The organism is Actinoplanes sp. M2I2, assembly GCF_023544445.1.
In the GTDB taxonomy this organism is placed as follows: domain Bacteria; phylum Actinomycetota; class Actinomycetes; order Mycobacteriales; family Micromonosporaceae; genus Actinoplanes.
The window spans coordinates 1-114,323 of record NZ_JALPVJ010000009.1 but is presented as its reverse complement, the minus strand read 5'-3'; the positions used below and the strand labels follow the sequence as shown (position 1 = coordinate 114,323).

99 protein-coding genes and 1 riboswitch (1 of these 100 running past the window's edge) are annotated in these 114,323 nt (G+C 72.4%); of the genes, 53 read left to right on the top strand and 46 right to left on the bottom strand.

Going from position 1 to position 114,323, the window contains the following annotated elements; genetic code table 11:
- Together HJC40_RS19695 and HJC40_RS19690 are read left to right on the top strand one after the other, a co-directional pair.
- A protein-coding gene (locus HJC40_RS19695; protein ID WP_250002626.1) for a LamG-like jellyroll fold domain-containing protein crosses the window boundary here: on the top strand, window positions 1-2 show a 2-nt sliver of it. It extends 766 nt beyond the left edge of the window; just 2 of its 768 coding nucleotides fall inside the window; the start codon falls outside the window, past its left edge; its stop codon straddles the left edge of the window (only 2 of its three bases are visible, at window positions 1-2).
- Window positions 3-112: 110 nt separating this feature from the next.
- Window positions 113-499 (top strand): RidA family protein, encoded by a 387-nt coding sequence (locus HJC40_RS19690; RefSeq protein ID WP_250002625.1) that lies wholly within the window; start codon window positions 113-115, stop codon window positions 497-499.
- 12 nt (window positions 500-511) lie between these two features.
- On the opposite strand, the gene HJC40_RS19685 is transcribed toward HJC40_RS19690, so the two are convergent.
- From HJC40_RS19685 to HJC40_RS19655, 7 genes are all read right to left on the bottom strand, one after another.
- Complete coding sequence (locus HJC40_RS19685; protein WP_250002624.1) at window positions 512-895, bottom strand: helix-turn-helix domain-containing protein; 384 nt, start codon at window positions 893-895, stop codon at window positions 512-514.
- Between the two features lie 243 nt (window positions 896-1,138).
- Entirely contained in the window at window positions 1,139-1,360 is a 222-nt protein-coding gene (locus tag HJC40_RS19680; protein WP_250002623.1) for a hypothetical protein, read from the bottom strand.
- A 197-nt stretch (window positions 1,361-1,557) separates the two neighbouring features.
- Window positions 1,558-2,604 (bottom strand): B12-binding domain-containing protein, encoded by a 1,047-nt coding sequence (locus HJC40_RS19675; protein WP_250002622.1) that lies wholly within the window; start codon window positions 2,602-2,604, stop codon window positions 1,558-1,560.
- Window positions 2,601-4,328 carry a PP2C family protein-serine/threonine phosphatase gene (locus HJC40_RS19670; protein ID WP_250002621.1) on the bottom strand — a complete coding sequence of 576 codons (1,728 nt, stop codon included), beginning with the start codon at window positions 4,326-4,328 and terminating at the stop codon, window positions 2,601-2,603. The genes HJC40_RS19675 and HJC40_RS19670 overlap by 4 nt, the downstream gene beginning before the upstream one ends.
- 107 nt (window positions 4,329-4,435) lie before the next feature.
- Complete coding sequence (locus tag HJC40_RS19665; protein WP_250002620.1) at window positions 4,436-5,218, bottom strand: exodeoxyribonuclease III; 783 nt, start codon at window positions 5,216-5,218, stop codon at window positions 4,436-4,438.
- A gap of 874 nt (window positions 5,219-6,092) precedes the next feature.
- Window positions 6,093-8,579 (bottom strand): bifunctional diguanylate cyclase/phosphodiesterase, encoded by a 2,487-nt coding sequence (locus tag HJC40_RS19660; protein ID WP_250002619.1) that lies wholly within the window; start codon window positions 8,577-8,579, stop codon window positions 6,093-6,095.
- A gap of 63 nt (window positions 8,580-8,642) precedes the next feature.
- Complete coding sequence (locus HJC40_RS19655) at window positions 8,643-9,521, bottom strand: universal stress protein (protein WP_250002618.1); 879 nt, start codon at window positions 9,519-9,521, stop codon at window positions 8,643-8,645.
- Window positions 9,522-9,682: 161 nt separating this feature from the next.
- Here HJC40_RS19655 and HJC40_RS19650 point away from each other — a divergent pair, with 161 nt between their 5' ends.
- Entirely contained in the window at window positions 9,683-10,966 is a 1,284-nt protein-coding gene (locus HJC40_RS19650; protein WP_250002617.1) for a citrate synthase, read from the top strand.
- Window positions 10,967-11,065: 99 nt separating this feature from the next.
- The gene (htpG, locus tag HJC40_RS19645) at window positions 11,066-12,895 is read left to right on the top strand and encodes a molecular chaperone HtpG (RefSeq protein WP_250002615.1); all 1,830 of its coding nucleotides are present in this window, start codon (window positions 11,066-11,068) and stop codon (window positions 12,893-12,895) included.
- 13 nt (window positions 12,896-12,908) lie between these two features.
- Here the strand turns inward: htpG and HJC40_RS19640 are convergent, their stop codons facing one another.
- The 4 genes from HJC40_RS19640 to HJC40_RS19625 all read right to left on the bottom strand — a co-directional run bounded on the left by HJC40_RS19640 (window position 12,909) and on the right by HJC40_RS19625 (window position 15,242).
- Entirely contained in the window at window positions 12,909-13,709 is an 801-nt protein-coding gene (locus HJC40_RS19640) for a PfkB family carbohydrate kinase (protein WP_250002614.1), read from the bottom strand.
- Window positions 13,706-14,137 carry an EVE domain-containing protein gene (locus tag HJC40_RS19635; protein ID WP_250002612.1) on the bottom strand — a complete coding sequence of 144 codons (432 nt, stop codon included), beginning with the start codon at window positions 14,135-14,137 and terminating at the stop codon, window positions 13,706-13,708. Before HJC40_RS19635 ends, HJC40_RS19640 begins: the two co-directional genes overlap by 4 nt.
- A gap of 16 nt (window positions 14,138-14,153) precedes the next feature.
- Window positions 14,154-14,309 (bottom strand): hypothetical protein, encoded by a 156-nt coding sequence (locus HJC40_RS19630; RefSeq protein ID WP_250002611.1) that lies wholly within the window; start codon window positions 14,307-14,309, stop codon window positions 14,154-14,156.
- Between the two features lie 75 nt (window positions 14,310-14,384).
- Window positions 14,385-15,242 (bottom strand): amidohydrolase family protein, encoded by an 858-nt coding sequence (locus HJC40_RS19625; RefSeq protein ID WP_250002610.1) that lies wholly within the window; start codon window positions 15,240-15,242, stop codon window positions 14,385-14,387.
- A 53-nt stretch (window positions 15,243-15,295) separates the two neighbouring features.
- Between HJC40_RS19625 and HJC40_RS19620 the strand changes: the two genes are divergently transcribed.
- The 3 genes from HJC40_RS19620 (at window position 15,296) to HJC40_RS19610 (ending at window position 18,926) form a co-directional block, all read left to right on the top strand.
- Complete coding sequence (locus HJC40_RS19620) at window positions 15,296-16,780, top strand: DHA2 family efflux MFS transporter permease subunit (protein ID WP_250002609.1); 1,485 nt, start codon at window positions 15,296-15,298, stop codon at window positions 16,778-16,780.
- Complete coding sequence (locus HJC40_RS19615) at window positions 16,777-17,376, top strand: TetR family transcriptional regulator (RefSeq protein ID WP_250002608.1); 600 nt, start codon at window positions 16,777-16,779, stop codon at window positions 17,374-17,376. Before HJC40_RS19620 ends, HJC40_RS19615 begins: the two co-directional genes overlap by 4 nt.
- A gap of 71 nt (window positions 17,377-17,447) precedes the next feature.
- Complete coding sequence (locus tag HJC40_RS19610; RefSeq protein WP_250002606.1) at window positions 17,448-18,926, top strand: SLC13 family permease; 1,479 nt, start codon at window positions 17,448-17,450, stop codon at window positions 18,924-18,926.
- Window positions 18,927-18,948: 22 nt separating this feature from the next.
- On the opposite strand, the gene HJC40_RS19605 is transcribed toward HJC40_RS19610, so the two are convergent.
- The gene (locus tag HJC40_RS19605) at window positions 18,949-19,545 is read right to left on the bottom strand and encodes a TetR/AcrR family transcriptional regulator (protein WP_250002605.1); all 597 of its coding nucleotides are present in this window, start codon (window positions 19,543-19,545) and stop codon (window positions 18,949-18,951) included.
- Window positions 19,546-19,631: 86 nt separating this feature from the next.
- Between HJC40_RS19605 and HJC40_RS19600 the strand changes: the two genes are divergently transcribed.
- Window positions 19,632-20,399 (top strand): SDR family NAD(P)-dependent oxidoreductase, encoded by a 768-nt coding sequence (locus HJC40_RS19600; RefSeq protein ID WP_250002603.1) that lies wholly within the window; start codon window positions 19,632-19,634, stop codon window positions 20,397-20,399.
- A gap of 1,245 nt (window positions 20,400-21,644) precedes the next feature.
- Here HJC40_RS19600 and HJC40_RS19595 read toward each other — a convergent pair.
- The gene (locus tag HJC40_RS19595; RefSeq protein WP_250002602.1) at window positions 21,645-22,124 is read right to left on the bottom strand and encodes a hypothetical protein; all 480 of its coding nucleotides are present in this window, start codon (window positions 22,122-22,124) and stop codon (window positions 21,645-21,647) included.
- Window positions 22,125-22,316: 192 nt separating this feature from the next.
- Here HJC40_RS19595 and HJC40_RS19590 point away from each other — a divergent pair, with 192 nt between their 5' ends.
- Entirely contained in the window at window positions 22,317-24,083 is a 1,767-nt protein-coding gene (locus HJC40_RS19590) for a LamG domain-containing protein (RefSeq protein WP_250002601.1), read from the top strand.
- A 12-nt stretch (window positions 24,084-24,095) separates the two neighbouring features.
- Here HJC40_RS19590 and HJC40_RS19585 read toward each other — a convergent pair whose 3' ends face one another.
- The 4 genes from HJC40_RS19585 to HJC40_RS19570 form a co-directional block, all read right to left on the bottom strand.
- On the bottom strand, window positions 24,096-25,484 hold the full coding sequence (locus tag HJC40_RS19585; RefSeq protein WP_250002599.1) for a serine/threonine-protein kinase: 1,389 nt from the start codon (window positions 25,482-25,484) through the stop codon (window positions 24,096-24,098).
- 57 nt (window positions 25,485-25,541) lie between these two features.
- On the bottom strand, window positions 25,542-27,731 hold the full coding sequence (locus tag HJC40_RS19580) for a bifunctional polysaccharide deacetylase/glycosyltransferase family 2 protein (protein WP_250002598.1): 2,190 nt from the start codon (window positions 27,729-27,731) through the stop codon (window positions 25,542-25,544).
- Complete coding sequence (locus tag HJC40_RS19575; RefSeq protein WP_250002597.1) at window positions 27,728-27,988, bottom strand: hypothetical protein; 261 nt, start codon at window positions 27,986-27,988, stop codon at window positions 27,728-27,730. Before HJC40_RS19575 ends, HJC40_RS19580 begins: the two co-directional genes overlap by 4 nt.
- A gap of 155 nt (window positions 27,989-28,143) precedes the next feature.
- A complete protein-coding gene (locus tag HJC40_RS19570; protein ID WP_250002596.1) occupies window positions 28,144-29,589 on the bottom strand; it encodes a DHA2 family efflux MFS transporter permease subunit in 1,446 nt (481 codons plus the stop codon).
- A 74-nt stretch (window positions 29,590-29,663) separates the two neighbouring features.
- Here HJC40_RS19570 and HJC40_RS19565 point away from each other — a divergent pair, with 74 nt between their 5' ends.
- Entirely contained in the window at window positions 29,664-30,221 is a 558-nt protein-coding gene (locus tag HJC40_RS19565) for a TetR/AcrR family transcriptional regulator (RefSeq protein ID WP_250002595.1), read from the top strand.
- Here HJC40_RS19565 and folP read toward each other — a convergent pair whose 3' ends face one another.
- The gene (folP, locus tag HJC40_RS19560) at window positions 30,222-31,088 is read right to left on the bottom strand and encodes a dihydropteroate synthase (RefSeq protein WP_250002594.1); all 867 of its coding nucleotides are present in this window, start codon (window positions 31,086-31,088) and stop codon (window positions 30,222-30,224) included.
- 203 nt (window positions 31,089-31,291) lie between these two features.
- On the opposite strand from folP, the gene HJC40_RS19555 reads away from it, so the two are divergent.
- From HJC40_RS19555 to HJC40_RS19535, 5 genes are all read left to right on the top strand, one after another.
- Complete coding sequence (locus HJC40_RS19555) at window positions 31,292-32,191, top strand: hypothetical protein (RefSeq protein WP_250002593.1); 900 nt, start codon at window positions 31,292-31,294, stop codon at window positions 32,189-32,191.
- Window positions 32,188-32,610: a phage holin family protein gene (locus HJC40_RS19550; protein ID WP_250002592.1), complete on the top strand. Its 423-nt coding sequence runs from the start codon at window positions 32,188-32,190 to the stop codon at window positions 32,608-32,610. Before HJC40_RS19555 ends, HJC40_RS19550 begins: the two co-directional genes overlap by 4 nt.
- Window positions 32,586-33,245 carry a DUF3618 domain-containing protein gene (locus HJC40_RS19545; RefSeq protein WP_250002591.1) on the top strand — a complete coding sequence of 220 codons (660 nt, stop codon included), beginning with the start codon at window positions 32,586-32,588 and terminating at the stop codon, window positions 33,243-33,245. The genes HJC40_RS19550 and HJC40_RS19545 overlap by 25 nt, the downstream gene beginning before the upstream one ends.
- 84 nt (window positions 33,246-33,329) lie before the next feature.
- Window positions 33,330-34,277 (top strand): TIGR03557 family F420-dependent LLM class oxidoreductase, encoded by a 948-nt coding sequence (locus HJC40_RS19540; RefSeq protein ID WP_250002589.1) that lies wholly within the window; start codon window positions 33,330-33,332, stop codon window positions 34,275-34,277.
- Between the two features lie 59 nt (window positions 34,278-34,336).
- Window positions 34,337-35,182, top strand: coding sequence for a glycosyltransferase (locus HJC40_RS19535; protein WP_250002587.1), 846 nt, complete (start codon window positions 34,337-34,339; stop codon window positions 35,180-35,182).
- A 4-nt stretch (window positions 35,183-35,186) separates the two neighbouring features.
- Here the strand turns inward: HJC40_RS19535 and HJC40_RS19530 are convergent, their stop codons facing one another.
- The gene (locus HJC40_RS19530) at window positions 35,187-36,593 is read right to left on the bottom strand and encodes an aldehyde dehydrogenase (protein ID WP_250002983.1); all 1,407 of its coding nucleotides are present in this window, start codon (window positions 36,591-36,593) and stop codon (window positions 35,187-35,189) included.
- Between the two features lie 129 nt (window positions 36,594-36,722).
- On the opposite strand from HJC40_RS19530, the gene HJC40_RS19525 reads away from it, so the two are divergent.
- The 13 genes from HJC40_RS19525 to surE all read left to right on the top strand — a co-directional run bounded on the left by HJC40_RS19525 (window position 36,723) and on the right by surE (window position 49,677).
- Window positions 36,723-38,354: a carbamoyltransferase C-terminal domain-containing protein gene (locus HJC40_RS19525; protein WP_250002585.1), complete on the top strand. Its 1,632-nt coding sequence runs from the start codon at window positions 36,723-36,725 to the stop codon at window positions 38,352-38,354.
- A complete protein-coding gene (locus tag HJC40_RS19520; protein WP_250002584.1) occupies window positions 38,351-39,292 on the top strand; it encodes a glycosyltransferase in 942 nt (313 codons plus the stop codon). The genes HJC40_RS19525 and HJC40_RS19520 overlap by 4 nt, the downstream gene beginning before the upstream one ends.
- Window positions 39,285-40,853 (top strand): HAD-IIIA family hydrolase, encoded by a 1,569-nt coding sequence (locus HJC40_RS19515; protein WP_250002582.1) that lies wholly within the window; start codon window positions 39,285-39,287, stop codon window positions 40,851-40,853. Before HJC40_RS19520 ends, HJC40_RS19515 begins: the two co-directional genes overlap by 8 nt.
- Window positions 40,850-41,776: a glycosyltransferase gene (locus HJC40_RS19510; RefSeq protein WP_250002581.1), complete on the top strand. Its 927-nt coding sequence runs from the start codon at window positions 40,850-40,852 to the stop codon at window positions 41,774-41,776. The genes HJC40_RS19515 and HJC40_RS19510 overlap by 4 nt, the downstream gene beginning before the upstream one ends.
- Complete coding sequence (locus tag HJC40_RS19505) at window positions 41,761-42,981, top strand: glycosyltransferase (RefSeq protein WP_250002580.1); 1,221 nt, start codon at window positions 41,761-41,763, stop codon at window positions 42,979-42,981. The genes HJC40_RS19510 and HJC40_RS19505 overlap by 16 nt, the downstream gene beginning before the upstream one ends.
- Window positions 42,981-43,610: an SIS domain-containing protein gene (locus HJC40_RS19500; RefSeq protein ID WP_250002579.1), complete on the top strand. Its 630-nt coding sequence runs from the start codon at window positions 42,981-42,983 to the stop codon at window positions 43,608-43,610. The genes HJC40_RS19505 and HJC40_RS19500 overlap by 1 nt, the downstream gene beginning before the upstream one ends.
- Complete coding sequence (locus tag HJC40_RS19495; protein ID WP_250002578.1) at window positions 43,607-44,989, top strand: PfkB family carbohydrate kinase; 1,383 nt, start codon at window positions 43,607-43,609, stop codon at window positions 44,987-44,989. The genes HJC40_RS19500 and HJC40_RS19495 overlap by 4 nt, the downstream gene beginning before the upstream one ends.
- A 7-nt stretch (window positions 44,990-44,996) precedes the next feature.
- Entirely contained in the window at window positions 44,997-45,677 is a 681-nt protein-coding gene (locus HJC40_RS19490; RefSeq protein ID WP_250002577.1) for an SDR family oxidoreductase, read from the top strand.
- On the top strand, window positions 45,674-46,576 hold the full coding sequence (locus HJC40_RS19485) for a glycosyltransferase family 9 protein (RefSeq protein WP_250002576.1): 903 nt from the start codon (window positions 45,674-45,676) through the stop codon (window positions 46,574-46,576). The genes HJC40_RS19490 and HJC40_RS19485 overlap by 4 nt, the downstream gene beginning before the upstream one ends.
- A complete protein-coding gene (locus HJC40_RS19480) occupies window positions 46,557-47,528 on the top strand; it encodes a DNA topoisomerase IB (protein ID WP_250002575.1) in 972 nt (323 codons plus the stop codon). The genes HJC40_RS19485 and HJC40_RS19480 overlap by 20 nt, the downstream gene beginning before the upstream one ends.
- Before the next feature lie 66 nt (window positions 47,529-47,594).
- Window positions 47,595-47,891, top strand: a complete 297-nt coding sequence (locus tag HJC40_RS19475; RefSeq protein WP_250002574.1) for a hypothetical protein — start codon at window positions 47,595-47,597, stop codon at window positions 47,889-47,891.
- Window positions 47,892-47,965: 74 nt separating this feature from the next.
- Entirely contained in the window at window positions 47,966-48,880 is a 915-nt protein-coding gene (locus HJC40_RS19470) for a 1-phosphofructokinase family hexose kinase (protein ID WP_250002573.1), read from the top strand.
- Window positions 48,877-49,677: a 5'/3'-nucleotidase SurE gene (gene surE / locus HJC40_RS19465; protein WP_250002565.1), complete on the top strand. Its 801-nt coding sequence runs from the start codon at window positions 48,877-48,879 to the stop codon at window positions 49,675-49,677. The genes HJC40_RS19470 and surE overlap by 4 nt, the downstream gene beginning before the upstream one ends.
- On the opposite strand, the gene HJC40_RS19460 is transcribed toward surE, so the two are convergent.
- Genes HJC40_RS19460 through HJC40_RS19450 form a run of 3 tightly spaced genes read right to left on the bottom strand, consistent with a single transcriptional unit; the run spans window position 49,637 to window position 52,233 of the window.
- Window positions 49,637-50,761: a glycosyltransferase 87 family protein gene (locus HJC40_RS19460; protein ID WP_250002564.1), complete on the bottom strand. Its 1,125-nt coding sequence runs from the start codon at window positions 50,759-50,761 to the stop codon at window positions 49,637-49,639. The two genes, surE and HJC40_RS19460, sit on opposite strands and share 41 nt — an antisense overlap.
- A 54-nt stretch (window positions 50,762-50,815) precedes the next feature.
- Window positions 50,816-51,907, bottom strand: coding sequence for a hypothetical protein (locus HJC40_RS19455; protein WP_250002563.1), 1,092 nt, complete (start codon window positions 51,905-51,907; stop codon window positions 50,816-50,818).
- Window positions 51,907-52,233, bottom strand: a complete 327-nt coding sequence (locus HJC40_RS19450; RefSeq protein WP_250002562.1) for a PadR family transcriptional regulator — start codon at window positions 52,231-52,233, stop codon at window positions 51,907-51,909. Before HJC40_RS19450 ends, HJC40_RS19455 begins: the two co-directional genes overlap by 1 nt.
- A gap of 106 nt (window positions 52,234-52,339) precedes the next feature.
- Between HJC40_RS19450 and HJC40_RS19445 the strand changes: the two genes are divergently transcribed.
- Window positions 52,340-54,367, top strand: coding sequence for a prolyl oligopeptidase family serine peptidase (locus HJC40_RS19445; protein ID WP_250002561.1), 2,028 nt, complete (start codon window positions 52,340-52,342; stop codon window positions 54,365-54,367).
- Here the strand turns inward: HJC40_RS19445 and cydC are convergent.
- Genes cydC through HJC40_RS19430 form a run of 3 tightly spaced genes read right to left on the bottom strand, consistent with a single transcriptional unit; the run spans window position 54,321 to window position 60,552 of the window.
- Window positions 54,321-58,205 carry a thiol reductant ABC exporter subunit CydC gene (cydC, locus tag HJC40_RS19440; RefSeq protein ID WP_250002560.1) on the bottom strand — a complete coding sequence of 1,295 codons (3,885 nt, stop codon included), beginning with the start codon at window positions 58,203-58,205 and terminating at the stop codon, window positions 54,321-54,323. The genes HJC40_RS19445 and cydC overlap by 47 nt on opposite strands.
- Complete coding sequence (gene cydB / locus HJC40_RS19435) at window positions 58,202-59,182, bottom strand: cytochrome d ubiquinol oxidase subunit II (RefSeq protein WP_250002559.1); 981 nt, start codon at window positions 59,180-59,182, stop codon at window positions 58,202-58,204. The genes cydC and cydB overlap by 4 nt, the downstream gene beginning before the upstream one ends.
- 8 nt (window positions 59,183-59,190) lie before the next feature.
- Window positions 59,191-60,552 (bottom strand): cytochrome ubiquinol oxidase subunit I, encoded by a 1,362-nt coding sequence (locus HJC40_RS19430; protein ID WP_250002558.1) that lies wholly within the window; start codon window positions 60,550-60,552, stop codon window positions 59,191-59,193.
- Window positions 60,553-60,636: 84 nt separating this feature from the next.
- On the opposite strand from HJC40_RS19430, the gene HJC40_RS19425 reads away from it, so the two are divergent.
- The 4 genes from HJC40_RS19425 to HJC40_RS19410 all read left to right on the top strand — a co-directional run bounded on the left by HJC40_RS19425 (window position 60,637) and on the right by HJC40_RS19410 (window position 64,451).
- Window positions 60,637-60,984, top strand: a complete 348-nt coding sequence (locus tag HJC40_RS19425; protein WP_250002557.1) for a BlaI/MecI/CopY family transcriptional regulator — start codon at window positions 60,637-60,639, stop codon at window positions 60,982-60,984.
- 4 nt (window positions 60,985-60,988) lie between these two features.
- Window positions 60,989-61,900 carry a M56 family metallopeptidase gene (locus HJC40_RS19420; RefSeq protein ID WP_250002556.1) on the top strand — a complete coding sequence of 304 codons (912 nt, stop codon included), beginning with the start codon at window positions 60,989-60,991 and terminating at the stop codon, window positions 61,898-61,900.
- Window positions 61,901-62,018: 118 nt separating this feature from the next.
- A riboswitch (cyclic di-AMP (ydaO/yuaA leader) is annotated at window positions 62,019-62,154 on the top strand.
- 16 nt (window positions 62,155-62,170) lie between these two features.
- A complete protein-coding gene (locus HJC40_RS19415; protein ID WP_250002555.1) occupies window positions 62,171-63,148 on the top strand; it encodes an NlpC/P60 family protein in 978 nt (325 codons plus the stop codon).
- An 85-nt stretch (window positions 63,149-63,233) separates the two neighbouring features.
- Entirely contained in the window at window positions 63,234-64,451 is a 1,218-nt protein-coding gene (locus tag HJC40_RS19410; RefSeq protein WP_250002554.1) for a tetratricopeptide repeat protein, read from the top strand.
- Window positions 64,452-64,502: 51 nt separating this feature from the next.
- Here the strand turns inward: HJC40_RS19410 and HJC40_RS19405 are convergent, their stop codons facing one another.
- The 3 genes from HJC40_RS19405 to HJC40_RS19395 form a co-directional block, all read right to left on the bottom strand.
- Entirely contained in the window at window positions 64,503-65,252 is a 750-nt protein-coding gene (locus tag HJC40_RS19405) for a YcnI family protein (protein ID WP_250002553.1), read from the bottom strand.
- Between the two features lie 117 nt (window positions 65,253-65,369).
- Window positions 65,370-66,725, bottom strand: a complete 1,356-nt coding sequence (locus HJC40_RS19400) for an ATP-binding protein (protein WP_250002552.1) — start codon at window positions 66,723-66,725, stop codon at window positions 65,370-65,372.
- Window positions 66,726-66,759: 34 nt separating this feature from the next.
- On the bottom strand, window positions 66,760-67,419 hold the full coding sequence (locus HJC40_RS19395; protein ID WP_250002551.1) for a response regulator transcription factor: 660 nt from the start codon (window positions 67,417-67,419) through the stop codon (window positions 66,760-66,762).
- A gap of 103 nt (window positions 67,420-67,522) precedes the next feature.
- Between HJC40_RS19395 and HJC40_RS19390 the strand changes: the two genes are divergently transcribed.
- From HJC40_RS19390 to HJC40_RS19375, 4 genes are all read left to right on the top strand, one after another.
- Entirely contained in the window at window positions 67,523-68,659 is a 1,137-nt protein-coding gene (locus HJC40_RS19390; RefSeq protein ID WP_250002550.1) for a sigma-E factor regulatory protein RseB domain-containing protein, read from the top strand.
- Window positions 68,660-68,736: 77 nt separating this feature from the next.
- Entirely contained in the window at window positions 68,737-69,888 is a 1,152-nt protein-coding gene (trpB, locus tag HJC40_RS19385) for a tryptophan synthase subunit beta (RefSeq protein ID WP_250002549.1), read from the top strand.
- Complete coding sequence (gene trpA / locus HJC40_RS19380; RefSeq protein WP_284043450.1) at window positions 69,885-71,279, top strand: tryptophan synthase subunit alpha; 1,395 nt, start codon at window positions 69,885-69,887, stop codon at window positions 71,277-71,279. Before trpB ends, trpA begins: the two co-directional genes overlap by 4 nt.
- On the top strand, window positions 71,266-71,970 hold the full coding sequence (locus tag HJC40_RS19375) for a GntR family transcriptional regulator (RefSeq protein ID WP_250002548.1): 705 nt from the start codon (window positions 71,266-71,268) through the stop codon (window positions 71,968-71,970). The genes trpA and HJC40_RS19375 overlap by 14 nt, the downstream gene beginning before the upstream one ends.
- Before the next feature lie 34 nt (window positions 71,971-72,004).
- On the opposite strand, the gene HJC40_RS19370 is transcribed toward HJC40_RS19375, so the two are convergent.
- A complete protein-coding gene (locus HJC40_RS19370) occupies window positions 72,005-72,274 on the bottom strand; it encodes a DUF2277 domain-containing protein (RefSeq protein WP_250002547.1) in 270 nt (89 codons plus the stop codon).
- Between the two features lie 76 nt (window positions 72,275-72,350).
- On the opposite strand from HJC40_RS19370, the gene HJC40_RS19365 reads away from it, so the two are divergent.
- Window positions 72,351-72,743 (top strand): DUF1992 domain-containing protein, encoded by a 393-nt coding sequence (locus HJC40_RS19365; protein ID WP_250002546.1) that lies wholly within the window; start codon window positions 72,351-72,353, stop codon window positions 72,741-72,743.
- Between the two features lie 27 nt (window positions 72,744-72,770).
- On the opposite strand, the gene HJC40_RS19360 is transcribed toward HJC40_RS19365, so the two are convergent.
- On the bottom strand, window positions 72,771-74,513 hold the full coding sequence (locus tag HJC40_RS19360) for a DUF6114 domain-containing protein (protein ID WP_250002545.1): 1,743 nt from the start codon (window positions 74,511-74,513) through the stop codon (window positions 72,771-72,773).
- Between the two features lie 68 nt (window positions 74,514-74,581).
- The gene (locus tag HJC40_RS19355; RefSeq protein ID WP_250002544.1) at window positions 74,582-75,220 is read right to left on the bottom strand and encodes a DUF6230 family protein; all 639 of its coding nucleotides are present in this window, start codon (window positions 75,218-75,220) and stop codon (window positions 74,582-74,584) included.
- Between the two features lie 379 nt (window positions 75,221-75,599).
- Here HJC40_RS19355 and HJC40_RS19350 point away from each other — a divergent pair, with 379 nt between their 5' ends.
- Window positions 75,600-77,675, top strand: a complete 2,076-nt coding sequence (locus HJC40_RS19350; protein ID WP_250002543.1) for a transglycosylase domain-containing protein — start codon at window positions 75,600-75,602, stop codon at window positions 77,673-77,675.
- Window positions 77,676-77,851: 176 nt separating this feature from the next.
- Here the strand turns inward: HJC40_RS19350 and HJC40_RS19345 are convergent, their stop codons facing one another.
- The 4 genes from HJC40_RS19345 to HJC40_RS19330 form a co-directional block, all read right to left on the bottom strand.
- Complete coding sequence (locus HJC40_RS19345) at window positions 77,852-80,488, bottom strand: molybdopterin cofactor-binding domain-containing protein (RefSeq protein ID WP_250002542.1); 2,637 nt, start codon at window positions 80,486-80,488, stop codon at window positions 77,852-77,854.
- The gene (locus HJC40_RS19340) at window positions 80,485-81,267 is read right to left on the bottom strand and encodes a xanthine dehydrogenase family protein subunit M (RefSeq protein WP_250002541.1); all 783 of its coding nucleotides are present in this window, start codon (window positions 81,265-81,267) and stop codon (window positions 80,485-80,487) included. The genes HJC40_RS19345 and HJC40_RS19340 overlap by 4 nt, the downstream gene beginning before the upstream one ends.
- A 29-nt stretch (window positions 81,268-81,296) precedes the next feature.
- Window positions 81,297-82,727 carry a hypothetical protein gene (locus HJC40_RS19335; RefSeq protein WP_250002540.1) on the bottom strand — a complete coding sequence of 477 codons (1,431 nt, stop codon included), beginning with the start codon at window positions 82,725-82,727 and terminating at the stop codon, window positions 81,297-81,299.
- A 126-nt stretch (window positions 82,728-82,853) separates the two neighbouring features.
- A complete protein-coding gene (locus HJC40_RS19330) occupies window positions 82,854-83,732 on the bottom strand; it encodes an SDR family oxidoreductase (protein ID WP_250002539.1) in 879 nt (292 codons plus the stop codon).
- Between the two features lie 153 nt (window positions 83,733-83,885).
- Between HJC40_RS19330 and HJC40_RS19325 the strand changes: the two genes are divergently transcribed.
- On the top strand, window positions 83,886-84,461 hold the full coding sequence (locus HJC40_RS19325; protein ID WP_250002538.1) for a TetR/AcrR family transcriptional regulator: 576 nt from the start codon (window positions 83,886-83,888) through the stop codon (window positions 84,459-84,461).
- A 34-nt stretch (window positions 84,462-84,495) separates the two neighbouring features.
- On the top strand, window positions 84,496-86,166 hold the full coding sequence (locus HJC40_RS19320; RefSeq protein ID WP_250002537.1) for an FAD-binding dehydrogenase: 1,671 nt from the start codon (window positions 84,496-84,498) through the stop codon (window positions 86,164-86,166).
- Window positions 86,167-86,452: 286 nt separating this feature from the next.
- Here HJC40_RS19320 and HJC40_RS46170 read toward each other — a convergent pair whose 3' ends face one another.
- The 3 genes from HJC40_RS46170 to HJC40_RS19305 all read right to left on the bottom strand — a co-directional run bounded on the left by HJC40_RS46170 (window position 86,453) and on the right by HJC40_RS19305 (window position 91,443).
- A complete protein-coding gene (locus HJC40_RS46170) occupies window positions 86,453-87,493 on the bottom strand; it encodes a ricin-type beta-trefoil lectin domain protein (RefSeq protein ID WP_250002536.1) in 1,041 nt (346 codons plus the stop codon).
- Window positions 87,494-88,261: 768 nt separating this feature from the next.
- Entirely contained in the window at window positions 88,262-90,781 is a 2,520-nt protein-coding gene (locus HJC40_RS19310; RefSeq protein WP_250002535.1) for a VIT domain-containing protein, read from the bottom strand.
- Window positions 90,778-91,443: a MerR family transcriptional regulator gene (locus HJC40_RS19305; protein ID WP_250002534.1), complete on the bottom strand. Its 666-nt coding sequence runs from the start codon at window positions 91,441-91,443 to the stop codon at window positions 90,778-90,780. The genes HJC40_RS19310 and HJC40_RS19305 overlap by 4 nt, the downstream gene beginning before the upstream one ends.
- Window positions 91,444-91,492: 49 nt before the next feature.
- On the opposite strand from HJC40_RS19305, the gene HJC40_RS19300 reads away from it, so the two are divergent.
- Window positions 91,493-92,188, top strand: a complete 696-nt coding sequence (locus HJC40_RS19300; protein ID WP_250002533.1) for a cyclase family protein — start codon at window positions 91,493-91,495, stop codon at window positions 92,186-92,188.
- Here HJC40_RS19300 and HJC40_RS19295 read toward each other — a convergent pair.
- Genes HJC40_RS19295 through HJC40_RS19280 form a run of 4 tightly spaced genes read right to left on the bottom strand, consistent with a single transcriptional unit; the run spans window position 92,170 to window position 96,353 of the window.
- Entirely contained in the window at window positions 92,170-94,317 is a 2,148-nt protein-coding gene (locus HJC40_RS19295; protein WP_250002532.1) for an immune inhibitor A domain-containing protein, read from the bottom strand. The two genes, HJC40_RS19300 and HJC40_RS19295, sit on opposite strands and share 19 nt — an antisense overlap.
- Before the next feature lie 39 nt (window positions 94,318-94,356).
- Window positions 94,357-94,623, bottom strand: coding sequence for a hypothetical protein (locus HJC40_RS19290; RefSeq protein WP_250002531.1), 267 nt, complete (start codon window positions 94,621-94,623; stop codon window positions 94,357-94,359).
- A 45-nt stretch (window positions 94,624-94,668) separates the two neighbouring features.
- Window positions 94,669-95,457 carry an ABC transporter permease gene (locus HJC40_RS19285; RefSeq protein ID WP_250002530.1) on the bottom strand — a complete coding sequence of 263 codons (789 nt, stop codon included), beginning with the start codon at window positions 95,455-95,457 and terminating at the stop codon, window positions 94,669-94,671.
- Window positions 95,454-96,353, bottom strand: coding sequence for an ABC transporter ATP-binding protein (locus tag HJC40_RS19280; RefSeq protein ID WP_250002529.1), 900 nt, complete (start codon window positions 96,351-96,353; stop codon window positions 95,454-95,456). Before HJC40_RS19280 ends, HJC40_RS19285 begins: the two co-directional genes overlap by 4 nt.
- 181 nt (window positions 96,354-96,534) lie before the next feature.
- Here HJC40_RS19280 and HJC40_RS19275 point away from each other — a divergent pair, with 181 nt between their 5' ends.
- Window positions 96,535-97,752, top strand: coding sequence for a sensor histidine kinase (locus HJC40_RS19275; protein ID WP_250002981.1), 1,218 nt, complete (start codon window positions 96,535-96,537; stop codon window positions 97,750-97,752).
- A complete protein-coding gene (locus HJC40_RS19270) occupies window positions 97,695-98,420 on the top strand; it encodes a response regulator (protein WP_374272194.1) in 726 nt (241 codons plus the stop codon). The genes HJC40_RS19275 and HJC40_RS19270 overlap by 58 nt, the downstream gene beginning before the upstream one ends.
- A 50-nt stretch (window positions 98,421-98,470) precedes the next feature.
- Here HJC40_RS19270 and HJC40_RS19265 read toward each other — a convergent pair whose 3' ends face one another.
- Complete coding sequence (locus HJC40_RS19265; RefSeq protein WP_250002528.1) at window positions 98,471-99,646, bottom strand: dipeptidase; 1,176 nt, start codon at window positions 99,644-99,646, stop codon at window positions 98,471-98,473.
- A gap of 195 nt (window positions 99,647-99,841) precedes the next feature.
- Between HJC40_RS19265 and HJC40_RS19260 the strand changes: the two genes are divergently transcribed.
- The 6 genes from HJC40_RS19260 (at window position 99,842) to HJC40_RS19235 (ending at window position 108,562) form a co-directional block, all read left to right on the top strand.
- Window positions 99,842-101,365: a DNRLRE domain-containing protein gene (locus HJC40_RS19260; RefSeq protein WP_250002527.1), complete on the top strand. Its 1,524-nt coding sequence runs from the start codon at window positions 99,842-99,844 to the stop codon at window positions 101,363-101,365.
- 50 nt (window positions 101,366-101,415) lie between these two features.
- Entirely contained in the window at window positions 101,416-101,589 is a 174-nt protein-coding gene (locus HJC40_RS19255) for a hypothetical protein (protein WP_250002526.1), read from the top strand.
- Window positions 101,590-101,720: 131 nt separating this feature from the next.
- On the top strand, window positions 101,721-104,165 hold the full coding sequence (locus HJC40_RS19250) for a bifunctional diguanylate cyclase/phosphodiesterase (protein WP_250002525.1): 2,445 nt from the start codon (window positions 101,721-101,723) through the stop codon (window positions 104,163-104,165).
- Between the two features lie 250 nt (window positions 104,166-104,415).
- Window positions 104,416-106,047, top strand: coding sequence for a glucose-6-phosphate isomerase (gene pgi, locus HJC40_RS19245; protein ID WP_250002524.1), 1,632 nt, complete (start codon window positions 104,416-104,418; stop codon window positions 106,045-106,047).
- 33 nt (window positions 106,048-106,080) lie between these two features.
- Entirely contained in the window at window positions 106,081-107,181 is a 1,101-nt protein-coding gene (locus HJC40_RS19240) for a winged helix DNA-binding domain-containing protein (RefSeq protein WP_250002523.1), read from the top strand.
- A 64-nt stretch (window positions 107,182-107,245) separates the two neighbouring features.
- A complete protein-coding gene (locus HJC40_RS19235) occupies window positions 107,246-108,562 on the top strand; it encodes a glycosyl hydrolase family 18 protein (protein ID WP_250002522.1) in 1,317 nt (438 codons plus the stop codon).
- A gap of 45 nt (window positions 108,563-108,607) precedes the next feature.
- On the opposite strand, the gene HJC40_RS19230 is transcribed toward HJC40_RS19235, so the two are convergent.
- The 3 genes from HJC40_RS19230 to HJC40_RS19220 all read right to left on the bottom strand — a co-directional run bounded on the left by HJC40_RS19230 (window position 108,608) and on the right by HJC40_RS19220 (window position 111,545).
- A complete protein-coding gene (locus tag HJC40_RS19230) occupies window positions 108,608-109,654 on the bottom strand; it encodes an FAD-dependent oxidoreductase (RefSeq protein ID WP_250002521.1) in 1,047 nt (348 codons plus the stop codon).
- A gap of 106 nt (window positions 109,655-109,760) precedes the next feature.
- On the bottom strand, window positions 109,761-110,540 hold the full coding sequence (locus tag HJC40_RS19225; RefSeq protein ID WP_250002520.1) for an SCO2525 family SAM-dependent methyltransferase: 780 nt from the start codon (window positions 110,538-110,540) through the stop codon (window positions 109,761-109,763).
- Window positions 110,541-110,624: 84 nt separating this feature from the next.
- A complete protein-coding gene (locus HJC40_RS19220; protein ID WP_250002519.1) occupies window positions 110,625-111,545 on the bottom strand; it encodes a hypothetical protein in 921 nt (306 codons plus the stop codon).
- 190 nt (window positions 111,546-111,735) lie between these two features.
- On the opposite strand from HJC40_RS19220, the gene HJC40_RS19215 reads away from it, so the two are divergent.
- The 3 genes from HJC40_RS19215 to HJC40_RS19205 all read left to right on the top strand — a co-directional run bounded on the left by HJC40_RS19215 (window position 111,736) and on the right by HJC40_RS19205 (window position 114,157).
- A complete protein-coding gene (locus HJC40_RS19215) occupies window positions 111,736-112,839 on the top strand; it encodes an LLM class flavin-dependent oxidoreductase (RefSeq protein ID WP_250002518.1) in 1,104 nt (367 codons plus the stop codon).
- Window positions 112,836-113,444 carry an FMN reductase gene (locus HJC40_RS19210; protein WP_250002517.1) on the top strand — a complete coding sequence of 203 codons (609 nt, stop codon included), beginning with the start codon at window positions 112,836-112,838 and terminating at the stop codon, window positions 113,442-113,444. The genes HJC40_RS19215 and HJC40_RS19210 overlap by 4 nt, the downstream gene beginning before the upstream one ends.
- A 140-nt stretch (window positions 113,445-113,584) precedes the next feature.
- Window positions 113,585-114,157, top strand: a complete 573-nt coding sequence (locus tag HJC40_RS19205) for a histidine phosphatase family protein (protein ID WP_250002516.1) — start codon at window positions 113,585-113,587, stop codon at window positions 114,155-114,157.
- The last annotated feature ends 166 nt before the right edge of the window (window positions 114,158-114,323 follow it).

Below are 114,323 nucleotides of genomic sequence, written 5' to 3'. Positions count from 1 at the left end.
GACCGGCGCGGTTACCTGAAGGTGCCCTGAGCTCGGAAAAGTGCGTTCTTCCGGGCTCGGGGCGGGCCTCCTACTGTCGTAGGGGTAACCCAACCCCGCAGGAGGTGTCAGCATGACCGTGACCTATATCGATCCGCCCGGGCTGCCGGAGAACGACGTCTACCGGCACGTGTCGGTGGCGACCGGATCGCGGCTCGTCCACCTGGCCGGCCAGGTCGCCTGGGACGGGGGCGACTTCGCCACCCAGGTCGAGCAGAGCTATCTGAACGTGGCCACCGCGCTCGCCGGGGCCGGGGCGACCTTCGCCGACGTCGTCAAGCTGACCATGCACGTCGTCGACTGGACGCCGGAGCGCATGCCGGAACTGCTGGACGGGATCGCCCGCGCGTCCGCCAAGCTCGGTGTGACCATCCAAGCGCCCGCTTCGCTGTTCGGCATCGTGACGCTCGACGTCCCCGAGCACCTGGTCGAGGTCGAAGCGATCGCCGTGCTCGACTGAGACGGTCCGCCGTCAGGCCTCGAACTTCCGGCGCGACGCCTCGATCTCGCCGAGGTAGGTCTGGGTCCAGCCGCACATGCCGTCGACGACCTTCCGCAACGCCTGGCCGGCCTCGGTGAGGGTGTAGTCGACGCTGGGTGGGACGGTGGGGTGCACCGTCCGCTCGACCAGGCCGTTGCGCTCCAGAATCCGCAGGTTCTGCGTCAGCACCTTGTGGCTGATGCCGCCGATCTCCCGGCGCAGTTCGTTGAAGCGCAGCGTGCGCTCCCCGAGAAACTCGATGATCAGCATTGACCACTTGGTGGCCACGTCCGAGAAGATCTCGCGGGCGAGTGAGTCGGCCCGGGCCAGATCGGCTTCCGGCGGAAGGTCGCTGATCTCCTGCCTGGTTCCCATCGCACGACCCTACGCCGGGCGCTCGCCTGCGGCCCAATGTTGCGGGAGTGGGACCGGCTCGACGGCACGGCCCCACTCCCTGGTTGTTTCAGCTGCGCCGACTGGTCGATTCAGCTGCGCCTGGTCGGTTCAGCTGCGCCTGGTCGGTTCAGCTGCGCCGGGTCGGTTCAGCCGCGCCTGGTTGGTTCAGTTTCGCCGGGTCGGTTCAGCCGCGCCGGGTCGGTTCAGTTTCGCCGGGTCGGTTCAGCTGCGCCGGAAGGCGTAGGAACGACCCGTGGTCGCACCGGACGCGCGGCCGGCGCGGGCACGCTCGGACCGTTGCCGGGCGGCCTGCCGCTCGTCGTGGGCGCCATGGTGCTCGGCGGCGCCGCGGCGGCTCCTCTCCGGACGGGAGAGGGCGGCCGCGAACGCGGTCACGGCGAGATCATCGGGGTTGAGCTGAACGGTGAAGCGCTGGTCAGGCATACCGACCTCCCATGCGTGGAGCCAGGGAAAGAAGCCAGGGAAGAGAACGTGATGCTCCGGGTGTCGGGCACGGTGGCGGCTCCACGGCGGACAACCCCGCCGGAGCACCCGGAACCGAGCACGGTGGACGGCCCCAAGGGCCGGAACATCAGGAGATCATGCGGTAGACGGTAGAAGGGCGCCGACGTGCGCGCCACTCATTTACCGGCGGGTGCCTCGATCGCGGCCTCGCCGGCGTTGAGCACCGCCATGGCCGTGGGGTAATCGCGCAGCTGGGACCGGACGGACTCCAGACCGACCCGCAGGGCCACCGGCGGGACGCCGCGGGCCTGCACCACACCGCTCGTCCAGGCCATGAAGTCGGTGAAGATCTGCGTCTCCGACACGTAGAGCGCGGCCGCCAGGAAGTCGACGATGTAGGCCATGTCCTCGGCCGTCGCATCCAGCTGGCGCTGGTTGTACTCGCGCATCGGGGGATAGGCGTCGGTCAGGCGGCGCATGGCCGTGCCGATCAGGACGCCGCGGTTGCGGACCACGTACGTGTATTCCTCGTCGCCCAGATAGGCCGACAACTGCGGGTCCGGGCTGTGCGGTGGCCAGTTGCGGGCCAGGCGCTGCACGGCCTCCTCGGCGCCGGCTGCCCACGCGTCGGCGCCCAGATGCTGCGCGTACCGGCCGCCGGGACCGAAACCGCGCCCACCGGCGATGACCGGCACCCCGGCCGCCTTGCAGGCCGTGATCGCGGCGTGCGCGCGGGGCAACCTGGTGGCGATCATGCAGCTCAGCGCGACCACGTCGGGACCGGTCTGGTGCAGGTGGGTGAGCAGGTGCGGCCCGGGCACGTTGGCGCCCAGGAAGTCGACCCGCCAGCCGTCCAGCCGCAGCATCTCGGCCAGGATGCGGGTCGGCAGCGCGTGCCACTCGCCGTCGACACAGGCGATGGTCACCCGCCCCCGGGTGGGTGGCACGTTCGTCCGGGCCGCCACCGCCGCCAGCGCGCGCTCGCTGATCGCGGTCGCGGCGTGCTCGCGGGCCACCGACCACTCGTTGGCCGCCCACAACTCGCCCACCCGGGCCTGGGTGCCGGCGATCAGGTCGATCATGACGCGCTGCGGCGTCACACCGCTGTCGAGCAGAGCCGTGACCACCTCGACGGCGCCGTACTCGTCACCGTCACCGACCAGGCGCAGAAAGTCGTCGGCCAGCCCGGGCTCGTCGAGCGAGCGCCGCGAATCGACGCTCATGACCGCTGTCGCACACGCCGGTCGTTGCGCCGGGCGTCGATCGCGAAGGGGGACTGGTTGCGCGAGCCGTTCCGCACACTCAACTGGGTGCGGGCCGGCGCGCGCACGGCCAGCATCGCGATGTCGTCGCGCGCGCCCCCGTGCACCCAGTCGCTCACCAGCTGGCGCACCCGCTCGACGGTCGCCACGGCCGGCATGCCGCGGCACTCGGCCAGCGCGTGGTGCAGCCGCTCCTCGCCGAACTGCTCGTCGCCGGTCGGGCCGCCCCGCGCCTCGGTGAGGCCGTCGCTGTAGAGCAGGCACAACTCGCCCGGCGCGAGCTCGACGTCGGCCGGGCGGACCACCGTCCGGGCGACGGCGCCGATCAGGGTGCCGCTGATCGGCACCTCCTCGACCGTGCCGTCCAGGCGCAGCACCAACGGCGCCGGATGACCGCCGGTGGCCAGCTCGAGCCGCACCCGGCCGTGCTCGCCCCGGCTCACCGAGCCGACGACCAGGGTCACGAACCGATGCTGGCGGCCCGACTCGAGCAACGCCCGGTTGAGCACCCGCAGCATCTCCTCGGGCGCCGCCCCGACCAGTCGCAACGCGCGCAGCGTCTGGCGCACCTTGCCGGTCAGCACCGCCGCCTCGGGCCCCTTGCCGCACACGTCGCCGAGGGCGATCACCGTGTCGGAGCTGGTGTCGGTCGGACCGAACACGTCGTAGAAGTCGCCGCCGATCCGCATCGCGTCGCGGGCCGCCTGGTAGGAGCCGACCAGCTCGATGCCGTCGGGCTGGATCAGCTCGGGCGGCAGCAGGTCGGCCTGCAGCACCGCGGTGGTGTCGACCTGCTCGCGGTAGAGCCCGGCGGCCGAGATGGCCGCCCCGGCCCGGGCCGCGAAGATGCGGGCGAGGATCTCGTCCTCGGGGCTGAACCGGGCGTTGTCGCCACGACGGGCCAGGATCAGCGCCCCGGCCGGCTCGGCGTTGCCGGGCAGCGGCGTGACCAGCAGCGCGCCGATCGGGCCGAAGTCGTCCGGCAACAGCCACTCGGGCGCCTGCGACGCGTCGAGCCACTTGCTCGGGATGGGCGGGAAGCCACCGAGCGCCTCGACCAGCCCCGGCACGTCGGCGAGCAGTGGCTCGCGCAGCAAGCCCTCGACGGCCGCCTCACCGGCGACCAGCCGCACCCACGGGGCCTGCCGCCGGTTGACCGGCAGCACCACCACGGCCGCGTCGGCCAGGTGGGCCACCGCCAGCTCGGCGGTGATGCGGGTGCAACGACCCTGATGCAGCGAGGACGAGAGACGGCGACCGGCCTCGGCCAGGAAGGCCGTGCGGGCCCGCTCGGCGCGCAGCGCGTCGGCGCGGGCCACCTCGTCGGTGCGATCGCGCAGATACCACCCGTAGTGGTCGGGCCCGAGCATCCGGCGCCGGCCCTGCAGGTGGCGGCCCTCGTACACGTCGGTGAAGGTGTCGTCGCCCGCGGCCAGGGCGCCGGCCAGGCCGGGAAGCGGCCCCTCGACGGCGTTGCCGCCGGCGGACAGGCCCGGCACCAGCGTCCGGGCCGCGGCATTGACCATCAGAATGGTGTCGTCGGCGGCGCCGCACAGCACGACCGCCTCGCTGGCGGCGTCGAGCGCGGCGCGCAGCAGGGCAGGCGCGGGCCCGTCGGTCAGCTTTTCGCCGGTGGAAATCGGCGACTGCGCCGGCAACCGTGTTGTTGGCGACTGTGCTGTCATGGTCCCTCCCGTCTCTCCCCGCCCGGACACGATCTCAGCTCACAGATCACGATCTCAGCTCACAGACTACGTGCCCATGAGCCGGACGGCCGGGCCCAGGTGGTCGATCAGGCCGCCTCGTCGCCGAGGTCGACCACGATCGGGGCGTGATCGCTGGGGCCCTTGCCCTTGCGCGCCTCCCGGTCGACCACCGCATCTGTCACCCGCCCGGCGACCGACGGGGTCGCATAGACGAGATCGATGCGCATTCCCTTGTTCTGGTGGAACATGCCGGCCCGGTAATCCCAATAGGTGAACGGGTGATCACCCTTCATCGGCCGCCCGACGACATCCCGCAGCCCGACGGCTCGGATCTCGGCCAGGGCCTCGCGCTCCGGCGGCGTGACGTGGGTGGAGCCGGCGAAAACCTTCGGATCCCACACGTCGTCATCGGTCGGCGCCACGTTGTAGTCGCCCGCCACCACGAGCGGCCCCGCGGCGACGTCGGCGACGAGCGCCGTGCGCAACGCGGCCAGCCACGAGAGCTTGTAGGTGTAGTGCGGGTCGTCCGGGGTGCGGCCGTTCGGCACATAGATCGAGTAGAAGCGGATGCCGCCGCAGAGGGCGCTGACGGCCCGCGCCTCCGGATCGGGAAAGCCCGGCTCCCCGTCGAAACCCCGGCGTACGTCCTCGATGCCGACCCGGGACAGCAGGGCGACGCCGTTCCACCGCCCCTGACCGTACGCAGCCGTGTCATACCCGAGGTCGCGGACCTCATCGGCCGGAAAGCCGTCGGCGGCGACCTTGGTCTCCTGGAGGCAGAGGACGTCGGGCTTGGTGGTGTCCAGCCACTCCAGCAGGCGCGGCAGCCGGGCCTTGACCGAGTTGACGTTCCACGTGGCGAAGCGCATCAGACCAGACTGCTACATGATCGCCCGCCACGCCCTCCCGGCGGCGGCGAGTCACACCGACCGGAGGGGAGGAAACGCCCGTCGGGGTTGGCAAGGCGATGCTCCGCCCGAAAGGAGAGCGGTGGCGCGGTGATCCCTGGGATGCGCGCCGGGACATGCGTCGGACGATCGGCGTGCGAAATGTCTGCCCAGCGCCGGCCGATCAGGGAAAGAGGTCCGCTCAGTGTCGGCGGATCATGCGTGTGGCGAGGAAGAGCGCGGCAGTCAAGCCCGCCGTGAGGATGAGAAGCACCGCGACCATCCAGACCACGGCTCCCTCGGAGCCCACCAGCGCCGCCATGCCATCTCCCTTCCGTATCAACCATAGGCCGAGTGTGATCCCCGTTACTACCGAACCCGGCCAGCGAATGATGCCCGAATCCCGCGCGGGATGCCAGTGCGGGCGCGAGGTTTGTCAGCATCCGTTCGCCCGCGCCGGCCGAGTGGTGGGGGCAAGGCGAAAAGACTGATTCGCGCCAGTCGCGGCGACCAGGTCGGCGCATCAGAGAAACGCGCAGGCCGCACTGGTTGCGGTCGGCGGAAGGCGGAGCTGAGACATACGCCGGGGCTCTGAGACTTGGTGGCCGTTGGTATTGGGCCGCGGCGGGTGGATGCGGCCGGCGGGTGTGAGCGTCAGGCTGGGCCGGGTTGGTGCGGTTCGCGCGGGGCGGACCTGCGAAAGGCGGATCTGCGCCGGGTGGGTGCGGCCCGCAGGTGTGAGCCTCGCAGGCTGTGCCGGGTGGTGCGGTTCGCGCGGGCGGGCCTGCGGTCGCGAGGTCCGGCCGCGCTCGGGGGTGCGGCCCGCGGGGGTGAGGCCCGGGCGGCGCCGGCGGTGTCAGGTGGCGGTGGTCTGGCCGGCCAGGGCGGCGGCGCGGCGGGCGTGCCAATGGCGGGCGAACTCGGCCGGCGGGACGGCCGGGCCCCACAGCCAGCCCTGGCCGCGCGTCACGCCGACCGCGGCCAGGGCGTCGCGCTGGACGCGGGTCTCCACGCCCTCGGCGATGACGCTGAGGCGCAGCGCTTGGCTCAGCGACACGATGGCCCGGACGATCTCGTCGTCCTCGTGGCCGGCGCCCAGGCCGGTCACGAACGAGCGGTCGATCTTGATGCCGGTGACCGGGAAGCGCCGCAGGTAGCCGAGCGCGGAGAAGCCGGTGCCGAAGTCGTCGATGAGGACCTGGCAGCCCAGCTCGCGGATCCCGAAGACCACGCGCCCGGCGACGCCGGTCGAGTCGACCAGCACCGACTCGGTCATCTCGACCGCCACGCAGGCCGGCGGCACGCCGTACGCCCGCATCTCGGAGGCCAGTTGCCCGGGCAGGCCCGGGTCGAGCAGCTGGCGGCCCGAGACGTTGACCGACACGTAGAAGGCGTCGCCCACGGTGCCGTCGGTGCGCCATTCACCCACCTGGCGCAGGGACTCCTGGCGCACCCAGTCGCCGATCGCGCCGATCAGCCCGGCGTCCTCGGCGATCGGGATGAACGTGGCCGGCGAGATGGGCCCGCGTGACGGGTGGGTCCAGCGCACCAGCGCCTCCGCGCCGGTCGGGCGGCCGGACAACAGGTCGACGATCGGCTGGTAGACGACGCTGAGCTGGCCGTCGCCGAGGGCCTTGCGGAGCGCGACCTCCAGCTCGATCCGCTCGCGCACCTGGGCGTGCATGGCCGCGTCGAAGGCGACGCGGCTGCCCGGGCCTTCGGCCTTGGCCCGGTACATCGCCGTGTCCGCGTCGCGCATGAGCGCCTCGGCCACCGCCGCCAGATCCGCACCGGAGGAGCTGCCCGCGCTCGAGAAGCCGTCCGCGCCGAAGAAGTTGCCCGCACGGGAGGAACTGCCCGCGCTGGAGGAACTGCCCGCATCGGCGGCGCTGTCTGCACCGAAGAAGCCGGCGGAGGCGTCACCGCTGGGCGGGGGAGCGGTCCCGGGCCGGGTGCTCTCCCCGGTGGTGAAGACCGGGTCCGAGGCGGACGACGAGCAGTCCGTGGCGAACGGGGCGCCGGCCGACGAGATGCCGATCGAGCAGGTGATGGTCAGTTCCGTGCCGCGCACCGGGAACGTCTGCGCGAAGCAGTCGCGCACGTCGTCCGCGAGCGCCGCCGCCTCTCGATCGTCGCCGGCGGTGGCCAGCAGGAACTCGTCGCCGCCGAGCGCGGCGACCGGCACCCCGGGCGGCGCCGCGGCGCGCAGCCGCCGGGCCACTTCGACGATCAGCTGGTCGCCGGTGTCGTGGCCCCACCCGTCGTTGACCAGTTTGAAGCCGTCCAGGTCGAGCAGCAGCACCCAGACCCGGCGGCGCCCGTCCGGCTCCAGGCGAGCGAGCAGGTCGGTCAGCTCGCGGCCGATCCGATAGCGGTTGGGCAGGCCGGTCAGCGCGTCGTGCATCGCCTGGTGCTCGGCCCGCAGGTGGGCCGCGGTCTGGGACCGTACGGCGGTGATCGCCCGCACGAGCAGCAGGGCGACGATCACCACGCCGGCGACCGCGATGGTGATCCGCTCGCCCCGGGAGTCGCGCACCGCCATCAGCACGAACGGACTGGCCAGGGCCGGTGCCAGCACCGCGATCCGCCGGGCCGACCAGGCCTGGACGGGGGGCCGCGCGGCCAGGCCGAACCGGGTCACCGACGGATGCAGGGCGGTCACGCCGACCAGCACGAAGCCGAGCAGGAAGGGGGCGTCGAACAGGGGCGAGGCGTACGTGATGCCGTTGGCGCCGACGATCGCGTACGCCGTGTCGCCCACGAACATCGACGTCATCGCACCCATCAGCGTCACCAGGCTGACCGGCCAGGTGGTGGCGGTGAAGGTGAGGTTGACGAGCAGCAGCAGCACGACCACGTCGAACAGCGGGTACAGCCCGGCCACGAACGACACGGGTCCCGGCCGGTCGGAGATCGCCGCGGCCGGCGCGGCCAGGAGCACGCCCACGACGAGCGCGCCGGCCACGCAGACGATCAGCCCGTCCAGCACCGCGTGCGGGTCGATGCTCTGCCGCCGGCGCAGCATGAGGCCGAGGAAGGCGCACAGCATCGCGTAGCTGCTGATGCTGCCCCCGTCGGCCAGCAGGGGCCAGAGCCCGGGCAGGCCCTCGACGGCCGGGCGGAGCAGCACCCCGGCCAGGCCGCCGAGCACCGCGCCGCCGAGCAGGCGCCAGGCGGTGCGGGGCTCGGCCCCGTGCCGGCGCGGCCCGGCGAAGCAGGCCCACACCGAGCCGCCCGCGACGACGAGCATGCAGGCAGCGTTCAGCGCCGGCGAGACGTCGGCGGTGTAGACGACGGTCGCCAGCAGGCCCAGCGACGCGAACAGCCGCCAATTCCTGATCATCAACCGTTGTTTCGGACGTTTCCGACCAAGGCTGAGGCACGAGGGGCCGAGACGCCGATGCGGCTAGCGCGCGAGCGCCTTTCCCGTACGGAAGGAAGTCGCGGTGCGTTGCGAGGGCACGCTGCCGCCGTGAGCGAAGAGCGTAGGGCTGGCCGCCCGGCGCAGCACCGTCCGCGCGACCGAGCCGAGCAGGCCCGTGTCGTGCCGCCCGCGCGGGCCCAGCACGGTGAGCCGGGCCTGGCTGGAGGCCTGCACCAGGGCGGCGGCGGGCGTGCCGGTGAGCAGCCGGAGCCGGTGGTCGGCCAGTTCGGGGACGGCGGCGACCGCGGCGGCCAGGAGGTCGCGGCCCTTCCGCTCGGCCGCGGGGCCGGCGCCCTCGATCACGTGGGCGACGACCACGCCGACGTTGCGGCGGGCGCCCTCCGCGGCCGCCAGGTGCAGGCCCAGCAGCGCTCCCGGCGAGCCGTCGACCGCCGCGAGGATCGGACCGGCCTTGGGTCGCGGGCCCCGGGCCACCAGCACGGGGGACCAGGCCCGGGCGACCGTCTGCACCAGCACCGATCCGGAGGGCAGCCAGGGCAGGGTGGCCAGGTCGTCGTCGCCGAGCACCAGCAGCTCGGCGGTGCGGCTCAGCCGTAACAGCACCTGGTCGGCCGGCCCGTCGACGACTTGGCCCTGCGCGCGGACGCCGGGTGTGGAACGCTGGGCAGTGGCGACGGCCGCTTCGACGATCCGGGTGGCTGTCCGCCGGGCCCCGTCGTAGTCGTGGTTCTGGTCGGGGTAGTTCAGATCAGGGTGAGGGTTCGACCACGTGAAAGCGTGCACGATGCGGAGCTCGCGGCCCCGCGACACGGCTTCCCGGGCGGCCAGGCGCACGGCGGCCAGGCCGGCTGAGGTGCCGGTGACCCCCACCACCACTGGAGACGGACTCGGATTCGGCATGTCTCGCACCTCCGGTTCGACTACAACCATTATCTATACAAAGGCGCCACTCTTCGTGATCAATCCCTCAGCAGGGATCCGCCTGATGACCCATTCAGGTTGAGGGTTTACGGTGAACTACAAAATTTGTGGGACATCTGCCGGTGAAGTGAGGGAAATACATGACGGATGTCAAGCTCGACCACCCTGGTGGCCAGCTGTCGATGCCGGTACGCGAGGCGGTCGAGGGCCCGGGCGGCATCGACGTCAGCGCCCTCCTCAAGGAGACCGGCTTCGTCACCCTCGACCAGGGTTTCGTCAACACCGCTTCGACCACGTCGACGATCACCTACATCGACGGTGACGCCGGCATCCTGCGCTACCGCGGTTACCCGATCGAGCAGCTGGCCGAGCGGTCGTCGTTCCTCGAGGTCTCGTACCTTCTGATGCACGACGCGCTGCCGACGCCCCAGCAGCTCAAGGACTTCGCCGACAAGATCCGCGTGCACACCCTGCTGCAGGAGGAGATGCGCGCCTTCTTCTCCGGGTTCCCGCGCGACGCACACCCGATGGCCGTGCTCTCCTCGGCCGTCACCGCGCTGTCGACCTTCTATCAGGACGCGCTCGACCCGCTCGATCCCGAGCAGGTCGAGATCTCCGGCATCCGGCTGATGGCGAAGCTTCCGACGATCGCGGCGTATGCGTACAAGAAGTCCATCGGGCACCCGCTGCCGTACCCGGACAACAGCTTCGACTACGTCGAGAACTTCCTGCGGATGACGTTCGGCCTGCCCACGGTGCAGTACGACGTCGATCCCAAGGTCGCCAAGATCCTGGACATGCTGTTCATCCTGCACGCCGACCACGAGCAGAACTGCTCCACGTCGACCGTGCGCCTGGTCGGCTCGGCGCAGGCCAACCTGTTCGCGTCGGTCTCGGCCGGCATCAACGCGCTGTCCGGTCCGCTGCACGGCGGGGCCAACGCGGCCGTGCTCGAGATGCTCGAGCAGATCCGCAAGGACGGCGGCGACGTCAACTCCTTCGTCACGCGAGTGAAGAACAAGGAGAAGGGCGTCAAGCTGATGGGCTTCGGCCACCGGGTCTACAAGAACTACGACCCGCGCGCCGCCATCGTGAAGAAGGCCGCCCAGGAGATGTTCTCGACGCTCGACCGCCCCGACCCGCTGCTGGAGATCGCGTTCCAGCTCGAGGAGATCGCGCTCAGCGACGAATACTTCGTCTCGCGCAAGCTCTACCCGAACGTCGACTTCTACACGGGCCTCATCTACAAGGCGATGGGCTTCCCGACCAAGATGTTCACGGTGCTGTTCGCGCTGGGCCGCCTGCCCGGCTGGATCGCCCAGTGGACCGAGATGATGAACGACCCGGGCAACAAGATCGGCCGCCCGCGCCAGCTCTACACCGGTGCCGCCGAGCGCGAGTTCGTGGCGATCGACAAGCGCTGACACCGACGATCTACCAACGCCCCGTCCGGCCTCTGCCGGGCGGGGCGTTCGTCATACGATCGCTGTGGGTTCACGAATTCTCAGGGGAGTAAGAATCACATGGAGACGTTGGAGTTCCAGGCCGAGGCCCGGCAGCTGCTGCAGTTGATGGTCCACTCGATCTATTCGAACAAGGACATCTTCCTGCGGGAGCTGATCTCGAACGCCTCGGACGCGCTCGACAAGCTGCGTCTGGCCACACTGCAGGACGGTCTCGAGGCGGACGCCTCCGACCTGCACATCGAGCTGGCCGTCGACACCGAGGCCCGCACGCTCACCGTGCGCGACAACGGCATCGGCATGACCCGCGAGGAGGTCGTCGAGCTGATCGGCACGATCGCCAAGTCGGGCACCGCCGAGCTGCTGACCAAGCTGCGCGAGGCCAAGGAGAGCCCGGAGCTGATCGGCCAGTTCGGCGTCGGCTTCTACTCGACCTTCATGGTCGCCGAGAGGGTCACCCTGGTGACCCGCAAGGCCGGCACCGAGGGGCACGGCACCCGCTGGGAGTCGGCCGGCGAGGGCACCTTCACGATCGACGAGGCGCCGGACGCCTCGATCGGCACGAGCGTCACCGTCCACCTGCGCCCCAAGGACGAGGAGGACGCGCTCTACGACTACACGGACAACTGGAAGATCCGCGAGATCGTCAAGAAGTACTCGGACTTCATCTCGTTCCCGATCCGGATGGGCGACGACACGCTCAACTCGATGAAGGCGCTCTGGGCCCGGCCGCGCTCGGAGGTGTCCGACGAGGAGTACCACGAGTTCTACCGGCACATCAGCCACGACTGGTCCGAGCCGCTCGAGATCATCAACATGCGGGCCGAGGGCACGTTCGAGTACGAGGCTCTGCTGTTCCTGCCGTCCCGCGCCCCGCACGACCTGTTCCAGCGCGACGCCGCCCGGGGCCTGCAGCTCTACGTCAAGCGCGTCTTCATCATGGACGACAGCCGCGAGCTCATCCCCGACTACCTGCGCTTCGTCAAGGGCGTGGTGGACGCGGCCGACCTGTCGCTGAACATCTCGCGCGAGATCCTGCAGCAGGACAGGCACATCCAGATGATCCGCCGCCGGCTGGTCAAGAAGGTGCTGTCCACGGTCAAGGACCTGCTGAACAACAACCCCGAGAAGTACGCGACGTTCTGGCGCGAGTTCGGCCGGGCGGTCAAGGAGGGTCTGCTCAACGACCCCGACAACCAGAAGGCCATCCTCGACGTCGCCACCTTCGCCTCGACGGCCGGCACCGAGCCGACCACGCTGGCCGCCTACCTCGAGCGGATGAAGGAGGGCCAGGACGAGATCTACTACCTGACCGGCGACAGCCGTTCGCAGGTGGAGAACTCGCCGCACATGGAGGCGTTCCGCGAGCAGGGGTACGAGGTTCTCGTGCTCACCGACCCGGTCGACGAGATCTGGGTCGAGGCGGTCCCCGACTACGACGGCAAGAAGCTGCAGTCCATCGCCCGCGGCTCGGTCGACCTGCCCAAGGACAAGGAGGAGCCCGAGCCCGAGGGCGACTTCGCGCCGATGCTGACGTTCCTCAAGGAGCAGCTGACCGAGCAGGTCAAGGACGTACGCCTGTCGCACCGCCTCACCACCTCGGCGGCCTGCCTGGTCAGCGACGCCGACGACATCACGCCCGCGCTCGAGAAGATGTACCGGGCGATGGGGCAGGAGGGCCCGCGGGTCAAGCGGATCCTCGAGCTGAACCCGAACCACCCGCTGGTCAGCGGCCTCCGCACGGCCCACGAGCAGCGGGCCGACGACGCGGCGCTGCCCGAGACGGCCGAGCTGCTCTACGGCACGGCGCTGCTGGCCGAGGGCGGCGACCTGGAGGACCCGGCGCGCTTCGCCAAGATCCTGGCCGACCGCCTGGCCCGCACCGTCTGACGGCGACGCCCGGCTACAGCCGCCGGAGCCAGTTCCGGGGGCCGGGGTGCACGACGCGCACCCCGGCCACCCGGATCGCCTCGGTCAGGGCCGCCTCCATCGTGGACCCCTGGTGCAGGGCGAAGGCGAGCGCGCCGTGGAACGCGTCCCCGGCGCCCGCGGTGTCGGCGGCGTCGACCGGCGGGACGGCAATCGAGCGCGACACCCCACCGGACGACCAGGACACCGGGCCGGGGCCGTGCGTGACGACGACGTGCGGGGCTTCGACGGCGCCGCCGGGCGGGCAGAAGGCGGCCGAGCAGGCGACCACCTCGGCGTACGGCAGAAGGTCGGCGAACACCGGCCGCCACGTTCCCGCGTCCACGACCAGGCGCCGGGCCGAGCGGGCGGCGGCGACGGCGAGCACCGGGTGATGCCCGTCCACGAGGGTCACCGCGGCCTCCGGCAGACCCCCTTGCGGTACGCCGACCAGCAGCTCACCAGCATTGCGGCTGACGATCGTGCGCTCGCCGGTGCCGTCGGCCACCACGATGCTCGACACCGGCGGCAGCCCGCCGGACGCCCGGGCCGCGTCGATGACCCGTACGCCGTGGTCCTCCAGATCGGCCCGGACCAGGTCACCCAGCGGGTGCGAGCCGATCGCCGTGATCAGGGTGACCGGCGCGCCCAGCACGGCCGCCGTGACCGCGGCGTTGGCGGCCGGGCCGCCGGCCGCGACCTCGAACGACGTGGCCTGCGCCTTCTCGTCCGGGCCGGGGATCCGGTCGACGCGGTAGACCAGGTCGACGGTGGCCAGGCCGACACACAGGATCATCGCGGCGCCGGAGTCGCGCCCGGTCGTCCGCCGGCCCGACGGGACGGGCCCGGTGCGTCGGCGGCGACCGGCTCCCCACCGGGCGGCACGCGCTCCAGGACGGCCTGCCACTGCGCGGCGGTGAGCGGGAACGGGTTGCTGCCGGCCGGCATGCGCAGCACGAGCGCGTCCCGGAACCGGTCGTCGGCCCGGAGCTCGTCGCGTCCGATCAGGCGGTCGGTGAACGTGCGCATGAAATCGACGGTGATGAGCCTGTCATGAGGCGCCTCGGTGATGGTGCCGACAGCCGCCACCCCGCCGCCACGCCCGCTGAGCCAGAGCCCCACGTCGTCGCCGGCCGTGATCAGCTCACGGTAGCGGCGGACCGTCCACTCGCCGCTGCCGCAGGTGCCGCGGGCCGGGTTGTGCTGCAGAAGCCAGTGCGCCATGAGTCCAGTGTGGTGCTCAGTCCGACAATTCCCGCAGGAAGACGCCGATGTTGCGGAACACCTCGGCGAAGCCGTCGCCGATGCTTCGCGCGATCTCCGCCGCCGGCCCCGGGTTGGTGCCGATGTAGAAGATGATCAGGACGAGCACGATCCAGCCGATGGCCTTCTTCATCAGATCGGCTCCCTTCCCGGGCCGGGCGACTGCCTACATGATCGTGGCATGCCCGCGCACCCCTTCGGCGCACTTTCACCCGCGCGGCGCGAAGAGGACCTGCGCATTCGTCCAGCAGACGGCCCGCAGCCAGTCGTCGCCGAGCTCCAGGCGGGCCAGTGACTCCAGCTGGTGCTCGTACGGATACGGAATGTTCGGGAAGTCGCTGCCGAGCAGAACCTTGCCGCCCAGGCCGAGCTCGCGCAGCCGGGGGAGCAGCCCGCGCGGATAGGGCGCCATCTCCTCGAAGAAGTCGGTGAACGCCATCGTGGTGTCGAGCCGGACGTTGTCGTAGCGCTCGGCCAGCTCGAGAAACCCCTCGTACTCGGGGGCGCCCGCGTGGGCCACGATCACGCCGAGGCCGGGATGGCGGGCCAGCACCTCGCCGATCGGCCCCGGACCGGTGAAGCCGGCCGGGACCGGACCGGAGCCCGCGTGCACGACGACCGGGGCGCCGGCCTCGGCGAGCAGTCCCCAGGCCGCGTCCAGCTCCGGCTGCCGCGGGTCGAAGCCGCCCACCTGCAGGTGCACCTTCCAGACGCGCGCGCCTCGATCAAGGGCTTCCCGCGTGTACGCGGCCACACCCGCCTCGGGGAAGAAGGTGGCACTGGGCAGGCAGCCCGGGGTGCGCGCGGCGAAGCCGAGCGTCCAGTCGTTGAGGTCGGCGGCCATGTGCGGCCGGTGCGCGTACGCCAGCGCACTGAACATCGACACCCCGAGGCCGCGCAGGATGCCGACGCGCTCCTGCTCGTCGCCCCGGTAGGTGATCGGCCAGGGCCGGCCGATCAGCGGGCCGGCCCGGTCGAAGTGCTCCCACACGCGGCGCTGCATGCGCGGCGGCAGGAAGTGCGTGTGCACATCGGCGAGCCCGGGGAGGCCGAAGCGTTCGATCACATCGGCAGTCTACGTGTTGACAGTTACTCCGAAATGACAGCTACTATCAAAACATGTTGACTTCCACTTCGCGCTGGTTCGCGCTCGCCGCCCTGGCGCTCAGCACCCTCGCGGTCGCCCTGGACACCACGGTGCTCAGCGTCGCCCTGCCCACCCTGGCCCGCGATCTCGACGCCGGCACCGGTGACCTGCAGTGGTTCACCACGGCCTACCTGCTCGTGCTGGCCGCGGCCCTGCTCCCGGCCGGTCTGCTGGGCGACCGGCTCGGCCGCCGGCGCCTGCTGATCGGGGCCCTCCTGCTGTTCGGCGCGGCCTCCGTCGCCTGCGCCTACGCGCAGACGTCCGGCCAGCTCATCGCCGCCCGCGCGGTGCTCGGCCTCGGCGCCGCCGCGATCATGCCGCTCTCCGGGGCGGTGCTCACCGTGCTGTTCCCGGCGGGCGAGCGGTCCCGGGCCATGTCGATCTGGGTCACCGCGAGCGCTCTCGGCATCCCGCTCGGCCCGCTGCTCGGCGGTTGGCTGCTCGACAACTTCTGGTGGGGGTCGGTCTTCCTCATCAACGTGCCGGTCGTGATCGCCGGCGTGATCGCGCTGACGCTGTGGCTGCCCGAGTCGCACGGGGCCCGCTCCCGCCTCGACGTGCCCGGCCTGGTGCTGTCGACGGCCGGGCTGGTCGCGGTCACCTACGGCATCATCGAAGCCGGCGAGCGGGGCTGGTCGGACGTCCGGTCGCTGATCACCGTCGCGGCCGGGCTGGTGTCGCTGACCGTCTTCGTGCTCTGGCAGCGCCGCGCGGCGAACCCGCTGATCGATCTCGCCCTGTTCCGCAACCGGGCCTTCACCGGCGGCGCGGTGCTCGCCACGGTGGCCAGCTTCGCGATGCTCGGCCTGCTGTTCTCGCTGCCCCAGTTGTTCTCGGCGGTCGGCGGTCAGGACGCGTTCGGCTCGGGCCTGCGGCTGCTGCCGGTGATCGGCGGTCTCATCGTCGGCGCGCGCCTCGCCGAGAAGCTCTCCCGGCGACTCGGCGCCCGGCTGGTGATCGCCGGCGGACTCACCATGATCGCGGTCGCGTCGCTGCTGGGCGCGCAGACCACCGCGACCACGGGTTACCCGTACATCGCCGGGTGGATCACCCTCACCGGGCTCGGGCTGGGGCTGACGATGCCGCCCGCCCTGGACGCGGCGCTCGGCGCGCTCACCCCGGAGACCAGCGGTGTCGGCAACGCGTTGCTGCAGGCTCTGCGTCAGGTCGGCGGGGCCATCGGGGTGGCCGTGCTGGGCACGGTGCTCAACTCGGCCTACCGCGAGCACGTGCCCGCGGTGGCCGCCGACAGCGTCACCTCCGGCGTGGCGGTCGCGCGCCGGCTGGGCGACGACGGGCTCCTGGCCTCGGTGCGCGAGGCCTTCGCGTACGGGATGGAAAGGTCTCTGCTGGTGGCCGGGTCGCTGGCCCTGGCCGGGGCGGTGCTCGCGCTGGTGGTCATGCCGAAGCGTGCCGCCGAGCCGCAGCCGGAGGTGCTGGCAGAATCACTGCTATGACCACTGAGGTGCCCGCCGGGCTGCGCGAGCGGAAGAAGGCCAGGACTCGCGCGGCCATCCGGGACGCCGCGATGCGGTTGTTCACCGAGCAGGGCTACGCGGCGACCACCGTCGAGCAGATTGCCGAGGCCGCCGAGGTCTCGCCGAGCACGTTCTTCCGCTACTTCCCGACCAAGGAGGACGTCGTGCTCACCGACGACGTCGACCCGGCGGTCGTGGCGGCGATCCGGGCCCAGCCGCCGGAGACGCCCGTGGTCGACGCCGTGCTGGCCGGCATGCGGCAGGTGTTCGAGCAGCTCACCGAGGAGGAGTGGGCCGGCGAGCGGCGGCGGCAGCGGCTCTTCGACGAGGTTCCCGACCTGCGGGCCCGCCAGCTGCAACAGACCGTCGCCGCCGTCGACCTGCTGGCCGGGGTGATCGCCGAACGCCTGGGCCGGCCGGCCGACGCCGACGAGGCCCGGACACTGGCCGGCGCGCTGGTCGGCGTGACCCTGACCTTTCTGCGCCCCGGTGAGGCGGTCAGCTTCCACCTGGAGGACTTCGACCGGGTCAGGCGGGCCTTGATCAGCCTGCGCGACCATCTCGCCCCCTTGTAATCATCAGACGTATCGACCGGACGGTCCCCGCACCGCGATTGAAGGACATCGGGCCGGGTAAGCGCGCGTTCATGACAACCCTGGCCGCCGAGGCCATCACCAACGCCGGAACCGGTCAGCTCGTCCTGGCCGCCGTCCTGGGCATCGTGGTCGTCGTGCTGCTCATCGCCTGGGCGAAATGGCATCCGTTCCTGGCCCTGATCCTCGGCTCGGCGACGCTCGGACTGGTCGCCGGCGCCTCACCGGGCGACACCATCGACTCGTTCACCGCCGGGCTGGGCAGCACGGTCGGCAGCGTCGGCCTGCTCATCGCGCTCGGCTCCATGATCGGCGCGCTGCTGGCCGAGTCGGGCGGGGCCGATGGCATCGTGAACCGCATCGTCAACAGCGTCAGCGGCTCGGCCCTGCCGTGGGCGATGGCCGGCGTGGCCGCGCTGATCGGCCTGCCGCTGTTCTTCGAGGTCGGCGTCGTGCTGCTGGTGCCGATCGTGCTGCTGGTGGCCCGGCGCACCGACATCGGCCTGCTGCGCGTCGGCATTCCCGCGCTGGCCGGGCTGTCGGTCCTGCACGGCCTGGTGCCGCCGCACCCCGGCCCGCTCGTCGCCATCGCCAACCTCAACGCCGACCTGGGCCTGACCCTGCTGTTCGGCATCATCTGCGCGATCCCGACGGTCATCATCGCCGGGCCGGTCTTCGGCAACTGGATCGCCAAGCGGGTCCCGCTGGCCACGCCCCCGCTGCTGGCCGCCGTCGGGGCGGGTGGGGGACCGACCGGTGGCGGACCTGAGGGCGGACGCGACTTCGTCGACCGGGACGACGTCGCCAACCCCGGTGCGGAGGGACCCCACGAGCCCACCGACGCGCAGTTGCCGCGGTCCCGGCGCAACCCGGGCTTCGCGGCGGCGGTGCTGACCGTGCTCGTGCCGATCGTGCTGATGCTCGCCCGCGCCATCGCCGAGCTGGTGCTGGCCGAGGGCAACAGTGTGCGGGGGTTCTTCGAGGTGCTCGGCGAGCCGGTCGTCGCCCTGCTCCTCGGCGTCCTGCTGGCCATGTGGACCCTCGGCAAGAGGGCCGGCTTCAACCGTCAGCAGACGTCGGCCGTGCTCGGCGGCGCGCTGCCCCCGATCGCCGGCATCCTGCTCATCGTGGCCGCGGGCGGCGGGTTCAAGCAGGTGCTGGTCGACGCCGGGGTCGGGAACGTGGTCGCGGACGCGGCCAAGGACGCCAACATCAACGCGCTGGTGCTCGGCTTCCTGGTGGCGGTGGGGATCAGGGTGGCGACCGGGTCGGCCACCGTGGCGACGATCACCGCGGCGGGCATCGTGGCGCCGCTGGCCGCCACCCTGGACAGGCCGACGGTGGCCCTGCTGGCACTGGCCATCGGGGCCGGGTCGCTGTTCTTCTCGCACGTCAACGATGCGGGGTTCTGGCTGGTCAAGGAGTACTTCGGGATGACCGTGGGCCAGACCGTGAAGACCTGGTCGGTGATGGAGACGATCATCTCGGTGGTCGGGTTCGGCTGCGTGATGCTGCTGAGTCTGGTCGTTTAGGGAGTCGGTGCCGGCGTGGCGGTCAGGCCTGATGGAGGCCGGCCGCCGCGAGGGCGGTGTCGGCGGCGTCGCGGAGGACCGACTCGTCCATGCCGGCCTCGGTCAGTGCCTCCATGCCGCGGAGCACCGCCAGGAGATGGTGGGCCGTCCGCTGAGGATCACGGTCGCCGGGGATGTCGCCGGCGGCCTGGGCACTCTCCACCTCGGCCCGCAGGAGGCCGGCGAGCATGGTGAACGTCTGCCGTGCCCGGAGGGCGACCTCGGTGTTCGTCGCGGCCAGCTCCGCGGTCGCCTTCGCGAGCAGGCAGGCGCGGTGCGGGCCGGGTGCGGCACCGGCGGCGACCATCATGTCGAACAGAGCCCGCAAACGGGTGGCCGCCGACGAGTCCGGGCCGCTCAGGCGCTTGCTCAGACCGGCCGTGACGTTCGCGCAATAGCCGTCCAGGACCCGCTGGAACAACGCCTGCTTGTCGCCGAAGGCGCCATACAGGCTGCCCTTGCCCAGGTTCGTCGCCCGCATCAGGTCGTCCAGTGACGTCGCCGCGAAGCCGGAGGTCCAGAACGCCTCCGTCGCGGAGTGCAGCACCTGTTGCTCATCGAACTTCCGGGGCCGGGCCATGCGGCCAGGATATTTGTTCTGGACCGAACGGTCAACATATGGTTGTATCTGACCGCACGGTCCATAACAGCAGGGAGCGACAACTCATGACTGAACTCGACGGCAAAGTGGCCCTGGTGACCGGTGGCGCGTCCGGCATCGGCCTGGCGGCGGCCACCCTCTTCGCGGCCGAAGGCGCCCGGGTCTTCATCACCGGCCGCCGGCGGGCCGAGCTCGACGCGGCCGCCGAGAAGATCGGCGCCACCGCGATCCGCGCGGATGTCGCCGACCTGGACGATCTCGACACGATCGCGGCCCGCATCGCCGACAGCACCGGGCGGCTGGACGTGCTGTTCGCGAACGCGGGCGGCGCCGACATGCTCGCCCCGGTCACCGTGTTGCCGCCCGAGAGCTTCGACTACATCTTCGGCATCAATGTCCGCGGAACCGTGTTCACCGTGCAGAAGATGCTGCCGCTCATGCCGGACGGGTCCTCCATCGTGGTGACCGGCTCGTCGTCGGCCAGCCGCGGAAACCCCGGATTCGGCACCTACTCGGCCTCCAAGGCGGCGATCCGGCAGTACGCCCGGGTCTGGGCCGCCGAGCTGGCCCCCCGCCGTATCCGGGTCAACGTCCTGGTCCCCGGCCCGACCGACACTCCCGGCCTGCGCGGCATCGCAGGCGATGACCAGACGCAGGTCGCCGCCCTCCTGGCGGAGATGGCCGCCACCACGGCCCTGCGCCGGGTCGCCGACCCGGCCGAGATCGCGCAGGCGGCGCTGTTCCTCGCCGGCGACCGATCCAGCTTCATGACCGGCAGTGAGCTGTTCGCCGACGGCGGCGAGGTCCAGGTGTTCCCCGCCGCCGTCTCTTGAGCCTTGCTCAGGGGGTGGCCTCGCCGTGGTGCTGGACGAGGATGGGCTGAACGATCGCGGTTTCTCGGGGTGGGGGGCGGCGCAGCTTGAACGGCGTCTGGAAGGTGCCGCCGGCGGCCGCGCTTCAGGAGGATTGCTTCCTGGGGGTGGCGCCAGGCGGTCGCGATCCCGATCTCGGACCTGGCGGTGAGGCGGGCTTAGGTGTCGCCGTTGCGCCGGTGGGTCAGGGCTGGCAGGGGCCGGTGGGTCAGGGCTGGCAGGGGCCGGTGGGTCAGGGCCGGCAGGGGCTGGTGGCCGGCGTCGTCCTACGTGGACATCGCCATTCCGCCCCGCCGATGACCTGCACCGTCACGATGGAAGGCTCATTGTTGTCGGGGGTGGACCTCAGGGCTCTGCCCCGAACCCCGGCCATCGCTGGAGATCTCTCTGGCGATGGTTGCGGTGGGGGGCTCGGGGGATCTCCGGGCGGCGGCTGCCGTAGCGAATCGCAAGCTGAGGGAAGCCGCAACCAAACCCCGGTTGCGGCTTCCCTCACCTCGCGATGAGCTTGGGCTGCCGTCGCCCGGAGATCCCCCGAGCCGGGGGGCGGGCTGTAAAGAACGTGGGCTGCACGATGCTTGTTCCTGCCCGCAATGGACCGGTTTGGTGGGCGCGGCTTGCAGTCAATTAAGCCGTGCCGTGCCGTGCGGCGCGGCGCGGCGCCGATAAAGCCGGCTGTGCCGGCCAGGTCCGGCAGAGCCGGCTGTGCCGGCCAGGTCCGAGTTCTCGCGCGTCCGGCAATGCGACCCGATCGGCTTCAGAGGCCAAGTTCGCGCGACTCCAGCAGGCTTCAGCTCGCGCGATTCACCAGTCGGGTCGGCCGGGCACCGCCGCGCAGCGGCAGATGCCCGCCCACCGGGAGGGGACCACCCGCTCAGCCCACCACTCAGCCCCGCAACCCACCGCCCAACCGTGACGTGCTGACCGCAACCGGCAGGGTCCTGCTCCCTTGACCCACCACCCAGGCCCGCCCGCCCGCACCGGCTTCCCCCGGTGATCACAGCGCGGCAGCCAGACCCCATCGCCGCCAGGTGACCGCCCACCCTGACCAGGCAATCAGCAGCTCGCAACCCACCGCGACGCCGCCAGAAGCGACCCCCCAAGGTCGGGGCCGAGGGTGACCAAGCTCAGACATAGATGCCTTACCGTCAGAGCTTGGTCACCCTCGGCCCCGACCGTCAACCGCAAGTAGCCGACCAACCCGAATCAACCGCAATGCCCATCCAGCTTCTGCCCCACAGACTGAAACCCACCGTCGATGTAAGCCTGAGGATCGGCCGCCCGACCCCCCGAAGCGAGGTCATCGCTGATCTCCCGCAACGCCGCCTGCAGGCCCGGATCGGTCGCCCGGCTCACTTCCTCTTCGACCTCGGTCGCCATGTCGGAGAACGTCTTTTTCATTTCCGCCTTGGCCTCGTCCCCCGACGACGCCCCCTGCTCGGCCAGGCGCAGCGCACCCTCGGTCAGGACCTTGTAGACCTGCGAGCACACGTACTTGGGCACGCCCGCTGATCCGGACGGGGTCGGCGCGATGCTGATCGGGGGTGGGATCGAGCCCGGGGCTATGTCGATCTCGCAGGCGGTCAGGCATGTCGCGGCGAGCAGGGCGAGGGGCAGGGCGGCGAGGCGGTGGGGCGGCACGGCTTCTCCCTCGGCTGGTGCGGCGGCGGTCGCCGGGGACAGCATAGTTTGCGCATCGACGTACGGAGATGGATGCGATGCGGCAGGGGTGTCCGGGCCGGGTGGGCGTCGTCCTTTCGGTCCGTTTTGGTACCTGATCGGGCGCGCATCTTCGTGGTGGAAGCGTAGTTAACGAGCAATGTGCCTTACATCCGAAAAGCCGTCCGCCGTAGCCTGACTGTCGCCCTGGGTGTCGTCGTGATCGCCACGGGGGGCGCTGCCATCGCCGGGGTGGTCGCCCCGGAACCGGTGAGCTCGCCGTCGTTCAACGGGCCGGTGTACGCGGTCGCCTACCGGGGGTCGACGGTCTACGTCGGCGGGAACTTCACGAACGCGATCGTGGGTGGGAAGAGCTTCGCCCGGACGCGGCTGGCGGCGCTCGATGCCCGTACCGGAGCCTTGCTGGACTGGAAGCCCAGCGCCGACGCCAATGTGCGCGCGCTGGCCGTGGCCGGGGACGTGGTCTACGCGGCAGGCGACTTCGACAAGGTGAACGGGACGGCTCGGGACGCGGTGGCGGGGATCGGGGCGGCGAACGGGGTCCTGACGCCGATGCGGCACACGGTCGTGGGGCAGCCCAACGCGCTCGCGGCGGGCAACGGGCGGCTCTACGTCGGTGGGCGGATCATCGCGGTGGACGGGGTGCCGCGCGGCAACCTGGCGGCCTTCTCGCTGCGGTCGGGCGCGCTCGACCCGTGGGCGCCGACGACCGACGACGTGGTGAACGCCGTCGCTGTCACGTCGCGGCGGGTGTATGTGGGGGGACGGTTCCACCGGACGAACAAGGTCAAGTCGACGTTGCGTCTGTCTGCTGTGGACCCGGTGACGGGGGCGGCCGATCCGGCGTTCGTGCCCAAGCCGGTGTCGCAGGTGTTCGCGGTCACCGCCGACAACTCGGGGGTCTATGTCGCCCTCGGCGGGCAGGGTGGGCGGGCCGTGGCGTACACGCCGGCGGGTGTCACGCGCTGGACCCGGGTGTTCGACGGTGACGCGCAGGCGATCGCCGTGCTGGACGGCACGACATATGTCGGCGGGCACTTCGACAAGGCGTGCACGACCACCAGCAACGGCGCCCGGGGGACGTGCACCGACGGGTCGGTGCCGCGGGGCAAGCTGGCCGCGATCGACGCGCAGGGGAATCTGCTGCCGTGGGCGCCGCAGGCCAACGGGGTGGCCGGCACCCGGCAGATCGCGACGAGCGCGGCGCTGGGGTCGATCAGCGCGGTCGGCGATTTCACCATGGTCGGTTCGGTGACGCGCAAGCGGTACGCCGCGTTCGGCGGGATGCGCTCACGGGGGGAGTCGGCGCCGGCGGACGGGCCCGTGGCCTCGTACAACTTCGACTCGACGATCGCCGACGGGACGTTCGACGACGGGTCGGGGCACGGTCACCTGCTGCGGGCGGCGACCCGCAACGGAGGCACGATCTCGATGGAGCCGCACGGTTCGGGGCAGGCGCTGACCTTCCCGCCGCGCTGCTCGGGCGCCAGCTGTCCGCGGTTGGTGCTGCGGGCCGAGGCGACTCCCGACCTCAACCCGGGCAGCCGGCCGCTGCGGTACGGCGCCGGGGTGCGGCTCGCGTCCGCGCCGGCCGGTGCGAGCGGGCCGGACGGGCAGAACATCCTGCAGAAGGGGTACGCGGCGGCCGGCGGCCAGTACAAGTTGCAGGTGGACGGGGTCTCGGGCAAGCCGAGTTGCGCCCTGACCGATCGGGCCGGCGGCACCACGTACGTCGCCCGCAGCCGGGCCTCGATCGCCGACGATCGGTGGCACTCCCTCGAATGCCGCCGCACCGGGCCGACGCTGGCGATCGCCGTCGATGATCAGGTGCAGGTCACCGTGGCCGTTCCCGAGGCGCTGTCGATCGAGTCCGCGCAGCCGTTCAGCCTCGGGGGCAAGGGCCTCGGCGCCGACAACGACCAGTTCCACGGTGCTCTGGACGACGTGTGGATCCACATCGGATGAGGTGAGGCCGGCTCAGTTCGATCCGGCCCCGGTGTCGTCATCGTCGCCGCCGCCCGGTCCGTCTTCGCCACCGCCGGGTCCCTCGTTCCCGCCGCCGGGCCCCTCGTTGCCGCCGCCGGGCGGCTCGGCCGACGTGCCGGGGTCGTCGGGGGGAGTCGTGTCTCCGGGCTCCGACTCGCCCGGTCCCGGGCCCGGGTTGCTCGGCGCCTCCGAGGCCGGATCGGACGGCTGGTTCGCCGGCGGGGCCGGCCGGGTGGTGGCCCTGGTCGGCGAGGGCGTGGCCGGGCGGGTCCGCGGACGGGTGCCGGTGGTCGCGGCCGGAGCGTCGCCGCTGCCGACGGTTCCGGTCACCGAGGCCGACGGGGTGGTCGGGCCGGGGGCGTTGTTGTCCTCGTTGCCCAGGGCGAAGGCGATCGCCGTCACCGCCGCGATGACGACGAGCGCCCCGGCCGCGGCCAGCACGACCAGGGTGCGGCGGGAGCCGGGGGAGCGGGCACCGGGGATTGCGGGCGGCTCGGCCAGGGTCGTCGGCGTGGGGACCGCCGCGTACCGGGGAGCGGCCAGGATGGCGGTGGTGTCGCCGCCCGACACGGCGCGGTCGGCGGCGTCGGCCATCGCCGCCGCGGTGGGGAAACGGTCGTCCGGGTTCTTGGCCATGGCCCGCAGGACGACGGCTCGCACGGCGGGCGGCACGTCGTCGGGGAGTTCGGGCGGCGGATCGTTCACGTGCTGCATCGCGATGGCGATCGGGTTGTCGCCGGTGAACGGCGCCTGCCCGGCCAGGCAGTGGAAGGCGACCACGCCGAGCGCGTAGAGGTCGGCCGGTGGACCGGTCGTCTCCTTGGTGACCTGCTCGGGGGCGATGTACATGGCCGTGCCGACGACCTCGCGGGCGCCGGTCAGCGTCGAGGAGGAGGCCGAGCGGGCCACCCCGAAGTCGACGAGCACCACGGTGCCGTCGGGCTTGATGATCAGGTTGCTGGGCTTCACGTCGCGGTGCACGATGCCCGCCTCGTGCGCGGCCTCGAGCGCGCGGGCCGCCTGGGCCACCACGGACATGGTCTCGGCCGGGGTGAGTCGTCCCCGCTCGGCGATCCGCTCGGTCAGTGGCTGGCCGTCGATCCGGGCCATCACGATGTACGCGTCGGTGCCGCCCTCGGTCTCGCCGAAGTCGTACACGTCGGCCACACCCGGGTGGTGCAGCGCGGCCATCGACCGGGCCTCGTGGCGGAACCGCTCCTGGAAGCCCGGGTCGCCGGCCCGGTCGGCGTGCAGCGTCTTGACCGCGACGTCGCGGCCCAGCACCGTGTCGGTGGCCCGCCAGACCTCACCCATGCCGCCGGCCGCGATCCGATCGTCCAACCGGTATCGATCACCGAGCGTCTCTCCTGGGGATGGCATGCCACCTCCTCTACCCGATCGCTGATCACAACATACGCGGCGGTCCGGCGGCCACGGTCAGCGTCCGGGCACGGGCGCGGAGCTGAGGTCCCCCGTGCGGTCGATCGTCTGCCACTTCAGCCGCCGCCCGGTGACCGCCGCGACCGCCGAGTGCAGAAGCACCAGGTACATGACCTGACGGTAGACGATCTGCTGCAGCGGCAGGCTCCAGAGCGGGCGCAACGGCTCCCGGTCGAGCCGGAACGCCAGCACCGCCGTCAGCACCTGCACCACCAGCATGGTCAGCCACCCGATGACGGTGATCTCGCGGTCGAGGAACAGCAGCCCGTAGACCGCCATCAGGTCGACCAGCGGCGCCAGCAGCGGCAGCAGCACGCTGAAGAGCGCGATGAAGAGCAGGCCGCGGCGGCCGAACCGGCCCGACGGGCCCCGGTCGCGGACCGCCCCGCGGTGCTTCCACATCGCCTGCATCGTGCCGTAGCTCCACCGGTACCGCTGCCGCCACAGCTGCCGGGCCGTGGCCGGCGCCTCGGTCCAGGCCTTCGCCGACTCCTCGTAGACGACCCGCCAGCCGGCCCGGTGGATCGCGATCGTCAGGTCGGTGTCCTCGGCCAGCGTGCCGGTGCTCAGCCCGCCCGACTCGGTCAGGGCGGTCCGGCGGAACGCGCCCAGGGCGCCCGGGATGGTGGGGATGCAGCCAAACGTGTCGTAGAGGCGCCGGTCCAGGTTGAAGCCGATCACGTACTCGATGTGCTGCCACTTGCCGATCAGCCCGCGCCGGTTGGCGACCTTGACGTTGCCGGCGACCGCGCCGACCGCCGGGTCGGCCAGCGGTTGCACGAGCCGGTGCACGGCGTCGGGCTCGACCACGGTGTCGGCGTCGACCATCACGATCAGGTCGTTGCGCGAGAGCGCCACCCCGGCGTTGAGCGCGTTGGCCTTGCCGCCGTTAGGGATCCGGACGACCCGGACGTTGCCCAGCCCGAGCCGTCGCACCACCTCGGCCGTGCCGTCGGTGGAGCCGTCATCCACGACCAGCACCTCGACACCCGGGTGGGCCGACCGCGCGAGGGACCGGACGGCCGGCCCGATGGTCTTCTCCTCGTTGAACGCGGGCACGACGATCGTGACCGGCGCGGTGACCGGCAGCCCCCACGACCAGTCGGGGTCGCGCCGGTGGCGCGAATGGCGCCAGGCGAACAGGAACAGGATCAGGGTGCGGATCACGATCAGCCCGCCCGCGGTGATCAGCAGGGCCCACAGCACGGCCAGCACGGCGTCGGCCACGCCGACGGTCCAGACCAGGGCCCGCCCGCGCCACACCGCGTCGTCGGCGGCCGGCGGGTTGACCGGGCCGCCGATCGCCGCGCTGACCGTGCTGAACCGGTAGCCGCGCTTGCGCAGCTGGGGGATCAGCCGGTCCAGCGCCGCGACGGTCTGCGACCGGTCGCCGCCGGCGTCGTGCAGCAGCGCGATGTGCCCGGCGGTGTCCTTGGGCGTCAGGTTGCGGACGATCGCGCCGGCGCCGGGCCTCTTCCAGTCCTCGCTGTCCATGGTGTCGAGCACGGTCAGGTAGCCCTGCGCGCCGACCGCCTGCACGGTCTGCCAGTCCTTGTCGGTGAGCGCGTCGGCGAACGACGAGTACGGCGGCCGCATCAGCGAGGTCGACCGGCCGGTGGCGTTGGCGATGGCCAGCTGGGTCTGCGAGTTCTCCATCTCGCGCCGCCACTCGGGCAGCTCGGCCAGGTCGGGGTGGGTGAACGTGTGCCCGCCGAGCTCGTGGCCCTCGCGGGCGATCCGCTGGGCGATGCCGGGGTGCCGCGCGACCTGCGAGCCGACGACGAAGAAGGTGGCCGGTGTGCGGTGCTTCGCGAGCACGTCGAGGATCTTGGGCGTCCACTGCGGATCGGGGCCGTCGTCGAAGGTCAGCGCGATCGTCCGGGCCGGCATCCCGTACGTCCGCGGCTCGCCCCCGCCGGTCAGGTCGATCACCGGCCCGCCGTCGCGTACGCCGGCCGGGACCTTGCCGTTGGCCGACGAGGCCGGGGTGGTGCCGTCCGGGCTGAAGCCCGCGTCGGTGTAGACCGAGACCAGGATGACGGTCGCCAGCAGCAGCAGGACGGTCAGCCCGATCCCGCCTGCCAGCACGCGGCGCCGGCGGATCCGTCGCCGGCGCTGGACCGGGGGCAGCCGGGCGGTCGACTCGCCCGGATCACCCGGCGGCGGGGCGGACCGGTAGACCGTCACCGCGGGCAGCTGCCCGCGGGCGCGGCGCTCGGGCACGGGCGGGCCGGCGGCCGGGCCGGCTCGATCAGCTGGGACACCCAGATCGTGATCAGGGCCAGGACCAGCAGGATCCCGATCGCGTAGGCCGTCCGGCGCAGCCACCGCCGCCGGCCTCCGGTGGGATCGACGAAGACCGGGGGCGGGGCGGGCTCGCCCACGGTGAACATCTGCGTCCTGGCGTTCTCGGGCAGCGGCGCCTTGCCGACCGCGCGACCCACCCGCGCCCGTCCGTGGGACCGGCGTCCGACGGACGCCCGACCGATGTTCGGTTCCTCCGCCACACCATCGAAGCTAGAAGATATGCGCGACTTACGCACCTCCCGGCGGAGGCGCGCGGGTCGGCAAACCGGGCAAAGGCCACCGTGGAGGACCGTCAGCGACCTTCTTGGCTGGAGGCCGTCCCCCTTTCGGGTGCCGTTGGCCGCCGGCGGGGCAGTCCGAGGGCGAGCACGGCGCCGACGGCGACGATGATCGCCCCCACGACGACGGCGGGACGCAGGCCGTCGACGAAGGACTGGTGGCTGGTGTAGCCGCCGTACGTGCTGAAGATCGAGGCCAGGGCGGCGACGCCGGCGGCCACGCCCACCTCGCGGATCGTGTTGTTGACGCCGGAGGCCACCCCGCGGTCCTGCTCGGACACGCTGGCCAGGGCGACCGTGCTGATCGGAGCGAAGGTCAGGCCCATGCCGACGCCGGCCAGGGCGAAGGCGACGACCAGGCTCCCGTACGAGACGTCGGGGCCGGTGGCCAGGCCGATCCACAGGATGCCGGCGGCCAGGAAGACCTGGCCGGTGAAGATCAGCGCGCGCTGGCCGATCCGGTCGCCGAACAGCCCGGCCAGCGGAGCGACGATCATCGGCGCGGCGGTCCAGGGCAGGGTGCGCAGGCCGGCGTCGAGCGGGCTGAGGCCCTGCACCACCTGGAAGAACTGGGCGAGCAGGAAGACCGAGCCGAACGCGCCGGCCGAGAAGGTCAGGGTCACGGCGTTGACCAGGCTGAAGCCGGCCGAGCGGAACAGGCGCAGCGGCAGCATCGGGGCCGGGTTGCGGGCCTGCCAGGCGAGGAACGCGGCCAGCAGCGCGCCGCCGCCGATCAGCATCGCCAGGACCCGGGCCGAGGTCCAGCCGTGGTCGGGGCCGTCGACGACACCCCAGATGACCAGCAGCATGCCGGCCGCCGAAAGCACCAGGCCGAGCGGGTCGAGGCGCCGGGCGCCACCGCGGGACTCGCCCAGGACCGTCAGGGCCAGCACGATGGCGACGACGCCGATCGGAACGTTGAGCCAGAAGATCCAGTGCCAGTCGAGGCCTTCGACGACCGCGCCGCCGACGACCGGGCCGACCGCGACGCCGAGCCCGCTGATGCCGCCCCAGATGCCGACGGCCGCCGTCCGCAGGCGGTCGGGGACCGCCTCGGCGAGCAGGGTGAGCGACAGCGGGGCGACCGCGGCTCCGCCCAGGCCCTGGACGGCCCGGGCCGCGGTGAGCTGCCACGACTCGGCGGCCAGGGCGGCGGCGGCCGAGGCGAGCGTGAAGACGATCAGGCCGGCGATGAACATCCGGCGGCGGCCGATGCGGTCGCCCAGGGCGGCCGCGGTGAGCAGGAAGGCGGCGAACGGCAGCGTGTACGCGTTCACGAACCACTGCAGGTCGGTGAGCGAGGAACCCAGGTCGGCCCGGATCACCGGCAGCGCCGTGCTCACCACCAGGTTGTCGAGCGTGACCATGAAGGTCGGGATGCCGACGGCGGCCAGCACCCAGCCGAGCGGCCGGGTGCGGCGCCGGGGCCCGGCGCCGGGTGCCTCGAGGACGGTGGCCATCAGTTTCTCCCCTAGTTGTTATTCACTGATAACTACGATCGCCACGTTAGTTATTGACTGATAACCTGTCAACTGTGACCCGAACCCGCCTCACCGCCGAGGAACGCCAGGAACAATTGATCTCTGCCGCCGTCACCGCGTTCAGCCAGCGCGGCTACGCCGGTACGACGACGGATCAGGTGGCCCGGCTGGCCGGTGTCTCCCAGCCGTACGTCATCCGGCTGTTCCGGACGAAGCAGGAGCTGTTCCTGGCCGCCGTGCGGCAGGCCGGCGACCGCATCGAGGCGACCTGGCGCGGAGCCGCCGAGCGCGAGCCGACCCTGGCGAGCCTGGGCGAGGCGTACGCGGAACTGCTGGCCCAGCCCGAGCTGATCACCATGCTGCTGCACGGCTTCGCGGCCGCCGGGGACCCGGCCATCGGCGACCCGGTGCGCGCCTGTTTCGGCCGCCTCTACGACGTTGTCCGGGAACTGACCGGCGCCACGGCCGAGGAGACGCGCGACTTCTTCGCGACCGGCATGCTGCTCACCTGCCTTGGCGCGATGCGGATCCTCGGCCCCGACGCGGTGCCGCTCCAGCCGTGGTCGGCCGACCTGGTGAGCAGCATCGAAGGGCTCGACAAGAAGCGTTAGCTACACGTTGTGGCGGGCCTCGAGGGGTTCGCGCCAGCCCAGCATCGCCTCGGTCATGCGGACGGCGTCGACGGTGGCCCGGACGTCGTGCACCCGGACGACGCGGGCGCCGTGCAGCACGCAGAAGACGACGGCGGCCAGGGTCCCGGCCAGACGGTCGGGCTGATCGGCGCCGAGCGTCTCGCCGATGAAGTCCTTGTTGCTGACCGCGGCGAGCATCGGGTAGCCGATCGCGGCGATCTCGTCGAGCCGGCGGGTCAGCTCCAGCGAGTGGTACGTGTTCTTGTTCAGGTCGTGGCCCGGATCGACGATGATCTGATCCGGCCGTACGCCCCGGTCGAGCGCCACCGCGACCCGCCCGCGCAGGAACTCCGTCACCTCGGTGGTGACGTCGCCGTACTTCGGGCTCGGCCAGAGGGTGCGCGGCGGGGCCAGGCTGTGGGTGATGACCAGTTGCGCGTCGGTGCCGGCGACCACGTCGGCCATGGCCGGGTCGCGCAGTCCCGAGGTGTCGTTGACGACCCCGGCGCCGGCCCGGATGACCTCGGCGGCGACCTCGGGGCGGAACGTGTCGACCGAGACCACGGTGCGGGCGCGGGCGGCCTCCACCACGGGCAGCACCCGGTCGAGCTCCTCGGCCGCGCTCACCTCGGGGCCGGGCGCGAAGGGCACTCCGCCGACGTCGATCCAATCGGCGCCCGCGTCGGCCGCCGCCGTCACCGCCTCGATCGCCTTTTCGAGCGCGAACGTGCGGCCACGGTCGTGAAAGGAATCCGGAGTGCGGTTGACGATGGCCATCACCGCGACGCGCCGGGAGAAATCGAACGGGCGGCCGCCGATGGTCCGGGCGCGGTTGGGCTCACTCACGAGTGTGCAGCGTAACAGGGTTGCGAGGGCGGTTTTCGAGCGGTGCAAGATTTAAAAAGGCCATCGTGTGTACCCGCTTTTCGGCGGACTATGCGGCGCAGATTCACCTTTATTGCAGTACGGAAAGTATGAATGGCGGAGTCACCGATCGGGTAGCTGTAAGGGCGTAGGCACAAAGACGAATCCCCTTTGGAGGAATCCCCATGAGTGACGTGCCATCGGGCGTTCGCCGGCCGGACGACGCCTACGGCGTCGACGTGCCGCTCACGACCGACTATCCGACGCAGGCCTACGCCACCGAGACGACCACCGCGACCTACGGTGACCAGTCCGGTTCCGGCGGCGGTTCCGGCGCCAAGGAGAAGGCCAAGGAGGTCGCGGCGCAGACCGGGCAGGCTTCCAAGGACGCGGCCGTCGATGTGAAGGACACCGCCAAGGAGCAGGCCGCGCGGGTCGGCCAGGAGGCCAAGGCCCAGGCCAGCAACCTCGCTTCCGAGGTCCGTGGGCGGGTCACCGACCAGGCTCGCAGCCAGAACGACAAGCTGGTGAGCACGATCCGCCAGACCGCCGACCAGCTCGACGAGATGCGCGGCGACCGCGGCGACTCGCCGGCCTCGGCCGTGGTCACGCGGGTGGCCGAGGGTGGCCGTCAGTTCGCCGACTACCTCGACCGTAACGGCCCCGACGGCGTGCTGCGCGAGGTGCAGGACTTCGCCCGTCGCCGTCCCGGCGCCTTCCTGGCCACCGCGCTGGCCGCGGGCTTCGTCGTGGGCCGGCTGGGCAAGGTCGTCGCCAAGGCCGACTCGGACGCCGGTGTGGCCAAGCCCAGCAGCGATTCCTTCGTGTCCGGCACCGGCAGCGGCTACTCCGCCACCACCACCGGCGTCGAGACCGGCTACCCGGCCGCGGGCACCGGCGCCGGTTACCCGGCGGCTCCCGTGACGCCGACCCCTGACTACGCCACCGGGACGACCGGCACGACCGGCGCCGACTACACCACCGGCCCGGGCTACGCCAGCACGACCGAGTACACGTCCACCGGCACCGGCACCCCCGTTGTCCGTGAGGAGTACGTGGTCGAGAGCCCGGAGCGCCCGCGATGACCGCACCGTACCCGCACGACCGGATCGACGCCGAAGAGGTCTCCGAGACCTCGGTCGGCGAGATGATCGGCAACATCAGCAACGACCTCTCGCAGCTGTTCCGCCAGGAGGTCGAGCTGGCCAAGGCCGAGCTCAAGCAGGAGGCGTCCAAGGCCGGCAAGGCCGGCGGGATGCTCGGTGGCGCGGCGTTCGCCGGCTACCTGGCCGTCGTCCTGCTCAGCTTCGCCCTGGTGTTCGCGCTCGACGCCGTCATGCCCGCGGGCTGGGCGGCGCTGATCGTCGCCGTCCTGTGGGCGGCGATCGGTGGCGTTCTCTTCATGACCGGTAAGAAGAAGCTCAAGACCGTCGACCCCATGCCCCGCCGCACCGTCGACACGCTCAAGGAGGACGCCCAATGGCTGAAGAACCCGACCGGCTGAGGCAGCAGATCGAAGAGACCCGGGCGTCGCTCACCCGCGACGTCGACCTGCTGGCCAACAAGACGAGCCCGACCAAGGTCGCGCAGCGACGCTGGTCGGCGGTGAAGGAGAAGGTAATGGGTACCAGTTCGACGGTGGGGGACAAGGCATCCTCGGTCGGCAGCACCGTGAGCGACAAGGCCTCGGCGGTGGGCAGCTCGGTCAGCGACACGGCCTCGTCCGTGGGCAGCACGGTGAGCGACAAGGCCTCGCAGGTGGGCGACGTGGCGAGCGAGAAGGCGCACCAGGCGGCCGACGCTGTGCGCAGCGCCCCGCAGGCCGTCACCTCGCAGACCCAGGGCAACCCGCTCGCGGCCGGCATCATCGCGTTCGGCGTGGGCCTGCTCGCCTCGACCCTGATCCCGGTCAGCGACGCCGAGAAGCGCGCCGGCCAGCAGATCAAGGACCACAGCGGTGACCTGACCGACAAGGTCAAGGACGTCGCCGCCGAGATGAAGGACGACCTCGCGGGCACCGCTCAGGAGGCCGTCGGCCAGGTCAAGCAGACCGCGCAGGACGCCGTCCAGACGACCAAGAGCACCGCGCAGTCCAACGCGCAGGACGTGAAGGAGCAGGCCCGTTCGGCCGCTTCCTGATCTGATCCCGTCTCCGAGCCGGTCCCCGTCACGGGGCCGGCTCGGACGTGTTTGTGCCGGTTCAGCCGGGGAAGCTCAACCAGTATGAGATTCGGATACAAGCTGGCCGCGGAGGCCTTCGGACCCAAGGAACTGATTCGCCAGGCGATCCGCGCCGAGCAGGCCGGATTCGACTTCGTCGAGATCAGCGACCACTACCACCCGTGGCTCGACGTGCAGGGTCACTCGCCGTTCGCCTGGAACGTGCTGAGCGCGATCGCCGTGCAGACCGACCGGCTCGGCATCGCCACCGGCGTGACCTGCCCGACCGTGCGCTACCACCCGGCGATCATCGCCCAGGCGGCCGCGACCCTGGCGATCATCTCGGACGACCGCTTCACGCTCGGCATCGGCGCCGGCGAGCGGCTCAACGAGCACGTGGTCGGCCAGGGCTTCCCGAGTGTGCGGGGACGGCACGAGCGGCTCATCGAGGCCCTCGACATCATCAACCTGCTCTGGTCGGGCGGCTACCAGTCGTACGAGGGAAAGCACCTGCAGCTGGAGGACGCCCAGGTGTTCGACCTGCCGTCGAAGCTGCCGGTGATCGCCGTCGCGGCCGGCGGCAAGCAGGCCGCCGAGCTGGCCGCGACCCACGGCACCGGTCTGTTCGCGACCGAGCCGCGGGCCGACCTGGTCGAGACGTTCACCGCCGCGGGCGGCTCCGGCCCCAAGTACGCCGAGGCGTCGGTGGCCTGGGCGCCGACCGCGGAGGCGGCGGTGAAGGCCGCGCACGAGACCACGCGGTGGGCCGTGACCGGCTGGAAGGTGATGGCCGAGCTGCCCAACCCGGTCAACTTCGAAGCTGCCGCGGCGACCGTGCGGCCCGAGGACATCGCCGAGAAGTTCGCCGTCGGCCCCGACCCGGAGCCGTATGTGCAGATGGTCGGCGAGTACAAGGACGCGGGCTACGACCACATCGTCCTGATGAACGCCGGTCCCGACCCGGACGGCTTCCTCGACTTCTTCGCCAAGGAGCTCAAGGGCCATCTGTGACGGTGACGTCACTCGATCAGGGGGCTTGCGGGCGGGTGAGACGGGTATAGGCGATCCTCGTGACGCTGACTCCCGAGATCTACGGCACCGAGCTCGAGACCGACGAGGTGACCGTCGTGGTCGCCACGCGTAACCGGGCGCGCCGTCTGCTCGAGACCTTCCCGCACCACCGGGCCCGCACGATCCTGGTCGACAACGGATCGGACGAGCCGCAGCCGCTGTTCCCGGGCGTCGACGTGGTGCGGCTCGGGGAGAACCGCGGCGCGGCCGCCCGCAATGTCGGCGTCGAGCGGGCCCGGACGCCGTTCGTCGCCTTCGCCGACGACGACTCGTACTGGACCCCGGGGTCGCTGGCCCGGGCTGCCGAGCTGCTGCGGGAGCACCCGCGGGCGGCCCTGCTGGCGGCTCGGGTGCTGGTCGGGGCCGAGGGGCGGCTCGATCCGGTGTCGGCCGAGATGGCCGCCTCGCCGCTGGGTACGCCGGCCGGGGCGGCCGGGCCGTCGGTGCTGGGCTTCCTGGCCTGTTCGGTGATCGTCCGGCGCGATGCCTTCCTCGCGGCCGGCGGCTTCGAGCCCCGGCTTTTCGTCTACGGCGAGGAGGGGCTGCTCGCGATGGACCTGGCCGCGGCCGGGCACGAGCTCTCGTACGTCGACGAGCTGGTCGTCCGCCACCTGCCGCAGGCCGCCGGGCGGGACAACGGCGCCCGGGCCCGCGTCGAGACCCGCAACAAGGTGCTGACCGCGATGCTGCGCCGGCCGCCCGCGGTGGTGGCCCGCACCGTCGCGTCGGCCGCCCGCGAGAACCTGCTCGGCACGGCCGACGCGCTCCGCCAGGCCGGCTGGGCCCGCCGGCGCCGCAGCCCGCTGCCGCCGCAGATCGAGAGCGACCTGCGGCGGCTCGCCTAGCCTCCTACCAGCCGGTGGGCGGGGCCTCGATGTGCACGGCCTTGGTCGCCGTCATCTCGTCGAGAAGTTCGGGGCCGAAGCCGAAGCCCTGACCGCTGCCGCCGCGGGGGTGGGCGGCGCCGCCCGGCGCGCCGCCGAACACGGCGTTGACCTTCACGGTGCCGGTGGGCAGCCGCCGCCAGGCCTGCTGGGCGTTGCTCATCGACCGGGTCAGCACGGTCGCGGCCAGCCCGTACGGCGAGTCGGCGGCCCGCTCCAGGGCCTCGTCGAACGAGTCGACGACGACCACCGGCGCGACCGGGCCGAACGTCTCCTCGCGCACGACCGCCATGTCGTCGGTGCAGTCGGCCAGCACCGTGGGCGGGTAGTACGAACCGGGCCCGGCCGGCGCGGCGCCGCCCCGCAGCACCCGGGCGCCCTCCTTGACCGCCTGCTGCACCTGCTCGTCGACCGCGTCGCGCATCCGCTTGTCGACCATCGGGCCGATCTGGGGAGCCCAGTTGTCGGCCTCGGCAGCCAGGGCGGCCACAAAGGCCTCGGCGACGTCGCGGTGGGCGTAGATGCGCTCGACCGCGACACAGATCTGCCCGGAGTTGACGAAGGACCCGACCGCGGCCTGCGACGCCGCCCAGACCGGGTCGACCCCGGCGTCCACGATCAGCGGGTCGCTGCCGCCGTTCTCGAGCAGGGCCTTGGCGCCGGTGCGGGCGCAGGCCGCGGCGATCGAGCGGCCGGTCGCGGTCGAGCCGACCTGGGCCACCACGTCGACCGGGGAGGCGGCCAGGGCCGCGCCGGCCTGGCCGTCGCCGTTGAGCAGATTGAACACCCCCTCGGGAAAGTGCGGGGCGAGCAACTGCGCGAGGCGCCACCCGGTCGCGGGCGTCCGCTCGCTCGGCTTGTAGACCACGGTGTTGCCGGTGACCAGGGCGGCCCCCAGGAGCCCGCAGGACACCGCGACCGGGTCGTTCCACGGGGTGATCACCGCGACCACCCCGCGCGGGCCGTAGGCCATCAGGTCGATCGCCTCGTCGTTGCCGGCCAGCGTGCGCCCGCGGTGGGTCGGGCCCAGCTCGGCGTACTGCCGCAGCGTGCCCACCCCGGCCAGGATGGACTCGCGGGAGCCGTCGACCGGCTTGCCCATCTCGGCGGTCATGATCGCGGCCAGGTCGTCGGCCGCCTCCTCGATCGCCGTCGCCGCCGCGTGCACGGCGGCCGCGCGGGCCGCCGGGGCGGTCGCGGCCCACTGCTGGGTGGCCGCCCGCGCGGCCCGGACGGCGGCCTCCACGTCGGCGTCGCCGGAGATCGGCACCGCGGTCACGGGGGTGTCGTCCGCGGGGTTGAGAACGGTCATCGTCCGGCCTGATCCGCCTGGGTTCCAGGCGCCGGCCACGTATTGCTCCACGTCGTACATGCCCCGGCGTTTGCCCTGGAGCAACGGATCCAAACGCACTATCAGTGCAGGTCAGAGTGCCATAATTTTATTTGCAAGAAGTCAATGATCTTGGGAGTAACGGCGAGATCCCTGGGTATCCGGCGCGCCATGCGAGTCCTGGGAATCAATGCGATCTTCCATGATCCGGCCGCCGCGCTGATCGTCGACGGTCAGGTGGTGGCGGCGGCCGAGGAGGAGCGGTTCAGCCGCCGCAAGCACGGCAAGCGCCCGGTCCCGTTCGCCGCCTGGGAGCTGCCCGAGCTGGCCGCCGCCTGGTGTCTCGAGCAGGCCGGACTGCGCCCGGGGGACCTGGACGCGGTCGCCTACTCGTTCGATCCGGGTCTGACCCGTGACGCCGCCGACCTCGGGCTGAACGACCCGTGGGACCACCTGCGGGTCGACTACGCCCGCCGCGCGCCGCAGTTCCTCGCCTCGGCGCTGCCCGGCCTCGACCCCGAGCAGGTCCGTTTCGTCCCGCACCACGTCGCGCACGCCGCCTCGGCCGGCCTGTCGGTGCCCGAGGACAGCGCGGTGCTCGTCCTGGACGGGCGCGGCGAGGTGGCCAGCCACCTGGCCGGCGCCTATCGCGGGGGTGAGCTCGAGGTCCTCAAGAGCCAGGAGCTGCCGCACTCGCTCGGGCTGCTCTACGAGGACCTGACCCGCCACCTGGGTTTCCTGCACTCGAGCGACGAGTACAAGGTGATGGCGCTCGCCTCGTACGGGAAGCCGAAGTTCCTCAGCCTGCTGCGCGAGCTGGTCCGGCCCACCGAGGACGGCGGCTTCCAGATCGACCGCATCGACTGGGACGCGCTGGCCAAGGCGCGGACGGCCGACGGCGAGATGACCGAGGCGCACGCCGACCTGGCGTCGAGCGTGCAGGTGCGCCTCGAGGAGGTGCTGCTCGACCTGGCCCGCTGGACGTTCGAGGCGTCCGGCGGCACGCTCCGGACCCTGACCATGGCCGGCGGCACCGCGCTCAACTGCGTGGCCAACGCGCGGATCGCCGCCGAGGGGCCGTTCGAGCGGGTCTGGGTCCAGCCGGCCGCCGGCGACTCCGGCACCGCGCTGGGCGCCGCCCTCGCCGTCCACGGCAAGAACGTGCCGTTCGGCACCGCCGCGCTGGGTCGCGGGTGGACCGACGAGGAGCTCGAAGCCGAGTTGAAGCGGGCCGCGCTGCCCTACACCCGGCCCGAGTCGATCGCCGCCGAGGCGGCCCGGGTGCTCGCCGACAACGGCATCGTCGCCTGGTACCAGGGACGCAGCGAGTACGGCCCGCGGGCGCTGGGCCACCGCTCGTTGCTGGCGCACCCCGGCGACCAGGACACCCAGACCCGGATGAACAACGTCAAGGGCCGCGAGCAGTTCCGGCCGATCGCGCCGATGGTGCGGGCCGAGCGCTTCGACGACATCTTCACCGGCGTCTACCCCAGCCCGTACATGCTGTTCGTGCACAAGGTCAAAGCCGAGTGGAAGGACCGCATCCCCGCGGTCACCCACATCGACGGCACGGCCCGCGTGCAGACCGTCCACACCGAGACCGAGCCGCTGGTGGCCGAGATGCTGACCGAGTTCGAGCGGCTCTCCGGCCTGCCCGTGGTGGTCAACACCTCGCTCAACACGGCCGGGCGGCCCATGGTGGACACCCCGCGCGAGGCGATGGAGCTGTTCGGCTCGGCGCCGGTCGACCTCCTGGCGATCGGGCCGTTCGCGGTGCACCGGGCGAAGGCGTTCGGCGCGTGACGGCGTCCGTCGTCGTGCCGACGCTCGGCCGCCCGAGTCTCGGCACCCTTCTGGACGCGATCGCGCCGGGCGTGGCCAAGCACGGCTTCGAGCTGCTGGTCGTCGACGACCGTCCCGGCGCGCCCGAGCCGCTGGACGTGGACGCCACCGTCCTGCCCGGACCGGCCCGGGGGCCGGCCGCCGCCCGCAACGTGGGCTGGCGCGCCGCCAAGCACGACTGGGTGGCCTTCCTCGACGACGACGTCGTGCCCGACCCGGACTGGGCCGACCGGCTGGCCGAGGACCTGGCCGCGGCGGGTGCCGGCGTCGGCGGGGTGCAGGGCGTGCTGCGGGTCCCGCTGCCGGACCACCGGCGGCCGACCGACTGGGAGCGGGTCACCGCCGGGCTGGCCGACGGCGCCTGGATCACCGCCGACATGGCCTACCGGCGCGACGCGCTGGAGCGCTGCGGCGGCTTCGACGAGCGGCTGCCGCGGGCCTTCCGGGAGGACGCCGAGCTGGCCTACCGCGTACGCCGGGAGGGCTGGACGCTGCGGCGGGGTGCCCGGCGGGTGACCCACCCGGTCCGGCCGGAGAGCCCCTGGGTCAGCGTCCGCACCCAGCGCGGCAACGCCGACGACGCGCTGCTGCGCCGGCTCTACGGCCCGGCCTGGCGCGAGCGGCTCGAGATCCCGCCCGGCCGGCGTCCCCGGCACGTGGCGATCACCGTCGCCGGCCTGACCGCGCTCGCCGCCGCGGCCGCCCGCCGCCCCCGGCTGGCCGCGCTGGCCGCTCTGGCCTGGGCCGCCGGCACCGCCGAGTTCGCCGCGGCCCGGATCACGCCCGGCCCCCGGGACGCCCGCGAGGTGGGCACCATGCTGGTCACCAGCGCGGTCATCCCGCCGGTGGCCACCTTCCACTACGGGCTCGGCTGGTGGCGGTGGCGCGCCCGTGGCTGAGCTCTTCGACGCGGTGCTGTTCGACCGGGACGGCACCCTCATCGTCGACGTGCCCTACAACGGCGACCCCGAGCTGGTCGAGCCGATGCCGGGGGCCCGGGCGGCGCTCGACGGGCTGCGCGCGGCCGGTCTGCGGATCGGCGTCGTGACCAACCAGTCCGGTCTGGCCCGGGGCCGGTTCACCGCCGATCAGCTCGCCGCGGTCAACCGCCGGGTCGAGGATCTGCTCGGCCCGTTCGACGACTGGCAGATCTGCCCGCACGACGACACCGCCGGCTGCCGCTGCCGCAAGCCCGCCCCCGGCATGGTCGTCGCCGCGGCGGCTGCCCTCGGCACCGTCCCGGCCCGCTGCGTGCTGGTCGGTGACATCGGGCGCGACGCCGAAGCGGCCCAGGCCGCCGGCGCGGCCGCGATCCTGGTGCCCACCCCGGTCACGTTGCCCGGTGAGGTCGCCGCCGCGCCCGCGGTCGCCGCCACCATCGAGGCCGCCGCCGACCTCATCCTCGAGCGGGAAGCCCTGGTCACTCCCGCGCCACGGTCCTCGCGCGGCCGGACGGTCCTGGTCGTCCGGTCCGACTCGGCCGGGGATGTGCTGGTCACCGGGCCGGCGATCCGCGCCGTGGCCGCCGGCGCGGACAGGGTGGTGATGCTCTGCGGGCCCCGCGGCCGGCACGCCGCCGAACTGCTGCCCGGCGTCGACGAGCTCGTCGAGTGGCGGCTGCCCTGGATCGACCCCCAGCCCGGCCCGGTCGACCCGGCCGACGTCGCCGCCCTCACCGAGCGGCTGCGGGCCACCGGCGCGTCCGAGGCGGTCGTCTTCACCTCGTTCCACCAGTCGGCGCTGCCGCTGGCGCTGATCCTGCGGACGGCCGGAGTCGGCCGGATCACCGCGATCAGTGAGGACTACCCGGGCTCCCTGCTCGACGTGCGCCACCGCGGCGTACCGGCCGGGGTGCCCGAACCGGAACGCGCGCGCAGCGTGGCCGCCGCCGCCGGATTCGCCCTGCCACCGGGCGACGACGGCCGGCTGCGGGTCACCGCCGCCACCAAGCGCGCCGGCGAGTACGTCGTCGTCCACCCGGGAGCGAGCTGCGAGGCCCGCTCGGTCCCGCCCGAGGCGATGCGCCGGATCGTCGCCGGGCTGGCCGACGCCGGCCACCGGGTGCTGGTGACCGGCGGCCCGGACGAGCGTCACCTGGCCGCCTACGTCGCCGGCACGGCGGGCGAGCAGGTCGGGCGGACGTCGATGGCTGAGCTCGCGGCGATCCTGGCCGACGCGACCGCCCTGGTCGTCGCCAACACCGGTCCGGCCCACCTCGCCGCGGCCGTCGGCACGCCGGTCGTCAGCCTGTACGCCCCCACCGTCCCGTACGGGCAATGGGGCCCCTACCGCGTCCCGAACGTCCGGCTCGGCGACTCCGCCGCCCCCTGCCGTGACACCCGGGCCACGACCTGCCCGGTCGACGGCCACCCCTGCCTGTCCACCATCGAGCCGGCCGAGGTGGTCGCCGCCGTCGCGCGGCTCGCCGCCCCCGCCGAGATTGCCGAGGCCGCCGCGTGAACATCCTGCTCTGGCACGTGCACGGCTCCTGGACCACCTCCTTCGTCCAGGGCAAGCACCGCTACCTGATCCCCGTCAACGACGCCCGCGACGCTTGGGGGCGTGGCCGGGCCCGCACCTTCGACTGGCCCGCCACGGCCGAGGAACTGCCGCTCGAGGAGATCCGCGACGTCGACATCGCCATCGTGCAGCGCCCCGAGGAACTCGAGCTCGTCCCCAAGGGTGTGCCGGTCATCTACCTCGAGCACAACACCCCCAAGGGCGACGTGCCGTCCAGCCGGCACCCGATGGCCGACCGGGACGACCTCGTGATCGCCCACGTGACCGACTTCAACGACCTGTTCTGGGACACCGGCGCGACCCGGACCACGGTCATCGAGCACGGCATCGTGGAGCCCAAGGCGCGCTGGACCGGCGAGCTCGGCCACTTCGCCGTGGTCACCAACGAGCCCGTACGCCGGCAGCGGGTCACCGGCACCGACCTGTTCCCGCGGTTCGCCTCGGTGGCGCCGGTGGACGTCTTCGGCATGGGTGTCGAAGGGCTGCGCGGCGACCGGATCACGCCGTACGACGACCCGCCGCAGCACGAGATGCACACCCAGGTCGCCCGCCGCCGGGCGTACCTGCACCTGTGCCGCTGGACCTCGCTCGGCCTGAGCCTGATCGAGGCGATGCAGATGGGCATGCCGGTCATCGGCCTGGCCACCACCGAGGCGGTGGTGGCGGTGCCGCCCGACGCCGGGGTGCTCGACACCCGCGTCGCCACGCTCGTCGAGGCCGCGCACTGGCTGCTCGAGGACGACGCCGCGGCCCGCAGCCTCGGCGCCCGGGCCCGCCAGGTCGCCCTCGCCCGTTACGGCCTGGACCGGTTCCTCGCGGACTGGGACCGGCTGCTCGAGGAGGAAACATGCGCATCGCGATGATCTCGGAACACGCCAGCCCGCTCGCCGCGCTCGGTGGCATCGACGCCGGCGGTCAGAACGCGCACGTGGCCGAGCTGGCCGGGGCGCTGGCGGCGGCCGGGCACGAGGTGCGGGTCTACACGCGCCGCGACAGCGCCGACCTGCCCACGGTGATGCCGATGGGCGAGCGGATCGACGTCGTGCACGTGCCGGCCGGGCCGGCGAGCGTGCTGGGCAAGGACGAGCTGCTGCCGCACATGGGAGCCTTCGCCGAGTGGCTGGCCGAGCACTGGCGTACCGAGTGGCGGCCCGACGTCGCGCACGCGCACTTCTGGATGAGCGGGCTGGCCGCGGTCACCGCCGGCCGGCGCTGCGACGTGCCGGTGCTGCAGACGTACCACGCGCTCGGCTCGGTCAAGCGCCGCCACCAGGGCTCGGCCGACACCAGCCCGCCGCGCCGGGTCGCCTACGAGCGGGAGCTCGGCCGGGCCGTCGACCGGGTCATCGTGCAGTGTCAGGACGAGGTGCGCGAGCTGCTGCGCCTCGGCGTCCCGCGCTCGCAGATGACTCTGGTGCCGTCCGGCGTCAACGTCGAGCGGTTCAGCCCCGACGGCCCGTCCGTGCCGCGCGATCGGAGCGTGATCCGGATCCTGACCGTGGCCCGGCTGGTCGAGCGCAAGGGCGTCGAGGACCTCATCCGCGCCCTGCCCGGCGTGCCGCGGGCCGAGCTGGTCGTGGTCGGCGGGCCGCCCGGGGGCGATCTCGAAAGCGACCCGTACGCCCGCAAGCTGCGCCGCCTGGCCGAGACGAGCAACGTCGGCGGCCGCGTCGTGCTGGCCGGGGCGGTCCCGTCGCACGAGATGCCGCAGTGGTACCGCTCGGCCGACGTGCTGGCCGCCACCCCCTGGTACGAGCCGTTCGGCCTCACCGCCCTCGAGGCGATGGCCTGCGGCGTCCCGGTCGTCGCGACCTCGGTCGGCGGGCTGGCCGACACCGTGGTCGACGGCGTCACCGGCGACCTGGTGGCCCCGCGCGACCCGGCCGGCCTCGGGGTCACGCTGCGCCGGCTCGTCGGCGACGAGGTGCGCCGCCTGTCCTACGCGGCCGCCGCCGTCGACCGCGCCCTCCACTCCTATGCCTGGCCCCGTATAGCGGACCGGCTCGCTCAGGTCTACGCGAGCGTCGCCGGGGTCGCCACCGAACCCACCCGGGAGGCAGTCGCCTGATGGATCACGATCTCACCCTCACCGACGACCACCTGACCGCGCTGGCCGCGGCCATCATCCCCTTCCGCGCCCGGTCGGCGCAGCTGGCCCAGTGGGGCGCCGACCTGGCCTGGCACCTGGGGCAGGGCGGTCGTCTGCTGGTCGCCGGCAACGGCGGCAGCGCCGCCGAGGCCCAGCACCTCGCGGCCGAGCTGGTCGGCCGGCTGCGCACCGAGCGGCGGCCGCTGTCGGCGATCGCGCTCACCCCCGACTCGTCGGCGGTCACCGCGATCGGCAACGACTACGGCTTCGACGAGATCTTCGCCCGGCAGGTGCGGGCCCACGGCCGTCCCGGCGACGTGCTGCTCACGCTGTCGACCAGCGGGCGCAGCCCCAACCTGCTGGCCGCCGTGCGGGCGGCCAAGGAGTGCGGCCTGCGGACCTGGGCGATGACCGGCCCGGACGGCCCGCTGGCCGACGCGTCCGACGAGGCGCTGCGCTGCCCTTCCCCGGAGAGCCAGGTCGTGCAGGAGCTGCACCTGGTCGCGGTCCACCTGATGTGCGAGTACCTCGACCGGGCGCTGCCCGCGGTGCTCGGAGGACACCGCGAGGCCCCTTTCGCGGACTTCAAGGTGGAGGTCGGCGTATGAGTCTGGTCATCGTCGGCGACACCCTGCTCGACCGGGACGTGAACGGAAGCGTCCGCCGGGTCGCCCCGGACGCCCCGGCGCCCGTGCTCGACGAGGAGCACGTGTCCGAGCGTCCCGGCGGCGCCGGGCTGGCCGCGCTGCTGGCCGCCCAGTCCGGGGAGGAGGTCGCCCTGGTCACCGCGCTGGCCGACGACGCCGGCGGCGCCCGGCTGAGCGAGCTGCTGACCGAGGCCGGGGTCCGGGTGTACGCGTTGCCGCTGCCCGGTTCCACGCCGGAGAAGGTGCGCCTGCGCGCCGACGGCCAGGTCCTGCTGCGCCTCGACCGCGGAGGCGAGCCGCAGCCGCCCGGCGAGGCCGCCGAGGCGGTCCTGGAGCTGCTCCGCGGGGCCAAGGCGATCCTGGTCAGCGACTACGGGCGGGGCGTGGCCCGGCACCCGGCGCTGCGTCGCGCGCTCGGCGAGACCAAGGCTCCGATCGTCTGGGACCCGCACCCCAACGGCCCCCAGCCGGTGCCCAACGCCCGGCTGGTCACCCCCAACCTGGCCGAGGTCCGCAAGCTCTCCGGCGACGCCGGTGGCGGCTCGACCCTGGCCGCGGCCCAGCGCGGCGGTCAGGCCCTGCGGCAGCACTGGCGGGCCGGCGCGGTCGTGGTGACCTGCGGCCCCGACGGCGCGGTGCTGTGTCACTCGGGCCAGACGCCGCTGGTCGTGCCGGCCCCGGCGGTCGCGGACGGCGACACCTGCGGCGCGGGCGACCGGTTCGCCGCGACCGCCGCGCTCGCGCTGGCCCAGGGGGCGCTGGTCTCCGAGGCCGTCCAGCAGGCGGTCGAGGCCGCCTCGACCTACGTCGCCGCGGGCGGCGTGAGCGCGGCGCTGGCCCCACCGGCCGAGCCGGTGGAGCAGGCCCCCGAGCGGATCGGCGCCGAGGAGGTCGGCAAGCTCGCCGCCGAGGTGCGGGCCCGGGGCGGGACCGTGGTGGCCACCGGCGGCTGCTTCGACCTGCTCCACGTCGGTCACCTGGCCACCCTGCGGGCCGCCCGCAAGCTCGGCGACTGCCTGATCGTCTGCCTCAACAGCGACGACTCGGTCCGCGGGCTCAAGGGCCCGGAGCGCCCGCTCAACTCGCAGAACGACCGCAGCCGCCTGCTCGCCGCCCTGGACTGCGTCGACGCCGTCGTGGTCTTCGACGAGGCCACCCCCGAGGCCGTGCTGACCTGGCTGCGACCGGACGTCTGGGTCAAGGGCGGCGACTACGACTCCGTCCCCGAATCCGAACTCGTCGAACGCTGGGGCGGGCAGACCGTCTTCGTGCCCTACCTCGACGGCCGTTCGACCACCCGCACCATCGCCGCGGCTCAGGCCGCACCCACCCGGAGGTAGAAACAGCATGGACGCAGTCATCGTCACCGGCGGCTCCAGCGGCCTCGGCGCAGCCGTCGTCGACGCCGTCGTCAAGGCCGGCGGACGCCCGTTCGTCATCGACCGGCAGGCGCCGGCCGACGGCGTCCCCTGGATCGAGTGCGACCTGAGCGACACCCGCGCCGCCGAGGCGGCCACCCGGCAGGCCATCGAGCAGGCCGGCGGCGGCATCGACGGCGTCGTGACGGCGGCCGGCATGGACGTGCCGGGCGCGCTCGCCGACATCCCGGGCGAGACCTGGGACAAGATCGTCACGATCGACCTGCTCGCCACGGCGGCCGTGATCCGGGCCGCCATCCCGGCCCTCAAGCAGTCGCACGGGGGCGTCGTCACCGTCGCCTCCACGCTCGGCGTCAAGGCGGTCAGCGACGCGACCGCCTACTGCGCGGCCAAGTTCGGCGTGGTCGGCTTCACCCGGGCCCTGTCGGCCGAGCTGGCCGGTCAGGTCAACGTCACCCTGGTCGTCCCCGGCGGGATGCGCACGAAGTTCTTCGACGACCGCGACGAGCAGTACAAGCCGGGCCCGGACGCGATCCTCAACGACCCGGCCAACGTCGCCTCGGCGATCATGTTCGCGCTCGGCCAGCCGCGCGGCTGCGCCATCCGGGAACTCGTCATCGCCGCCGAGCAGGAGAGCTCCTACCCGTGATCCTCGCCCTCCGCGCGCTCGGCGTGGGCGATCTGCTGACCGCGGTGCCCGCCCTGCGCGGGCTCCGCGGCGCCTTCGCCGGGCGCCCGCTGGCGCTGGGCGCCCCGACCTGGCTGACGCCGCTGATCGACCTGATCGGCGGCGTCGACCGCGTCGTGCCGATCTCGTCGCTCGACCCGGGCACGCCCCTGCCGGCCGCCGAGATCGCGGTGAATCTGCACGGCAGCGGGCCCGAGTCGCACCGGCTGCTGCAGTCGGCCCAACCGGCCAAGCTGTGGGCGTTTGCGAACGCCGAGGCCGGGCATCTCGACGGTCCCACCTGGACCGCAGAGGAGCACGAGGTGCATCGCTGGTGCCGGCTCGTCCGCCACTACGGCGTCGTCGCCGACGAGACCGATCTGCGGATCGCCGCGCCGCCGGCCGTCGTGGACCGGGCGACGATCATCCACCCGGGGGCCAAGTCGCCGTCGCGCCGCTGGCCGGTCGACCGTTACGCGGCCGTGGCCCGGCGGTTGCGCTCGGCCGGGCACCGCGTGCTGATCACCGGCTCGGCTTCCGAGCGGGAGCTGGCCGTACGGGTCGCCGAGGGCGCGGGACTCGACGCGTCGGCCGTGCCGGCCACCGACCTGGGTGAGCTGGCCGGGCTGGTGGCCCACGCCCGGGTCGTGATCAGCGGGGACACCGGCATCGCCCACCTCGCGACGGCGTACCGGACGCCGTCGGTGGTGCTCTTCGGGCCGATGTCACCGGAGCGCTGGGGGCCGCCCGACCGGCCCGAGCACCGGGTGATCTGGCACGGCACCCGCAGCGAGCCGGGCGACAGCATGGAACCCGGCGTGCACCCGGCACTGCTCGCCGTCGAACCCGACGAGGTGACCGATGCGGCTGCGGCGTTCTGATCTCGGCAAGCCCGGTTACAGCCGGCGACGGGCGGGCAAGGGCTTCAGCTACCGCGACACCGACGGGTCGGCCCTGACCGACGAGGCCGAGGTCGAGCGGGTGAAGAAGCTGGTCATCCCGCCGGCCTGGAAGGACGTGTGGATCTCACCCGACCCGCGCGGGCACATCCAGGCGACCGGTATCGACGCGGCCGGGCGCAAGCAGTACCGCTACCACGACGACTGGCGGACCGCCCGCGACGAAAAGAAGTTCGACCACGCGCTCGAGGTGGCCGAGCGGCTGCCCGAGATCCGGGAGAAGCTCTGCGGCGATCTCACCTCTGAGCGAGGGCTGACCAAGGCCCGGGTGCTGGCCGCCGTGGTCCGGCTGCTCGACATGGGCATGTTCCGCATCGGCAGCGACCAGTACGCGGTCCGCGAGGACGACCCGTCGTTCGGGCTGTCCACGCTGCGGCCCGAGCACGTGCGCACCAAGGGCGAGTGCGTGCTGCTCGAGTTCACCGGCAAGTCCGGGGTGCACCACTCGGGCACGGTCGGCGACGGCGAGGTGTGCCAGGTGCTCAAGGACCTCAAGCGCCGCCGGCGGGGGGAGCAGCGGCTCTTCGCGTACTACGACAAGCCGGCCCGCCGCTGGCGCGACCTGCACGCCGACGAGATCAACGAGTACCTGCGGCAGGTCAGCGGCGAGAAGATGACGGCCAAGGACTTCCGGACGTGGCACGGCACGGTCAAGGCGGCCGAGGCGCTCGCCGAGGCCGGCCCGCAGCCCACCGAGGCCAAGCGCAAGAAGGCCGTCTCGCACGCCATGAAGGAGGTCGCCGAGCTGCTGGGCAACACGCCGACGGTGGCCCGGGCGTCCTACGTCGACCCGCGCGTCATCGAGGCGTACGAGGAGGGCGAGGTCGTCGACTCGCCCGACGAGCAGGCCGTCCGCGAGCTGCTCACCGACTGATCGCCGCCGCGGGCGGCATCGCGCCCGTCACTGCGGTCCGAACCTCACGGTGGGAGCATCACCCTCATGACCGTCATCGCCACGCTCACCGTCGAACGCCCCTCGGGCCACTGGTTCGACCGGGCCCGGGCCTATCAGATCGTCGTCGACGGCGCGGTCAAGGGCGTCGTGCGGTGCGGGCGCGAGTTGTCGCTGGCCCTGGCGCCCGGCCCGCACACGGTCCGCGCCCGCCTCGACTGGACCGGCAGCGACGACCTGCCCGTCCACCTCGGACCGGGCGCCACGGTGCGGCTGCGGGTCGAGCCGCGCGGCACCCGGCACGCGGCCGGGCGGCGCTACCTCCGTCTCACCCGGGTCGATTGACCAGCTGTCGCCCGGTCGCGTGATCGGCCGGGCCGCGGTCGCTTGATGTGCTGTCGTCTGGGTAAACCCCCCGCATGACCGACCGGGTGATGGTATTCGCTCCCGCGCCGATCCTGACCGTGACGATCGAACAGCAGGCCGAGCCCGAACTGCACGTCCACCCCGGTGGGCAGGGAGTCTGGCAGGCGCGCATGATCACCGCCCTCGGTGTGCCGGCGACGCTCTGCGTCGCGCTGGGCGGCGAGGTCGGCACGCTGCTCGAGTCGCTCCTGGGCGCGGAGGAGTTCGAGGTCCGCGCGGTTCCCCAGCGCTCGGCCACCGGGTGGTACGTGCACGACCGCCGCGACGGTGAACGCGCATCGGTGGCCGAGCATCCGGGCGAGCCGCTGAAACGCCACGACCTCGACGAGCTGCACAACATCGCGCTCACCGAGGGACTGCGCTCCCGGGTGGCCCTGCTGAGCGGGCCGCACGCGCCGTCGGTGGTCGACGCGTCGCTCTACCGTCGTCTGGCCGCGGACCTGACGGCCAACGGCGTCCGGGTGGTGGCCGACCTGTCGGGCGACTATCTGAGCGCCGTCCTGGACGGCGGGGTCTCGTTCGTCAAGGTCAGCCACGAGGAGCTGATCGACGACGGCCTGGCCGACGACGACAGCGTGGAATCGCTGCTGGCCGCCGGGCGCAAGCTGCGCGACGGAGGGGTCGACGGCGTCCTGATCAGCCGGGCCGGCGATCCGGCGCTGGCCCTCTTCGACGACAACGCGTGCGAGGTGCACCCGCCGCCGCTGACCGTGAACGAGCATCGCGGGGCGGGCGACTCGATGACCGCCGGCGTGGCGTCGGTGCTGGCCCGGGGCGGACCGATGGAGGAGGCGCTGCGGACCGGTTCGGCCGCGGGCGCCCTCAACGTGACCCGGCACGGACTGGGAACCGGTCGCGGCGAGGCGGTGCGCGAGCTGATGAGCCGGGTACGGATCGAGGCGCTGTGACACGGGTACTGATCACCAACGACGACGGGGTGGGGGCCCCGGGCATCCACGCGCTGGCGTCGGCCGTCGCCGGCGACCACGACGTGGTGGTGGCGGCGCCCCAGGACGAGGCCAGCGGGATGAGCGCCGCGCTGACCGCGGTGGTGTCCGACGGGCAGATCGTGATCTCGGCCTACGACCTGCCGGGGATCAAGGCGTACGGGGTGGCCGCCTCGCCGGCCTACATCGTGGTGCTGGCCTCGCTGGGCGTGTTCGGCCCGCCGCCCGACATCGTGCTGTCGGGGATCAATCGGGGCGCCAATGCGGGGCGGGCGGTGCTGCACTCGGGAACGGTGGGGGCGGCGCTGACCGCGGCCAATTACGGGATGCGGGCCCTGGCGGTGTCGCTCGACGTGCTGAACCCCGACGCGTCGGTGTCGTCGGCGTCGGGCGGCAACGCGATCGTCGTACCGTCGGACGACGCGCTGCACTGGTCGACCGCGGCGTCGCTGGCGGCGACCCTGATGGAGACGGTGGCGTCGGCGCCGGCCGGTACGGTGCTCAACCTCAACGTGCCCGACCGGGAATCGGCACCGGAGCTGCGCGAGGCCAAGCTGGCGGCGTTCGGCCAGGCCGGCATCGCGGTGGCCGAGGCGGGCGAGGGTTTCGTCCGGACGACGATCGAACGCAGCGGCGAGCACCTGAGGCCGGGAACCGATCTGGCCCTGCTGGCCGAGGGTTTCGCGACGGTGACCGCGCTGCGCCCGCCGGCCGAGGTCAGCGGTGTGCGTATTCCGGCTCAGCGACCGGCGCGGTGACGACTTCCCGGCCGGTGGCGAGCGGGACCAGCGCGGCGACGGCGACCGCCAGCACCAGGCGGGACTCGCTGAACAGAGGCGGACCCAGCGCGGTGACCGGCAGGATCATGACGGCCAGGACGCACATCCGCCACGCGGCGCGCGCCCAGGCCGGGCCGGCGACCGGCAGAAGGGCGGCCAGCACCAGCCAGACCTGATGGTGGGTCCAGGACACCGGGCTCAGGATCACGCTCGCCGCGCCGGTGACGGTCAGGGCGGCGAGCCAGTCCGACCGGCGCGCCAGGCCGACGGCCCGGATCAGGGCGACCGCGGCGAGAGTGCCGCCGATGGCCACGACCAGCGTCGACCGGGCCTCGGCGGCGATGCCCAGGCGCAGCAGGGCGCCGTTGAGGGACTGGTTGCCCACGCCGTCGACATAGCCGAGGCGGTCGGGCCGGAACACCTTGTCGGTCCAGAACGCCCAGGAGTCGGTGGGCAGGGTGGCCGCCCCGACCAGGGCGCAGCCGGCGAAGGTGGCGGTGGCCACGGCCGCGGCCGCCCGCCGGCCCGCGAACCACAGCAGCGGGATGAAGATCAGCGGCGTCAGCTTGATCGCGGCGGCCAGGCCGATCAGCGCGCCGTGCCCGGGCGTACGCCGCAGAGCCAGCAGGTCGACGGCGACCAGGGCGGCCAGGAAGAGGCTGACCTGGCCGTACTTGATGTCCGAGGAAACCGGCGCCGACAGGATCAGCGCGAGGGCGGCCACCGCCGCCGGCACGTGCTGGGACCGCGCCGCGGGCTGCCGGGTCACCAGGACGGCCAGCCCGGCGACGGTGGCCAGGGTGGCCAGGGTCCAGGCGATCTGCACCACTCCGGCGGGGAGCCAGGTCAGCGGGGTGAACAGCAGTGCCGCGAAGGGTGGATAGGTGAAGGGCGCGGCGCCGCGGGTGAAGTCGTAGAGGCCGGCGCCGTCGGCCAGGCCGGAGACTGCGCCCAGATAGACCGAGAGGTCGGTCAGCCGGGCCCCGGCCGGCTTCCAGAAGGCCGCCGTCGCCGTGGCCAGCGCCGCTGCCGCGGCGAGCGTCCACATCCATCGCTTACCCATAGTCGGAACGCTACATAGGGTCAGAGCTGCGAGGGAAGGGCTGTGGCGTGTTTGTTATCCGGGCCGGCGGTCGACCGCGCGCATCGCCAGCACCGCGGCCAGCAGGGCGACCGCCCCGAGCCCGGCCGGATGCTCCACGAAGCCGAACCCGAACGCCGTCGAATTGTCGAGCATCCGCCGGAGCGCGGCATCGGCGTCGGCGCCCGCGGTGGGCAGCGCCGGCGCCACCGCCAGGGCCACCAGCGCCGCCGACAAGCCCGCGAGCGTCCGGCCCGCGTCGGTCCCGAGGCGTCGCACCACGCCGCTCGTAGCCGCCGGGCGGGGGCGGGGGACCGGCCCGCGGCGCAGGGCCGGGGCGAGCAGGAAGGCCGTGCAGAGCAGCAGCGGACCGGCCGAGACCGCCGCGTTGGCCGCCAGGATCTCCGAGGCGTGGAAGGCCGGTCCCGACGCCCGCAGACCACCGAACGCCGCCGTGCCGTCACCGAAGAGCGGGCCGAACGACACCACGTCGCCGGGCAGCAACGCGAGCGGGAACCAGGCCGGGGCGGTCCACGCCGGCACGCCGAGCACGGCCGCCGCGTGCGCGGAGCCGGCGATCGTGGCCAGGTCGAGCGTGACGAGGCCGGCCGCCGCGACGGCCCAGCGCCGTCTCAGCCGCAGCGCCAGGGCGATGCCCGCCACCCACACCGCGATCAGGGGCGCGATGTCGGCCGCGCCCAGGAACGGCATCATCGGCACCGGGTTGCCGGCGAACAGGAAGGCGAACAGCGCCACCCCGACCAGGGCGACCGACCCCCGGACCCGCCGCCCGGCCACGATCAGCCCGGCCACCGCGGGCAGCAGCAGCGCGGGCGCACCGGAGCCCCGCGCGACGTTCGTCGCCACCGCGGCCAGCAGCGTCACCCCGGCCGCCACCGCGGCCGCGCGTCCCACCGCGCCCGCGCGCTCGCGCCACGACGGCTCGTCGACGGCCGGCGAGACCGCCAGCGACGCCGCGAAGGCCAGCTTGCGGTAGGCCCGCCGGGGCCCGGCGACGGCGGCCAGCTCGGCCAGCCACTCGTCGCGCAGGGTGGGAGCCAGATCGTCCGGCCAGCGCCGGGCCGCCGCCCGGACGGCGGCCCGGGCGACCCGATCGACCGGGCCCATCACGCCTCCCGGGCGTGGCCCAGGGGGCCGGCGGCCCGGGACATCTGCTGACGCATGAGCGCGACCTCGCGCCGGGCGGCGACCGCGCCGTCCGCGGTGAGCACGTAGTAGCGACGGCTGGGCCGGCCCTCGGCGGCCGGGTCGATCTGCTCCCAGCGCGACTCGACCCAGCCGGTCCGCTCGAGGCGGGCCAGGATCGGGTAGAGGGTGCCGCTGGGCAGGCCGGTCACCTGCATGAGCTCGAGCCCGTAGCGCTGCGCGCCCGGCTCGGCCAGGAGCCCGGCCAGCACCTTCAGCACCGACGCGGTGATCCGTGGCTCGCCCATGTCCGTACTCTACATAGGGTCCGGTCTCCCGGCCAGGATCGTTCGTGGTGGCTTGATCACGACACCGGTATCCCGCGGGAACGGTGATCGGAGTAAGACTGTGGCCATGCTGGTTTCGTTTCCACGGTTGGTGTCGCGGACGCAAGGGTTCTCGCTCGGGCGGCCGCACCGGTTCACGGTCGCTCCGGACGGCAAACGCCTCGTGTTCCTGCGCAGCCGGGGCGGGGACGACCCGGTCCGGCTGCTGTGGGAGCTCGACCTCACCACCGGCGAGGAGCGGCTGGTCGGCGAGCGTGGGGCGTCGGCGGCGGACCAGCCGATGTCGGCGGCCGAGCGGGCCCGGCGGGAACGGACGCGCGACCGGTCGGCCGGCATCTCGGACTACAGCACCGACGACAGCGTGCGCTTCGTCGCGTACACGTCGGGGGAGAAGCTCTTCCTGGCCGACACCGGGACGGGGGAGGTGCGCGAGCTGCCGGCCCGCACGCCGCTGACCGATGCCACGATCAGCCCGGACGGCCGCGCGGTGGCCTACGTGCACGACGGCGGGCTGCGCGTCATCGGCAGCGACGGCGCCGGGGACCGCGCGCTGGCCACGCCCGAGGGCGACGACATCACGTACGGGCTGGCCGAGCACGTCGCGTCGGAGTCGATGGAACGGACGCGCGGGTTCTGGTGGGCGCCGGACGGGCAGCGCCTCGCGGTGGCGCGGGTCGACAACACGCCGCTCGAGATCTGGTATCTGAGCGACCCGACCGAGCCGGCGCAGCCGCCGACCGCGCAGCGCTACCCCCGGGCGGGCACGGCCAACGCCGTCGTGGAGCTGTTCGTGCTGGGCCTCGACGGTGATCGGCAGGCTGTCGACTTCGGGTGGGACGACTACGAGTACCTGGTCGACGTGGTGTGGGACGAGCACGGGCTGCTCGCCGTGCTGCAGAACAGGCCGCAGACGACGATGCGCGTGCTGGACGTGGAGCGCGCCGGGGTGCTGGCCGAGCTGACCGATCCGATGTGGACCAGCATCGTGCCGGGCTTCCCGCGGCGTACCTCGGGTGGGTCCCTGGTCTGGACGGCCGACCGCGGGGACACCCGGCACCTCAGCGTGGGTGGCGAACCGGTCACGCCGCCGGGCTTGCAGGTCTCCGCGTTGTGCGGGGTCGACGGCGACACCGTGCTGTTCACCGGCTCGTCCGAACCCACCGAGGAACACGTGTGGACGTGGTCGGCGACGGACGGGCTGCGCCGGCTCACGACCGAGCCCGGGGAGCACAACGGTGTGCGCGCGGGCGGGGTCACCGTCATCACCTCGGCGACGCTCACCGGGTCGACGGTCACCTGCGCCGGGCGTACGGTGCGGAGCCTGGCCCTCAGCTCGCCGGTGGTCCCCAAGGTCTCCCTGCTGCGCGCCGGCCCCCGCGAGCTGCGCACCGCCGTGCTGTTCCCGGCCGTGTGGCAGCGCGGCGAGCGGCTGCCGGTGCTGCTCGACCCGTACGGTGGCCCGGCCGCCCGGCGCGTCCTGGCCGACCGGCGGCAGTTCTACGTCTCGCAGTGGTTCGCCGACCAGGGGTTCGCGGTGATCGTCGCGGACGGGCGGGGCACCCCGGGACGCGGCCCGCGGTGGGAACGCGAGGCCCGCGGCGAGCGGATCGGCAAGGTGCTCGACGACCAGGTCGAGGCGCTCGAGACCGTGGCCGCGCTCTACCCCGAGCTCGACCTGGGACGCGTCGGCGTCCGGGGCTGGTCGGACGGCGGCTACCTGGCGGCGGCCGCGGTGCTGCGCCGCCCGGACGTCTTCCACGCCGCGGTGGCCGGGGCGCCGGTGACCGACGAGCGGCTGTACGACACGCACTGGCAGGAGAGGTACCTCGGCGATCCGCGGGTCGACCCGGCGACGTACGACAACGAGTCCCTGATCGGTGACGCGCCGCGGCTGGAGCGGCCGCTCATGCTGATCCACGGCCTGTCCGACGACAACGTCTACCCGGCGCACACCCTGCGGCTCTCGGCCGCCCTGCTCGCCGCCGGCAAGCCGCACACGCTGCTGACGCTTCCCGGCGCCAGCCACATGCCACCCGACGTCGACCTGCTCACGCCGGAACTACGCTTCCTGCAGGACGCACTCGCCCCGCGCTGAGCTCCAGCACGCGATCGACCCGGTCGAGCCCTTCGGGCCGGTGGGCCAGCAGCAGGACGGAGCCGTCGGCCGCGTCGAGCAGGTCGGCCATCAGCTCGCCGGCGACGTCCGCGTCCAGGCCCTCGGTCGGCTCGTCCAGGATGAGCAGCGCGGGCTCGGCCAGCAGCGCCCGCGCGGTGGCGAAGCGCCGGGCCTGACCGCCCGACATCGTCGTGCCGCCGCTGCCCAGCCACGTGTCCAGCCCGTCCGGCAGGCCGTCGAGCCACCGGTCCAGCCGGACGCGGGCCAGGACGGCCCGGAGGTCGTCGTCACCGGCGCCGGGCCGGGCCAGCCGGAGGTTCTCCCGCACCGTGGAGGCGAAGATGTGGTCGGTGTCGTCGCCGACCAGCACGACGCGTCCGGCGTCCCGCGACACGGTGCCGGCGCGCGGATCGAGCAGCCCGGCGACGACCGCCGCCAGCGTCGACTTGCCGGAGCCCGAGCGGCCCACCACGGCCACCCGCGAGCCGGCCGGGAGGTCCAGGGTCAGCTCGCGCAGGGCGGGCCCGGCGGCCGGGTCCCAACCGGCGGTGACCCGCTCGAGACGAATGCCCCCGCCGCCCTCGGCCGGCTGCGCCGTCGCGACGGGCGGTTCCGTGGTCAGCCCGGCGAGGCGGGTCTCGGCGCCGGCCGCCCGTTGCCGGGCCACGGCGGCGTCGGGCAGCGTGAGGACGGTCTCGCCGAGCACGACCGTGGCCAGCAGCAGCACCGCGGCCCACTCGGGGCTCAGACCGCCCAGCGCGAACGCCACCCCGACGACGGCGAGGCCCCAGCCGAGATGCGCGAGCGCGGTGGCCCCGCCGGCCGCCCGGGCGGCCCGGGCCTCCAGCCGGGCCAGGTCGTGGCTGCGCCGCCGCGGTACGTCGGTCAGGCCCTCGCCGGTGGCCAGGTCCTCGAGGCCGTCGACCGTCTCGACCATCGCGTCGCGCAGCCGGGCCCGGGCCTCACCGGTGGCCGTCTCGTCACGCGCGGACTGACGGGCGGCCAGCGCGGGGGCCAGGATCCCGGAGATCAGCAGGCCGGCGGCGAGAGGAAGCGCGGCCGCCGGGCTCAGCAGGACGGCGGCGGCGCCGGCGACCACGACGGTGACGGCCGCGACGAAGGCCGGCATACGGCCGCGGAGCAGACCGTCGACGCGGGCGTCCACGTCGTCGGCCACCTTGCTGAGCAGGTCGCCGCGGCGGCGCAGCCGGGGGCCGGGCACCCGGGGGATCAGGTCGGCGAAGACCCGGGCGCGCCAGGCGCCGAGCCGGGCGAACGCGACGTCGTGCGCGACGAGCCGTTCGAGGTAGCGCAGCAGGGGGCGGGTCACGGCGCTGCCCCGGACGAGGACCACGGCGGTGGAGAGCGTCAGCACGGGAGGCAGGAAGGAGGCGCGGACGAGGAGCCAGGCGGCGGCGCCGGTGAGGACGAGGCCGGCCAGCGAGGAGCCGCTGCCGAGCGCGACGGCGACACCGGCCCGGCGCCACCAGGGCCGGGCGTGGTGGCTGTCGGCCGGCGCTGTCGTTGCCCCGGCGGTGTCGAGCAGGTTGTGTGTCTCGGCCGCGGTGGCGCTGCGTTGGCCTTCGACCGCGGTGGCGGCGGCGCTGCGTCGGCCGTCGACCGCGGCGGCGCTGCGTTGGCCGTCGACGGGCGTGGCGGAGGCGCTGCGTTGGTCGTCGACCGCGGTGATGGAGGCGGTCCGCTCGGACGGGGGTGGGGTCAGCCGGACGATGCGGTCGGCGGCGGCCAGGAGTGCCGGACGGTGGGCGACCACGAGGATCGCGCAACCGGCCCGGGCGGCCTCGCGCAGGCGGGCGATGACCAGCGCTTCGGTGGTCGGGTCCAGGTGGGCGGTCGGCTCGTCCAGCAACAGGGTGGCCTGCGCGTTGTCAAGCTGGTCCACGGGGTTGTGGACGAACGTGGCGCCTGTGGACAACCCGGACGCGCTCGGCGGCGAAAAAGTAGAGTCGACCTCACCTCCCCGGGTGGGTGGGCAGGCTAGGGGGCGTAGGGCGGAGGCGTTGGCCTGGTGCAGGAGGGGACCGTGGGCCTGGTGCAGGAGGGCGGCCAGGGCCAGCCGCTGGCGCTGGCCGGCGGAAACACCGGTGCCACGCTCGCCGAGCGGGGTCGCCGGGGTCAGGCCGGTCAGGCCGACGGTGCCGAGGGCTTCGGCGATGACGTCGTCGGTGGTGCCGGCGGGGAAGAGGTCGGCGATCGTCCGGGCGTGCGGCAGCGCCGGGCGTTGCGGGAGATAGAGCGGCCGGGTGGCGTGGGCGACGCCCGTGTACGCGTCCTGCAAGCCGGCCAGCACACGCAGGATGGTGGTCTTCCCGGCGCCCGACGGGCCGCTCAGCGCGACGATCTCGCCCGGCCGCACGACGAGGTCGTCCAGCGCGGCCGCGTCCCGGGCAGTCCCGGGATAGCGGGAACGCACGCCCGCGGCGACTACGCCGGCGCGCTCGGCTGAGCTCGCGGCCGGTGCGGTCAGGTCCGGCGCGGCAAAGCCCGGCACCGCGCCCGGCCCGGCAACGCCTGGCCCGACGGCGTCCGGCCCGACGGCGTCCGGCCCGACGGCGTCCGGCCCGACGGCGTCCGGCCCGACGGCGTCCGGCATGGCGGCGCCCGGCACGACCGCGCCCGGCACGACGGCGCCCGGCACGACGGCGCCCGGCACGACCGCGCCCGGCACGACGGCGCCCGGCACGACGGCGCCCGGCACGACCGCGCCCGGCATGGCGGCGCCCGGCATGGCGGCGCTCCGCCCGGCGGCGCCCGGCTCGTTCCTGTCCGGCGCGGCGGCGGTCGGTGTGTCGGTGGGCGGGGTGGTCAGGATCTCGTCGACGTCGGAGATGACGGCGGTGGCGTCGGTGGAGGCGTGGTAGCGGGCGGCCATCTCGCGCAGCGGCCGGTACGCCTCCGGCGCCAGCAGGATGATGAACAGCGCCGGACCGAGGGCCAGGTCGCCGGCGGCCACGCGCAGGCCGGCCTCGACGGCGATCAGCCCCACCGACAGCGTGCCGACCAGGTCGAGGGCGGTCGACGACAGGAAGGCGACCCGCAGCACCCGCAGCGTGGCCGATCGGTGCTGGTCGGTCAGGTTCTCGATGACCTCGGTCTGCCGGTCGGCCCGGCCGAAGACCCGCAGGGTGGGCAGGCCGCGGACCACGTCGAGGAAGTGCCCGGCCAGGCGGGCGTCGGCCTGCCAGCGGCGGCGGGCGCGGGCCTGGGTGGCCCAGCCGATCAGCGCGCCCAGCACGGGGATCAGCGGCAGCGTGACCAGCGCGATGATCGCCGAGGCGGGGTCGACCAGGGCCATCGCCACGATGACCAGCGGGGGCAGGGCCACGCCGAGCACCAGCGCGGGCAGGTAGCCGCTGAACCAGGGCTTGAGCGCGTCGAGCCCGGTGGTGAGGACGGCGGTCAGGCGGCCGGCTCCGAAGGCGGCCACCCAGGCCGGGCCACGCCGCGGGAGCACGGCCAGCATCGAGCGGCGCAGTTCGTCGGTGACGCGGGCGGCCGTGCGGCGGGCTACGACCTGCTCGGCCCAGGACAGCACGGCCCGGGCGACGTACGCGCCGGCCAGCGCGGCTGCCGCCCAGCCGGGGCCGCGGGTCACCAGCAGGGTCAGCGCGACCGCGACGAGCAGGGTGGCGGCGGCCTGGCCGGCGCCGAGCAGGGCCAGCCCGGCGATGCCGCCCCGGCTGGTGCGGGCGTGCCGCACCAGCCGGGGGTCCAGCGGCCCGCGAGGCGGCGCCGACCGCTGGGGAGCCACGGCCTCCGTACCCGGAGAGGAGGGAGAGGTGGCCGTGGCAGTCATGAGGGGACCCGTTCGCTGGCGACCCGGCGGCGGAACACCCAGTAGCTGTAGGCCTGGTAGGCGAGGACGCCGGGGAGGATGAGCAGTCCGGCCCAGGTGATCAGCTCCAGGGCCTGCGGGGTGGCGGCCGCGCTGTCGCGGGTGAGGGCCCACGCGGGGTCGAGGGTGCTGTGCAGCACGACCGGGCCGCGGGTGGTGAACACGGCGATGACGGCGCCGGCCACTCCTGCGGCCGTCGCGGCGAAGGCCAGGGCTTCCCGGCCGGTGCGGGCGAGCAGGCCGGCGGCGAAGGCGAGCACGGCCGCGACCAGCGTGAGCCCGGAACCCGTGCTGACGCCGGCGACGAGCAGCGCGACCGCCCCGCCGGTGCCCAGCCACCGCGCCAGCGTCCGGGCGCGGCGGCGCAGCGGGCCGCTCGTGCGCAGCGACAGGAAGGTCGCCCCGAGCAGCAGCGCGGCATAGAGAGCGGCCAGCGCGCCGAGCCCGGCCGCCGGGGTCAGCACCGGGCCGAGGGTGCGGTCGAAGCCGCCGCCCACGACGTTGCCGTCGGCGTCGATCGCCAGGCCGTGAGCGAAGGCGGCCAGCAGGGCGCCCCAGACTCCCACGATGCCCAGCGAGCTGACCGCCAGGGCGGCGTCGGCCCGGCGGCGGTAGCGCTCGCCGTCGCCCTTGCCGCGGAATTCCAGGGCCACGCCGCGGACCGCCAGCAGCAGCAGGAGCACGACCATGGGCAGGTAGAGCCCGGACAGCAGGGCGGAATACCAGGCCGGGAACGCGGCGAACGTGACGCCGATGGCGGCGACCAGCCAGACCTCGTTGCCGTCCCAGAACGGGCCGATGGTGCGCACGGCCGCGCCCCGCTCGTGGTCGTCGCGCCCGAGCACCGGGCCGAGCAGCCCGACGCCGAAGTCGAAGCCCTCGAGCACGAAGAACAACACCCAGGCGAGCACGACGACCGAGAACCAGAAGGTGATCATGTCGCTCCTCAGTAGACCGGGACGGGTTCGGGCTTCTCGGCGGCGACCTCGGCCGGGGCCAGCGGCTGGCGCGCGAGGTGGCGGACCAGGCGGAGCCAGACCACGGCGACGATCCCGTAGACCACCGTGAAGCCGGCCAGCGACGCGACGACCTCCGAGCTGGTCAGTCCGGGGGAGATGCCGTCGGCGACCTTGGAGATGCCGAACGCGATCCACGGCTGCCGGGCGGTCTCGGTGAAGATCCAGCCGAACGTGTTGGCCGCGGCGGGCAGCAGCGGGATGAGCGGGAGCCACCGGGTCAGCCAGTGCGGGGCGGTGCGGGCCTTGCGCGTCCGCCACAGGTAGTAGGCGGCGATCGCGGCGGCCAGCATGCCCACGCCGATCATCAGGCGGAACGTCCAGAACGCGACCGGGATCATCGGCACGTACGAACCGGGGCCGTACTCGGCCACGTACTGGGCCTGCAGGTCGTTGATCCCCTCGACGGTCGCGCCGGGGTTGCCCTTGGCCAGGATGGACAGCAGCCACGGGATCTGCAGCGAGAACTCGGGCAGCGGGGCGCCGGTGGCGAAGACCGAGAACGGCGCGCCGGAGGTGGAGTTGTAGAGCGCCTCGGCCGCGGCCATCTTCATCGGCTGGACCTCGGTGATGACCTTGCCGAGGTGGTCGCCGGTGAGTGCCGTCAGCGCCCCGCCGCTCAGCGTCAGCCAGGCGCCGAGACGGGCCAGGACCCGGTACGCCGGGTCGGCCGCCAGGCGCCACACGCCGATGGCCAGCAGGAGCGCGCCGCCGACCATGATCGCGCCCGCCATCGTGTGCGGGAACGCGGCCAGGTTGACCTTGTTGAGCATCAGGTCGGTGAACGACGTGAGCCTCGCCCGGCCGGTGACCGGGTCCAGGGCGTACGCGACCGGGTTCTGCATGAAGGAGTTGGCGGCCAGGATGATGAACGCCGAGAGCAGCGTGCCGGCCGCGACGATCATGATGCAGGCGGTGTGGATCGCGCGGGGCAGGCGGTCCCAGCCGAAATACCAGAGCGCCAGGAACGTCGCCTCGAGGAAGAACGCGAGCATCCCCTCGATGGCCAGCGTCGGCCCGAAGACGTCGCCGTAGAACTTGGCGAACGCGCTCCACCCGAGCCCGAACTGGAACTCCTGGACCAGGCCGGTGACCACGCCGACCGCGAACGTGACGATCAGCAGCTTGCCGACCAGCTTGGTCAGGTGCAGGTAGTCCTCGCGCTTGGTGCGCAGCCAGGCGATCTGCAGGCCGGCGGCGGTCGCGGCCAGGCTGATCGACAGCGGCACGAAGAAGTAGTGGTAGATCGTCACGACCGCGAACTGCAGCCGGGTCAAGTCCAGCACGTCCATGTGGGTGCCCCTCTACGACGTCTCGTAGTAGATACTACGCCTCGTAGTACGACATGGTGAAGTAGAGGCGGTATGCTCGGTCACATGGCTCTCGGGGATCTGGAACGCGAGGTCATGACGCAGTTGTGGGACGCCGGTGAGCCACTCACCGTGCGACAGGTGCACGAGCGCCTGAGCCGTCAGCGCGACTTGGCCTATACGACGGTGATGACCGTGCTCGACCGGCTGGCGAAAAAGGGTGTGGTCACGCAGCAGAAGGCCGACCGGGCCTACCGGTACGCGCCGGCCCAGACCCGCGAGGAGATGACCGCCTCGGTCATGCTCGACGCGCTCACCTCCAGCGACGATCAGGACGCCGCGCTGGCCTACTTCGTCGGGCGGCTCCCACCCGACGCGCTGGCGGCGGCGATCGAAGCCGCCCGGAAGAAATGACCGGGTGACCGCCCTCCTGCTGGGCGCGCTCGGCCTCACGCTGTCGCTGATCGTGCCCGGCATCCTGGCCAACGCGCGCTGGCCCGACCGCGCGCCGGTGGCCGCGGTCGTCCTCTGGCAGGCCGTCACCCTGACCGCCGTGCTGGCCGCTCTGGGGGTCGTGCTGGCCGCGCCCGAGGAGGTCACCCGGGCCGCCGGGTCGGGCCGCCCGGTCGTCGAGGCCGCCCTGATCGGCGCGCTGGCCGTCGCCGCGCTGATCATCGTGCGGCTGCTGGTCTCGCTGATCGGGGTCAGCCGCCGCTCGCGTGCCCGCCGGGCCCGGCACCGGATGCTGGTCGACCTGCTCGACCGGGCCGAGCAGCACCGGGAGCTCGGCCCCGACAACCTGCGCGTGCTCGACGGCCCGCTGCCGCTGGCCTACTGCGTGCCGGGCCGCGAGCCGCGGGTGGTGCTCAGTCACGGGGTGCTGCAGGTGCTCGACCGCGAGCAGGTCGACGCCGTGCTGGCCCACGAGCAGACCCACCTGCGTCACCGGCACGAGGTGGTGATGGAGTCGTTCACCGCCTTCTATCGCGCGGTGCCACGCCCGCTGCGCAGCCGGCTGCCGCTGGACGCCGTCCACCTGCTGCTCGAGATGATCGCCGACGACGTCGCCCGCCGCCGGGTCGGCGCCGCCCCGCTGCGGGCCGCGCTCGAGCGGCTGAGCGACGCCGTCCCCCTCACGGAGGACGCGGCGGCCGATCCGCGCGGTGACGCCCGCCGGCGCCGGCTGGCCCGGCTCGGCGAGTCGCACACCGGGTCCGTCGCCCTGACCGTCCTCGTGACAGTGGCCGCGGCCGGCCTGCTGGTGTTACCGACGGTGATTCTGGTGGTGCCCTGGCTAGACAGAGCCCTGGAAGCGTGGCCACTCTCGTGACGCTGCGTATAGGAAGCGGTGCTCAAAGTTCCGGGCCGGAGTGCCTTCAACCGACGACATGATCGGGAGTACGGTGTTGTCCGGTCCGCCAGCCCCCCATCGTCCAACCGGCCGATCTGACGGGCCACCGCCCAATCGCCCCGCGGGGCGAACCGGGGACCCGAGTAGTCGGGGTGAAGCCGCGAGGTGTCGCGGCCGGGCGCGCTTCCCGTCCGAACCCGTCAGCTGACCCGGTCGGCGGCGTGAGGGAAGAAAGGACACCACACCTCCGTGCGTCGTGCCGCAGTAGCGCGCAGCCTGGTCTGCGCCCTCGCCGCGGCCGGGATCATCTTTTCCGGCCCCGCCGTGGCGCAGGCCGCGCCCTCGCCCTCGACGGTCGAGGCGCAGATCGACAAGCAGTGGAACCAGCTCGAGCCGGTCATCGAGCAGTACAACGACGTGCACGGCAAGCTGATCAAGAACCGTGCGCAGCAGAAGAAGCTCGCCGCCCAGATCACCCCGCTCGAGGCGAAAGTCGACGCGGCGATGCGGCAGGTGCGCGGGATGGCGATCGACGCGTACAAGCAGGGCGCGCCCAACGCGGTCAACGCGCTGCTGGTCACCGGGTCGCCGACCGGGCTGACCGACAAGTTGCTCTACCTCGACCAGCTCGCCCGTCAGCAGCGCGAGCAGATCGCCGGCGTCGCCGCGCTGCGCGACAAGCTCACCGCGACCAAGACCGACCTGGACGTCGTGACCAAGGCGAACGCGGCCCGCGACGTCGACCTGGCCCAGCGCAAGACCGCCATCGAGAAGAAGATCACCTCGCTGCAGAAGCTGCGGATCCAGGCGTACGGCTCGGCCGACGTCAACGACGGGCCGTTCCGGCTCGGGCCGTGTCCGGTCGACTACACCAACGACAAGGGCGGCCGGGCGGCCCAGCGGGCGTGCGACCTGATCGGCAAGCCCTACGTCTTCGGTTCGGCCGGGCCCAACTCGTACGACTGCTCGGGCCTGACCCAGGAGGCCTGGGCCGGCGTCGGCGTGCACCTGGACCACTACACGAAGGATCAGTGGAACCAGGGCCGGCCGGTGTCGAGGGCCGAGCTCCAACCGGGGGACCTGGTGTTCTACTACCCCGGCAGCCTGCATCACGTCTCCATCTACATCGGCGGCGGCATGGTCGTGCACGCGCCGCACACGGGCGACCATGTGCGGATGGCGACGATCGAACGGGGCCCGATCGCGGGTTACCGGCGACCGGGCTGATCCACGGCTTGCCAGAACGTCGAAGGCCGTCGGGGCGTGCCCCGGCGGCCTTTCCGTATGGTCGCCGCGGGCATAATGCGCTGTCATGAGCGACTCGCCCTTGATCGACAGCCTCACCGCGGCCGTCGAGGCCCGGCCCGACGACCTGACGCTGCGCCTGCACCTCGCCGAGCTGCTGGTCGGGGCCGGGCGAGGGGCCGAGGCGATCGGGCACGCGGCTCAGGTGCTGGCCCGGGAGCCCGGTAACGGCGCCGCCCGGAAACTGATGAGCTCCGCCCTCGGTGAGCCGCAGCCGGCCCCGGGTGAGAAAGCGCCGGCCAAGCCGGCGGACGGCGTCGACTGGGCCGCGATGGAGCAGGAACTCGGCGACATCGTGCCGCCGCGCTTCTCGGACGAGCCCGAGCCGGTGCGGGGCGAGGAGGACCGGACCTTCGACATCGAGCGGTCGACGATCACGCTCGCCGACGTGGGCGGCATGCAGGAGGTCAAGAAGCGCCTCGAGGTGTCGTTCCTCGGGCCGCTCAAGAACCCCAAGCTGCGGACGCTGTTCGGCAAGAGCCTGCGCGGCGGCCTGCTGCTGTACGGCCCGCCCGGCTGCGGCAAGACCTTCCTGGCCCGGGCCGTCGCGGGGGAGATGGGCGCCGCGTTCATCTCGCTGTCGATCACCGACGTGCTCAACATGTGGATCGGCAGCTCCGAGCGCAACCTGCACGACCTGTTCGACTCGGCGCGCGGGCACGCCCCGTGTGTGCTGTTCCTCGACGAGATCGACGCGCTCGGCCACAAGCGCAGCCAGCTCGCCTCGTCGTCCATGCGTACCGTGGTCAACCAGCTGCTCACCGAGCTCGACGGCGTCGACGGCAACAACGACGGTGTCTTCGTGCTGGCCGCCACCAATGCGCCCTGGGACATCGACCCGGCCCTGCGCCGTCCCGGGCGCCTGGACCGTACGCTGCTGGTCCTCCCGCCCGACAAGCCGGCCCGGGCGGCGATCCTGCAGTACCACCTGCGCGACCGCCCGGTGGCGGCCGTCGACCTGGGCCGGGTCGCCGACGTGACCGAGAACTACTCCGGCGCCGACCTGGCCCACATCTGCGAGACCGCGGCCGAGTTCGCCATGCGCGACTCCATCGCGACCGGCGAGATCCGCATGATCAACCAGCAGGACGTGCTCGACGCCGTCCGCGAGATCCGCCCGTCCACCGACGGCTGGTTCGCGACGGCTCGCAACGTCGCCATGTTCGCCAACGAGTCGGGCGAGTACGACGAGCTGGCCGCGTACCTGAAAAAGCGCCGGCGGTGACCTCGCTGCCGCCGGGCGTGTGAGGAGGGGTGTCCCCCTCCTCACGCCGCGCTACTTGTCCGAAGACGGCTTCTCGGCCGGCGCGCCGGCGGGTTCCGGGCGGCGGCCCGAACGCGCGTAGGCCAGCATGGCCACGATCAGCGCGAGCACCCCGGCGACCAGCCCGGCGATGCCGAAGCCGTTCGAGCTGTTCGACTCCTCGGCGGCGGGCTCGGCCACCGCGGTGGCGGCGGGAGCGGCCGCGGCGGTGTCGCCGCCCTCGGCGGCCGCGGCCCCGATCTTCAGCACGGGAGCGGGCGACTCGGGCTCCGTGCCGTCGGTGGACGGCTCGTCGATCCAGCGCACGACCGTGCCGTCCGAGTACGTCTGGAGCGCCTTGAAGATCATCTCGCCCGACTCGGGCAGCGGGCCCATCGAGACGTCGAACTCCTGGAACTGACCCGGCTTGACCTCGAATCCGCCCTTGGCCGTCCAGGTGATCTTGGAGACGGCTTCGGTGATCTGCGCGCCGTGCGCCTCCAGCGGCTTGGCGAGCTTCGAGACGGTGGTGGCCACGTCCCAGCCGGTGACCGGCTTGACCGACACCGAGGCGATCGGCTTGTCGGCCGGCAGATTGACCTCGACCTTGGTCGTGGAGTCCTTGTCGGACTCGTTGGGCACCCGGAAGGTGACCTTGGCGTACCCGCCGGCGGTCGCGGTGTCGGGGTTCACCGTGACGTGGGCGGCGGCCGGGGCGGCCAGTGCCAGGGTGAGCCCGGCGACGGTGGCGCCCACCAGTGCCGAGCGCTTGATCAGGGACATCCTTGTCGTACCTTCCGCGAGGGGGATTCCGCCCGGTGCCGGGCACTCCTCGTTGGTCGGGCCCCGCCGCGGAAAAGTTCCCCGCGTCTTTTTCTTTTCCGGAGCCGGCTCCGGTCTCTATCTCAGGGCCGGGAGCCGTACGTCGACCCGCAGCCCGGGATCGGCGTCGCCCAGGGTCACCGTGCCGCCGTGCCGCCGGGTCAGCTCGCGCACGATGGCCAGGCCCAGCCCCGACCCGCCGGCGTCCCGGGCCCGCGCGTCGTCGAGCCGGGTGAAGCGGTCGAAGACCCGCTCCCGGTCGGCCGCCGGGATGCCCGGGCCGTCGTCGGTCACGGTGATCAGCCGATGCGTGCCGTTGGCCGTCACGGCCACGTCGACCCGTGATGTGGCGTGCCGGACGGCGTTGTCCAGCAGATTAGCGACCACGCGGCCCAGAGCGTCCGGCTCACCGGTGACCTCCGTCGGCGCCGCGGGCCGGACGAAGGTGACCGTCGGGTAGCGGTCGGCCACGTCGCCGACCAGCGCGCCCAGGTCGACCGAGCGGAACGGCGCCGACACGGCCCGGCCGCCGCCGTCGTCGGACCGGGCGAGCAGCAGCAGGTCGTCGACGAGCCGGCTGAGCCGGTCGACGTCGGTCAGCAGGTCGTGCGAGAGCGCCTGCCAGTCGGTGTCCGGCAGCCGCTGGGCGACCTCCAGCTCGGTCCGCATGTTGGTCAGCGGGCTGCGCAGCTCGTGCGCGGCGTCGGCGACGAAGGCGCGCTGCCGGACCCGGGCCGACTCGAGCCGGTGCAGCATGCCGTTCAGCGTGACCGCGAGCCGGTGGATCTCGTCGCGTGACTCCGGCACGGGCAGCCGTCCTTCCCTCGTACCCCCGGTGATCTCCTCGGCTCCGGCCCGGAGCGCGTCCACCGGGTGCAGCACGGCCCCGAGCACCCGCCACAGCACAGCGGCCAGCAGCCCGATCAGCAAGGGAAAGGTCACCAGCAGGGCCACCCGCAGGATGTGCACGCCCTGGCTGAGATCGTTGGTGGAGCGGGCGACCAGCACCCGCACCGGGTCGGTCGGCGGCCCGGCCACCTTCATCACCACGCGGGCGCCACCCCCGGACAGGCCGATCCGGCTGCCCGGGATGTCGCGCACCTGCTCGTCGGCGAGGTCGCGCAGCTCGTCCTGGTAGAGCATGGGGGTCAGCCGGTCGGCGCCCGGCGAGAGGGCCAGCACCCGGCCGCTCGCGTCGATGACCTGCACCTGCATCGCCGGGTTGACCTCGATGCGCTCGCTCAGCGACTTCTGGTCGACGAGCTTGGCCACGCCCCGCGCGGTGTCCAGGGCCTCGGTGTTGACCGCGCGCAACAGCGCGAAGTTGAGCACCCCGACCAGCAGGACCCCGCCGACGGCGAGCCCGGCGGTCAGGGCCAGCACCGAGACCAGGACGAGCCGGCCCCGCAGGCTGATCTCCCCCAGGCGTTTCACCGCGGCCGGCCCGGCGCCGGATCGAGGCCCGGCATCAGACCGCGGCCAGCCGGTAGCCCGCTCCGCGCACGGTCTCGAGCCGATCCCGCCCGATCTTGCGGCGCAGATAGCCGACGTACACCTCGACGGCGTTGGGGGCGGTCTCGATCGCCGCGTCCCACACGTGGTCGAGCAGCTCGATCTTGCTGACCACCTCGCCCGGGCGGCGCATCAGATATTCGAGCAGCGCGAACTCGCGGGCCGTGAGCGTCACCTCGTCGCCGGCCACCATCACCCGCCGCTCGGCCGGGTCGAGCTCGACGTCGCCGTGCCGCAGCACGGTCGGGCGCTCGTGCACCCCGCGGCGCAGCAGCGCCCGCAGCCGGGCGAGCAGGACGACGTACGAGAAAGGCTTGGTCAGATAGTCGTCGGCGCCGCAGTCCAGGCCGTCGGCCTGGTCGTACTCGCCGTCCTTGGCCGACAGCATGAGCACCGGCACCCAGTTCTGCTCGGCGCGCAGCTGACGCACCACCCGATAGCCGCTCAGCCGGGGCAGCATCACGTCGAGAATCATCGCGTCGTAGCCACCGTGCCGGGCCAGCTCGAGGCCGTCCTGCCCGTCGCCCGACACGTCGACCGCGAATCCCTCGGCCTGCAACCCACGCTGCAGCGCGGCGGCAAGCCGCGCTTCGTCTTCCACCACCAGCAACCGCACCCCACTACCTTGGCATGACAGGGGCAACCCCTAGGGGCTGCTCTCAGCCCGGTCACAGCGGTGCGGGCGCACTCTTGTGGCAGATCAACGGGAGGTGGACATCGTGTCCGTGTTCAGGTCAAGGCCGGCGCTTCGCTGGCTCGTACCGTCGGCCGCAGCGGTCGTCGTCATCGGTGGCGGCGCCGCGGCGGGGACGATCGTTGCGAGCGCCGATCCGGCGTTGCCCGAGCGCAGCGCCGCACAACTGCTCGTCGACCTGCAGAACGCCAGGGTCGACGGGCTTTCCGGCACCATCGTGCAGAGTGCCGATCTCGGTCTGCCCAAGATTTCCGGGCTCACCGACGGGGCGTCCGGGCAGGCCGCGCTGGCCAACCTGGTCGCCGGCAGCAACACCGCGCGGGTCTGGTACGCCGGTGAGGACAAGGCCCGGTTCGCGCTGGTCGGCACGGCGGGCGAGACCGACGTCATCCGCAACGGCCCGGACGTGTGGCTGTGGCAGAGCGAGGGCAACAAGGCCACGCACCTGAAGGTGCCGGCCGAGGCCGGTAAGAAGCCGCAGGAGCTGCCCACGGGCGTGCCGACGACGCCGCAGGGTGCGGCCGACGCCGCGCTGGCCGCGATCGACGACACGACCAAGGTGTCGACGACCGGCGCCGCCAAGGTGGCCGACCGGGACGCGTACGAGCTGGTGCTGACGCCGAAGGCGGAGCGGTCGCTGATCGGTCAGGTGCGGCTGGCGGTCGACGCCGAGAAGCACATCCCGCTGCGCGTCGACGTCTACGCCAAGAACGCGACCAGCCCGGCCATCCGGGTGGCGTTCACGCAGATCAGCTTCGAGACGCCCGACGCCCAGCAGTTCGCCTTCAACCCGCCGCCGGGCGCGAAGGTGACCGAGTCGAACGTCAACCAGCTGCACAAGGACGCCGAGAAGGCGGCCAAGGAGCGCGAGGCCGTGCCGCCGGCCGCAGCCAAGGCCAAGGGTGCCGAGGCGCCCAAGGTGATCGGTGAGGGCTGGGCGTCCATCGTCACGGCCAAGCTGCCGGAGGGCGGCGACTCGTCGAGCGCCGAGGCCAAGCAGGCCGAGGGCCTGCTGACCATGCTGCCCGAGGCGAGCGGCACGTGGGGCAAGGGCCGGGTCTTCTCCGGATCGCTGTTCAGCGTGCTGATCGTGGACGACGGCCGGGTCTTCGCCGGTGCGGTCGCCCCCGAGTCGCTCTACGAGGCAGCGGCCAAGAAGTAACCGCCCAATAGTTCTAGAACTCTCGACCGCGTTGTGCAACACTGCGGGAGAGAGTTCTAGAACTTTGGAGGCGGCGCATGTCCATCTCAATGATCGAACCGGTCGCCGGTCGCTTCGGCGACTTCGGCGGCCGGTTCGTTCCCGAGTCTCTCGTCCCCGCCTGCGGGGCGCTGGCGGCGGCCTTCCGCGACGCGTGGGCCGATCCCGCCTTCCGGGCCGAACTCGACGAACTGCTGGACGTGTACGCCGGCCGTCCCACGCCGCTCACGCCGGCCCGGCGGCTGTCGGCCGAACTCGGCATCGAGCTGCTGCTCAAGCGCGAGGACCTGGCCCACACCGGCTCGCACAAAATCAACAACGTGCTCGGTCAGGCGCTGCTCGCCCGCCGGATGGGCAAGACCCGGCTGATCGCCGAGACGGGCGCCGGCCAGCACGGAGTCGCCACGGCCACCGCGGCCGCGCTGCTCGGCCTCGAGGCCACGATCTACATGGGCGAGCGCGACATCGAGCGGCAACAGCTCAACGTCCTGCGCATGACGACCCTGGGCGCCGCCGTCGTCCCGGTCACCACCGGCAGCCGTACGCTCAAGGACGCGACCAACGAGGCGATGCGCAACTGGGTGGCCGACGTGGACGACGCCCACTTCCTGCTCGGCTCGGTCGGCGGCCCGCACCCCTACCCATGGATGGTGCGCGAGCTGCAACGCGTGATCGGCGACGAGGCCCGCCGCCAGGTGACCCGGGTGCCCGACGTGGTCGTGGCCTGCGTGGGCGGCGGCTCCAACGCGGCCGGCACGTTCGCCGGCTTCGTCGACACGCCCGCCCGCCTGGTCGGGGTCGAGGCAGCCGGCGGCGCCGCCATGAGCAACGGCCTCCCCGGCGTCGTGCACGGCGCCCGCTCGATGGTCCTGCAGGACGCCGACGGCCAGGTCGCCGAGGCCGAGTCGATCGCGGCCGGGCTCGACTATCCCGGCATCGGACCCGAGCACGCGCATCTGGGCGCCGTCGGCCGGGCCGAATATCACACGGTCAAGGACGACGAGGTCGTGCTCGCGGTGCGGCGCCTGGCCCGGGCCGAGGGCATCATCTGCGCCCTCGAGACGGCCCACGCGGTGGCCTGGGTGCTGCGCGAGGCGGGCAGCCCGCTGCTGCCCGCCGGTTCACGGGTGGTTCTCACCCTGTCCGGCCGGGGCGACAAGGACATGGCCACGCTGGGAGCCGTCGCATGACCGCGAAGCAGGCCGCCGGCCGCAGCCTCCTGGGCCCGGCCCACCCCGCCGCCAACCGTCCACTCCCGGCCGACAAGCCCGTGATCCACCGCTCCGGCCTCGAAGCCGACCAAGCCGACCAAGCGGACGAAGCGCCGGGCGTCCAGAAACTCGCAACTCGCCGGGCCGGCGGGGCGGCGGGCGGCGATCCGGGACCTGGCGGTGCCGGCGGGAATGCTGAGCCTGAGCCGGGAACTGGCGGTTCCGACGGGGACGCTGTCGCTGAGCCGGGGCCTGGCGGGGATGCTGGGGCGAAGCCGGGGCCTGGTGGCGCGGGCGGTACTGGTCCGCTGGCCGGCGGCGGGGGTGGCGCTGATCCGCTCGCTGGTCGGGCGGCGGCCGGGGCGGGCCGGCCGGGGCGCAAGCTGCTGGTGCCCTACCTGACGGCGGGCGTCACCGACAACTGGATCGACTATCTGCTGGCCATGCAGGAAGCAGGGGCGGACGCGGTCGAGATCGGGCTGCCGTTCTCCGACCCCATGCTCGACGGCACCACCGTGCAGCAGAGCGCCGACCGGGCCCTGGCCCGCGGCGTCACGATGACGTCGATCCTGCGTGAGCTCCACGAGGCGCGGGGTCGGCTGCGGGTCCCGCTGATCGCCTTCACCTACGCCAACCTGGTGTTCCGGCCGGGTCCGGCGGTCTTCTGCCGGCGGCTGGCCGAGGCCGGAGTCCACGGCCTGATCGTGCCCGACCTGCCGCTCGACGAGGCCGGCGAGGTCGAGCGGGCGGCGGCCGAGGCCGGCGTCGACCTGACCCTGCTGGTCGCTCCGGTCACCTCCGACGAGCGGCTGGCCGAGATTGTCCGGCGCAGCCGGGGCTACATCTACGCGATCAGCCGCATGGGCACCACCGGCGAACGCGACTCCCTGGCCGCCTCCGCCGCCACCCTGGCCACGCGGATCAAGGCAGCGCAGGCGGCCGCGACTTCGGCCCCGGCCAGCCCCCGCACAGGCACCAGCACCAGCGCGGGCGCCGCCATCAGCATCGCCACCGGCACAACCTCGAGCACGGATGCCGCCACTGCCACCGACATGGGCACCAGCACCAGCCTCGGCGCCCGTGCTTTCCCGCCGCCCCTGGCGGGCGCGACGCCCTCGCACGGGCCGGTGGGGCGGTTGCCGGTGTTGATCGGGTTCGGGGTTTCCGGGCCCGGGCAGGCGGCCGAGGCGGGACGCGCGGGGGACGGTGTTGTGGTCGGGTCGGCTCTGATGCGTAGGGTGCTCGACGGGGCCACGCCGCGCGACCTGACCGAGGATGTCGCGGCGTTGCGTGCGGCCCTCGACGCTCTCGACCAGGAGGCTTCCGCTGACCGCGCCGCGTACGCCGAAGTATCGGGTGATCGCCGATGACCTGAGCACCAAGATCCGGGGCGGGGAGCTGTCGCCGGGGTCGGCCCTGCCGCCGCAGAAGGAGCTGAGCGCCCGTTACGGCGTCACGCTGGCGACGCTGCGGCAGGCCCTGCAACAGCTCGAGGACGACGGGCTGCTCTCGCAGCAGCCGGGCCGCGGGACGTTCGTCGCCGAGCCCCGGGCCGCCTATCGGCTGGACTCGCTGCGCGGCTTCGCCGAGGATCTGCGCGCCCAGGGCCGGCTGGTCGCCACCCAGATCGTCGACCAGGTCGTGGGCCGGCCGCCCGCGTGGGCGGTCGCGCGCTTCGGCGACGCGCTCCCGGCCGTGCGGCTCGAGCGCCTCCGCCTGCTGGCCGGTCGTCCCGCCGTGCACCAGGTGTCGTGGATCCGCGGCCTCGAGCTGGCCGAGACCGACCTCAGCGGGTCGTCGCTCTACGCCGCGCTGGCCGACCACGGCATCGCGGTCCACCGGGCGAGCGAGTCGGTGCGTCCCGGCGCCCTCGACCAGACCACCGCGACGCTGCTGCGCCAGCCGATCGGCACCCCCGCTTTCCTCTCCGAACGTGTCACCTACGGCCTCGACGACCGGACGCTGGTGGCCGACCGGGCCACCATCCTCGGCACCATGCTCGAGATCCGCACCGAGCGCGAAGTGACCGGCCTGTCCATGCAGTGGGCCGAGCTCTCCTGACCCGCCGGCTCCGGCTCGTCGGACGGCGACGGCGTCAGCTCGCGTAGCGCTTCTCGGCCCGGGCCCGCGCCTTGATCGCCTCCTCCTCGCGGTTCTTCGGCGGGGCGGTGGTCACCAGCTCGTCGAGCAGCTCGGCCGTGGCGGCGGCGATCGCGGCCACCGCCCGGTCGAAGGCGGCCTGGTTGGCCTGGGACGGGCGGGTGCTGCCGGCGACCTTGCGCACATATTGCAGGGCGGCGGCGTGGACCTCGTCAGACGTGGCGGGCGGCTCGAAGTTGTGCAGCTGGTGGATGTTGCGGCACACGGTGGGCACCTCCGGGGGAGCGGCTGCGGGACGTCTGTCAAATTACGCCTGGGGTACGACGAAATACGATGGGTTCATGGCGCACTGGTATGAGTCGTCCATCGAACGGCAGCTGCGGGAGGCCGCTGAGCGCGGTGAGTTCGACAATCTGGCCGGCCAGGGAAAACCACTCCGCGGCCACGGCGGGGAGTACGAGGACGACTGGTGGGTGAAGGACTGGCTGGAGCGCGAGGGCGCGACCGCCTCGGTCATCCCGGCGACCCTCGCGCTGCGCCGGGAGACCGAGGACCTGGAGGAGAAGGTCGATCGGCTCCCCACCGAGCACGAGGTCCGCGACTACGTCGCCGATCTGAACGAGCGTCTGCACAAGGCCCGGGTCGGCCTGATGGACGGCCCCCCGGTCGTCCTCCCGCCCCGGGACGCCGACCGGGTGATCGAGGGCTGGCGGCAGCGCCGGTCGGCCCGCTGACGCCCGCCGGTCAGGGACGCCCGCCGGTCAGGGAGCAGGCGTCAGGCGCTCGCGGATGTCCAGCGGGTCCGCGGTCAGGGTGTCGCAGTGGACGTAGGCCAGCTGGATCGTCACGTCGGTGAACCAGAGGACCGGGAGCGTCAGCGGCGGGGGCTGCTCGGGCGTGAAGGTGACCGGGATCAGGCCGAACAGCTTGCCCTTGAAGTTCGGCGTGTAGAAGCGCACGTTCCCGTCGGTGACCAGCTCGTTGCTCTTGATCACCGTGGTGGCGGCGCCGGCCTCGTCGACGGTCAGCGTGAAGGGCTTGTTCACAGCCTTGTCCATGCTGAACTTGAGGGCCTTGAAGCTGCCCTTCGACGTCGGCATGTCGACCACGCCGTCGTACGTCGAGTTGTACATGGTCAGCGAGCCGACCTCCATCACCCCGGGCTTCAACCCGACGCGGGGGATGCCGTCGGCGTTCGCCTGCAGACCCAGCACCCGCGCGCCCAGGCACGGGATCTCCTCGCCGGCCGAGGGAGCCGAGGGAGCCGGGGAATCCGAGGAAGCCGAGGGAGAGACCGAGCGCGGCGAGGACGCTGACCCGCCGGAGGCGGCCGGGGCACCGGCGGACGGAGTGGCCGGCGCGGACGCCGTGCCCGGCGGATCGGCCGAGGCCGGAACCGCGGTCGTGGCCGAGGCCGACCCGGGTGAGGGCGACGACTCCGACGGCGACGACTCCGACGGCGACGGCGACGTGCTCGGTGAGGGCGAAGCGTCGCCGATGCCGAGCAGGTTGCCCACGCCGTCGAAGAAGTCGCCGATCCCGTCCAGCACCGGGTCGGCGGTGTCATCGGCCACGGCCGGAGCAGAGCCCCCGTCCTCCGCGCCGGCCGGAACCGGCGCGGAGGACGTGGGCGAGCCCGTCGCCGTCGGCGACTCCGGGTCGCCTCCGGCCGGCGGCTCGGTGCCCGGCTGTGGGACCGCACCGGTCGGGGGAGCCGGTGCGGTGGTGGCGGCCGACGCCGACGCCGAGGTGGCCACCGGGGAGCGGGACGGGAGCCCCTCGGGGCACTCCTCGGCCCGGGCCGGGGAACCGCTCCCGGCGACCAGGATGCTGCCGGTCACGGCGATCAGGAGCAGGGCGACGCCCAGCGCGCGCGGGTTGGGCAGTCCGTCCCGGCGCGGGCCGGGCGCGCCGTCACCGGGTTGCCCGTCGGTTACGGGCCCGGCGGACCGGGGCTGCGGGTGCGGGCCGCCCAGGCCGGGGATGAAAGCGGTGTCGGCCTCGTGCGGGCGGTCGTCGTGCCCGGCGACCTCGACGGGACCGGCGGAGGGGGCGGGGGCCGGGCTCGGCTCGTGCGCCGGATCGTCGTCCGGCGCCTCGGCGATCGGCGACGGCTTGACCCGCGGCGGCCCCCAGGCGATCACCAGCGCGCCGCCGACGATGCCGAACAGCATGCCGAGGAAGAAGCCACCCAGGTTGAGCCCGACGAACGTGTAGAGCGCGGTCAGCACGCCGATGATGCCGTAGAACAGGCGCTGCGCCGGCGAGAACCAGCAGAGCAACCCGCACAGCAGCAGCAATGTCGGCAGCAGATAGGACAGGAAGCCCTGCGGGCCCAGGTGGACCTCGAGACTCCCGAGGTTCATGTTGGCGGTGTAGAGCAGTTCGAGGGCCGCCACCACCAGGAAGAGCCCGCCCCAGAACGGCCGCTTGCGCCGCCATGCCCGGAACCTGCTCCAGAAGCCGTCCTGTGCCACCTGCGTCGCCTCCAGAGCGATGATCAAGGCCGTACGAGAGATCGGAGTCGGACTGAGGGGCCCGCGGATCGCTTCCCGCGAGCCCCTGAAGCGGATCAGCCCTGGAAACACTCTTTGCTGGTGTCGCCCAGGTAGAGCTTCAGGCTCATGCCGGTCAGCTTGAAGGTCGACGCCGAGGTCATGTACGCCTTCTGCTTGAGCCCGACGATCGTCACACCGCTGGCCTGCTGGCCGAAGCCGCCGACCTCGCCGTGCTCCTTCTGACCGTCCTGGTCGAGCGTCGAGGCGTCCTGACCGATGTCGATGTTCTGGAACGTCGCGTCGCCGCTCAGCTCCGACATGCCGATCAGCAGGTTCTCGGCCTCGGCCGGCTTGTCCGGGGCGGAGCCGGCCTCGATGCGGAGCACGACCGGGCCGGCCGCGACCGACTGGCACAGCTTGTAGATGTCGGCGCTCTCGATGCCCGACATCGCCGCGACGACGTACTTCTGCCCGGTCGTCGGCTGGACCTTCTCGGTCGGCAACTGCTTGCTGTACTGGGTGAAGCCCTCACCGACCAGCCGGTCGGCGGAGAGCTTGAACTGGGTGCCCGACACCGAGAAGCTGGCGGCCAGGGCGCCGTTGGCCAGGGCGACGACCAGGCCTCCGGCGACCACGGCGGGCACACCCACCGCTACGGCGAAACGGCGCCAGTTGGTGCGACCGTACGCCGGATCGCCTTGCGCATCCTTCACGGATCCTCCTAGTGGTGGAAAACGGCTCCGGTGGGGCCGCACCTCACGGAACGCATCGACGATGGGCCGTGCCGATACACCACTGACAGTGAGGTCCGTCGATGCCGTCGTTTAACGTGCGGGAGATGTTGCCGTTCCGGCCGCGCGGGGACAAGGGGCTTGGCTACTAGTCAGTAACCCACGTCACGCGAGCGTCGTGACTGAGCGTGACATCGAAGAGCATGTCCGTCACAAATTCGGGCAGATCGATGCCGCTGGGAGCGTGTGATGGTCACCACGCGTACGGGACCCGCCTTAAGTTACGGATCGGTAACGAAACCCAGGTTGTTTTCAGGAAGCGGTGTTACCGCTGGGTCCAGGCAACGGAAAGAGGACCTCGATGATCTCCCGCGACACTCGTGCTCTGGCCCGTCTCGGCGGTGTCCTCGTGCTGGTCGGAGCCCTGGTAGGGCTGTCCGCCATCCCCGTCGGCGCGGTGTTGCGAGCCGGTACGTCGTGGAGCCGCCGACAGCGCGCCGAGCTGCCGCCGCAGCTGCTCGACCCGCCGGCCGCCCAGCTGACCCGGGTCTACGGCGACGACGGCACGACGCTGATCACCACGTTCTACGACGAGGATCGGCACGACGTCACGCTGAGCCAGATCGCCCCGGTGATGCGTCAGGCGATCGTGGCCGCCGAGGACACCCGGTTCTACGAGCACGGCGGGGTGGATCTCAAGGGCGTGGCCCGCGCGCTGGTCTCGGACGCGCGCAGCGGCAGCGCCGAGCAGGGCGCCTCGACGCTCACCATGCAGCTGGTGCGCAACGTGCTCAAGGAGGACCCGAGCCTGACCCCGGCCGAACGGGCCCAGGCGACCAGCGACAACGCCGGCCGCAAGCTGCGCGAGATCGAGTACGCCGTCGAACTGGAGAACCGGCTCACCAAGCAGCAGATCCTGCGGAACTACCTGAACATCGTGTACTTCGGCGACGGGGCGTACGGGATCGAGGCCGCCGCGCGACGGATCTTCGGCGTCAGCCCGGCCCGGCTCGACCTCGCCCAGGCGGCCCTGATCGCCGGCGTCGTGCAGTCGCCGGACGCCGACAACCCGATCAGCGGCGACCGGAGCAGGGCCGAGACCCGCAAGGGCTACGTGCTCGCCGCGATGCTCAAGGCCGGCCTGATCACCCGGGCCCAGCACGACGCGGCCGCGGCCGAGAAGCTCACCTTCTCGGGGCAGACCCAGCCCAACGGCTGTGTCGACGCCACCGGCCAGGCCGACGGCCGGGGCTTCTTCTGCGACTACTTCGAGCGTTGGTGGGACGCTCAGCCGCAGTTCGGCGCCACGAAGACGGAGCGTGACGACGCGCTGCGCCGCGGCGGCTACAACGTCGTCACCACGCTCGACCCGGATGTGCAGAAGGTCGCGGCCAAGCAGTCGCGCGAGGTCTACGGGCTCGGCGACCGCAAGGCGCTGCCGATCGCGGTCGTCCAGCCCGGCACCGGCAAGGTGCTCGCCCTGGCCGTCAACCGCCACTTCGGCACGGCGAAGAAGGGCGTCGACACCGTGAACCCGCTCGTCAGCGGGGGCAGCGGCATCAACGGCTACCCGTCCGGCTCGACGTTCAAGATGTTCACGATGCTGGCCGCGCTGGAGGCCGGACTGCCGCTGAGCTCCGGCTTCGACTCGCCCGCGAAACTGGTCACCGGGTGGTCCGACGAGGGGCCGGGCAACTGCGACGGCCGGTACTGCCCGGGCAACGACAACCCGAGCTGGATGGACGGCTACCGGACCATGTGGGATGCCTTCGGGCGCTCGGTCAACACCTACTTCGTCCACCTCGAGGAGCAGGTCGGGCCGGCCGCCGTGGTCGCGATGGCCAAGCGGCTCGGCATCAGCTTCAGCGCGCCGGCCGACGCCCGGATGGCCGCCGACAATGCGGACTCGTGGGGCTCGTTCACCCTAGGCGTCATCGACACGACCCCGCTCGAACTGGCCTCGGCGTACGCGACCGTCGCAGCCGGCGGCCGGTACTGCGCGCCGCTGCCGGTGGAGTCGATCACCGGCCCGGACGGCCGGGCGGTGCCCGTGGCCACCAGCTGCCGGCAGGTGCTCGACCCCGGCGTCGCGCGGGCCGCCGCCGACGCGGCCCGCTGCCCGGTGGGTCAGCAGAGCGCGTACGGGAAGTGTGACGGCGGCACGGCCGAGCAGGTGGACGGCATCTTCGGCGGCCGGCCGGTGGCCGGCAAGACCGGCAGCACCGAGGACAACCGCACCGAGACCTTTGTCGGCTTCACCCCGGCGATGGCGGCGGCCGGCATCGCCAACGACCCCGTCAACCCCTCGGACCGGGTCGGCAGCGGCGTCGAGTCGCGGGTGGTCACGGCCGTGGCGCGTACCTTGCGCGCGGCGGTCGGCAACGGCGCCTACGAGGGGTTCCCGCCGCCCAGCGCCACCCTGGCGTACGGCGGGTGACGCGCTCAGGTCACCTATCTGCCCTACGCCGGTCTCGATCCGGCGTACTGCTGGGCGACGCGCTCCGATACCGCCGGGCCGACCGTCCCTGCCACATCGAGGTCGGCGCGTCGCGCGACGGCGACCGGTGGCGCGTCGCGGTGACCGACAACGGGGTGGGCATCAGCCCGCCGCCGTCATGACGGTGGCGCGGTTCGCGTTTCCGGCGCCCGCAGAGCCGACCAGAGCCGGTCCCGGGTGAAGGGCAGGTCGGTCAGGCGTACGCCGGTGGCGTCGCGCACCGCGTTGGCCAGGGCCGGCGCGACCGGGTTGAACGGGCTCTCGCTCATGGACTTGGCGCCCAGCGGCCCGATCGCGTCGTCGGTGTCGGCGAACAGCACCTCGGTGCGCGGCACGTCGGCGAAGGTCGGCAGGTGGTACTGCCGGAACCCCACGGTGCTCACCTGACCGTCGGGGCCGAGGTCGACGTGCTCGGCCAGCGACGCGCCAAGCGCCTGGGCCACACCGCCCTCGATCTGACCACGGCACTGCAGCGGGTTCATCACCGTGCCGGCGTCGGCGCTGTGCACGCTGCGCAGGATCCGCAGCTCGCCGGTCTCCGGGTCGACCGCCACCCGGAACCACTGGGCGTTGAACGCCACCGACCGCGGGCTGCCACCCCAGTGCCCGGTCGCGCTCAGCGGGCTGTCCGCCCGCGCCGCCAGATCCCGGAGCACGGCCTCGGTCAGCTCGGCCCCACCCGACGAGGCGCGCAGCCGCGCGTGCAATCCCCGGGCCGCGTGCAGCACCGCCTTCCCGGCCACGACCACGCCGGTGGAGGCGAAGGCGCCCGTGTCGTGCGGCACGACGTCGGTGTCCGACTGCCGCACGGTGATCCGGGCGGGCGTCGTGTGCAGCGCGTCCGCGGCGATCTGGGCGTGCACGGTCGTGCTGCCGTTGCCGAACTCGGCCGTGCCGACGGCGATCTCGAAGCTCCCGTCGGACCGCAGGGTCGCCGTGGCGTCCGCGTGGTGCCCGCCGGGCGGTCCGGCCGCGATCATCGTCATCGCCATGCCGTCGCCGACCAGCCACCCCTCCGGCACGTCGGGCGGCCCCGAGGCCGCCGCCGCCCGGAGGTGGTTCAGGCACTGGTCGAGGCCGTAGGACGCGATCGTCAGGTCGTCGGCGTGGTCGCCCGGCGCGGTCAGCTTGTCCCCGGCACGCACGACGTTGCGCTCGCGCAGCGTGATCGGGTCGACCCCGAGCCGGCGGGCCAGCTCGTCGAGGGCCGACTCGACGGCGAACGACACCTGCCCCAGGCCGTACCCCCGGAACGCCCCGGCCGGCACCGTGTTCGTGTAGACGGACCACGCGTCGGTGCGCATATTGGCGCAGCGGTAGACGGCCACCGACTCGTGGCACGCGTGGTACATCACCGCGGGCCCGTGGTTCCCGTACGCCCCGGTGTCCGAGACGACGCGCAGCGCCAGCGCGGTGAGGGTCCCGTCGGCGCGCGCCCCGGCCCGGACGGTGACGGCGAACGGATGCCGCGTGGTGGCCGAGGTGAACTGCTCGGCCCGCGTGTACTCGTGCCGGACCGGTCGCCCGAGCCGCAGCACGGCCAGCGCGACCAGGTCCTCGACCAGCATCTCCTGCTTGCCGCCGAACCCGCCGCCGACCCGGCCGGCGATCACCCGCACCTTCTGCTCGGGCAGGTCGTACAGGACCGCCAGCGCCCGCCGGGTCAGGAACGGGGTCTGCGTGCTCGTGCGGATCACCAGGCGGCCGTCGTCGTCGAGCCAGCCGAGGGCGCCGTGGGTCTCCAGGCTCGCGTGCTGCACGCGCGGCGTCCGGAACGTCCCCTCGTACACCTGGTCGGCCTCGGCGAAGCCCGCGTCGACGTCGCCGAGCTCGGCGTGCAGCTCGGCCACCACGTTGCCGGCGGCGTCCGGATGCAGCCGGGGCGCCCCCTCGGCCATCGCCTCGCCGGGGGAGAGGACGGCCGGCAGCACCTCGTAGTCGACGGCGAGCGCGCGGCAGCCCTCCTCGGCGGCGGCCTCGGTGGCGGCGACCACCGCGGCGACCCGCTGACCGGCGAAGCGCACCACGTCGTCGAGCACCCGGGTGTCGGCCGGGTCCTCGCCCGCGTGCTCGTGCTGGGCGGTGGAGAACCGCCGGGCGGGCGCGTCGGCGTGGGTCAGCACCAGCTCGACGCCGGGAACGGCCAGCGCGGCCTCGGTGCGGACGGCCAGGACGCGCGCGTGCGGGTGCGGTGAGCGGAGCACCTTGAGATGCAGCGCGCCGGGGACGTCCACGTCGAACGTGTAGCGGGCCCGGCCGGTGACCACGTCGGGCCCGGCCGGGGCCCCGAGGCTCGTGCCGACCGCCGCCCCGGCCGCGGCGCCGGCCACGGTGACCACGCCGTCGAGGGCGTCGGCGATGGCGCGGTAGCCCGTACACCGGCAGAGGTTGCCCTTGAGGGCGCGCGGCAGGTCGGAGCGCTGGTCGTCGGTGAGGGCGGCCGTCGTCATGATCAGTCCGGCCGTGCAGAAGCCGCACTGGAAGCCCTGCGCGTCGAGGAACCGCCGCTGCACCGGATGCAGGCCGTCCTCGCCGCTCAGGCCCTCGACGGTGGTGATGCTCCGGGCGGCCGCGCGGAACGCGGGATAGACGCAGGAGTGCACCGGGACGCCGTCGACGTGCACGGTGCAGGCCCCGCAGTCGCCGGTGTCGCAGCCCTTCTTGACTCCGAAGCAGCCCTCCTCGCGCAGATAGGTGCGCAGGCACTGGCCCGGCCGGGGCGCGCGGTCGTGCTCGGTCCCGTTGATGATCATGGGGCCAGCTCCACCCGGATCTGCTCCGCGTAGAGCCGGGTCAGATGCCGCCGCCAGACCGGCAGCCCGTGCACGTCGTCGACGTAGGCGTCGTCCGGTATCCGTTCGGCGATCGCCCCCTGCACCAGCTCGGCGGCCGGCGGCGAGGGGAAGACCAGCACGTAGGGGCGTTTCGTCGCCGCGGTCACCGTGAGGACGAGGCCGCCGCCGGTCGTCGCGCGCCCGATCACCAGCACCCCCGAGCGGCCGTGGGCGTGCAGCGACCCCTGGCGGTACGCGGTGCGCGAGCGCAGTGCCGCGGCCGGGAGGAACATCGAGCGCAGCAGTTCCCCCTCGCGCAGCACGGTGGCGCCGTCCCCGGTCACGAAGCCGGCCACCGGCACGGTCCGTTCGCCGTCCGGCCCCTGGAGCAGCACGGTGCCGTCGAGCGCGGCGCCGAGGGCGATCATCGGCCCGGCCGGCAGCGCGGCGCACAGATTGCCGCCGACGGTGGCCACGTTCCAGATCTTGAAAGAGGCCAGGAACGCGTGGCAGCACTTCTCGACGATGTCGTGACCGCCGGCCGCCAGCTCGGCGATCGTGCACGTGGCCGCCACCTCCAGGCCGTCCTCGCGCGAGGTCAGCGCGGGCCAGCCGGCCGTGGTCAGGTCGAGCAGCCGGGTCAGGTGGGGGCGCGGCTCGCCGAACAGGGCCGTGCCGCCGCCGAGCCACGCGTCACCCGGCCGCCACTGGCCCACCCGGGCCGGGCTGATCACTTCGGCGACGGTGTTCAGGTCCACGTCCGTACGCTACGCGCGATCTGTTTCGCTCAATTGACGATCAGTGTCGTCGCGGCAACGGAAACCGCCCAGGCCACCAGGAGCGCGACCGGCCGGCGGGGCGGCTCGATCAGCGGCGGCGGGGGCAGCGGGCTCATCTCGAGCGCCCGGATGCGGGTGTCGCGCAGCGCGGCCACCAGCTCGTCGGCGCTGCGCTGGTGGGACCGCGCGGGCCAGGGCGCCGGCACCGGCACGTTCAGCACGGCCTCACCGGCGGTCAGCACCACCGTGCCCTCGTCGTCGTGCACGATCGCGCTGTCGGTGGCCCACGGCTGCCGGGTGCTCTCGCGGAAGCCGACCGCGGCCAGGCCACCCGCGTGCCAGCGCAGCCGGGGCCGCAGCTGGGAGCGCCACCCGTACTCGTACCCGGCCGCCCCGGCGACCGCGGCCGTGGCGATCAGCGCCTCCCGCGGCAGTCCGGCCAGCTGCGCCAGCTCGGCCAGGCCCAGGGCGGCGCCGAGGCCGATCGCGATCGTCGCCGTCCAGGCCCGCCGCGGCGAGATGCGGTGCTCGCGGGGCTGGAAGGCGTCCGCGTCCCGGTCGGCCGGGCGCAGCGCCTCGGGGTCGACCAGCTGCTCCTCGTCGTCCTCGATCTCGCGCGGCAGCCCCTCGACCACGTCGTAGGGCACCTCGATCACCTCGCCGACCGGCCCGACCGGCACATGGAGGCGGTCGCCGACCTCGAGCGCGCACCACGACCCGGGCCGGGGATCGCCGTAGAGGACCGCGGCCTCGGTGTGCACGTCGTCCTCGTCGTGCCGGGGCTCCGGCTCGGCGACGTCGAACGCGAACTCGCGGGCCGTGCGCCCGTCCTCGGCCGGGAGCAGCACGTGGACGTACCCCTCCTGCTCGACGGCGCGCACCGCGTGCACCGGCTGCGGCACGCCGAACAGCCGGCGCAGGGCGGCCTGGGCCCGGACGGCCCGGGTGAGCAGCGCGCAGCCCAGGCCGAAGGCGGCGATCGTGGCGGCCAGCCAGGGCACGGCCGCGTCGTCGACGCCCACCCAGATCACCCCGGCCGCGGACGCGACCAGCAGCGCGAAGCCGCCCACCTCGGCCGGGGCGGCGACGTGCGGCAGGGCGTACGGGGCCGGCGGGCGCCGGTGCGGGACGGGCAGCGGGGCCGGGGAAGTGTCGAGGCGGGCGACGAGGAGGGCCACGGCCGCGTACGCCCACGTGGTGAGGACCGTCGCGAAGCCGGTCGCGAGCGGGGTCCACAGCACCGCGCCGAGGATGCCCGCCCAGGCCGCCGCGCCCCGATGGGCGTACACCATGATCGCCGGAGCCAGCAGGACGCCCAGGCCGACCCACCGGGCCGCCGGGGCCGGGTCCGAAGGACCACCGAGAACGCCGAAGACCAGCAGGAACGTGACCAGGCCGGCGGCCGGCACGCTCGTCTCGACCCGGAACAGCGGACGCATGCCCCCATCGTCGGCGACGGCGCCGGACGACGGAGGCGGAATCGAGGAGCCCGGCCGCACAGCCGCCGGGCTCCTCGCCTCGAGCCGCTAGGGGCCGCTGACAATGCTGGTCATCTGGTTCAGGGCTTATGTGAAGTAGTAACCAGCGTCCAGGTCGTCGATCAGTGTGGGGCCGGCGGGCTTCCAGCCGAGGAGTTCGCGGGTCAGCGTGCTGGAGGCCGGGCTGTCGGCGGCGAACATCGGTCCGACCCAGCCGAGGTCCTCCACGGCCGACGGGGCGGTGGGCATGCCGAGGCCCCGGCCGATCGCGTCGGCGATCTCGCGAGCGGTGATCGCCTCCTCGGCGACCCCGTGCAGCACGGCCTGGGCGGGAGCCTGCTCGATGGCCAGGCGGAAGAGGGCGGCGGCGTCTTGCCGGTGCACGGCCGTCCAGCGATTGTCGCCGGCGCCGACGTAGCCCGCGACGCCACGCTCGCGGGCGGCCTTGACGAGCGCCGCGACGAAGCCGTGGTCGCCCTCGCCGTGCACGGTCGGAGCCAGGCGGACGACGAGTGGCTTCACCTGCCGATCGGCCAGCGCGAGGGCCGCGGCGGCCGACTGCTGGCGCGGGTGGGCCGTGGCCGGGTCGGGCCGGTCCCGCTCGGTGGCCACCCGGCCCGGGGTCAGGCCGAGCGTGCCCGAGGCGATCGCGAACGGGCGGCCGGTGCCCTCGAGGGCGTCGCCGATCGCGTCGATGGCGGCGCGGTCCTTGCGCAGCGATCCGGCGAAGTCGCTGAAGTCGTGCACGAAGGCCAGGTGGATGACGGCGTCGTGGGTCCTGGCGCCCTCGCGCAGGATCTCCAGGGCGTCGAGGTCGCCGCGCAGAACCCGGGCGCCGCCGGCGGTGAGCCGCTCGGCCGACGCGTCGGAGCGGGCCAGGCCGGTCACCTCGTGGCCGTGGGCGAGCAGTTCCGGCACGACGGCCGACCCGATCCAGCCGGAGGCGCCGGTGACGAATACGCGCATGGCAGTTCCTTCCTCACTCAATGCGAAGCAGCGATGTCGGCTCCCACCGCGGTTGCGATGTCAGCCACTGTCGTCACCGTAACACCATGATGTCAGCGACTGACATAGTCTTGCCCTGTGATGTCAGGAACTGCCGTCGCCTACGATGGAGGCATGGGCCGATGGGAGCCGAACGCGCAGTCCCGCCTCCGCCAGGCGGCGATGGAGCTGTACGCCGAACGCGGCTTCGACCGGACGACCGTCGCCGAGATCGCCGAACGGGCCGGCCTGACCGAGCGCACGTTTTTCCGCCACTTCACCGACAAGCGGGAAGTCCTCTTCGCGGGATCGGAGCGCCTCCACGAGATGCTGGTCGCGTCGGTCGCCTCGTCGTCCGAGCCACCCGGTGTCGCCTCGGTCGCCGCCGCCTTCGACCGGGCCGCGGCCGAGTACTTCCCGCCCGTCGCCTACTCGCGGCAGCGGCAGCGCGTGATCGACGCCAACCCGGCCCTGCAGGAGCGGGAACTGGCCAAACTGGACAGAGTGGCTGCCGCGCTGGCGTCGGCCTTGCGCGAACGCGGCCTCGGTGACCCGGCCGCCGCCCTGGCCGCCGAAGCCGGCGTGGCCGCCTTCAAGGTGGCGTTCGCCCGCTGGATGACCGACCCGGCCGACGGCCCGCTGGTCGACCACATGCGGGAATGCTTCACCGGCCTGCGCTCCCTGGCGGCGCCGGCGCCGGCCGGAAGCTGAAACTTCCTCAGCATCTCCGGTACATTCCCGGGCCATGGACGCAGACGTCATCGTCGTCGGGGCCGGGCTCGCCGGGCTGGCCGCCGCACACGAGCTCACCTCGGCCGGCAAGCACGTGATCCTCGTGGACCAGGAGAACGCGGCCAACCTGGGTGGCCAGGCGTACTGGTCCTTCGGCGGCCTCTTCCTGGTCGGCACGCCCGAGCAGCGCCGCATGCGGGTGGCCGACTCCGTCGACCTGGCCTGGAGCGACTGGCAGGGCAGCGCCGGCTTCGACCGCGTCGGCGACCAGGACGCCTGGGGCGTCAAATGGGCCCGGGCGTACGTCGAGTTCGCCGCCGGGGAGAAGCGGGCCTGGCTGTCCTCGCTCGGCCTGTCGTGGCTGCCCACCGTGGGCTGGGCCGAACGCGGCAGCCTGCGCGCCGACGGGCACGGCAACTCGGTGCCGCGCTTCCACGTCACCTGGGGAACCGGGACCGGGGTGGTCGCGCCCTTCGTGCGGTCCATCCAGGACGCCGCCGCGCGGGGCCTCGTCACGTTCCGCCACCGCCACCGGGTCGACGAGCTCGTGGTGGAGAACGGCGCGGTCACCGGCGTACGCGGAAAGGTCCTCGAGCCGGCGGACGGCGCCCGGGGTGAACCGTCCAGCCGCGAGACCACCGGCGATTTCAGCCTGACGGCGCAGGCGGTCGTCGTGGCCTCCGGCGGCATCGGCGGCAACCACGACCTCGTCCGCAAGTACTGGCCCGACAGCCTCGGCTCGGCGCCCCGGCGCATGATCACCGGCGTGCCCGCCTACGTCGACGGCCGCATGCTGGAGATCTCCGCCGAAGCCGGCGCCCGCCTGGTCAACCGCGACCGCATGTGGCACTACACCGAGGGCATCCAGAACTGGAATCCCATCTGGCCCGCCCACGGCATCCGCATCCTGCCCGCCCCGTCGTCGATGTGGTTCGACGCCCTCGGCCGCCGCCTGCCCGCGCCCTGCCTGCCCGGCTACGACACGCTGGGCACCCTGCGGCACCTGCGCACGACGCCGGACCTGGCCGGGCACGACCACTCCTGGTTCATCCTCACCCAGAAGATCATCGAGAAGGAGTTCGCCCTCTCCGGCTCGGAGCAGAACCCCGACATCACCTCGGGCGACAAGAAGGCCTTCCTGCGCGAACGCATCTTCGGCAAGGGCGCCCCCGCCCCCGTGGAAGCCTTCAAGCGCAAGGGGGCCGACTTCGTCGTCGCGTCCACCCTCGACGACCTGGTCACCGGCATGAACAAACTGACCGACGAGCCCCTGCTCGACGCGGCCCGCATCAGGACCCAGATCGAGTCCCGCGACCGCCAGATCGGCCACCCCTACGCCAAGGACGCCCAGATCCAGGGAATCCACAACTCCCGCCGCTACCTGGGCGACCGCATCGGCCGCACGGCGGCGCCGCACCGCCTGCTCGACCCGGCCGCCGGCCCGCTGATCGGCATCAAACTGCACATCCTGACCCGCAAGACGCTCGGCGGCATCCAGACCGACCTGAGCTCACGCGCCCTGGCCGCCGACGGCAACCCCATCCCCGGCCTGTACGCCGCGGGCGAGGTAGCCGGCTTCGGCGGCGGCGGCGTCCACGGCTACAACGCCCTCGAAGGCACCTTCCTGGGCGGCTGCCTCTTCAGCGGCCGGGCCGCCGGCCGCCACCTGGCCGCATCCCTCTGACGCGGCGCTCGGATGGAACGGCGCTCGGATGGAACGGCGCTCGGATGGAGCGGCGCTCGGATGGAGCGGCGCTCGGATGGAACGGCGCTCGGATGGAGCGGCGCTCGGATGGAACAGCGCTCGGATGGAACAGCGCTCGGATGGAACGGTGGCCTGACCGCGAGTCGTCGCCTGGGTAGTCTGCTATGCGTCGGCGGCCGGGCGCGTCGGAGCTGGTCACGGCCGCGTTCCCCACGGTCGCTGAGCGGCGGGCCGCCGTCTGGTCCGTCCGCTTCAGGGCGTGGTGTCAGGGGAGGGACCAGCGTTGGCTGGCTGAGCCGGCGCAGGTGGCGACGGTGACACCGGTGCCCGCCCGGGCGCCGCCGGACGGGTCGGTCAGGCAGGTGTTGGTGGCTGCGTTGATCAGGCGCTGGCCGGAGACGCGCCACTGGGCCGGGGTGCGACCGTCGCAGGTGACGACCTCGATCGAGTTGTCGCCGACGGCCAGGGCGCATTTGCCCTGCACCCGCAGCGTGCCGTCGGTGGCCAGGGTCCAGCTCTGGGCGATCGTGTTGTTGCACTCGTAGACCTGGACGTGGTTGCCGTCGAACGGCACCGCGCCGTTGAGGTCCAGGCACAGACTGTTCTGGCCGCGGACCACCCCGACCCGGTCGGTGGACGGCGGCGAGGGCGCGATGCCCTCCGGAGCGCCTGTTGTCGGGGTCTGGTCGCCGGTGGGTGGCGGGACGAGGGAGATCGGCTCACCGGCGGACGGGCTGCCGGTCGGCACGGTGGGGGAGCTGGTGCCCGCGGACGGCGAGGCGGAGCTGCTCGCGCCGGCCGAGGGGCTGGGCCGGGTCGCCGCCCCGGCACGGGGACGACCGCCGGTGGCGTCGGACGTGGCGGGCACCGACGTGGTGGCGCTGGACGTCAACGGCGCCGTCGCGGCGGGCAACGGACCGCCGGGCAGCCCCGTGGTGACCGACGGCCGGACGTCGTCGCGCAGCGCCGCGAAGCCGGCCGCCGAGGCGCCCAGCACCACGACGGCAGCAGTGCCGGCCAGGACGATCAGCCGTCGGCGCCGGTTGGTGGAAGCCGGGGCGGACGCGGCGGCGTGGCGGCGGAACGGCAGGTGGAAGACCGCGGTGGGCGCATCGGCATCGCCCGGCGGCCGGTTGCCGGTCGTCTGATCGTGCGGCTGACCGCCGATCGGCTGATCCGGTGGCGGGTTGCCCGCCGCGGGCCAGGTCTGCGTCGACTCGTCATCGTCGGGCGTGCCCGGCTCGCGCAGCACGAACGGCCGCACAAGCAGAGGATCCTGCTCGTCGTCGTGGTCGCCGTTCGTCACGCTTCACCCGCCGCCATCGAGCTGCCAAGAGACGATCGGCCGCCCAAGTTACCCGCCGCGATCACCATCCCGCCGTCCCCTGAACATCCGACTTTCCGCCCCTTGCGGCCGATCAGGCAGGGAACGACCAGCTTCCGTCGGCTTGGCGACAGGTGACCGTGCGGCAACGCGCCCACTCCAAAGCGGAGAACCGAAATGATCTCGCACGAACCTACCGCCTCCACCACCCCGCCGCGACACGAGCGCCCACGACCAGACCACGTCCCCACCCGCGCGCCCTCCCCACCCGCCGGCCGCGCGCCCTCGCCACCCGCCGGCCGCGCGCCCTCGCCACCCGCCGGCCGCGCGCCCTCGCCACCCGGAGAGCCGCGCGTCCTCGCCGGCCGGTGACCGCGCGCCCTCGCCATCCGTCGGCCGTCGCCGCGTGATGACCGGGCGGGCGCTGCCGTGTGATGACCGCGTTGGGGTCACTGCGGCGTGATGACCGCGTGAGCGCTGGCCCGTGATGACCGGGTGAGGCACTGCGGCGTGATCACCGGGTGCGCGTTGCCGTCTGCTGACCGCGTGGCCGTCGCCGCGTGATGGCCGGATCGTCGCTACGGCTCAATTGCCGGGGTGCGCGCCACCGCGTGGTGGCCGGGGTGCGCGCCGCCGCGTGGTGGCCGGGTGCGCCGCCGATTGAGGGCTCGTTGCCCGCCACTTGATGGCCCGGTGGGCACCGCCGCTTGGTGAGGCGGTGCCCGGTACCAGCGCGTCGGCTGATGGCGGTCAGCGCTTCCAGAACGCCTTGCGTTGCGGAGCGCCGTCGGCGGCGGGGGCGGGCTGATCGCCGGCCGTGTGCGGCGCGGCGGGTGGCGGGCCGGCGAAGTCGCTCAGGACCTGGAGCGCGGTCGTCCACTTCTCGGCGACGGGTGTGTCGGAGCGGAGCTTGTCCACCAACTCCTTCAGTGGAGTCACCTCGGGATCGGTGGACGAGCCGATCAGGACGTCCAGGCGGCTGGCCAGGTCGTCGAGGAGCTCTCGCCGCTCCCACTCGGGCAGGGTGGTCGCCGCGTCGCGCAGGCGCTGCGCTTCGGTGGCGGCCAGGGTGCGCACCTCGTCGAGCGACGGCGCGCCGGACCCGGCGACGGCCTTTCCGGCACGGGTGGCCATGAATCCCGGTGTGCGGGCGCGACCTCGGGATCCGCCCCGGGCGACGTGGCCGCCACCGCCGGCGGGACTGCCCAGGATGCCGCCACCGCCACCGCCACCGCCACCGGCGCTCCCGGCAATACCGGAGAAGCCGGCATCTCCCGGATCGGCCAGTGACTCCGCGGCGAAGGTCGGGGAGAAGCGACCGGGTGCGGCCGGGGCCGGCGGCATCGGGGCCGATGCGGCGGTCAGGCGCATCATCGCGGGCGCGGCATCGCCGGGGGCCTCCCAGCCGTCGGGCAGCTCGACCGGCTGGGTGATGCGGCGGGCCTCGCCGCCCTCGTGCACGACTCGGCTGTCGACGGCGACGAAGGCCGTGAAGCGGCACAGCACGCCGTAGCGCAGGGACGTCGCCACGATGCTCTGCTCCAGGCCGCGGTCGCCGGCCGCGTACGCGTCCTCGAGATCGCGCAGCCGGGCCCGCGCCCACTGGGCCGCGACGGCCGGCTCGGAGCGCTGCTGGACCGGCACGGTCGTGCGGAACTCGCGGTCGTCGCGGGTGCGGCCGGTGACGACGAGCTCGCCGGCGGCCCGTCCGGTGTAGCGGCCGCTGATCACCAGCGGCACGCCGGGGTAGAGACCGGGCATCCGGGCCGGCGTCCGCTCGTCGTCGACCAGCCGCAGACCGGTCGCCGTGATGCGCAGGTCGGTGACCACCGGCGCGCCGATGCGGCGGTGGATGTGCTCCATCGCCTCGTCCAGACGGTCCTCGCTCTCGACCAGCTCGGCGCGGCCGGCGCCGAGGGCGGCGAGCCGGCCCAGGAAGCCGGCGTTGACCGCCCGGTCGATGCCGATCGTGTGGATGCGGGTCGTGCCGATCAGCGGGGCGATGTCGTGGACGATCTGATCCTCGTTGCCGACCTGGCCGTCGGTGACCAGCACGAGCACCCGGTCGCGGCCCTCGCTCGCGCCCAGCAGCCCGAGCCCGTCGGCGAGCGGGCGGAGCAGCTCGGTGCCGCCGCGGGCGGTGGCCCGGGCCAGGTGCTCCACCGCACGGAAGCGATGGCGGTCGGTCGCCTCGGCCAGGCCCTCGGGCAGATCGTCGGGGCGGTCGACCTGGTGGTCGAAGGTGAGGACGGCGAAGCGGTCGGCGGCGGTCAACGTGTCGACGACCCGGGCCGCGGCGCGGCGGGCAGCCACCATCTTCCAGCCGCCCATGCTGCCCGAGCGGTCGAGCAGCAGGACGACGTCCTTGGGGCGGGGGGCCGTCGCGTCGGCCGGCGGCAGCACGACGAGCTGGTAGACGCCCGCGGGCTCGTCGGCGGTGTCGCCGGCCGTCTCGTCGGGCACCGCAATGGCCGTCTCGCCACCACCGGCGTAGGGCAGTCGCAGCACGAAGTCGCGGTTGGCGCGCTCGTCGGCGCCGATCGTCAGCACCCCGTCGTGGTCGACCACCGTGTGCAGGCTCGAGCGGACCTCGCCCAGCTCGAGCCCGGCCGGGTCGATCTCGACGGCGATGCCCAGCCGCAGCGGGTTGGGGAAGCCGGGCAGCAGCACCGGTGGGGTGATCCGCGAGGCGTCGGGGACGGCGTCGGTGTCGGGCACCCAGCCGTCACCGACCGCCGGACCGGACAGCGGCGTGCCCGGGATGTAGCGCGGCGCCACCACCAGGGGAAACCGGAACGTCGCGGCGCCGTCCTCGAACGGCAGCGGCCCGACCAGGCTGAGCTCGATGACGACGCGCTCGCCGGGAAGAATGTTGCCGACCCGTATCGTGAAGACGTCGGGCCGTTCCTCCTCGGCGATCGACGCACGCTGACCGGCCGCGATGGCCCGGTCGTACGTCTCGCGGGCCTGACCCCGCTCCTGCAGCTCGGCGGTGACCGTGCGGTCGTCGGCGCTCATCGTCATGCCGGTGACCGCGGCGCGGTCGGGCAGCGGGAAAATGTAGGTCGCCTCGAGCGCGACGTCGTGCACGTTGACGAACTCGGTCCGTACCACCGTGCGCGCGACCAGGCCGCTGATCCGGGCCCGCACGTCGAGGCGGTCGAGCGGGAGTGCGCCCCGATCTGTCCGCAACGTGCCGAAGCCGGCGTCGGGCAGGATCGTGATGCGGCTGATCTCCCCGGCATCCATCGGGGTGACGGAGAGGGTCATGACGGACTCCCATCGTTCGAGCCTTCGGCGAGAGTGAGGCCTCGGGCGGTGAGCAGGTCGAGCAGGGGTGCGGCGGCCTCGGCGACGGCGTCGCGGTCGCGGTCGGACAGGGCGCGGGGAACGAGCAGCAGCACGCCGCCGCCGAGCGCCAGGCCGGTGAAGGGCTGAGCCGGGAGCGCGCTCAGGACCGGTGTGGAAGGTGACTGTGCGGGCGTTGACTGTGCGGGCGTTGACTGTGCAAGCGGTGAGTTTGCGGGCGGTGGTGAGGCGGGCTGGTCGGCCCAGAAACGTTCGCGGTGATCGTGGCGCTGGCGGTCGAGGGCCTCTTGGTCGACCTCGATGAGCAGGTGGGACGGCACGAGGGCGATGTCGGTGAGCGCGGTCGGGGACAGGCCGGTCAGCTCGGCCTGGATGTCGGCGAGCGCGTGCCCCTCCGCCTGCCGGCGCTTGATCGCGACCAGTTGCTGCAGGTGGCGAGGACCGTAGAGGGCGGTGCGGCCGCGCATGCCGAGGGGCTTGTCGACCAGGCCGATCGTCGAATACCAGCGGATCGCCCGGCGATCGGGCACGTCGCGGACGCGTCCGTTGGGTGCGCCGGGGTACTCGGCCTCCAAGGCTTCCCGCACCCGTTCCACCAGCTCGTCGAGCGTCCACATGCCCATCACTGTGACACTGTCACGGTGACACTGTCAATGGGCTAGAGTGGCTGCCATGCGGCTCATCAGCCTCTCCCACGTGAACGACCCCGCCACGACCAATCTCTATCCCGGCGATCCGCCGTCCGAGCTGGAGACGGTCGCCACGATCGACAAGGACGGCTACTACCTGCGCCTGATCCGGCAGGGTGAGCACACCGGCACTCATTGGGGCGCGCCCGGCCACTTCAACGAGGGCGAGCCGCTGGCCGACGAGCTCGATCTGGCCGATCTGCATCTGAGCGCCGTCAAGCTCGACGTGCGCGAGCGGTGCGCCCGCGATCCCGACTACGCCGTGTCGATCGCCGACGTCGAGCGGTGGGAGCAGGTGCACGGGCGCATCCCGGCCGAGTCGATGGTCATCATCTGGACGGGCTGGGACGGCAAGTGGGGCACGGCCGAGTTCACCAACGCCGGCGTCGACGGCGCGCCTCGTCATCCCGGCTTCGCGGTCGAGACGGCCCGCTGGCTCATCGACACCGGCCGCATCGGCGACCGGGGCGGCACGGGCACCGACGCCTTCAGCCCCGACGTGGGCATCGATGCCACCTACACCGTCTCGCATCTGATCTACCAGCGACATCGCATCAGCCTCGAGATCCTGGCCAACCTCGAGGCTCTGCCCGAGACGGGCGCCCAGATCCTCTGCGGCGGTCAGATCAACCGGGCCGGCTCCGGCTCCCCGGCCCTCATCTACGGCCTGCTGCCATGACCACGCCCACCCGCGCCGCCGGCATACGCGCCCGAAGTGTTGCCGGGCGACGCGCCCGCGGGCGCGTCGCCCGAGCTGGTGGGCAATGGTTCGGTGGCCGAGGGGTCGGTGAGGCCGCCGGGTTGAAGGACGCCGTTGGCTTCGACGCGGTAGGGAGCGGAACGTGTCTCCGTCTCGTCCGGAGCGTCGTGGGAGACGATCGCCACGACCCGGGGATAGTCCTTCAGCCGGGCGAAGTCGGACAGCGGAACGATCTCGGCGTGCCGGTCGCGCAGGCCCACGAGCCGGACGTGCCAGTTGTGCACCGGGGTCGGGACGATCTCGGTGGGCGACTTCCACCCGGTCAGAGTGGAGCCGTCGCTCAGGGTGCGCCCGGCCAGGGTCACCGTGCCGATGCGCCAGCCGCCCCGCGACACGGCCGCGTCGGTGACATACCGCAGGCCCAGCAGCACGGCCCTCCCGGCGTACGGGGCGAGGGGGTAATTCGCTGTGACGACTCCACCGCTGGCGCCGGTGAGACCCGGGCCCAGCGGCCCGGGAACGGTCCGGTCGCCGGTCACCGAGTGGAAGGTGCGGCCGCCGTTGGTCGAGATGGTGACGTAGGCGAAATCGTTGCGCTCCTCGGTCGCGTACGAGGTCTCCAGCGAGAGCACCGGCTGACCGGCCGGAATGGTGACCGGCAGCACGACCTGCGAGTCGAGGTCGTCGCGGTTGCCCGAGAAGAGCGTGCGGTCGGCGACCGTCCAGCCGGTCGGCCGCGGATCCAGATGGGTGGCGCCCCGGAAACTCACCGACGTGAGCGGCGTCGGCAACGGCACGTAGTCGGCCCCGTTGGGCGCGGCTCCGGGCTGCGCGTGGGTCGACCCGTTGGCCAGGTTGACCGACGAGCGCAGGCCGGCCGCCGTCACGTTCGCGATCGGCGCCCCCGAGACGGTCCCGCCCGGCTCGCCCACGACCCCGTCGACCAGCGTCATCACCTGGTAGTCGTGCAGCACGTCGTAGAGCGTCACCCCGGTCGGCAGGGCGGCCTGCACCGCGGCCAGCCCCTGGCGCAGGCCGTCCCGATGCAACATGGACACCACGCCCAGGCCGAAGCGGTCCCGCAGGTAGAGGATGAACTGGTACGCGTTGCCGTAATCGGCGAGCACCTCGCTCGGCGTGCCCTCGTCCCACAGGTTCAGCGAGTTCTGCGGACCGCCGCAGTCGCGCGTGTTGGCGTTGTACTTGGTCTTCACGATGCCGTGGCCCTGGAAACACATCAGATGCGTGTCGTTTCCGGGCTCGTCGATGGTCGCGCGCGCGTCGGTGTAGCCGGTCAGCGTCGCCGCGAAGTCGGCCAGCCCCTCGTCGAGCCACGTCGTCTCCTCGCGGTCGGCGTAATACTCGAGGAGGTGCTGCCACTCGTGGGCGAAGGTCGCCTCGTACAGGCGGGGCCGCGCGGGCCGGCTGGTGCAGAGGTCGTCCGTCGGGTCATCGGCCGGCTGCGCCCCGAGGCGGTGCTTCCAGTCGTACGCGTCGATCGTCATCACGTTGCGGTCGAGCAGTTCGTTGAGCTGCTGCGAGAAGAAGCCGGCGACGTAGGTGACCGCTTCGGGGAACGTGTAGTAGTTGGCATCGCGGATGTTGTCGACCAGCGTCACCGTCTTGTCGCCGTCGCCGGTGAAGTCGCCGCGCGTCGTCGCCCGCGTCCCGTCCCGGGCGGGCGGCGTGCTGAAGACCGCCGTCTCCTTCGGATGGATCGTCCGGTCGAACTCGTCCACCAGCGCCGCGATGTTCGCGTCGGTGACCTCGATGGAGTTCGTGCGGCAGTCGGTGGCCGGAAAGGCGAGGTCCTGGGCCACCCACACCTCGAGGTGCCGCCCGACCGCCTTGAGCGCGAACGTCTTGCGATACAGCTTGCCGGTCGTGTCGTCGAGCGCCAGCCATTCCCGCACCGTCCCCACTGGAGGCGTGGGCTTGGCCGCCGCCCGGCCCCGCGGCCCGGGCCTCAGCGGTTCGTCCAGCGTCAGATGGGTCCGGGTCATTTCCCGTACGTCGGAGGTCGGCCCAGCCTCGCGCGCCTGGGCCGGGACCGGGACGCCGACGAGCAGAACCATGACGACAAAAGCTGCAAAACGGGCGCGGCTCATGCACCGGTACGCTACTAGCCGGGGGCAGCGGCCACCCGGCTATTCGAAGAGGGAATGGTCGCGTCCACCCTCGGCGCGACGGCGGGCCCGGCGGCGCAGTTGCACCACGACGATGTCGATCAGGGCGACCGCGGCCCAGGCCAGCAACAGCCAGCCGGGCACGGGCCAGCCGGAGCGGAAGAGCACGATCGCCAGCACGACACAGACGACGAACCCGAACGCGGCCAGGATCAGCCGCAGGTTGAGCGGGCTGTACGGTTCCTCGACCGTGCCGCGCCGGCCGGGGGGCTGGGCACCGATGGGCATGAACCCGACGCTACCCACCCCGACCGGCCGCAAACGGCACCGGCGCTACGAGACTTCGCGCCGCAGCATGCGCCAGACGCCGAAGGCCAGGGGCACGAGCACCCAGACCACGGCCGTGACGCCCAGCCGGGCGTATTCGTCGCCGGTCATGCCCGGCTCCGAGAGGGGCGCCGTCGTGGCGTTGATGTCCAGCCAGCCGGCCGCCGTCCTCAGGGCCTGGATCGTCTCGCCGAGGATGCTCCAGACCAGCGGCAGGGCGAAGTACGCGACGATCGCGACCGGCGAGTTCATCAGCAGCGCGCCGAAGGCCAGTCCCATGAGCACGAAGATCACCTGGAGCAGCAGGCCCTGCCAGAGCAGCGAACCGGGGATGTCCCAGTCGCCGTCGCCGCCGATGGCCCGGCCGAGCAGGTTGGCCGCGGCGGCCAGAATGATCGTCGCCGCCGTCGACGCGGCCGCGACGAGCACCCCGGCGGCCAGCTTGGCGCCGATCACCCGTTCCCGCGCCGGGACCAGGGTGAAGGTGGTGAGAGCGGTTCGCTGGGACCACTCCGCGGTCATCGACAGGATGCCCAGCACGGGCAGCAGCACCGCCGAGGGCAACAGGCCGAAGGCGAAGAAGCCGGCGAACGTCATCTCGTCGTCGGGCGCCCAGCCGAGCACGATGGCCGAGGTCCCCAGCGTGGCGAAGCCGATCACGATCAACAGCCACAGCCCGGCCCGGGTGTCGGCGAGTTTGCGCAGCTCGACCAGGGTGAGGCGGCCCAGGGGCACCGGGCGCCCGTCGCGCCCGCGCAGCTCCGTGGCGGGGGTGTTCTCCAGTACGGCGGTCATCGGACTGCCTCCTTGACGGAATCGCCGGCGGTCAGGGTGAGGAACATCTGCTCAAGGCCACCGGATCCGGCCGGTCGCAGCTCGAGCAGGACGAGCCCGGCGTCGGCCGCGGCCCGCCCGATCACCTCGGAACCGGCCGGAACCACGACGCCCCCGTCGGTCGTCTTCGTCCCGGTCAGCCCCGCGCGCTCGAGAACCATGGCCAGCGCCGCCGGATCGGCCGCGCGCACCAGAGTGCCGGTCTGCGCGAGCAGCTCGGCCTTGTCGCCCTGCGCGACGACCTTCCCCGCGCCGATCACGACCAGCTGGTCGGCCACGGCTTCGACCTCGCGCAGCAGGTGCGAGGAGAGCAGGACGGTGCCTCCCCGGTCGGCGAAGTCGCGCAGCAGACCGCGCATCCAGTAGATGCCCTCGGGGTCGAGCCCGTTGGCCGGCTCGTCCAGGATCAGGACGGAGGGGTCGCCCAGCAGAGCCAGAGCCAGGCCCAGCCGTTGCCGCATGCCCAGCGAGTACGCCCGGACGCGTCGCTTGCCCGCGGTCGCGTTCAGCCCCACCCGGTCGAGGGCCCGGGGCACCTCACGCCGGTCGACGCCCATGGTGAGCGCGGCCAGGGAGAGCACTTCCCGGCCCGTACGCCCGGCGTGCTGAGCCGACGCGTCGAGCAGCACGCCGACGTGCCGGCCCGGATTGCCCAGCCGGCGATAGGGCGTCCCGCCGACGGTCGCCGAGCCGGTCGTGGGCGGCGTGAGCCCGCAGATCATCCGCATCGTGGTGGACTTGCCGGCGCCGTTCGGGCCGAGGAACCCGGTCACCGTGCCCGGTTCGCACGTGAAGGAGATGTCGTCGACTGCGGGGTGACTGCCGTACCTTTTCGTGAGTCGTTCGACCGTGATCATGCTTCTCAGCGTGCTCGGCGCGGCCGGTGGGGCGCGTCGGCCGGAAGTCGGCTCCCGAGAACCTTGGTAGGGCCCGACCACCGACTTTGGTAGGTATCCGGCCTCGCCGACCATCCGTAGAGTCGGCTGCGTGGGAAAGCTCAAGCCCGAATACCGCTGGTTGTTGCCGTCCGGTCTGGAGATGCCGTCGCCCACCCGGCGCTCGACGCGCGACTGGGTGATCGACGCGCTCTGCTTCGTGATCGGCTACGGCTTCTGTCTGCTCGTCACCTACGACCTGCACAGCACCGAGTTCACTTTTGTGCCCGAGTGGTCGAGCACCCCCAGGTGGCTGGCCTGGCTCGACTTCGCCGTCGGCACGATCATCGGCATCGGGCTGTGGTGGCGGCGCGGGCGTCTGCTCATCCCGCTCGCCGTGCTGGGCGCCGTCACCTCGGTCTTCACCGTCGCGGCCGGGCCCGCCAGCATGATCGTCCTGTTCAGCGTGGCCGTGCACCGCCGGTTCACGGTGCTGGCCGTCTTCGCGGCGACCACGCTCGCGACCAGCGCGGTCTTCCCGTTGGTGCGCCCCGAGGCGGACAAGAACTACTTCGAGACGGCCGGCTGGGGTGCGGCTGCCATCGTCATCATCTGCCTGTGGGGCATGGTGATCCGCTCCCGGCGCCACCTCGTGATGTCGCTGCGCGACCGAGCCGAGCGCGCCGAGTCCGAGCAGCAGCTGCGGGTCGCCCAGGCCCGCTCGGTCGAGCGCACCCGCATCGCCCGCGAGATGCACGACGTGCTCGCCCACCGCATCTCGCTGCTGAGCCTGCACGCGGGCGCTCTCGAGATCAAACCGCACGCCACGCCCGATGAGGTCACCAAGGCGGCCGCCGTGATCCGGGCCAGCGCCCACCAGGCCCTGCAGGATCTGCGTGAGGTCATCGGTGTGCTCCGGGCCGACCGCTCCGACGACGGGCCCGAGCCGCCGCAGCCGACGCTGTGCGCGCTGCCGGCGCTGGCCGACGAGTCCCGCTCGGCCGGCGTCAAGGTCAAGCTCGACGTCCGCATCGAGCCCGCAACCGTGCCCGACGGCACCGGCCGGGCGGCCTACCGGATCGTGCAGGAGGGCCTCACCAACGCCCGCAAGCACGCGCCCGGCACGGCGGTCCGGGTCGACGTGGCCGGTGCGGCCGGCGCCGGCCTGATCATCGACATCCGCAACCCGTGGCCGGTCGGCGGCTCGGCCGGGGCGATCCCGGGCACGGGCACCGGCCTGGTCGGGCTGACCGAGCGGGCCCTGCTGGCCGGGGGCCGGCTCAGCCACGGCCGGACCCCGCAGAACGAGTTCGTCCTGACCGCGTGGCTGCCGTGGCCGCAGGAGGCCCGACCGGCCGAGCGAGCGGTGGCCGCCGCGTGACCGTGGCGGGCGGGGCCGAGCCGGTACGGGTGCTCGTCGTGGACGACGACGCGCTCGTCCGGGCCGGGCTGAGCATGATCCTGTCGGCGGCGTCCGACGTGGCTGTTGTGGGGGAGGCGAGCGATGGCGCCGAGGTGCCCGGGGCGGTGTCGCTTCACCGGCCCGACGTCGTGCTGATGGACATCCGGATGCCGCGCGTCGACGGTCTCGCGGCCACCGAGACGCTGCGGGGCCGTCCCGGGGCGCCCGAGGTCATCGTGCTGACGACCTTCGACGCAGACGAGTACGTGTTGCGGGCGTTGCGGGCCGGGGCCAGCGGTTTCCTGCTCAAGGACACGCCGCCGGCCGAGATCCTGCGGGCCGTGCGCCGGGTGGCCGCGGGCGAGGCGATGCTGTCGCCCACGGTGACCCGCCGGCTGATCGCCCACGTGGCCGCGCCGGCCCCGCCGTCCCGCGGCCGGGCCGCCGAACGGCTCGACCAGCTGAGCGAGCGCGAACGCGACGTGGCAATGGCGCTCGCCCAGGGCCGCTCGAACGCCGAGATCGCCACCGCGCTGCACATGTCGGTCGCCACGGTCAAAGCGCACGTTTCCCGGCTGCTCATCAAGCTGGAGCTCAACAACCGCGTGCAGGTCGCGATCCTGGTCCACGACGCCGGCCTGGCGTGATCCGTCCCGCCGGCGTCACCGCGGCCAGAAGTGCCGGCCGGCCGGGAGCGTCAGCGGGCCGGGGACAACGGCCAGAGCGGCTCCTCGGCCAGGCGGTCCGCGTCGTGCAGCACCCGCAGGATGTTGCCGCCGGCCAGCTTGTCCAGGTCCTCGTCCGACCAGCCCCGGCCCGACAGCTCGGTCAGCAGCAGCGGATAGCTCGACACGTCGCCCATCCCGTCGGGCAGCTCGGGTGTGCCGTCATAGTCGCCGCCCAGCCCCACGTGGTCGACGCCGGCCACCTCGCGGGCGTGCTCGACGTGATCGGCCACGTGGGCGACGGTCACCGGCGGGCGCGGGTTGGCGGCCAGCCACGACGCGTACTCGGGCTCGACCAGCCGATCCGGTCCGGGCCAGCCGGGCAGGGCGGCCGGGTCCTCGCCGGGCCAGGGTGCGCGCGGCCAGTCGGCCGGGCGCGGCGGGGGGCCGAGTCGCTGCCACTCCGCGTCCGACGCGGCCGACCAGGCTCGGGCCTCGGCCGTGAGGAACGGCGCGACGAAGGTCAGCTGGATGACCCCGCCGTTGTCGCGCAGCCGGGCCAGCACGTCGTCCGGCACGTTGCGCGGGTGGTCGTTCAGGGCGCGCACCCCGGAGTGGCTGAAGATGACCGGAGCGGTCGCCGTGTCCAGGGCGGCGTGCATCGTCACCCGCGCCACGTGCGACAGGTCGACCAGCACGCCGATGCGCTGCATCTCCCGTACGACCGCTCGGCCCTGGTCGTTGAGGCCGCCGACCCGAGACTCCCGCACGGCCGAATCGGCCCAGGACGTGTTCTCGTTGTGGGTCAGGGTGACGTAGCGGACGCCGAGGCGCGCGAAGGCCCGCAGCACACCCAGCGAGGTGGCCAGGCTGTGCCCGCCCTCGATGCCGATCAGCGAGGCGATCTTCCCGGCCGCGATCGCCCGCTCGACGTCGTCGGCGCTGCAGGCGATGGCGAGGTCGCCGGGGTGGGCCGCGACCATCCGGTAGACGGCGTCGATCTGTTCCATCGTCGCCACGACCGCCTCGGGTTCACCCAGGTCGCCCGGCACGTAGACCGACCAGAACTGCCCACCGACCCCGCCTGCCCGCAGCCGGGGGATGTCGGTCTGCAGGTCCGGGCGCGGCTTGTCCAGCCCCTCCACCCGGTAGCCGTACCGCCCGCGCAGCTGCATGGGCAGGTCGTTGTGCCCGTCGATGATCGCCATCCTGTCTGGCTACCCGCCCGAGGCCCGCGAGCGCAAGTCGGGGCCGGGACGCGCGGGCGCGATCGGGCCGACTTGAGGAAAAGCGCCCGCGCAACCTGACCGCACCGTCGCGGGCACTGGACGTGCACCTCCCGCACCGGAATCTCTTTCCCATGCCCGGCTGACAACGGCCGGACAGAGCGGGGGAGTGAAACAGTGCGTCGTTCGAAGCTGAAGAAGTACTCGGTTCTGACCGCGGTGATCGCGGGTGCCGCCGGCGTCACCGCCGCGAGCCCGGCCGACGCCGCGGCGGCGACCCTGAAGATCGCCGCGGGCCACGACGCGTACGTCTCCAGCGCCCGGACCGGTGTCGTCTTCGGGGCCGAGAACAAGCTCGTGGCCGGTGTCTCCGGCAAGGAGGCCAAGACCTCCTTCCTGAAGTTCGCCGTCCCGGCGGGCACGAAGGTCGCCGGCGCGCGCCTCACCCTGACCACCCAGGCCGCCACGCCCAGCAAGGTCACGGTGCGCCAGGTCGCCAACACCACCTGGACCGAAAGCAAGCTGACCGCGGCCAACGCTCCGGCGCTCGGCGCCACGCTGCTGTCCGCCGTCCCCGGCGCGACCCTCAGCGTCGACCTCGGCAAGGTCGTCACCGGCCCGGGCACGTACTCGTTCGCCCTGTCCTCGACGGGCGCGGCGGTGCGCTTCAACTCGGCCGAGGCGGGCGGCGGCGCTCCGGTCCTCGAGGTCACCACGCTCGGCGACGTGTCGCCGCCCGTGCCGTCGGCGCCGGTGAACAACGGCAACTGTGTGACCGACGCGAAGCTCGTGCCGTCCTGTGGCGTGCTCTGGGGCGCCGCGGCCGGTGGCTTCACCGACGCGCCGCGTGACCAGGCGCTGCGCGACTGGGAGAAGCTCAGCGGCCGTACCTCGACGATCTTCCACACGTATCACAAGGGCGACGAGGTCTTCCCGACCAAGTCCGAGATCGCGATGACCGCCGAGACGGCCAACCCCCGCGTGCTGCTGACCAACTGGAAGATCGCGTACGGCTCGACCTGGGCCAAGGTGGCGCAGGGTCAGCAGGACAAGCGCATCGACGCGTTCGCCGCGCGCGCCAAGGCCTACGGCAAGAAGTTCTTCCTGGTCCTCAACCACGAGCCGGAGAACGACGTCGTCGCCCGGGCCGGCTCGGGCTTCGAGGCCAAGGACTTCGCCGCGATGTACCGCCACACGATCCTGCGCCTGCGTGCCCAGGGCGTCACCAACGTCGTCAACGTCATGGCCTACATGGGCAACGAGAAGTGGATGGCGCAGAGCTGGTGGAAGGACCTCTACCCCGGTGACGACGTCGTCGACTGGATGGGCCTGGACTCGTACGTGAGCGCCGAGCCCGGCTACTACCACTTCGGCAAGTTCAACGACCTGCTCGACCGCGCGCCGACCGGCGGTGGCACCGGCTTCTACGACTGGGCGGTCACCAAGCACGCCGCCAAGCCGATCATGGTCGCCGAGTGGGGCGCCTACCACCGCGTCGGCAAGATCGCCGACAAGGCGCCGGTCTTCGCCAGCGTCCGGCCCGAGCTGGCCAAGCGCCCCGGCATCAAGGCGATCGTGTACTTCGACACCAAGCGGGACGACGAGGGCGACCGCGACATCAGCATCAACAGCACCGCGACGGCCCTGGCCGCGTTCAAGAAGCTGGCCGCCGACCCGATCTTCAAGGTCAAGCTCGGCTGAGGCAAGCCGGAGCCGAACAGCAGTGACGAGTGTTTCCCACGATCATCTTCGTGGTCGTTGACACATCCTGTTCATCTTCGTTGGCCGTACGGACGGCTTCGGTTTCCGTACCGTTAACGCGTGGCGCCGATGTGGGCGCCGACGACGGTGAAGGGAGGTCCGCCATGGCGAAGAAGTCCAAGAAGGACAAGAAGAAGGACAAGAAGAACAAGAAGAAGAAGTGAACTGACTTCTTCAGCCGCGGCGGCTCTCCTCCGGGAGGGCCGCCGCAGCCGTTCTCTCAGGTGACCGCCTCAGATTCCGATCAGCTGTTCGGGGCCTGCCGCGGGTGGCCCCGGCTACGGGAAGGAGTCCGATGACGTCCGGCGTCGCGCCCGGCCTCCTTCTGCTGGTGATGAGCGCCGGCGTGCTCGCGAGCCCGGCCGGGCCGGGTCGTCTGGTGTTCGTCGTTCTCGCGGCGCTGTGCCTGCTCGCGATGCCGTCGCCGCCCGGCAACCGGCTGACCCGGCTGCGGACCGGCATCGACGCGTTGCTGGTGGGCTTCTCGTTGTTCGCGACGTCGTGGAACTTCGTGATCGGGCCGGCGACGGCGGCCGGAGTGCCCGATGCCGGCACCCACGCCCTCGCCGATGTCCTGCTCGCCACGGTGGCGCTGACCGCGCTGGCCCGCTGGAGCCCGCTCCGGCCGGGCCCGCGGACGCTCGCGCCGGCCTGCGCCGGTCTGACGCTGATGGCGGTGGCCGACAGCGTCGCCCTCCGGCTCCGAGCCGGCGGCGGCGACTGGCAGCCCGCCCTGGTCGTCGCCTGGTGTGCCGGGCTCGGGCTGATCCTGCTGGCCGCGCTGCGCGCGCTGCGCCTTCCGGCCGGCGCCGACGCGGCCGACGAGGACGTCCGTTCCGGCCGGTGGTCGGTGGGGGTCGTCCTCCCGTACGCGGTGGTCCTGGTGACCCTTCTGCTGAACAGCGTCTGGCCGGCGCTGGGCGGCGCGACGACACCGGTCGGCACCTGGTGCCGCTTCCTCACGATTCTGCTGATCGTGCTGCGCGGTGTGCTGCTGGCGCGCGACAACCACCTGCTGGCCCGCCGGCTCGAGGACCGGGTCACCGCCCGTACGGCCGAGCTGGCCAACCGGGAGCAGCGTTTCCGCGCGCTCGTCGAGCAGAGCTCGGAGTCGCTCGCCATCCTGGAAGCCGATTCGACCGTGCGCTTCCAGAGCTCGTCGATCGAACGCATCTTCGGCTTCCCGCTCGCGACGCTCGTCGGCCGCCGCCTGGTCGACGTGGTCGGTATGCACGCCGCGCCGCGGATCCAGGCCGCCATCGACGACGCCGCCGGCCGTCCCGGTGGCATCACGACGATCGAGGTGCTGCTGCCGCACGAGGACGGCACCCGGCGCCTGTCCGAGATCACCATCACCAACCTGCTCGACGACCCGTACGTCCGGGGTCTGGTGTTGAACACCCGTGACGTCAGCGAGGCCCGCCGTCTGCAGGAACAGCTGCGTCACGAGGCCTATCACGACGCGCTGACCGGGCTGGAGAACCGCGCGTTGTTCCGCGAACGGCTGGCCGCGGCGGTGGCCGGCCGGCCGAGCCGCGAGCACGTCTCGGTGCTGTTTCTCGACCTGGACGGCTTCAAGGAGGTCAACGACAGCCTTGGGCACGCGGCCGGCGACCAGTTGCTCGTGCAGGTCGCCGGGCGGCTGCTGCGCGCGGTGCCGGCGCCGCACACGGTGGCGCGTCTGGGCGGCGACGAGTTCGCCGTGATCGCGGTGTCGCCCGACGCCCGCTCGGACGCCGAAGCGCTGGCCGCCCGCATCCTCGAACACCTCGACGAGCCCTTCGACATCGACGGCCGTGTCCTGCACGTGGGCGCCGGGATCGGCATCGCCTCGGCCGCCGACGCGAGCGACATCGAGCAGCTGCAGCGCAACGCCGACCTGGCCATGTACCGGGCGAAGGACGCCGGCGGCGGGGTGTACGCGACGTACCACCCCAAGATGCACGACGCCCTCATGCAGCGGCTCTCCCTGGCCGACGACCTGCGGCTGGCCCTGGAACGCGACGAGCTGGTGCTGCACTACCAGCCCACGGTCGACCTGGCCGCCGGCACGATCATCGGCTTCGAGGCGCTGGTGCGCTGGAACCACCCGGCGCGCGGGCTGGTGCCGCCGCTCGAGTTCATCGGCCTGGCCGAGTCGACCGGCCTGATCGTGCCGCTGGGCCGCTGGGTGCTGGGCGAGGCGTGCCGCCAGGCGGTCGCGTGGGGGCGCCCGCTGAAGATGGCCGTCAACGTGTCGGTACGCCAGTTCGAGGCGGGTGACCTGTCCGCCACGGTGGCCGAGGTGCTGGCCGAGACCGGCATGCCCGCCGACCGGCTGTGCCTCGAGATGACCGAGAGCGTGCTGCTCACCGACACCGACGAGAACCTGGGCCGGATCGTCAGCCTCAAGGCGCTCGGCGTGCTGCTGGCGATGGACGACTTCGGCACCGGGTATTCGTCGCTGGCCTACCTGCGGCGCTTCCCGATGGACGTCCTGAAGATCGACCGGTCCTTCGTGGACCGCCTGGGCGCCGGCGACGCCGAGGACGAGACCCTGGTCCGTACGATCGTCCGGCTGGGTCAGCGTTTCGGCATGCAGACGGTCGCCGAGGGCGTGGAGAACGCCGCCCAGGTGGCCCTGCTGCGCGAGATGGGCTGCGACTACGGCCAGGGTTACTTCCTGTCGCGACCGCTCCCGTCCGCCGACGCGGGTCGCTTGCTGGAGGCCGGGTTGCCGGCCCTGACGGTCGCTAACTGACGGCTTGCCGGGACCTACAGGCTAGCCTCCTAGGATGCCTGAGGCCGCGTGGCGACGGTCGCCGTTTCGAGCGAGTGCATCGGAACGGAGATCGCCTGTTTCCGTGTGAGCCCGCGGACAGGGGGGAAGGATCGGGTGAAGGTGATGCCCGCCATGGAACCCTGGTGATCTCCACTGCGTCGCCGTCGCCCTGGCGCGTTTCGTGCCAGGATGAGACCGGGAGTCCGGGTTCGAGGAAGAGACTAGGACAATGAGCGATCACGTTTCCGACAGCACCGAGTGGCAGACGCTGCAGGGTCACGCCGAGAAGTTCAACGCCGTGCATCTGCGCGACCTCTTCGGCAGCGATCCGACCCGCGGCGAGCGTCTGACCGCCCAGGTCGCCGACCTCACTGTCGACTACAGCAAGAACCTGATCACCGATGAAGTGCTGACCGGACTGCTGGCCCTGGCCGAGCGGGCCAAACTGCGCGAGCGGATCGGGGCGATGTTCGCCGGCGAGCACATCAACGTCACCGAGGACCGCGCCGTCCTGCACACCGCGCTGCGCCTGCCGCGCGACGCGACCCTCGTGGTCGACGGGCAGGACGTGGTCGCCGAGGTGCACGAGGTGCTGGGCCGCATGGGCGCGTTCTCCGACCGCGTACGGTCCGGGGAGTGGACCGGTCACACCGGTGAGCGCATCAAGACCGTGGTCAACATCGGCATCGGCGGCTCCGACCTGGGCCCCGTCATGGCGTACGAGGCTCTCAAGGCCTTCAAGGCGCCCGAGATCGAGTGCCGGTTCATCTCGAACATCGACCCGACCGACCTGTACGAGAAGACCCACGACCTCGACCCGGCCAGCACGCTGTTCGTCGTGGTCTCCAAGACCTTCGGTACGCAGGAGACGCTCACCAACGCGACCGAGGCGCGCAACTGGCTGCTCGAGGGGCTCGGCGGCGACCAGGCGGCCGTGGCCAAGCACTTCGTCGCGGTCAGCACCAACGCCCAGCGGGTGGCCGACTTCGGCATCGACACCGAGAACATGTTCGGCTTCTGGGACTGGGTGGGCGGGCGCTACTCGCTGCCCTCCGCGGTCGGCCTGTCGGTCATGATCGCGATCGGCCAGGAGCAGTTCGCCGACCTGCTCGGCGGCTACCACGCGGTCGACGAGCACTTCCGCACCCAGCCGCTGGAGTCCAACGTGCCGGCGCTGCTCGGCCTGCTCAACGTCTGGTACGACACGTTCCTCGGCGCGCAGTCGCACGCGATCCTGCCCTATTCGCAGTACCTGCACCGGTTCGCGGCCTACCTGCAGCAGCTGACGATGGAGAGCAACGGCAAGTCGGTGCGGCTCGACGGCTCACCGGCCACGTTCCAGACCGGCGAGGTCTTCTGGGGCGAGCCCGGCACCAACGGTCAGCACGCCTTCTACCAGCTGATCCACCAGGGCACCAAGATGATCCCGGCCGACTTCATCGGGTTCAGCAAGCCCAACCACGACATCGGCGAGATGCACGACCTGTTCATGTCGAACTTCTTCGCCCAGACCGGGGCGCTGGCCTTCGGCCGCACGCTCGACCAGGTGCTCGCCGAGGGCACCGACCCGGCGATCGCGCCGCACCGGGTGATGCAGGGCAACCACCCGACCACCACGATCATCGCCCCGTCGCTGACCCCGGCGGTGCTCGGCCAGCTCATCGCCCTCTACGAGCACATCACGTTCACCCAGGGCACGATCTGGCAGATCAACTCGTTCGACCAGTGGGGTGTCGAGCTCGGCAAGGTGATGGCCAACCAGCTCGCGCCCAAGCTGACCGACGCCGCCGCGCCGGCCGCCGACGCCGACTCGTCGACGAACAATCTGATCAGCCTGTACCGCTCGCAGCGCGGCCGCTGATTTCTGTCGGACCCCGGCTCTAGGGTCGTCGTCATGGATGCGACGACGGCCCTGGGGCTGCGAATGACCAGTCTGCTGCTGCGCGGGAACGGTCCCGGCTCCGCCACGGCGACCGGCGCTGCCTCGGTGGCCTCCGTCGTCGAGTGGTTCGGCGCCATGCAGGCGCAGGACGTCAACAGCGCGCTCTGGTCGCTCGGGTGCCGTCTGCCCGGGGTGTCCCTGGCCCAAGTCAACGAGGCTCTCGAGGACCGTTCCGTCCTGCGCACGTGGCCGATGCGGGGCACGGTCCACTTCGTCCCCGCGGCCGATGTCCATTGGATGCTCGACCTGATGGGGGTCCGCGCCCTGGGCGGTGCGGCCAAGCGCCGCGAGATCCTCGGGCTCGACGAGCACACGGTGGACCGCGCGGTCGAGATCCTGGCCGCGGCTCTGCGCGGCGGTGGCCGGCTGACCCGGTCGGAGTGCCTGACCGCGATGGTCGAGGGCGGCGTCGAGGTCACCGGGCAGCGGGGTTACCACCTTCTCTGGTACGCGTCGCAGCGCGGCGTGACGGCGATCGCCCCGCACGTCGGCAAGGAGCAGACCTTCGTGCTGCTCGACGAGTGGGTTCCCGATCCCCGCCGGCCGTCGCGCGAGGAGGCGCTGGGCATCATCGCGTTGCGCTATTTCCGCAGCCACGGGCCGGCGTCGCGCAAGGATTTCGCCGGCTGGACGGGCCTCACGATGACCGACTGCCGCGCCGGCATCGCGCTCGCCGGCGACGCCCTCGTGACGGTCGACGTCGACGGCACCGAGATGATCATGGCGGCTGACGCGCCCGACCTCGGCCCCGGCGAGTGGCTGGCGGTGCCCGGCTTCGACGAATACCTGCTGGGCTACAAGGACCGCACGCTGATGGCCTCGGCCGACGATCTCGCCGCGGTCATCCCCGGCGGCAACGGCGTGTTCCGGTCGACGCTCGTCCGCGGCGGGAGGGTGATGGCGACCTGGACGCGCACGCTCACCAGCAAGGGCGTCACTGTCACAGTGCAGCCCGTCGCCGCTCTCACCGCCCGCGATCAGGCAGCCGCCGCCCAGGCCCTGGAGCCGTACGCCGCTTTCCTCGAGCTACCGCTGACTGTTAAGAACCCTTGATATTTATACATGTGAACTTCATGATGTGCGTATCGCAGGTCACGTACGCATCGAGGGAGTCGCCATGGGTGTCCGTCGTCGAATGGTGGCGTTGGCCGCAGCGCTCGGGATGGCAGCCGGCGGCCTTGCCGTCGCCGTCGGTGGTGGCGGTGCCGCCTCCGCCGCCGTGACCTGCTCGGGCACGGTCTGGCGGGAGGGCCCGACCTACACCGCGGGCCAGCAGGTCACCTACAGCGCCCACCTCTACCAGGCGCTGGTCACCCACACCGCGTGGGCCGGAACGGGCTGGAACCCGGCCGCCACGCCGACGCTGTGGCGCGACCTCGGCGCCTGCACCGGCGGCCCCACCACTCCGCCCCCGACGACGACTCCACCCCCGGCCACCACGCCCCCGGTCACGACCCCACCGCCCACCACGCAGCCGCCCGTCGGTTGTGCCGTCCGTGGCAAGCCCGCCGGCAAGGTGCTGCAGGGCTACTGGGAAAACTGGGACGGCGCCTCCAACGGCGTGCACCCCGGCCTGGGCTGGATCCCGATCAACGACAGCCGCATCGTCCAGCACGGTTACAACGTGCTGATGGCCGCCTTCCCGGTGATCCGCTCGGACGGCACGGTGCTGTGGGAGAACGGCATGGACGCCGGCGTCAAGGTGCCCACCGCCGCCGAGATCTGCGCGGCCAAGGCCCAGGGCGCGACGATCCTGATGTCCATCGGCGGCGCGACCGCCGGTGTCGACCTGAGCTCGGCCGCCGTCGCCGACCGGTTCGTCTCGACCATCGTGCCGATCCTGCGCCAGTACAACTTCGACGGCATCGACATCGACATCGAGACCGGCCTGACCGGCAGCGGCACCATCAACCAGCTGTCCACGTCGCAGGCCAACCTGATCCGCATCATCGACGGCGTGCTGGCCGCGATGCCCTCGAACTTCGGCCTCACCATGGCGCCCGAGACGGCCTACGTCACCGGCGGCAGCGTCACCTACGGCTCGATCTGGGGCTCGTACCTGCCGATCATCAAGAAATACCTGGACAGCGACCGCCTGTGGTGGCTGAACATGCAGTACTACAACGGCTCCATGTACGGCTGCGCCGGCGACTCGTACGGCGCGGGCACGGTCCAGGGCTTCACCGTCCAGACCCAGTGCCTCAACAACGGCCTGACCATCCAGGGCACCACCATCCGCATCCCGTACGACAAGCAGGTCCCCGGCCTGCCCGCCCAGCCCGGCGCCGGCGGCGGCTACATGACCCCCGCCCTGGTCACCCAGGCCTACAACTCCGTCCCCGGCATCAAGGGCCTGATGACCTGGTCGATCAACTGGGACGGCTCCAAGAACTGGACCTTCGGCGACAACGTGAAGCGCCTCCAGGGCCGGTGACCACGGAGCCCAGGCCGGGTGGAGTCATCGGCCTGGGCTCCGTGCTCAAGGCGTCGGTGCGGATAGGCGGGGCTTTTTGTGGATGTCGGCGACGATGTCGGCGACCTCGTCAGCGCATCCCCAGGAGAGGCTGACTCCTGAGCCACCGTGCCCGTAGTTGTGCACGAGGTGCCGTTCGCCGAAGTCTTCATGCTCGAGGCGGACGGTCTCACGGTGCGGTCGGATGCCGACCCTGCGAAAGTCGTCGATCGGATCGACGTGGGCGAGAACCGGAAACGCCGCGCGACAGCGCCGCATGATCGCCTCTTCCGCATCGGAGTTCCAGCGCAGGTCGGAAACTCCCAGCTCAGCGCTGCCGCCCAGGAGGAGGGTGTCGCCGTGCGGTAGGACGTAGGTGGTGTCGCCGATGTAAGAATCGCGAACGTGCTCGACGAAGAACTCGCGGATGCCGGGGTTGGGTACGGCCACGAGCTGCCCCCGAATCGGCCTCACCTCATTGTCAGGCACCAAGGTGCGTGCGCCGATGCCCGTGCAATTCACCACGATATCGGCGTCGGCGAACCCCTGGTCGAGATCTTTCAGCTCCCTTTTCTCGATCTTGACGCCGAGGGAACGCAGCCGCTGCTCGAGCCAGTCGAGGAAAGGCGGCATCTCGATCAAGGGGGACTGATAGCGCCATCCCGACCGGAACCCAGGCGGTAACTCCGCCCTGCTGCACGGTCGATAACGCGGGAGTTGTGGCGCCCACTTCGGCGGACTCAGTGGAGTACGTGACGCTTCGATCCCCTCGAGCAGTCGCGCCCAGACGTGACCCTCGCTGTGGAGGTTCTCGAACTCGCGACGCGTGGCCTCGGCCCGTTTGTCTCTAAGATCGTCATTCTTGTGTTCGGCCATGTAAGGATCAAAAATGGCGCCGGCCGCATATGAGCTGGTCGTGTCGGGGCCCTGGCTCCTGTAGATCATGATGCGTAGATCGCGCTCGTATGGCCGAGCCTGCTTCGCGAGCCGCGCACGTTCGGCGAGACGAATGGCCGTGGTCAGACCGATAACGCCCGCACCGATGATCAGGATATCCGCTCGAAGGGAGGCCATCCCTTGAGACTAGCCTCCCGGCGCACGGGCAGACCGCACGCATTCGCGCTTGACGCGGGTGTCGTTACGAGCCGCAGGGCACGTCGGGTGGAGAAGCGAACAAACATCATCTTCGGCGTCCGGTGGCGACCATCATGCCGTCGTAGCCCGGCCGGAGACCTTTACTCCGGACCCGCCGAACCGTCACCTTGCGTGCCACCGGCGCCAGGGCGCGGTGCACGTCGTCCTCGTCGATCGAGCATGCCGGGAAGTGCTTCTGGGCGACGAGATATCCGGACGAGCGTCGCATGAAGGCGGCGGCGAACGGCGCATTGTGCTTGAGAGCATTGACGAAAAGCCGGGTTGCGCGCTGGAACTCGTCGACCCGCCTGGTGATCGACTCGGCGACGAAGAACATCGTCCCGACGTCGTACTGGTCGGGCTCCAGACTGAAAACGTTCCCGCGCTCGAGTGTGACCCGGCCGTGCAGAGTTTCCATCGGCTTGTTGATCGGGTCATAGGCCGACCGGCCGGCCGAGATCGCATCCCAGAATTGCCACCACGAACCGTGCGGCTTGTCCAACTCCTTCGCCAGCCAGTTGCGGTTGACGAAGGAGCGCTCGAACAAAACGACCTCCGATGCGTAGGGCAACAGCATCAGCGCGGGGTACAAATTTGCGCCAGGGCCGACATCGATGGCCCGGCCGAGCTCCGGGACAGGCTGATTCCTCTTGAAGTAATCGGCAACGATCTGGATGATCGTGGAGTCGTCCGAACGAAGGCGTCCGTAGTTGTCGCTGAAATAGGCGTCGGAGTCGAACTTCTCCCAATCGACTGCGGTCTCGTTCTCGGGTCTGTCAAAGGCATCGTCGGGCGGCGATGTCGAGCGCGGATGGGTTTCGCTCATCGGGGCACCCTTCGTCGCTGCTTCGCACGGTCCTGCTGTTCCGCCGCCACTGGTCAGGCGACTGGATCAGCATCCGAAGCCTCGTCAGGATCCCTGAGCTGCGTCCCACAGATCCTCGAACCGCTTCTTCCGCTTTCCCAGCTGCTGGGGGCTCGATACCAAGGCGACGTTGCTGATCGATGGGGTCACGTCACTCTGCAGCACCCGAGCGGTCTGGAGTTCGTAGCTTAGCTTCTGGTCGAAGAGGATGAAGTCGTCAAGGTCCTTCCGGTAGAGGAAGGGGATGCGGTCGTGGCTGAGCACCCTGACTTCGACGTCGATCTTCCGATGTGGTTCCAGCAGGCGCTGAAGCTGGTCGTCGTCGTCGGCGCTGTCGGTCAGGAGGAACAACCGGCGGATGCGGACTTTACGCACGATCGCCTCCCGCTGGCGATCGAGATATCTGAGACCTAGTTCACTGGACCAGAAGTCGCCTTCGTCCACAAAGCCATGTGACCTGTCGAACGAGGTCATGCTCGTGGCGTCGATGCTCATCGTCGCCGCGTCGGTCAGATCCAACAGCCAATCGGGGTTCTCGCCCTCATGGTCTGCTCGCCCGGAGCGCAAGCCTTCCAGGAGGGTGGCCAGGCTCTTCAATTGGCTGTCGGCGAACTGGAGAAGGAAGGTCTCGCCGGCCTTCAGCCGACCTGCGGCCTCGACGACGCGAACGACGCTGTCCCGGCCCAGGAGGTCCTCGACGCGGGCGAGGTGCGTGGCGGCCTCGCTGATGCGCTGAATCTTGTCGGTCAAACTATGTGTTCCTTGCGCGGCGTCCTCCCCGATGGCCCGTACCAATTTGCGGGACTGCTCGGCCGACTCGATCAGGAACTGGACGACCAGGACGACGCCGGCCACGAAGATCGACATCGTCTGCTGCCAGATCTCGGGCTGCTCAGTGGCGTTGGTGAGGAGGTAGGTCAGGCCACCGGCGATGCTCGTGACCATGATTTTGATCAGGATATGCACGTGTCGTCTCCCCGGGTCAGAGTCCCTCCATCACAGTCGATGACTGCAAACTCACGCAATGTGCGTGCAGGCGAAGTTGTGACCGGCGCCGCAGCGTCAGTCTTTTAGTTTTGAAATACTTTGGTGGTCGGCGTGGTTGTGGCTGGCAGTCAACGGGATGCAAGCGGGTCCCGGCGGAGAGGGAGCGGTCATGCAGTTCGGAATCTTCAGCGTCAGCGACATCACCACCGACCCGACCACCGGGCGGACGCCGACCGAGCACGAGCGCATCAAGAACATCGTGACGATCGCCAAGCACGCCGAGGAGGTCGGCCTCGACGTCTTCGCGCTCGGCGAGCACCACAACGAGCCGTTCTTCTCCTCGTCGCCGACCACCACGCTCGCGTACATCGCCGCGCAGACCGAGAAGCTGCTGCTCAGCACGGCGACCACGCTGATCACCACCAACGACCCGGTGAAGATCGCCGAGGACTACGCGATGCTGCAGCACCTCTCGGAGGGGCGCGTCGACCTCATGATGGGCCGCGGCAACACCGGGCCGGTCTACCCCTGGTTCGGCAAGGACATCCGCGCCGGCATCCCGCTGGCCATCGAGAACTACGCGCTGCTGCACCGGCTGTGGCGCGAGCACGTCGTCGACTGGCAGGGCAAGTTCCGTACGCCTCTGCAGTCGTTCACCTCGACGCCGCGCCCGCTCGACGAGGTGCCGCCGTTCGTCTGGCACGGCTCGATCCGCAGTCCCGAGATCGCCGAGCAGGCCGCCTTCTACGGTGACGGCTTCTTCGCCAACCACATCTTCTGGCCGGCGTCGCACACCCAGCGGATGATCGAGCTCTACCGGCAGCGCTTCGCCCACTACGGCCACGGCGACCCCGACCAGGCCATCGTCGGCCTCGGCGGCCAGGTCTTCATCCGGAAGAACAGCCAGGACGCGGTCAAGGAGTTCCGCCCGTACTTCGACAACGCCCCGGTTTACGGCCACGGCCCGTCGATGGAGGACTTCACCCGCGAGACGCCGCTGACCGTCGGCAGCCCCCAGGAGGTCATCGACCGGACGCTCGGCTTCCGCGAGTACGTCGGCGACTACCAGCGCCAGCTGTTCCTGATGGACCACGCCGGCCTGCCGCTCAAGACGGTCCTCGAGCAGCTCGACCTCCTCGGCTCCGACGTCGTGCCGGTGCTGCGCAAGGAGTTCGCCGCGCTCAAGCCGGCCCACGTGCCGGACGCCCCGACCCACGCCTCCCTGCTCGCCAAGCACGCCGAGGAACTCGCCAAGGAAGAGGTGGCCGCATGAAGCAGCGCACCCTGGTCGTCGTCTCGGCCGGCCTGAGCCAGCCGTCGTCGACCCGCCTGCTCGCCGACCGGCTCGCCGCCGCGACGGTCGACGCCGCCGCGGAGCGCGCGATCGAGCTGCACGTGAAGACCATCGAGCTGCGCGACCTGGCCCACGACATCACCAACCACCTGCTCACCGGCTTTCCGGCCGGGGCACTCCGGGAGGCTCTGGAGGCGGTGGCCGGGGCCGATGGCGTGATCGCCGTGTCGCCGATCTTCACCGCCAGCTACAGCGGCCTGTTCAAGTCGTTCTTCGACGTGATCGACAAGGACGCGCTGGTCGACAAGCCGGTGCTGATCGCCGCGACCGCCGGGACGGCCCGTCACTCGCTGGCGCTGGAGCACGCCCTGCGCCCGATGTTCGCCTACCTGCGTGCGGTCGTCGTGCCGACCGCGGTCTTCGCCGCCGGCGACGACTGGGGTGCCGACTCGTCGGACGGTTTCCTGCAGTCCCGCGTCGCCCGCGCCGCGGCCGAGCTGGCCACCGAGGTCGGCCGGCGGGAGCCGGCCGCGGTCGCCGACCCGTTCGCCCTGACGGTCGACTTCCAGGACCTGCTCAAATAAGTCAGACGACTACCGAGGCGGCTCCGCACATCGCGGAGCCGCCTCGACGTCGTCCGCCTGTGGTCGAAGGCACCTGGCCGAACCGGGAGGGGAATCGGCTCCGGCGGGGTACAAAGGATCGAACCGACGAAGGAGTCACCATGGGCGAGATCGTGCTGATCCGGCACGGGCAGACCGAGTGGAGCGCCAACGGCCGCCACACCTCGTACACGGATCTCGACCTGACCGAAGAGGGCGAGCGGCAGGCCGAGGCGGTCGGTCCCCGGGTCCAGGACCGCAAGTTCGTGGCTGTCATCTCCAGCCCGCGCCACCGGGCGCTGCGGACCGCGGAGCTGGCCGGTCTCACGGTCACCGAGACGACCGAGGACCTGGCCGAGTGGAACTACGGCGAGTACGAGGGCATCACCTCGGCGACGATCCACGAGACCGACCCGGACTGGTGGTTGTTCCGCGACGGCGCTCCCGGGGGTGAGTCGCCGGCCCAGATCTCGGCGCGCATCGACCGCGTCCTGGAGAAGGTCCGGCCGCTGCTCGACCAGGGGGACGTGGCCCTGATCGGGCACGGGCACGCGCTGCGGGTCGTCGGGGCGCGGTGGGTCGGCATGCCGGCCGAGGGTGGGGGTCGCCTGAAGCTGGGCACCGCCACGCTGTCGATCCTCGGTTTCGACCACGGCCGCACCGCCATCGACACCTGGAATTCCCCCTGTGGATAAGGCGATTCGCCCGATTCAAAGCGCGTAGCCTCAGCGCCCGGGATGCTCCTATGGATGTCAAGGGGTTGGTTGTGGGTCGTTGGCGGTGATGAGCTGGTAGAGCTCGCGGGCGACATATCGTTTGAGGCAGCGGATGATCTCTTTTTTGGAGAGGCCTTCTTTGGTG

Coding starts and splice junctions, on each gene's coding strand:
- HJC40_RS19690 (WP_250002625.1), top strand. CDS start 113: ATGACCGTGACCTATATCGATCCGCCCGGGCTGCCGGAGAACGACGTC.
- HJC40_RS19685 (WP_250002624.1), bottom strand. CDS start 895: ATGGGAACCAGGCAGGAGATCAGCGACCTTCCGCCGGAAGCCGATCTG.
- HJC40_RS19680 (WP_250002623.1), bottom strand. CDS start 1,360: ATGCCTGACCAGCGCTTCACCGTTCAGCTCAACCCCGATGATCTCGCC.
- HJC40_RS19675 (WP_250002622.1), bottom strand. CDS start 2,604: ATGAGCGTCGATTCGCGGCGCTCGCTCGACGAGCCCGGGCTGGCCGAC.
- HJC40_RS19670 (WP_250002621.1), bottom strand. CDS start 4,328: ATGACAGCACAGTCGCCAACAACACGGTTGCCGGCGCAGTCGCCGATT.
- HJC40_RS19665 (WP_250002620.1), bottom strand. CDS start 5,218: ATGCGCTTCGCCACGTGGAACGTCAACTCGGTCAAGGCCCGGCTGCCG.
- HJC40_RS19660 (WP_250002619.1), bottom strand. CDS start 8,579: ATGATCAGGAATTGGCGGCTGTTCGCGTCGCTGGGCCTGCTGGCGACC.
- HJC40_RS19655 (WP_250002618.1), bottom strand. CDS start 9,521: ATGCCGAATCCGAGTCCGTCTCCAGTGGTGGTGGGGGTCACCGGCACC.
- HJC40_RS19650 (WP_250002617.1), top strand. CDS start 9,683: ATGACGGATGTCAAGCTCGACCACCCTGGTGGCCAGCTGTCGATGCCG.
- htpG (WP_250002615.1), top strand. CDS start 11,066: ATGGAGACGTTGGAGTTCCAGGCCGAGGCCCGGCAGCTGCTGCAGTTG.
- HJC40_RS19640 (WP_250002614.1), bottom strand. CDS start 13,709: ATGATCCTGTGTGTCGGCCTGGCCACCGTCGACCTGGTCTACCGCGTC.
- HJC40_RS19635 (WP_250002612.1), bottom strand. CDS start 14,137: ATGGCGCACTGGCTTCTGCAGCACAACCCGGCCCGCGGCACCTGCGGC.
- HJC40_RS19630 (WP_250002611.1), bottom strand. CDS start 14,309: ATGAAGAAGGCCATCGGCTGGATCGTGCTCGTCCTGATCATCTTCTAC.
- HJC40_RS19620 (WP_250002609.1), top strand. CDS start 15,296: ATGTTGACTTCCACTTCGCGCTGGTTCGCGCTCGCCGCCCTGGCGCTC.
- HJC40_RS19615 (WP_250002608.1), top strand. CDS start 16,777: ATGACCACTGAGGTGCCCGCCGGGCTGCGCGAGCGGAAGAAGGCCAGG.
- HJC40_RS19610 (WP_250002606.1), top strand. CDS start 17,448: ATGACAACCCTGGCCGCCGAGGCCATCACCAACGCCGGAACCGGTCAG.
- HJC40_RS19605 (WP_250002605.1), bottom strand. CDS start 19,545: ATGGCCCGGCCCCGGAAGTTCGATGAGCAACAGGTGCTGCACTCCGCG.
- HJC40_RS19600 (WP_250002603.1), top strand. CDS start 19,632: ATGACTGAACTCGACGGCAAAGTGGCCCTGGTGACCGGTGGCGCGTCC.
- HJC40_RS19595 (WP_250002602.1), bottom strand. CDS start 22,124: ATGCTGTCCCCGGCGACCGCCGCCGCACCAGCCGAGGGAGAAGCCGTG.
- HJC40_RS19585 (WP_250002599.1), bottom strand. CDS start 25,484: ATGCCATCCCCAGGAGAGACGCTCGGTGATCGATACCGGTTGGACGAT.
- HJC40_RS19570 (WP_250002596.1), bottom strand. CDS start 29,589: ATGGCCACCGTCCTCGAGGCACCCGGCGCCGGGCCCCGGCGCCGCACC.
- HJC40_RS19555 (WP_250002593.1), top strand. CDS start 31,292: ATGAGTGACGTGCCATCGGGCGTTCGCCGGCCGGACGACGCCTACGGC.
- HJC40_RS19550 (WP_250002592.1), top strand. CDS start 32,188: ATGACCGCACCGTACCCGCACGACCGGATCGACGCCGAAGAGGTCTCC.
- HJC40_RS19545 (WP_250002591.1), top strand. CDS start 32,586: ATGGCTGAAGAACCCGACCGGCTGAGGCAGCAGATCGAAGAGACCCGG.
- HJC40_RS19540 (WP_250002589.1), top strand. CDS start 33,330: ATGAGATTCGGATACAAGCTGGCCGCGGAGGCCTTCGGACCCAAGGAA.
- HJC40_RS19530 (WP_250002983.1), bottom strand. CDS start 36,593: ATGTACGACGTGGAGCAATACGTGGCCGGCGCCTGGAACCCAGGCGGA.
- HJC40_RS19525 (WP_250002585.1), top strand. CDS start 36,723: ATGCGAGTCCTGGGAATCAATGCGATCTTCCATGATCCGGCCGCCGCG.
- HJC40_RS19505 (WP_250002580.1), top strand. CDS start 41,761: ATGCGCATCGCGATGATCTCGGAACACGCCAGCCCGCTCGCCGCGCTC.
- HJC40_RS19500 (WP_250002579.1), top strand. CDS start 42,981: ATGGATCACGATCTCACCCTCACCGACGACCACCTGACCGCGCTGGCC.
- HJC40_RS19495 (WP_250002578.1), top strand. CDS start 43,607: ATGAGTCTGGTCATCGTCGGCGACACCCTGCTCGACCGGGACGTGAAC.
- HJC40_RS19490 (WP_250002577.1), top strand. CDS start 44,997: ATGGACGCAGTCATCGTCACCGGCGGCTCCAGCGGCCTCGGCGCAGCC.
- HJC40_RS19480 (WP_250002575.1), top strand. CDS start 46,557: ATGCGGCTGCGGCGTTCTGATCTCGGCAAGCCCGGTTACAGCCGGCGA.
- HJC40_RS19475 (WP_250002574.1), top strand. CDS start 47,595: ATGACCGTCATCGCCACGCTCACCGTCGAACGCCCCTCGGGCCACTGG.
- HJC40_RS19470 (WP_250002573.1), top strand. CDS start 47,966: ATGACCGACCGGGTGATGGTATTCGCTCCCGCGCCGATCCTGACCGTG.
- HJC40_RS19460 (WP_250002564.1), bottom strand. CDS start 50,761: ATGGGTAAGCGATGGATGTGGACGCTCGCCGCGGCAGCGGCGCTGGCC.
- HJC40_RS19455 (WP_250002563.1), bottom strand. CDS start 51,907: ATGGGCCCGGTCGATCGGGTCGCCCGGGCCGCCGTCCGGGCGGCGGCC.
- HJC40_RS19450 (WP_250002562.1), bottom strand. CDS start 52,233: ATGGGCGAGCCACGGATCACCGCGTCGGTGCTGAAGGTGCTGGCCGGG.
- HJC40_RS19445 (WP_250002561.1), top strand. CDS start 52,340: ATGCTGGTTTCGTTTCCACGGTTGGTGTCGCGGACGCAAGGGTTCTCG.
- cydC (WP_250002560.1), bottom strand. CDS start 58,205: ATGACTGCCACGGCCACCTCTCCCTCCTCTCCGGGTACGGAGGCCGTG.
- cydB (WP_250002559.1), bottom strand. CDS start 59,182: ATGATCACCTTCTGGTTCTCGGTCGTCGTGCTCGCCTGGGTGTTGTTC.
- HJC40_RS19430 (WP_250002558.1), bottom strand. CDS start 60,552: ATGGACGTGCTGGACTTGACCCGGCTGCAGTTCGCGGTCGTGACGATC.
- HJC40_RS19425 (WP_250002557.1), top strand. CDS start 60,637: ATGGCTCTCGGGGATCTGGAACGCGAGGTCATGACGCAGTTGTGGGAC.
- HJC40_RS19410 (WP_250002554.1), top strand. CDS start 63,234: ATGAGCGACTCGCCCTTGATCGACAGCCTCACCGCGGCCGTCGAGGCC.
- HJC40_RS19405 (WP_250002553.1), bottom strand. CDS start 65,252: ATGTCCCTGATCAAGCGCTCGGCACTGGTGGGCGCCACCGTCGCCGGG.
- trpB (WP_250002549.1), top strand. CDS start 68,737: ATGTCCATCTCAATGATCGAACCGGTCGCCGGTCGCTTCGGCGACTTC.
- trpA (WP_284043450.1), top strand. CDS start 69,885: ATGACCGCGAAGCAGGCCGCCGGCCGCAGCCTCCTGGGCCCGGCCCAC.
- HJC40_RS19365 (WP_250002546.1), top strand. CDS start 72,351: ATGGCGCACTGGTATGAGTCGTCCATCGAACGGCAGCTGCGGGAGGCC.
- HJC40_RS19350 (WP_250002543.1), top strand. CDS start 75,600: ATGATCTCCCGCGACACTCGTGCTCTGGCCCGTCTCGGCGGTGTCCTC.
- HJC40_RS19345 (WP_250002542.1), bottom strand. CDS start 80,488: ATGATCATCAACGGGACCGAGCACGACCGCGCGCCCCGGCCGGGCCAG.
- HJC40_RS19335 (WP_250002540.1), bottom strand. CDS start 82,727: ATGCGTCCGCTGTTCCGGGTCGAGACGAGCGTGCCGGCCGCCGGCCTG.
- HJC40_RS19330 (WP_250002539.1), bottom strand. CDS start 83,732: ATGCGCGTATTCGTCACCGGCGCCTCCGGCTGGATCGGGTCGGCCGTC.
- HJC40_RS19325 (WP_250002538.1), top strand. CDS start 83,886: ATGGGCCGATGGGAGCCGAACGCGCAGTCCCGCCTCCGCCAGGCGGCG.
- HJC40_RS19320 (WP_250002537.1), top strand. CDS start 84,496: ATGGACGCAGACGTCATCGTCGTCGGGGCCGGGCTCGCCGGGCTGGCC.
- HJC40_RS19310 (WP_250002535.1), bottom strand. CDS start 90,781: ATGACCCTCTCCGTCACCCCGATGGATGCCGGGGAGATCAGCCGCATC.
- HJC40_RS19305 (WP_250002534.1), bottom strand. CDS start 91,443: ATGGGCATGTGGACGCTCGACGAGCTGGTGGAACGGGTGCGGGAAGCC.
- HJC40_RS19300 (WP_250002533.1), top strand. CDS start 91,493: ATGCGGCTCATCAGCCTCTCCCACGTGAACGACCCCGCCACGACCAAT.
- HJC40_RS19295 (WP_250002532.1), bottom strand. CDS start 94,317: ATGAGCCGCGCCCGTTTTGCAGCTTTTGTCGTCATGGTTCTGCTCGTC.
- HJC40_RS19290 (WP_250002531.1), bottom strand. CDS start 94,623: ATGCCCATCGGTGCCCAGCCCCCCGGCCGGCGCGGCACGGTCGAGGAA.
- HJC40_RS19285 (WP_250002530.1), bottom strand. CDS start 95,457: ATGACCGCCGTACTGGAGAACACCCCCGCCACGGAGCTGCGCGGGCGC.
- HJC40_RS19280 (WP_250002529.1), bottom strand. CDS start 96,353: ATGATCACGGTCGAACGACTCACGAAAAGGTACGGCAGTCACCCCGCA.
- HJC40_RS19275 (WP_250002981.1), top strand. CDS start 96,535: ATGCCGTCGCCCACCCGGCGCTCGACGCGCGACTGGGTGATCGACGCG.
- HJC40_RS19265 (WP_250002528.1), bottom strand. CDS start 99,646: ATGGCGATCATCGACGGGCACAACGACCTGCCCATGCAGCTGCGCGGG.
- HJC40_RS19250 (WP_250002525.1), top strand. CDS start 101,721: ATGACGTCCGGCGTCGCGCCCGGCCTCCTTCTGCTGGTGATGAGCGCC.
- pgi (WP_250002524.1), top strand. CDS start 104,416: ATGAGCGATCACGTTTCCGACAGCACCGAGTGGCAGACGCTGCAGGGT.
- HJC40_RS19240 (WP_250002523.1), top strand. CDS start 106,081: ATGGATGCGACGACGGCCCTGGGGCTGCGAATGACCAGTCTGCTGCTG.
- HJC40_RS19235 (WP_250002522.1), top strand. CDS start 107,246: ATGGGTGTCCGTCGTCGAATGGTGGCGTTGGCCGCAGCGCTCGGGATG.
- HJC40_RS19230 (WP_250002521.1), bottom strand. CDS start 109,654: ATGGCCTCCCTTCGAGCGGATATCCTGATCATCGGTGCGGGCGTTATC.
- HJC40_RS19225 (WP_250002520.1), bottom strand. CDS start 110,540: ATGAGCGAAACCCATCCGCGCTCGACATCGCCGCCCGACGATGCCTTT.
- HJC40_RS19215 (WP_250002518.1), top strand. CDS start 111,736: ATGCAGTTCGGAATCTTCAGCGTCAGCGACATCACCACCGACCCGACC.
- HJC40_RS19210 (WP_250002517.1), top strand. CDS start 112,836: ATGAAGCAGCGCACCCTGGTCGTCGTCTCGGCCGGCCTGAGCCAGCCG.
- HJC40_RS19205 (WP_250002516.1), top strand. CDS start 113,585: ATGGGCGAGATCGTGCTGATCCGGCACGGGCAGACCGAGTGGAGCGCC.